We start from the raw sequence: 112,914 nt of genomic DNA on the forward strand, positions 1-112,914 counted from the left end.
CCCATCTCGAACGCGCCACCGGGGACGATGACCTCGACGTCGTGGGCGGGCGGCAGCTGGGCGCGGGGAGCGTCGGGTGCGTCCAGCACGGCGTCGCCGGTGCGCAGCTGATGTGTCGCCAGCATCGTCTCGTCGTGCTGCTGTTCGTGCTGCGCGACCATCGCGAAGACGAAGCCGCTCTCCACCAGCCGACTCTCGTCGAAGGTGCAGCGCTGCAACGCATCCAGTGACAGGGCGCGCACGGTGTCGACGTAGGCACGCGCCTCGTCGGGCGACAGCAGATCCAGCCCCGGCCGGACGGACCGTGCGTGGCGGAACGCGTCGTAGAGGTCGTCGATCTCCGGGTGCACCGCGTCGCGGCCGCCCACGTCGCGGACCAGCCACAGCTCTTCCTGGTTGCCGATGTGGGCGAGATCCCAGACCAGTGGGCTCATCAACGGCGACACCTGCTCGCGCAGCCCGTCCTCGTCGAGGCACCGGGTGAGCGCCAGGGTCCGGGCGCGGCTACGCACCAGCATCGATTCGAGCCGGCCGCGCAGCGCCACCGCGTCGACCGTCGTGTTCGCCGTCATCGTGAGAACTCCTTCCGAGCATCGCCTCGTGGTGGTGTCGCCGCTGTCCCTGGTGCCGTCGGCGGCTGGGCGGCGGAGCAGCGCGTCGCCGCGCGGCCCAGGGCTTCACGCGCCTCGCCGTGGCTGGAGTCGGCCGCGAGTGTCAGCAGCTCCACCGCAGCTCGCCGCAGCGCCTGGTCGGCAAGTCCGTCCCGCGCCGCGTCCTCCCACCTGTTCAGGGTGGGTTCCGCCAGGTCCAGCGCCTGATCGGCCACCGAGTCGGAGGACAGCAGGGCGTCCACCGCGTACATCGGCACCTCCCACGCCCCGTCGGGTTGGCCGTCGAGGTACCGGATCTCGAGGTGGCCGCTCGCACGCACGAGGGGAAACACCGTCGTCAGGTGGTAGTCCAGGTCGGCCGTCGTGGGGCGCCGACCCATGTCGTCGTCCAGGTCACCCTCGAGCCACTGGGCGAACGTGGCCTCGCGCGGCGGCGCGGCGAGGCGCCCGTCGCGTCGCACACACAGGAGCGGGACGTCCATGACCCAGCGTGCGTAGTCGCGGACGGGATCGACCCCGAGCGGAACACGCGTGCGGGTGCGGTCCAGTTCGAACCAGGTGCGCATGCGCTGCGAGGCCCACCGACCGTCGGGAACGCCGTACAGAGCGGGCGTGGTCGCGAACGCCGCCAGTAACGCCGGACCCACGGCATGCACTGTGGCCCAGCGCCGTCGGATCTGCTCGTCGTCGCCGCCGGCGTCCACACTGACCTGGACCGCGGCCGTGTTGCACATCATGAGCTTGCCGTACGGGCCGTACTGCTCGAAGCGCTGCTCCATCGCGCAGTAGCGCGGCAGCGTGAGCAGGCGGTCGGGAGGTCGCAGCGTGTCCGCGCCGCCTCCGGCGAGGGCGATCCCGTGCGAGTCGAGCAGGCGGGTCAACGTCTGCTCGTCGTCGCGCAACGCCTCGACGACGGAGGCGAGGGACGTGGCGGGCGAGGACGACAATTCGATCTGACCACCGGGCTCGACGGAGACGACACTTCCGGAGCGGAGGGCGAGTGCGGGGGACTCGGGCCGAAGAGACTGCGGGGTGTGGGCACCCAGTGCCTCGGCGAGCGAGTCGAGAGTGGGACGTGCACCGGACGGGGTCCGGGTGAACCATTCGAGTTCTGCGCCGATCAGAGTCGGCGGCCCCACCTTGAAACAGACCCGGGCGAGGTATGCCTCGGCGGCGGGCCGCGAACTGAGAGTGCCGGAAACGGCCGTCATGGATGCCTCCGCGGGGTGACGGTGGAGCGTGAAGTGGAACGGGCACTGCGTACGGGAAGAGGAACGGACACTGCGTGTCCGGATGACGTTTACCCCCGCCCTTCACAGACTAATCGCTCCCGCGCGCGGTCGCCGGTAGTGTCGGCGTCACTGTGAACGCCACCCCCGAGACGGACACCGTCGACGTGCTCGCCGCCCGCGCGGACACCCCTGCCGCCGAGCACGGGGTGTTCCTCGACAGCGCCGGCTCGTCGCTGCCGCCACAGCGCGTCGTCGAGACGGTCGTCGAGCACCTGCGCCGTGAGGCCGAGGTGGGCGGATACCGCGCAGCGCGTGAACGCTCGGAGGATCTCGCCGCGGTGCGCACGTCCGTGGAGATGCTGATCGGAGCCCCGACCGGCACCGTGGCACTGTCCGACAGCGCCACGCGGGCCTGGTGCGACTTCTTCTACGCGGTACCGCTCTCCCCCGGTGACCGCATCCTGGTCTCCACCGTCGAGTACGCCACCAACGCGATCGCCGCACTGCAGCGGGCGCGGGCGACCGGCGCGGTGGTCGACACCATTCCCGTGGACCCGTCCGGACGCATCGATCTCGAGGCCCTCGAGCGGATGATGGACGACCGCGTCGCGCTGGTCTCGCTCGTGCACGCGCCGACCAACGGCGGCCTGCTGAACCCGGTCCGGGAGATCGTCGACCTGGCCCACCGTCACGGGGCCCTCGTGCTGCTGGACGCCTGTCAGTCGGTGGGCCAGATCGCCCTCGACGTGGCGGAGCTCGGTGTGGACGCTCTCTCCGCGACGGGACGCAAGTGGCTGCGAGGACCGCGCGGTACCGGTTTCCTCCACGTCGCCCCGTCGGTGCTCGACACCCTGGAGCCGCGATCTCTGGATCTGCACAGTGCGTCCTGGACCGGCCCCGACTCCTACACCGTCGCCGACGACGCGCGGCGGTTCGAGACGTGGGAACACGACGTCGCGGCCCGGCTCGGTCTCGGCGCCGCCGTCGATCTCCTGCTCGAACTCGGACCGAGCGCGGTGGAGGCCGCGGTGCGTGTGCGGGCCGAGCGGCTGCGGAACACCCTCGCCGAGGTGCACGGCATCGCGGTGCACGACCTGGGCGACCACCACACCGGCATCGTGACCTTCACCGTCGAGGGCGCCGCGCCCGCCGCGCTGAAGGACGCACTGGCGGAGCGCGACATCACCGTCTCCGTCAGCCCGGCGTCGTCGACTCTGCTCGACATGACGGCCCGCGGACTGGACTCCGTCGTCCGGGCGTCTCCCCACTACTTCCTGACCCTCGATCAGATCGATCACGCCGTGGACGAGTGCCGGGCTCTGACGTCGCAGCGGTGACCCGCCGCCAACGGTGACGAGCAGGGGCGATTCGCGGCCGATCGGCGCGTTCGGGTAGTGTTCACGCCGTTGTCTCGGCGAGGGTGACGAGTGCGCAGTGCGTACGTCACCGTGATCGACGCAGGCGCGGTCTCGCAGCCGTCCTCGTTCGTGTCCACGCCGAGCGAGTAGTACCCGCAGCAGTCACACCTGACCGCAGCCGTTTCAGACCGCAGTCACACCTGATCTTCCGAGGAGCCCCGTCCCATGGCCAACGTTCTCAACGCCACCGTCCGCACCGAGTTCGGCAAGGGCGCAGCCCGCCGCACCCGCCGCGACGGTCTCGTCCCCGCCGTCCTGTACGGACACGCCACCGAGCCCAAGCACCTCTCGCTCCCGTCTCGCGAGTTCGCCGCCGTGCTCCGCGCCGACGGCACCAACGCCGTCATCGAGCTCCAGGTCGACGGCGAGAAGCACCTCGCCCTCACCAAGTCGGTCGTGGTCCACCCGATCCGTAACTACATCGAGCACGCCGACCTCCTCGTCATCCGTCGCGGCGAGAAGGTCACCGTCGAGATCAACGTCGTCGTCACCGGCGACGCGGCGCCCGGCGCCCTCGTCACCACCGATGCCAACGTCATCGAGATCGAGGTCGACGCGACCCAGATCCCCGAGCAGTTCGAGGTCTCCGTCGAGGACGCCGAGATCGGCACCCAGATCCTCGCCTCGTCGATCGAGCTGCCGTCCGGCGCGACGCTGATCTCCGATCCCGAGCTCCTCCTCGTCAACGTCGTCGAGGCGCCCAGCGAGGCTGCACTCGAGGCCGAGGGCGCGGGCGATCTCGCCAGCAACGTCGCCGCCGAGGAAGAGGAGGCTGTCGAGGACAGCTCCGCCGCCGACGAGGCCGCAGCGGCAGACGAGAACTGATCCACCGAGCACCACCGCGGCGCGCCTCCCTCACCGGAGGCGCGCCGTTTCTCGTTCCCCCACTCCGCACGACCCCGCACGCCACGAGCTGAAAGCGACTGCCGCACATGACCGATCGCCCTGCTCTCGTCATCGGCCTGGGCAATCCCGGGCCGCAGTACGAGCGCACCCGACACAACGTCGGCGCCGTCGTCGTCGACACCCTGGCGGAGCGGATGCGAGGGTCGTTCTCGTCGCACAAGCGCAGCAACTCCGACGTGCTCCAGGCACGGCTCGGGACTCGCCCGGTCGTGCTGGGGAAGCCGCGGTCGTACATGAACGAGTCCGGCGGCCCGGTCGCCAACCTGGCCCGGTTCTTCTCCGTGGCGCCGGCGGACATCATCGTCGTGCACGACGAACTCGACGTCGATCTGGGTCGGGTGCGGCTCAAGATCGGCGGCGGCGAGGGCGGGCACAACGGGCTGCGCTCGATCTCGAAGTCGTTGTCCACCAAGGACTACCTCCGTGTCCGGGTCGGGGTGGGGCGCCCGCCCGGCCGGATGGATCCGGCGTCGTACGTGCTCAAGCCGTTCGCCGCGTCCGAGCGCGACGAGGTGGCGGTCGTGCTGGAGGAGGCCGCGGACGCAGTGGAGCTGCTCCTGAAGGGCAGCCTCGAGGACGCGCAGAACCGCATCCACCGACCCTGATGCGCTGAGCTCAGCCGAGGAGCGACGCCGAGTTCGCGCGGCGGAGCTTGCCCGAGGACGTCTTCGGAATGGTGCCGGGACCGAGCACCGCGACCGTGCGAGGACGAACCCCCACTTCCGAGAACACTGCGTGCACGATGTCGTGCTCGATGCGCTTGACCGCATCCGGGTCGGCGATCTCGTTGGTCTCCGCCGCGACCGCGAAGCTCTCCCGCTTCTGCCCCGCGTCGAGACGGATCGCGACGGCATTGCCCGGCCGGACGCCCGCGACGGTGCCCACGGCACGTTCGATGTCGGTCGGATAGATGTTGCGGCCGCCCATGATGATGACGTCCTTGATGCGCCCGCAGACGACGACCAGGCCTTCCTCCGTGAAGTACCCGATGTCTCCGGTGTCGAGCCACCCGTCGTCGTCCTGCGCGGACACCGAGCCCTCCACCGTGATGTATCCGGGCGTCACCGCCGGCCCCCGCACGTGGATGACACCGACGCCGCGACTCGGGAGCACCTGGCCCTCGGCGTCGACGACGCGCCCCTCGAGATTCGGCACCATCCGCCCGAGCGTCGCGAGACGACGGACGTTGCCCTTGGTCGACGGAACGGCGCGGCCCATCACCTCGAGCAGGTCCGCGTCGACCACGTCGAGCACCTGGCCCTGATCACGGACCGGGATCGACACCGCGAGCGTGGTCTCCGCCATCCCGTAGACGGGTGCGAGAGCGGTCGGGGCGAGCCCGAACCGGGCGCCCGCCTCCGCGAGGGCGAGCATCGTGTCGGGATCCACCGGCTCGGCACCGTTCCACGCGTAGCGCAACGACGACAGATCGAGGGCCGTGTCGGCGGACGCCTGCTTGAGCCTGCGCGCCAGCAACGAGTACGCGAAATTGGGAGCGGCGGTGACGGTGCCGCGGTACTTGTCGATCAGCTGGGCCCACAGCAGCGGAGAGCGCAGGAAGTCGATCGGCGTGATGCTGACGACCTCGGCTCCGACCTGCATCGGCACCGACAGGAAGCCGACCATCCCCATGTCGTGGAACAGCGGGAGCCAGCTGACCATCACGTCGTCCTCGAGCGAGTACTCGATCCGATCGATCATCGCGTAGGCGTTGACGTAGAAGTTCTCGTGGGTGATGCGCACGGCCTTGGGAGATCCGGTGGACCCGGACGTGAGCTGCTGCAGCGCGATGTCGGACTCGTCGGTGGGCACGGGATCGGTGTCCTCACCGCCGCGCAGGTCGTCGATCGTCAGCACGGTGATCCCGCGTTCCTCCAGGATGGGCGCCGCGGCGTCGAACGGTGCTCCGAGCACCACCGCGGCGGCGTCGATCATCCGGATGACGGTCTCGGTGTCGGCACCCCACACGGCGAGATCGGTGCGCGGCGTCGGCTGATGCAGCATGGTCACGGACGCGCCGCGCATCCACGCCGCCTGACACGACGGCGCGATGTCCACCGGCTGACCGGCCAGGATGCCGATCGCGTCCCCGCGGGAGACCCCTGCCGCGGCGAGCCCGCCTGCCATCCGGCGCGCGACCGCATGGATGTCGCCCCACGTCTGCCGCAACGGTGCGTCGGGCTCACCGGTGACGAGACCTCGCTCGGTCGTGGCCGCGGTCGCGTACATCTCCTCGGTGAACCTGCTCAACGTCACTCCCTCGTCGGTGGTGCGTGCCGGGTGCGCGCACCACTGTTACATCCGGACGACGGTGACCGCTGTTACGGACGGACGGGCTCGGCGTGTCGGCCGAGTACCCTGGGTACGTTCCGACCAGTGATCCGCACAGCTGCGGTCACCGAAGAAAGGCCTTCGTGAGCACCCCGTCCGTCGACACCGACACCACCACCGCGGTCACCGCCGCCGGCACCACCCCGCCGAAGAACCTCCGGCGCGAGGTGGAGCGTCGTCGCACCTTCGCAGTGATCTCGCATCCCGACGCGGGCAAGTCGACGCTCACCGAGGCCCTGGCTCTGCACGCGCGGAAGATCTCCGAGGCCGGTGCGATCCACGGGAAGTCGGGTCGCCGCTCGACCGTCTCCGACTGGATGGAGATGGAGAAGGCGCGCGGTATCTCCGTCAGTTCGACGGCGCTGCAGTTCGACTACGCCGATCACACCATCAACCTGGTGGACACCCCGGGTCACGCCGACTTCTCGGAGGACACCTACCGCGTGCTGACCGCGGTGGACGCCGCCGTGATGCTGATCGACGCGGCGAAGGGTCTGGAACCGCAGACGCTGAAGCTGTTCCAGGTGTGTCGGCACCGCGGCATCCCGGTCATCACCGTGGTCAACAAGTGGGACCGGCCGGGCCGCTCCCCCCTCGAGCTGCTCGACGAGATCGAGGAGCGCATCGGTCTGACGCCGACCCCGCTGTACTGGCCCGTCGGTATCGCGGGTGACTTCCGCGGACTGCTCGACGTGTCGGAGCACCAGTACATCCACTTCACCCGCACGGCCGGTGGCGCGACCATCGCACCCGAGGAGTTCATGGACTCCGAGGCGGCGCAGTCCCGTGAGGGCGACGACTGGACCACCGCCGTCGAGGAGAGCGAGTTGCTCGTCGAGAGCGGGCAGCGCCACGACGAGGACGAGTTCCTCGCGGGCCGGACGTCTCCGGTGATCTTCGCGTCGGCGATGCTCAACTTCGGCGTGCACCAGATCCTCGACACCCTCGTCTCGTTCGCTCCGGCCCCGGGCCCCCGTCCCGACGTGGCCGGTGGTGAGCGCGAGGTCACCGACCCCTTCAGCGCGGTCGTGTTCAAGGTGCAGGCCGGCATGGACACCGCACACCGCGATCGCCTCGCCTTCATGCGCGTGGTCTCCGGAGTCTTCGAGCGCGGCATGGTGGTCACCCATGCCCAGACGGGCAAACCGTTCACGACGAAGTACGCGCTGACGGTGTTCGGCCGCGAGCGCACCACGGTGGAGAACGCCTACCCCGGCGACGTCGTCGGGCTGGTCAACGCCACCGCGCTCGCTCCCGGCCACACGTTGTACGCGGATCGCAAGGTCGAGTTCCCGCCGATACCGTCCTTCGCTCCCGAGCACTTCGCCGTCCTCCGTGCGGAGAGCGCGAGCAAGTACAAGCAGTTCCGTCGCGCCGTGGATCAGATGGATCAGGAGGGTGTCGTCCAGATCCTCCGCAACGACATCCGCGGAGACGCGTCGCCCGTCCTCGCCGCCGTGGGTCCGATGCAGTTCGAAGTGGTGTCCGCGCGCATGAAGTCCGAGTTCGGCGTCGAGGCGCGCATGGAGCCCCTGGGCTACTCGATCGCTCGACGCACCGACGCGGCGTCCGCCGGGGAGCTCGGTCGCCAGCGCGGCGTCGAGGTGTTCACCCGCACGGACGGCGTGATGTTGGCGCTGGTCAGTGACAAGTGGCGGCTGCAGTACATCCAGAAGGAGCTGCCGGACCTGCTGCTCGAGCCGCTGGTCGCCGCAGCCGACTGATCCTCTGGGACATCTCCACACCACCTCACCCCAAGATTGGTGTCATCTCCAATCCATAGGGTCAAAACTGTTCGCTGTTTCCTTCCCGTGGTACTTTTTCTCTGTTCGAACGTACTTCTGGTTTGTTCTTCGGAAGTACTCGAGTCACGTACCGAGACGATCGAGGAGCAGTCCGAGTAATGAGCGATGGATCAAGTGGGCCCCTCACGGGGATCAAGATCGGCAAGGCACCAGCCCACCGATCCAACGGGACACCTTCGAGCGTCACTCCGAGCAAAAGTGAGGTCGACATGACAACCAGTGATCAGATTTCCGAACACGCGTTGCCTGGCGGCAGCACGTCCACCAACGGATCGTCGAACGGCAGCAGCTTCGCTTCGGGCCGTCACCCGAGCCCCGACCGCCGCACGGCCATGGGCATCGCGTCCATCCGCATCGCGGGACGGCTGACGCAGAACGAGATCACCAGCCGCGACACGCGCCCGATGGATTCCTCCACCGGCCCCGACGAGCTGCTGCAGCTCCTCGGTGAGTACCTCACCTCCGGTGGGCTCGCGAGCCCCGAGCTGCACGTGCGTTCCAACGGCACGACGGTGGTGCTCGATCTGCAGAACCCCGCCAAGGGCTTCCGCTGATCCTCCCCTGACACACGAGAAAGGCCCCCGGCATCGCCGGGGGCCTTTCTCGTGCTGTCGTCATCCGTCCCCGTGACGCACGAAGGCGACCCGAGAAGAATCTCGGGTCGCCTCGTACTACTTCACGACGGACACAGTCGGGGGACGACCGCCGCGAAGAGAGTGTTCGTCCTCATGATCCCTGTGGACAAGGATCAGGCGGGGGGCATCATGACCGAGTCGACCATGTAGACGGTCGCGTTGGCGGTCGTGACGCCACCGCACACCAGGTTGGAGTCGTTGAACTTCAGCGAATCGCCCTCGCCGGTGATGTTGACGGCCTGGCCCTCGACGGAGGTCTGCTCGCCGGCGATCGCGTCGGGAGCGAGCTGGCCGGGGATCACGTGGTACGTGAGGATCTTGGTGAGCAGCGCGGAATCGGTCTTCAGCGTCTCGATGGTGGCCGGGTCGATCTTGGCGAACGCGTCGTCGGTCGGGGCGATGACGGTGAACTCGGAGCCGTTCAGCGTGTCGACCAGGTTGACGTCCGGGTTCAGTCCACCGGAGACCGCTGCGGTCAGGGTGGTGAGGATCGGGTTGTTGGAAGCGGCGACGGCGACCGGATCGGCAGCCATTCCGCTCACGGAGCCGGCACCGTCCGGGACCTGCTCGGCGTAGGCTGCGCAGCCCGAGCCGATGAGGTTGGAGGCCGGGTCGGCACTCGAGTTCATCGCGGTGGAGGAGGACATGGCCGACGAGGTCATCGACTCCATGCTGCTGCTCGCGGTGGTCTCGGTGGTGCTGCTGCTGTCGTCGGACGAACATGCGGACAGTCCGAGGAGTGCAACTGCTGCGAAGCCGACTGCTACTGCACTCTTGCTCTTGGTGACGCTCATGGCGAGAACCCTTCTTGTACGGATCTGATAGCCGCTCACCGCCGGTGATGATCACCGGCCGCTGTCGGTTGTGTCATCCACCATTCGGATCCGGGTCCCATGGGGGATTGGTGACGGTTGTGAGAAAAATTCCCCACCAGTCACTTCGGGGTCCGACCAGGGATCACTCCCTGGGATCGGTACGCCCCGGCCCCAATTCGGCGGGCAGATCGGTCGGAAGGCAGGTTTCCTGTGTGGCCGTGAACCATCCGGTGTAGCGGAACAATCGCCCGAGCGTGCGGCCACGCACCTCGATGTCGATGCGGTGGCGCTGCTGCTCCTCGTCCCACCACTCGCGGCCGATCGTCTCCGCCGACAGGAGACCCGGCGGCTTGATCGACCCACGCGGAGCGAGGAACCGGGGCAGACCGCTGTCGAGCCGCAGGCCACCGTCGGCGTCCGCGGAGCACTGGGTGTGCACCACCATGTCGGGGCCGGCACCGATGTAGTCGAGTGCGCCGCGCGATCCCACGACCATCACCGAGTCGAGTGCCACCTCGTGGCCGGGGAACTGGAAACGACGGACGAACGCGAGCGTGGGCCTGCCCAGCTCGTCCGTGTACGCGTGGTTGGCGATGGTGAAGGGGATGTTCTCGCCCGAGTCGGAGGGGACCATCCGCCGCTTGCCACCGAGCCACAGGGCCGGCGGCGGCAGCAGCGGAGAATGCGTGATGGTCTCCATGACACCGGTGCCGAACTGCGCCACATGATCGTCCGCACCGAAACCGAAGCGCCACTGCACCTTCGGGTGAAGCTTCTCGAACTCCGAGCCCATGACCTCGGACACGACGGATGTCATCGTCACTCCTCGCGCAGAACGCGGTCGCCGATCGACCGCCTGAACGCGAGGGTAGACCGTGTCAGCCCAGTTCCTCGGCCAGCTCCATCCACCGCTCCTCGACGGAGTCCTTCTCCGCGACGACGGTGAGCAGCTCGGCGTTGAGCGACTGCAGGGTCGCAGGATCCGTGGCCGCCTCCGCCAGCGAGGTGTGCAGTGCGCGCACACGATCGTCGAGCTTGACCAGGGACCGCTCGAGCTTCGAGAGTTCCTTGCGTGCGGCACGCTCGTCGGCGCCGCCCTTCGCCGCAGCCGGCTTCGTTCCCCCGCCCGACGTCATGCCTGGAGCCGCGTCGTCGGCCGCGGCGATTCGCGCGCGACGCCGCAGGTACTCCTCGATGCCACCCGGCAGGTTGGTGAGCTTGCCGTCGCCGAACAGAGCCCACGTCGAGTCGCAGACGCGCTCGATGAGGTACCGGTCGTGACTGATGACGATCATGGTGCCGGCCCAGCCGTCGAGCAGATCCTCGAGCTGCTGCAGCGTGTCGATGTCGAGGTCGTTGGTCGGCTCGTCGAGGAGCAGGACGTTCGGCTCGGACATCAGCACGCGTGTCAGCTGCAGTCGACGGCGCTCGCCACCGGACAGGTCACCGACGGGCGTGCGCTGCCGTGCAGGCGTGAAGCCCAGCCGCTCGGCGAGCTGTCCGGCAGAGATCTCCCTGTCGCCCAACTGGATTCGTTCCGCGACGTCCTGGACCGCCTCGAGCACGCGCATCCCGACGGGCAGGTCGTCGAGTTCCTGGCGGAGCCAGCCGATGCGGACCGTCGTGCCCTCGATGCGGCGGCCCTTCGCGGGTTCGAGCTCGCCGGCGATGGTGCGGAGCAACGTCGTCTTGCCGGAGCCGTTGACGCCGACGAGACCGATGCGCTCCCCCGGCGCGAGGCGCCACGTGAAGTCCTCCACCAGTACGCGGCCGTCCGGGGTCGCCAGCGTGGCGTCCTCGAGCTCGATGACGATGCGCCCCAGCCGGGTCTGCGCGAACTTCGACAACGCGACCGAGTCGCGCGGCGGCGGCACGTCCGAGATGAGGGCCTCGGCGGCCTCGATGCGGTAGCGCGGCTTCGAGGTACGAGCGGGCGGGCCGCGGCGCAGCCAGGCCAGCTCCTTGCGGGCGAGGTTGCGGCGACGATCCTCCGCGGCATCGGCCTGGCGAGAGCGCTCCGCGCGAGCGAAGATCCAGTCGGCATAGCCGCCCTCGTACGTCTCGACCTGACCGTTCACCACTTCCCAGGTGCGGGTGGCGACGGTGTCGAGGAACCACCGATCGTGGGTGACGACGACCAGTGCGGACCGCCGGTTCACCAGATGCTCCGCGAGCCACTGGACGCCCTCGACGTCGAGATGGTTGGTCGGCTCGTCGAGCACGAGCAGGTCGAGGTCCTGCACCAGCGCGGCGGCGAGCGCTGTGCGTCGGCGCTCACCGCCCGACAACTGCTCGACCGGTGCGTCGAGCCCGAGACCGGTGATGCCGATGCCGTCCAGAACGCTGCGGATCCGGGCGTCACCGGCCCACTCGTGCTCGGCGACACCGAGCGGTGCGAGGACGATGTCCCCGATGGTGGACCCGGGCGGCAGGACACCACGCTGCGTCACGACGGCCATCCGGAGGCCGCCCACGCGACTCACCCGGCCCGAGTCGGGCTGCTCGACGCCCGCGAGCACCTCGAGCATGGTGGTCTTGCCGTTGCCGTTCAGGCCCACGACGCCGATGCGCTCGTTCTCCTGGACACCGAGCGAGACTCCGTCGAGGAGCGGCTTCACGCCGAAGGATTTGGAGACCTGCTCCAGGTTGATCAGGTTGGCCATCAGTGTTGTCCCCGGTTCGTGTCGTTCTGGTCGCGTTCGGTGCGCACTCGCGCTCCGCTCACCGGTCCACGTGCCACACGTACCGTGCGGCAGACGCCGGCGCCGGACAGTTCCGCGCCGACCTCGACCGCATGGTCGGCAGAGGCGCAGAGGAAGGCGCAGGTGGGGCCGGACCCGGAGACGATGCCGGCGATGGCACCCGCCTCGGTGCCGGCGCGCAGGGTGCGGCGAAGGCCTGGTTCGAGGGACAGCGCCGCGGCCTGGAGGTCGTTGCCCAGGAGCGGCCCGACCCGCGCCGGATCGCCCGACGCCAGGGCCTGCATCAGCTCGTCGGGTGCGCCGAGGCGCGGCGGCGCTCCCCGTTCGCGCAGCCGGTCGAGTTCGCGGTAGACCGCGGGAGTCGAGAGGCCGCCCTTCGCGAGAGCGAGCACCCAGTGGAAGGAGTTGCGTGAGAGCACCGGCAGCAGCTTCTCGCCGCGACCCGTGCCGACGGCCGTGCCACCGGCGACGGAGAACGGGACGTCGCTACCGAGCTGCGCCGCGAAGTCCATGATCTTCTCGCGGGACAGGCCGAGGTTCCAGAGCGCGTCAAGCGCGACGACGGTCGCGGCCGCGTCGGCGCTGCCCCCGGCCATGCCCCCCGCGACGGGAATGCCCTTGTCGATGCTGATGGCGACGGCCGGCCGACGACCGGCATGGGCGGCGACGAGTTCGGCCGCCTTCCACGCCAGGTTGGTGTGGTCGGTGGGAACGATGCCCGCATCGTCCCCGTGCACGCTGACGGACAGTGTCTCCGCGGCCACGACGGAGACGTCGTCGACGAGGGAGAGCGCGTGGAAGACGGTGGTGAGTTCGTGGTAGCCGTCGGGGCGCAGGTCACCCACGGCAAGGTGCAGATTGACCTTGGCGGGAGCGCGGACCGAGACCGGCCGCGGAACGACTGTGAGCACGTCTCACCACTGTAGTCGGCGTGCGCCCGAGTACCGAACCGGATCGAGGACCCGAACTGTCCGCTGTCGGGTGCATCATGTCGACATGCGCGAGACGTCCGCCCGACTGCTGGCTCTGCTGTCGTTGCTGCAGACCCGGCGCGACTGGTCCGGGGCCGATCTGGCCGAACGGCTGCAGATCACCCCGCGCACCGTGCGCCGTGACGTCGACCGGCTGCGGTCGCTGGGCTATCCGGTGGACGGAACGGTCGGCGTCGGCGGCGGGTATCGGCTGGGTGCCGGCGCGGAGATGCCACCCCTGCTGCTGACGGACGACGAGGTGATCGCCGTGGCGCTCGGGCTGCAGAGCGGCGCGTCCGCGTCCGTCACCGGCACCGCTGAGTCGTCGATCGGTGCCCTCACCAAACTGCGGCAGGTGATGCCGTCACGGTTGCGTCACCGACTCGACGCACTGCAGATCGACGTCGTGCAGTCACGTCCGGTGCAGTCGAGCGTCGACGCGTCGGTACTGACGGCACTGGCGACCGTGTGCCAGAACCACGAACGCCTGCGGTTCGACTACCGCACCCACGGCGGGGACACCATGCGGCGTGAGGTGGAGCCGTACCGGCTCGTGCGGTCGGGGTTGCGGTGGTACCTCGTGGGCTGGGACCTCGCCCGTGAGGACTGGCGGTCGTTCCGCGTCGACCGCCTCGATCCGAAGGTGCCGACGGGGCCTCGCTTCACTCCTCGGGCCCTGCCCGAGGGCGGCGCCGCGGAGTTCGTGTCGAGGGGCATCGATCAGGCGTTCTCGGCCGCCCGCGGACGGGTCGTGCTGCACGTGCCGTTCGAACGGATCGAGGACCGCGTCGATCCGCAGTGGGGCACCCTCGCCCGGCTCGACGACGAGCGGTGCGAGGTCTCGATCACCGCGGACACCTACCCGTCGATGGCGCGGTGGCTCGCCGCCTTCGACGTGGACTTCACGGTGTGCGGCCCACAGGAGTTGATCGACGCCTGCGAGGTCGAATCACGGCGACTCGACCGTGTCGCCGCCCGATACGCCCGTGCCCGCGACGAGCACCGCCCGCGTCAGGACTCGTGACCACCGGTGGTCTGCGCCAATCGGACGAACGCGGCGGCGTCGAGCGTCTCCCCGCGTGCCGACGGGTCGATCCCCGCCTCGACGAGCCGCGTCTCCGCCATGGCCGCCGATCCGGCCCACCCCGCCAGAGCCGCACGTAACGTCTTGCGCCGCTGCGCGAATGCCGCGTCCACGACGGCGAACAGAGTGCGGCGGAACGTCTCGTCCATCGGCCACTGCGGATTCTCGTGCCGATCGACGCGCACCAGACCCGACTCCACCTGCGGCACCGGCCAGAACACCGAACGGCCCACGGCGCCCGCGCGGCGGACGTCGCCGAAGTACGCGGCCTTCACACTCGGCACCCCGTAGGTCTTGCTGCCGGGAGGAGCCGCCAGCCGGTCCGCCACCTCCGACTGCACCATCACCAGCGCGGTGCGCAGGGTGGGGATCAAGGCGAGCAGGTGCAGCAGCACCGGCACCGCCACGTTGTACGGGAGGTTGGCGACCAGTGCGGTCGGCGCGCCGGGAATCTCGTCGCGGCGCACGCGCAGGGCGTCGGCACCGACCACCGCCAACCGGTCGACTCGCGACTCGGCGCGCTCGGCGACGGTCTGCGGAAGACGCTGCGCCAGTACGGGGTCGATCTCGACGGCGACCACGTCGTGCACGACGTCGAGCAACGCCAGGGTCAGCGATCCGAGTCCCGGCCCCACCTCGAGCACCGTGTCGTCCGGACCGACTCCGGCCGCGGTCACGATGCGTCGCACCGTGTTCGCGTCGTGGACGAAGTTCTGGCCGAGGGTCTTGGTGGGCCGGACGCCCAGCTCGGCCGCGAGGGTGCGCACCTCCGCGGGCCCCAGCAGGCGGACGCGTGCCGGACCGGCTGCGGAATCGGACGCCGGCGAATCGGACGTCGGCGGGGAGACGGGAGGTTCGGACACGGGTGGAGCGTATGTCAGCGCAGCCCGAGCCTGCTGGTGCAGGAGGGCCAGGCGCCCCAGCCCTGGGTGCGCTGGGTCTGCGACGCGATCGCGATCTGCTCCTCGCGGGTGGCCAGGTCGGCGCGCGCAGCGTACTTGAGCCCGCCCTGCCGCTCCCAGGTGTTCTGGTCGAACTGCACGCCGCCGAAGAAGCCGTTGCCCGTGTTGATGGCCCAGTTCCCGGTGGCCTCGCACTGCGCGAGGGCGTCCCAGACGGCGCCGTTCTCGACCGGTGGCACCTCGGTGCCGGGCTTGGCACCGACGCGCACGGTCTTGGCGACCGGCGGTGTCGTGACGTCGGCCTTCACGAGCGTGCGGGAGACCTCGACACCGTTGACCTTGTTCACCGAGTAGGTCGCGTTCTGCTCGCCCGGAGCACCGGCGGACTCCTCGATCGTCTTGCTCATGTTCATCGTCGGGTCCTCGATGCGCTGATCCGGCGCGACGACGGGTTCGGTGACGCTGACGGTCTCCGTCCGATCGCGGGTCACCGTGACCACGGCGCCCTCGACGAGCGGCTCGTCCGCCGCGGGGGCGACCGTGTCGTTCTGTTCGAGAGGCGCACCGGCCGCGGCGAGGAACTCGCCGACGGTGGGTGCGGCGAGCCGCATCGGTGCGGGCGACGCGGCCCCGTCGGCGAGGGTCACGGACTTCGGCAGCACGACGTTGACGGAGGCACCGTCGAGCGGCAGCGGGTCGGACTCCGACTCGTCGATGTGGACGTCGGGAGCGATGCCCAACTGATCCTTGGCCTCGGCGACGGTGGAGGCGGTGGTCCACACCGTCGTCGGCGCACCGTCCACGGTGAGAGTCACCTCGCGGGCCCGCTTGAGTGTGACGGTCTCTCCGTCGGCGAGGGTCGCGTCCGCGGCGGGCGCGACCTCGTCCCGCTCGGTGGGCTGATATCCGGCGGCCTCGAGGGCGCTGCGGACGTCGGTGGTCATCGTGGAGAGCTGGACCTGCTGCCCGTCGACGTCGATCGTGACGGTCTTGTGGCGGGCCACGGCGACGCTCGCTCCCACGACGAGTGTGGCGAGAAGCGCGGCCACCACGACGTACAGCAGGCGGGACCGGGCGGAGTTGAGTCTGGCGACGTGCGACATCGTCACCGCGCTCCCGCCCCGGTGGACACGACTGGTCGAACGGACATCACGGACGAATAACGCAACTTCGATTTCCTTGCCGGGTCGAGACGATCACGAGGCCGAGAGGCTCGCATCGGGGTCATACGATCACGATACGGTAACGAGCGGGCACAGGTTCGGCAACTTAACGGCCTCGAGCAGCCCGTCGACCGTTCCTACCTTCCGGTAAGGGTCGTCGCGAGCCCCCCGGCCGATAGGGTCCGAGCCGACTGTTCACCTGCACCAGAACGGAAGGCTCTTCGTGAATCCGACCTCCCCACCGCGATCCGAACGCGGACGGTGGCACCGACTGCGCCGCCTCCCGGCGATCACCGCCGTCGTGGCACTCGTCGCGTTGGTGCTCGCACCCGCAGCGCAGGCCCAGCCGGCGCCCCCGAGCCCGGTGGAAGGTCGCACGTTCGCCATCGCCACCGACGTGACCTTCGCACCGTTCGAGTTCCAGAACTCCGACGGCCAGTTCGTCGGCATCGACATGGACCTGATCCGAGCGATCGCGGAGGACCAGGGTTTCCAGGTCGACATCCGGCCCCTCGGGTTCGACGCGGCGTTGCAGGCAGTGCAGGCGAACCAGGCCGACGGCGTCATCGCCGGCATGACGATCACGCCGGCACGCGAGGCCGTGTTCGACTTCTCCGAGCCCTACTTCGAGTCCGGCGTGCAGATGGCCGTGCTCGAGAACTCGTCGATCACCTCGTACGACGATCTCTCCGGGCAGCAGGTCGCGGTCAAGAACGGCACCGAGGGCGCCGACTTCGCGGAGAGCATCAAGGCGCAGTACGGCTTCACGACGCGGTACTTTGCCGACTCCGCGAGCATGTACGACGAGGTGCGCACCGGGAACTCGGTCGCCGTGTTCGACGACTACCCGGTGTTGCAGTACGGCATCACCCAGGGGAACGGTCTGAAGACGGTCACGGAGAAGGAGTCGCCGAGCAACTACGGCTTCGCCGTGAACAAGGGCGCGAACCCCGAGCTGCTCGCCGCGTTCGACACCGGACTGGCCAACCTGCGGTCGTCCGGCCAGTACGACGAGATCCTCGGTACCTACATCGGCGCCGCGGCGGACGAGACGGACAACTCGATCCCCGGACTGATCAAGAGCGAGTACAAGGAACTGCTGAAGGGCCTCTGGCTCACCATCGTCCTGACGGTCATCTCCATCGTGCTGGCCCTGATCCTCGGCGCCGTCTTCGGACTCTTCCGGGTGTCGACGAAGGCGTGGCTGCGCGGGATCGGCGCCACCTACGTGGCCATCTTCCGCGGCACGCCACTGCTGGTGCAGGCCTTCTTCATCTACTTCGGCATTCCCGCCGCGCTCAGCTTCCAGATGTCGGCGTTCACCGCCGGCATCATCACGCTGTCGCTCAACGCCGGTGCGTACATGGCGGAGATCGTCCGCGGCGGCATCCTGTCGGTGGACAAGGGCCAGATGGAGGCCTCGCGCAGTCTCGGCATCAGCTACCTGACGTCCATGCGCAAGGTCGTGATGCCGCAGGCGATCCGGACGATGATCCCGTCGTACATCAATCAGTTCGTCATCACGCTGAAGGACACCTCGATCCTGTCGGTGATCGGCCTCGCCGAACTCACCCAGTCGGGGCGGATCATCATCGCCCGCAACTTCCAGTCCTTCAACATGTGGCTGATCATCGGCGTCATGTACTTCGTCATCATCATGGCGTTGACGATGCTGTCGAACCGTCTCGAGAAGAGGATCAACAAGTGAGCACCGAGACCACCGCGCCCGACGCCGCTGCGGCCGAGGTCAAGATCCGCGCCATCGGACTGAAGAAGTCGTTCGGCGATCTCGAGGTGCTCAAGGGCCTCGACGTCGACGTCCACTCGGGCGAGGTGGTGTGTGTCATCGGCCCGTCCGGTTCCGGCAAGAGCACCTTCCTCCGGTGCCTCAACAAGCTCGAGGACATCACGGGCGGCACGGTCGTGGTCGACGGTTTCGACCTGACCGATCCGAAGGTGAACCTCGACTCCGTGCGCCAGCACATCGGCATGGTGTTCCAGCACTTCAACCTCTTCCCCCACATGAGCGTCATCGAGAACGTGATGCTCGCGCCCGTGGAGACGAAGAAGTCGGACAAGTCGAAGGCGCGCGAGAACGCCGTTCGTCTGCTGGCCCAGGTGGGCCTCGCCGACAAGGAGAACGCGAAGCCGGCGCAGTTGTCCGGTGGGCAGAAGCAGCGCGTCGCCATCGCACGTGCACTGGCGATGGACCCGGACATCATGCTGTTCGACGAGGCCACGAGTGCGCTGGACCCCGAGATGGTCGGCGAGGTCCTGCAGGTCCTCCGCGATCTGGCGAAGGGCGGCATGACGATGGTCGTCGTCACGCACGAGATGGGCTTCGCCCGCGAGGTGTCCGACCGTGTGATCTTCATGGCGGAGGGGTACATCGTCGAGGAGGGTTCGCCGGACGACCTGTTCGGCAACCCGCAGCACGAGCGAACGAAGGACTTCCTCGACAAGGTCCTGTGAGACGCGGGCCCCGCACCGAGAAGCCGCTACATCGACGAGAGGCACGACAGTGAGCGACGACCAAGAGATCATGCAGAAGATCACGGCGAAGATCGACGCTCGGTTGGGTGCGCAGACGAACGGTCTGCAGAACGAGGTGCCGCCCGGAGCGAGCACGCAGGACGACGACGAGGACGGTGAGCGCGGTCCCCTGGGCCGCGACTACCACCTCGCGGGCAAGTACGCGCAGGCTCTGGCCATCAACGAGCCCAGCGTGATCGACCGTGCCGAGTTCGATCGACTGGTGGAGACGTACGGAGACGACGACTGATCCGTCGCCGCGACCCGATCGTGACCTGAGCATCGGTAACGATCGGGTGGTGGTCGCCGACACACCCTTCGACCGCCGAGCAGAACGCTCGGTACGGACACCCTGGAGGCTCGGTGACCACTCTCCCGCGTTCGATGGCCGTTCTCGCCGTGGCGGCCTGCGCCGCCGCCGCCGTGTCGTGCGGTTCCGCCGGTACGACCGGGACGGCGCTCCCCGCCGACGACCCGGCACCCTCGTCGTCCGCCCCGGCGCCCGCACCGGCACCCGCGCCGGAGACGAGGGTGGAGACGCAGACCGAGACGGTCACCGTGCCCGCACCCGCACCCGCACCGGCGCAGCCGGCGCAGGTGGTGCCGTGCGTCGATCCCAGTTCGCTGAACGTGCGCACCGCCGTGGCGAACCTGGGCACCGACTCGCAGGGCGGGGCCTTCGTGATCGACGATCACACGCCCGGCACCAGCGCGGACCGATGTCCGACGCTCGAATGGGCGCGGGCGACGGGGACCGGCATCCGGAACGGCACCGTGCAGTCGCACGTCCTGTTCTTCACCAACTCGGGTGACTACCTCGGGACCGCGACGTCCGACGCGTACAGCTACACCTCGGTGGTCGGCGCGACCGACAGCACCGTCACCGTGCGCTATCGCTGGCTGAACGAGAGCGACGCGTTCTGCTGCCCGTCCAACACCTCGTACGTCGACTTCACGCTGGACGGCGGGACCATCGTCCCGGACGGGCAGTTCCCGCCCCCGAACTAGAGGCGGTAGACCCGCTCGGCCGTCGCGGTCGCCGACGCCGCGACGTCCTCGGCGGTGCGGCCGGTCGCGTCCGCCAGAGCGCGCGCCGTGTAGGGAAGGCAGTAGGGCTCGTTCGGTGCACCGCGATACGGATTCGGTGTCAGGAACGGGGCGTCGGTCTCGAGCAGGTACTGCCCGTCCGGCACCAACTGGGCCGCTTCCCGCAACTCGTGGGAATTCTTGAAGCTCACCGTCCCGGAGAAGCTGAGCACGTAGCCGGCGTCGACGCACACCTGCGCCATCTCGGGACCCGACGAGAAGCAGTGGAAGATCACCGTCTCCGGCGCGCCCTCGTCGAGGAGAACCGCGAGAACGTCGTGGTCCGCGTCGCGGTTGTGGATCATGAGCGGCTTGCCGACGCGCTTCGCCAGATCGATGTGCCAGCGGAAGCCCTCGACCTGCTCCTCCACCGCGGCGCAGCCGTCGAGCTTCCCCGGCCAGTAGTAGTCGAGCCCCGTCTCCCCCACGGCGACGGTGCGGGGATCTCGCGCGAGGCGTTCGATCTCCGCGCGGACCTCGTCGGTGAGCACGTTCGCGCGCGTCGGATGGATCGCGGTGGCGGCGTACACGCGGGAATCCCAGTGCGCGGCGGCGACAGCGAAGCGAGCAGCGTCCAGGTCGTCCGCGACGGTGACGACGCGTCCGACGCCCACCGATGCGGAACGATCGAGGATCGCCGCGACCGACGCTGCATCGGTGGCCCCACACGCGTCGAGGTGCGTGTGCGCGTCCACGAGCGGTGCGAGCGGAGTGGGCAAGTCGGGGGCGGGACGGTCTCTCGGCACGAAAGATAGAGTAGGCGCACCATGACTGAGACCGGTTCGACCAAGCCTGCGTTCTACATCACGACCGCTATCGCCTACCCGAACGGTGATCCCCACATCGGCCACGCGTACGAGTACATCTCCACCGATGTCCTCGCTCGGTTCAAGCGGCTCGACGGGTTCGACGTGCGGTTCCTGACGGGAACGGACGAGCACGGTCTGAAGATGGCGCAGACGGCGTCGAAGGAGGGCATCTCCACCGCCGATCTGGCGCGCCGGAACTCGGACGCGTTCCAGGCCATGCAGGAGTCGCTGAAGATCACGTTCGACCGGTTCATCCGCACCACGGACGCCGACCACCTCGAGGCCAGCCGAGACCTGTGGCAGAAGATGACCGACAACGGGGACATCTACCTCGACTCGTACAGCGGGTGGTACTCGGTGCGGGACGAGGCGTACTACGCCGAGGGCGAGACCACGCTGCAGGACGACGGTTCCCGCATCGCGACCGAGTCGGGCACCCCGGTGGAGTGGACGGAGGAGTCGACGTACTTCTTCCGGCTGTCCGCGTACCAGGACAAGCTGCTCGCGCTGTACGAGGAGCGTCCCGAGTTCATTCTCCCGGCGGGTCGCCGCAACGAGGTGGCGAGCTTCGTGAAGTCCGGTCTCAAGGACCTGTCGATCTCACGGTCCACCTTCGACTGGGGTGTCCAGGTTCCCGGCGATCCCGACCACGTCATGTACGTGTGGGTCGACGCGTTGACGAACTACCTCACCGGCGTCGGCTACCCCGACACCGACAGCGAGTCGTTCCGGAAGTTCTGGCCGGCCGACGTCCACATGATCGGCAAGGACATCGTGCGATTCCACGCCGTGTTCTGGCCGGCGTTCCTGATGTCGGCAGGTGTCGAATTGCCGAAACGCGTGTTCGCGCACGGCTTCCTGACCAACAAGGGCGAGAAGATGTCCAAGTCGGTGGGCAACGTCGTCAGCCCGGCGGCCTTGATCGAGGAGTACGGCCTGGACTCGTTGCGCTTCTTCCTCCTGCGCGAGGTGTCGTTCGGACAGGACGGCAGCTACAGCCACGAGGCGATCGTCACCAGGATCAACGCCGATCTGGCCAACGAACTGGGGAACCTGGCTCAGCGGTCCCTGTCCATGGTGGCCAAGAACTGCGATGCGCAGGTGCCGACACCCGGCGAGTTCACCGCCGACGACGAGGCGATGCTCGCTCGCGTCGATGCCCTTCACGCCGTGGTGCGCGGCCACATGGACGCCGTCGAGATGCACCTGGCGCTCGACGCGATCTGGTCGGTACTCGCGGAGACCAACCGCTACTTCTCGTCGCAGGAACCGTGGGTTCTGCGCAAGACGGATCCGGCCCGCATGGCGACGGTGCTGTACGTGACCCTCGAGGTGCTCCGCGTGACCGTCCTGCTGACCCAGCCGTTCATGCCCGACAGCACAGCGAAGCTGCTCGATCTGCTCGGTGTGACGGAACGCGAGTTCGACTCGCTGACAACGCGTCTCACGCCCGGCATCGCGCTGCCCAAGCCTACCGGCGTCTTCCCCCGCTACGTCGAACCGGAGGAGTGAGCGGACCGATCGGCGACCGTCGTACCGACCACGGCGAGCAGGATCACGGCCGTCACGGCCCCACTGACGACGGCCGACCCGGGTACCGCCGTGGCCGCGAGCACGGCGACACCGCCGACCGGCGTCACGACGTTCACCAGCCGTGACGACCGGCGGCGCATCGCCACCATCCAGAACCCCAGCACGAAGACCGCGACCGGAATCGTGATCGCGGCGGAGGACTGACGGTCCGACAGCACTCCGTCACCCTCGATGTGCGCGACAGCCACCTCGATACCCGCGGACACCGCGCCCGCGGCCGCGAACACGAAGTAATGCGTGTAGCCGAAGCTCAGCGAGCGGCCGAGTCTCGCCCCGACCGAATCCTCCTGCGACACCGAGAAGTACAGCCACCACATGCCGGCGACGACGACGAGCGTGGCCATCGCGAGGCCGACGAGTTCGACCGTGTGATCGTGTTCGTTGATGCCGCCGACAATGGCCGTCGCCGAGGCCAGCAACGACTCACCGAGCAGGATGAGGGTGAAGAGACCGTAGCGCTCGGCGATGTGCTCGCCGTGCAGCGGCGTCCGTCCCGCGCGCTCCGCCAGCACCGGGACGGCGAGCTCCGCGGCCACCAGCGCGACGAACCCGAGCACGGCGACGCTGTCGGGAAGCGCGAGTCGGGCGACCCACAACACCTGCACGACGGTGATGCCCACCGCGTATCGCATCGCAGTACCGCGGAACTCGCTGTTGCGCAGCCCCGCCCGTATCCACTGACTCACCATCGCCAGTCGCATCACGACATAGCCGATGGTCACCAGCGTGAAGTCGCAGTCGATCATCGCGTCGGAGACACCGCTGGCCAGGATCAGTACGCCGGCCATCTGCACGATGGTGGTGACGCGGTACAGCCAGTCGTCGGTGTCGAACGACGTGGCGAACCACGTGAAGTTCATCCACGCCCACCAGATGGCGAAGAACACCATCGCGTAGGCACCGATGCCCGACGCGATGTGGTTCTCTTCCAGCAGATGGGCCAGTTCCACGGAGGCGAACGACACCGCGACGACGAAGACCAGGTCGAAGAACAGTTCCAGCGAACTCGCCGCTCGATGTTCCTCGTTCGGGTCCCGCGGAACCATCGGCCGTAGAGCGAGACTCACCCGTCGGCCAACTTCTCGAGCTCCTCGAGTGCGGTGTCGAGATGCGTGAGCATGCGCTGCAGCGACGGCACGCTACGCCGATCTCCGACGAGTCCGAAGTTGACGTTGTCGGCGTTGGTCGCGAGCGTGATGTTGAGCGCCTGCCCGTCCAGCACGATCGATGCCGGGTAGACACCGTCGAGTTTCGCACCTTTCCAGTACATCTCGGTCTTCGGACCGGGCACGTTCGAGATGATCACGTTGAACGGAGGCGGTGTGTTGCGCACGAAGCCCGGCACCGGTGTGAGCAGCAGCGGGGCCATCACGGCCGCGCCGTAGCTGAGCGCCTGCAGTGGAGACAGGGTGCGCATCATCGCCTTCGACTCGTTCATCGACGAGACGACGGCGGCGAGTCGGCGTTCCGGATCGGGTTGGTCGGTACCGAGGTTGCACAGCACGGTGGTGACGGCGTTGCCACCGTCCGCGTCGGCACCGGCCTCGCGCATCGACACCGGCACCATGGCGATCAACGGCTGATCGGGCAGTGCGTTGCGGTCGATGAGATAGGACCGCAGCGCCCCGGAGCACATCGTCAGCACCACGTCGTTCAACGTGACCCCCAGCGCTGCCGCGATGTCCTTCATCCGCGACTTGGACCACTGCTGCGAGGCGAAGCGGCGTGCCCCGCCGATCGGCACGTTGAGCATCGTCCGCGGTGCGGTCAGAGGCAGCACCATCTCGTTGCCGCGCAGCTTGTTCAGACCGATCCGGGCCGCGGCGGGTCCGACCCCGGCGAGCTCACCCGCCGCCTTGACGCCCGTGGACAGCAGCGACAGGACGCCACCGTCGTCGACCCTCGCCACCTCGGTGCTCTTCTTCTTCGGCCGCTCGAACAGCGCCGGGTCCCAGATCGGGCCGCAGTCACGGGCCTCGGGATCGGTGGTCAGGGTGCGCTCGAACAACTTGAGCGCCGAGACACCGTCGACCAGCGAGTGGTGGATCTTGCTGTAGAGCGCGACGCGGCCGTCGGCCAGGCCCTCGATGATGTGCAGCTCCCACATCGGGCGATGCCGATCGAGCGGCGCACTGTGCTCGGCGGAGATGTAGCGCAGCAGCTCGCGGATGCGGCCCGGCCGCGGCAGCATGATGCGCCGGACGTGATGCTCGAAGTCGAGCTCCTCGTCGTAGATCCAGCGCACGGTGCCCATGAAGTTCACCGGCGGAGCCGGCCGCTTGCGGAACAGTTTGTAGACGTCGGTGGCGGCCTGGAACGTCTCGTAGAGCTGCATCCCGAAGTCGTCGCCGGCGTCCTCCGGGGGCACGAACAGCTGCAGTCCCCCGACGTGCATGGGGTGCTCGCGCGTCTCGGCCAGTAGGAACATCGACTCTGTGACCGGCATGAAGGGCATGGGGGCGGACCTCTCTCGAACTGCGGAACCGCGTGGTCACGGTGCGGCTCACCTGCAGGTTCACTGTGCTACCCGGAAGTAACGAACCCACAACTATTGCGACAACGTGGGGTCACGGTGTGACCCCGGCAACAACTATTCCTCGAGAAGTGTTTCGTTTCGGCCCTATCGTGCGATTCCCAGTACGAGCAAGGAAGTGGAGGGCCACCGATGAGCATCGCCTCGGCCGAGATGACCGCACCGTCGTCGCTGACACGCACGTCCGCCAGTCGCCGGGTGCGACGCGCCCTCGGCGTCGGCACCGCCGTGGACCGCCAGGAGTTCGAGGGCGGCAGCATGCAGTCCAAGCTTCTCGCCGCGTACCTGCGCCGCACGGTCCGTCCCTTCCTGGGCGTGTGGGCCCGGACCCACAGCCTGCCGTGGCCCATGTCGATGGTCGACCAGGCCGGCCGACTCCTCCCACCCGTGGGTGACACCACCGTCGCGCCCGTGCGGCTCGACGAGTGCCGGGCCGAGTGGGTCCGCACGGACAGCCCGCGTCGTGTCGGTGCCGACGGCAGGTCCGAGCGACCGACCCGCCGCGCGGACCGCGATCGCGTGATCCTGTATCTCCACGGCGGCGCGTTCGTGGTGTGCGGCCTCAACAGCCACCGCCGGCTCGTCTCGCGCATCGCCCAGTCCACCGGTGCCGACGTGCTGTCGGTCGACTACCGGATGATGCCGCGCAACCCCATCTCGCACGCGGTGGAGGACGGGGTCGACGGCTTCCGCTACCTGCTCGACGCGGGGTACCTGCCCGAACAGATCTTCATCGCCGGTGACTCCGCCGGCGGTTACCTAGCCTTCATGGTGGCGCTCGCCCTGCAGAGCCAGGGTCTGCCGCCCGCGGGCGGCATCATCGCCCTGTCTCCGCTCACCGATCTCGATCCGACGCGGAAAATGTTGCATCCCAACGCGTCCCTGTGCTCGGTCTTCCCCAAGGGCGCCGTGCCGGCGCTCACCGAGCTGGCGGACGAGGTCGAGGCCCGCATCGTCGTGGACGGCAAGCGTGGTCCCCGCGTCTGTCCCGTCGACGCGGACCTGTCCGCCCTCCCGCCGGTCCTGATCCAGGTCGGATCCACCGAGATGGTCTACGCCGACTCGGAACTGATGGCGGAGCGCCTGGCTGACGCCGGAATCGAGTGCCGTCTCCAGGTGTGGCAGGACCAGGTGCACGTGTTCCACGCCGCGGACTTCGTTCCCGAGTCGGCGCGGGCGATCTCGGAGATCGCCGTCTTCGTCGACGAGCAGGTCCGCCGCGGCACAGTTCCCCTGGCCGGCACCGGGACATGATCACGACACCGACCCAAACCGCCCTGTAGGTGTGGACGGTCGGTTACATTCACGCCATGGCTGTCAGCGGAAACAGAGAAGTCGAGATCGAGGCACCACCGGCCGACGTGCTCGCGGTCATCGCGGACCTCGAGGGTCTGCCGGCATGGTCGTCGATCCACAAGAAGGTCTCGGTGCGCGAGCGTGACGATCAGGGTCGTCCCGTCCTCGCCGAGATGACCGTCGCCGTCATGGGATTCACCGACGAGCAGGTGCTGCGCTTCACGTGGTCCGACATGTCGGTGGAATGGGACGTCGTCGAGAGCACCCAGCAGAAGTCTCAGCACGCGGAGTACCGCCTCAGCGAGACCGACAAGGGCACTCACCTCGAGTTCGAGATCACGCTCGACCCGAAGATCCCCGTGCCGGGATTCATCGTCAAGCGCGGGACCAAGTCCGTCCTCGAGACGGCGACCGACGGACTGCGCCAGCAGGTCGTCGGCTGACGTCGCGGCGTCGGCGTCAGCCGCGCGCGGCCAGCACCGCTTCGTAGAGCGCACGCTTGGACACGTCCGCCGCCGTCGTGGTGGCCACCCGTGCGCACGCGTCCTTGAGGCCGAGTCCGGCGGACACGAGATCCTCCACCTCCGCGACGAGGTCGGCGGGATCCGCACTGACGGGCTCGGCTCCGGCCAGGACCACCGTGATCTCGCCGCGCACGCCGTCGGCGGCCCACGCGGCCAACTCCCCCAGCGTCCCTCGCTTCACTTCCTCGTAGGTCTTGGTCAATTCCCGGCACACCGCGGCGCGCCGATCGGGGCCGAGTACCTCGGACGCGTCGGCGAGGCAGTCCGCGATGCGGTGCGGGGCCTCGAAGAACACGACGGCGCGGCTCTCCGTCGTCAGCGTGCGCATCCACGCCTGCCGGGGACCACGCTTGCGAGGGGCGAATCCGTCGAAGCAGAAGCGCTCCACCGGCAACCCCGACAGGGCCAGTGCGGTGGTCACGGCGGACGGCCCCGGCAGGCAGGTCACGCCGATCCCCGCCTCTGCGCACGCGGCCACCAGTCGGTAACCCGGGTCGCTCACGGAGGGCATACCGGCGTCGGTGACCAGCAGGACCCGCCGCCCCTCGCGCATCTCGGCGAGCAGCAGGGGAACCCGATCGACCTCGACCTGGTCGTAGAAACTGACGACGCGACCGGTGATCTGCACCCCGAGTGCCGTGGCCAGGGACTTCGTGCGACGCGTGTCCTCCGCCGCGACGACATCGGCCGTGGCCAGTGCGTCGCGCAGTCGGGGCGACGCGTCTGCGGGGTCCCCCATCGGTGTCGCACCGAGTACCAGCACGCGTCGTCCTCATCTCGCTCGTCGGTCACGACCGCGGTCGCCGTCGGCATCTAGCCTACGATCGAATCGTGACCCTCGTGACCGCGCGTATCCCCACCGGTCGCGACGGTTCCGACGAGTACCTCACCGCGCCGCGCCCCGCTCTCCCGCCCGCAGTATTCGGGCCCACCGACCGCATGCGCGGATGGATCGTCACCGCGGTCCTCACGGTCCTCGCGGCCGTCACCCGCTTCACGATGCTCGGCTATCCGACCGACGCCGGCACCCCGGTGTTCGACGAGAAGCACTACGCCCCGCAGGGCTACCAGGTGCTCACCGGCGGCGGCGTCGAGGACAACCCGGCCTACGGCCTCGTCGTCCACCCGCCCGTCGGCAAGCAGCTGATCGCCGTCGGCGAGGCACTGTTCGGCTACACCGGATGGGGTTGGCGGCTGTCGTCGGCCGTCTTCGGTGTGATCCTCGTTCTCCTCGTCGTCCGCATCGTGCGCCGCATGACGCGCTCGACGCTGCTGGGCGCGATCGCCGGTATCCTCATGATCGTGGACGGCGTCACGTTCGTGACGTCCCGAGTCGGCATGCTCGACATCTTCATGGTGGTGTTCGTCGTCGCCGCGTTCGGCGCTCTGGTCCGCGACCGGGACGACGTCCGGGAGCGGTTGCACCGGGTCGCCGTCGAGGGCCGCATGGAGATGACCACGTGGGGCCCGCGTCTCGGCGTCCGCTGGTGGCGGTTCGGCGGCGGACTCCTGCTCGGTCTGGCGTGCGGAACGAAGTGGTCGGGTATCTACTTCGTCGCGTTCTTCGGACTGCTCAGCGTCGCCTTCGACGTCGCGGCGCGTCGCCAGTACGGGGTCACCCGGCCGTGGGTCGGCACCGCCGTGCGCGACGTCGGACCCGCGCTGTACGCGCTGGTGGCGATTCCGCTCGTCGTCTATCTGGCCACCTACGCCGGCTGGTTCGCGAGTGAGACCGGCGTCGACCGGAACGCCGTGGGCACCGACATCGGGACGGGCGGACCGTTCTCGTTCGTGCCCGCCGCTCTGCGCTCGCTCTGGTATTACAGCGGCAACGTCCTCGACTTCCACGCCGGACTGACCAACTCGGCCGGTAACCGCCACCCGTGGGAGTCCAAGCCGTGGACGTGGCCGATGGGTCTGCGGCCGATGCTCTACTACTTCGCCGACGGGCAGCAGATCACCGGTTGTTCGACGGGCGGCAACTGCGTCAAGGCCGTCATGCTCATCGGCACGCCTGCTCTGTGGTGGGTCGCGTTCCCGATGCTCGGCTGGGCGCTGTGGAGCACCGTGGCCCGCCGCGACTGGCGCTACGCCGCCGTGCTCGTCGGCTACGGCGCCGGCATCCTGCCGTGGTTCCTCACCCTCGACCGTCAGATGTACTTCTTCTACGCCGCGGCGCTCGCGCCCTTCCTCGTCATGGGCGTCACCCTGGTCCTCGGCGACATCCTCGGGCGAGGACTCCGCGGTGGACAGGGTCGCGGTGGGCAGGGTCGCGAGCGCCGCACGCTCGGTCTGCTGCTGGTCTCGCTGTACGTCGCCGTGGTGATCGCCAACTTCGTGTGGCTCTGGCCGATCCTCACGGGTCTGCCCATCAGTCAGGAGACGTGGCAGCAGCAGCTCTGGTTGCCGAGCTGGCGCTGACCGCTCAGAGCTCGGTGCGCCCGGCCTTCGTCAGCCGGAGACGTCGACGACGTTGCGTGAGCACCAGTGGATCGTGCGACAGGTCGCGGTAGAGCGACACCGACAGCCCGATCATGACCAGCACGAACGGTGCCGCGGCGATGATTGTCATGGTCTGCAAGCCGTTGAGCGCGTCCGCGCCGCCCGTCCACAGGATGATCGCGGCGGTGCCACCGGTGATGGCTCCCCAGAACACGACGACCCAGCGGCTGGGCTCGAGGGTTCCGCGCTGACTGAGGGTGCCCATGACCATGGACGCCGCGTCGGCACCGGAGACGAAGAAGACGGCCACGAGAATCATCACGACGACCGTGGACAGTCCGAAGAGCGGCAGGTTCTCGAGCATGCCGAACAGCTGGGACTCGCTGCTGCCGCGCGCGGCCAGGTCGATGCCGTCGCGCTGTTCGCCGATACCTGCTCCGCCGAAGATCGAGAACCACACCAGGCTCACGGCACTCGGGATCACGATGACACCGATGATGAACTCACGAACGGTGCGGCCACGGCTGATGCGGGCGAGGAACATGCCGACGAAGGGGGTCCAGGAGACCCACCAGGCCCAGTAGAAGATCGTCCACGACGACAGCCACGACGCGGTCTCCGGATCGGACGACGCCGCCGAGCGAGCCGACATGTGGAACAGCTGGCTCGCGTAGTCGCCGATGGTGGTGGGAATCAGGTTGAGGATCAACACCGTCGGGCCCAGCACGAACACGAAGAGTGCGAGGACGAGTGCCAGCACCATGTTGATGTTGGACAGCCACTGGATGCCCTTGGCGACCCCGGAGACCGCGGACGCGACGAAGGCGAGGGTCAACAGCGCGACGATGGCGACGAGCAGGAGCGTGCCGGCCTCACCGAGCCAGCCGATGACCTCGACACCCGAACCGATCTGCAGCGCACCGAGTCCGAGGGAGGCGGCGGTACCGAACAGCGTCGCGAAGATGGCGAGGATGTCGATGACCTTGCCGATCGGGCCCTCGGCGCGGCGACCGAGGAGCGGGAGGAAGGCGGAGCTGATGAGCTGACGACGGCCGCGGCGGTAGGTGCTGTACGCGACGGCGAGACCCATGACGGCGTAGATGGACCACGGATGCAGGCTCCAGTGGAACATCGTGGTGGCCATGGCCGTTCCGACACTGCTGTCGGTGCCGGGCGGCGGCGTGACGAAGTGCGTCAGCGGCTCGGAGACGCCGTAGAACATCAACCCGATGCCCATGCCGGCGCTGAACATCATGGCGATCCAGCTGACGGTCTTGAACTCCGGCTTCTCCCCGTCCTTGCCGAGCGGGATACGTCCGTACTTCGACATCGCCAGGTAGATGCAGAAGAGCACGAAACCGGTGGCGGAGATGATGAACAGCCAGCCCATGTTGGTGACGAGCCAGTCCAGCATCGAGGACGTCACGTTCTCGAGGCTCGTCGGTCCGGCCAGTCCCCAGACGATGATGCCCGTGACGACGGCTGCCGCGACGCCGAACACCACGGGGTCGAGGGTGGCGCGCCGCGGCGCCGGTTCCTGCGACCCGGGGTCCTGCGCATCGGGGTGCGCGGAGGTGGGCAGCACGGCAGATGCCGCGGACGAGAGAACGTCCGCGGCATCATCGCGTGGGGTGTCAGCCGGTCCTGTGTCCGTGTCCATACGCGATGTCATGAGACGTCACGTTGCTCGCCTCGACGCCCCGGTGCAAGTTCACAGACTGTTTTTGCAGGTCAGGACGATACGCGTGCACGTGACTTCGGACGGCGGAATGCGCGGTCGACACTGTACGTGCCCGAGCCGACTGCCGCGAGGAGAAGCGCTCCGGCGCCGAGTGCGACGACCAGTTCCCAGCCGCCCTCGCCGACGAACACGCCCTTGTCGAGGTGCACGAAGACGAGCGCGCCGACCATGTCGACGACCAGCAGCAGAGCCGCGACGGACGTCAGCACGCCCAGGATCAGAGCGGCTCCACCGATGAGCTCGACGAAGGTGGCGAAGTACGCCGACACCTGCGGGGCCGGAATGCCCATGCCCTCGAAGCCGGCGGTGGTGGCATCGAGCCCGTTGGTACGCAGTTTCTGCCACCCGTGGGCGACGAACACGACGCCCAGGGCGATGCGCGCGACGAGTGCGGCGATGTCTCGAACGACGACAGGTGTCTTCACAGTGATCCTCTGATGGGTCGGGGTGGATTCGGGATCACGATGACACACTTTAGGTTGAAGCGTCAACCTAAGTGGTGTCAGGAGTCCGCGAGCGCCGTCCGCACGTAGCGCAGAGCCACCTCGTCGTCGATGCCGGCGCGACGCGCCGCGCGGACGTACTCCGTGGCCGCGAGTTGCACTGCCCCGGCCGAAGGATCGCCGCCGGCCGCCACGAAGGTGCCCGACCGCCCCCGGGTCTCGATCACGCCGTCCTTCTCGAGTTCGCGGTACGCCTTCGCCACCGTGTTGGGAGCGAGGTCCAGCGTCGCCGCGAGAGCTCGCACCGTCGGCAGTTTCGATCCCGCGATGAGTTGCCCCGACCGCACCGCGGCCACGATCTGCGACCGCACCTGGTCGAACGGCGCCGTCCCCGACGCACCGTCGATCGTGAACCTCATCGGTCCCACTCCCGCCATACTTGCTCCATGTCCGTCACGATCTATCACAACCCCCGGTGCTCGACGTCCCGCAACGTACTCGCGGCCATCCGCGACGCGGGGGTGGAGCCGACCATCGTGCCCTACCTGACCACCCCGCCGGACGAGGCGACGTTGCGAGCCCTCATCTCCGATGCCGGCCTCACCCCGCGCACCGCGGTGCGCAAGCGCGAGACACTGTACAAGGAACTCGATCTCGCGAATGCCGACGACGAGACGGTCCTGCGCGCCATGCTGACGCATCCGGTACTCATCGAGCGGCCCTTCGTGGTCGGCGAGAAGGGCACCGTCCTGGCGCGCCCGGCGGCCACGGTGAGCACGGTCCTCTGACCGGCCGGACAACAGCGGGAAGGCCGGAGGCCGGCCGGACATCAGCGGGAAGGCCGGAGGCCGGCCGGAGGTCAGCGGAAAGGCCGGAGGCCGGCCGGACATCAGACGGGATCGCGGGCGACGGGGCAGGACATGCAGCGGGGTCCGCCGCGGCCCGACCCCAGTTCCGATCCCGAGATGCGCAGCACCTCGATGCCCGACGCCTCGAGGCGCGCGTTGGTCTCGACGTTGCGTTCGTACGCGACGACGACGCCGGGAGCCAGTGCGAGCGTGTTGTTCCCGTCGTCCCACTGCTCACGTTCGGCGGTGACGTTGTCGAGTCCGGTGTCGATGACCCGCAGTTTGCCGATACCCATGGCGTCGGCCGCGGCGTCGAGGAACGGGCCCGCGCCGGTGATGGTCACACCGGTGTCCTCGCGGCGAATCGTGAACGCGGACAGCGTGTCCTGGATGATCGGGTACATCACCACCGCGTCGGTGTCGACCATCGTGCACACGGTGTCCAGGTGCATCGACGCCCGTTCCTGCGCGATGGGCACCACGAGCACGGTGTGCGCGAGGTCGTCGTCGAAGAGGCTGCGCGCGAGCGCTTCGGCACCGGCGGGCGTGGTGCGTTCACCGACTCCCACGGCGACGACGCCGGGCGCCATCAGCAGCACGTCGCCGCCCTCCACCGGCGCGGTGTGCGACTCGTAGGCCCGGCGCACACCGAGGAATCGTGGATGGAAGGCGTAGATCAGATCCGTCAGCGACGTCTCCCGAGCGCGGGCCCGCAGCGCCAGCGACGTGATCGCGACGCGTTGCTGGATCCAGAACGACGAGTCGCGGGTGAACAGCAGGTTCGGGAGCGGCTCGATGACGAAGTCGCCGCCGTGGTGCATGCGCCGGACCAGCGAGACACCCGAGTCGTCCGCTACCGGCAGTTCGTCGAAGGTCATGCCCGCCATCAGCACGGTCGCCAGTTCGGGTGCGGGCAGGCCGCGGAGGTAGGTCGCCAGATCCCGGGCGAGCACGTGTCCGAGCCGGCGGGGTTCCACCGCAGCGGCGACCCCCTGCACGCGTGCGGCACCGCTGAGGGCCAGGGTCTCGGTCAGCAGATCACCGAGCAGGAGGACCTCGACACCGCGTCCTCGCAGCAGGTCGGCGAAGGCGTCGTGCTCGTCGCGAGCGCGGTCCACCCACGGCAGCCCGTCGAACAGCAGCTGATCGTTGTTGCGGGGGGTGAGTCGGCGCAGCTCGTCGCCAGGGCGGTGCAGCATGACCGTCCGGAGCGTTCCCACCTCGGAATCCGCTCCCAGCGGAGCCGTCGCGTCCATGCCAGAACGGTAGTGCGTGAGCGCCGACTCGGCACGCGCTCCGCCGCGACACGCGCGTGAGGTCAGCGCAGCAGTCGGGAGAAGTAGTCGTTGGCCGCCTGCATGGTCATCTCGTAGGGGCGCGCGAACTTGCGCGACACCCAGTACCCCACCCGGATGTCGTTGCTCGAGTAGACGAGGAAGTGCCGCTTCGCCATCCCGGTCAAGATCTTCTCCGCGACCACCTCGGGCGACACGGCGTGGGCCTCGAAGCGTGCGGTCAGCTTCGTCACGCGTGGGTCGTCGCGATCCACGCCGGCGATGTCCACCGTCTCGACGAGCGGTGTCCGCACCGCCCCGGGGACCACGAGCGAGACGTCGATGCCGTGCCGGGCGAGGTCGTAGCGCAACACCTCGGACATGCCGCGCACGCCGAACTTGCTGGCGCTGTACGCCGCGTGCCACGGATACGCGAGCAGGCCGGCCGACGACGACACGTTGACCAGGTACCCACCGCGACCCGCCGCGATCATCGGGGGAACGAAGCACTGGGTGACGTGGATCGGGCCCATCAGGTTGATGTCGATCAGCGCCTTCCACGTCTCGTGGGCCATGTTCTCGACGGTGCCCCACGCGGAGATCCCGGCCACGTTCATGACGACGTCGACGCTCCCCACCTCGGCGTGCACGGCGTCCGCGAACGAGGCGACGGCGTCGTGATCGGAGACGTCGAGCGCACGCGAGGCGACGACGCTGCCGCCGTTCTCGGCGATGGTGGCGGCCGTGGCGGCCAGTCCCGCCTCCGCGATGTCCGTGACGACCAGCCGCGCCCCACGCCGCGCGGCCTCGATCGCCGTGGCGCGACCGATGCCGCTGGCGGCGCCGGTGACCAGCACGATCGCCCCGCACAGGTCGGTCCACGACCGTCGCGGACGTCTCCCTCTCAGCCTGCTCTGCACCATCGCGTCGCACTCCCCCCTCGCCGGCCTGCTGTGGTGCCCGACACTACCGGTCGAGTGTGCGCGCTCCGACTTGTCAGAGGCCCGACGACCGGCGCAGAATCTGCCACCATGGCGTTGATCTCGAAGGGCTTCGTGGGCCGCCGGCGCGGCGACGACGGCCGGACTCCCCCCGGCCAGTACCTGACCAACGATTTCCCGGTTCTCGCCATCGGGCCCGCGCCCGTGGTCGCGACCGACACGTGGTCGTTCTCCATCACGTCCGAGACCGGTGAGACCCGGACCTGGACGTGGGACGAGGTGGCCGCGCTGCCGCACGAGACCCCGACGGTCGACATCCACTGCGTCACCAAGTGGTCGAAGCTCGACACCAACTGGAACGGCGTGAGTCTCGACGTGCTGCTGGACGGTCTCGACACCGAGGCGGGGTACGTCGTCGTGCACGGCTTCGACGGATACACCACCAATCTGCCCCTCGAGGACCTGCGAGACGGGAAGGCCTGGCTGGTCACCGAGTTCGACGGAGAGCCGCTCGCACGCGAACACGGCGGTCCCGCACGGCTTCTCGTGCCGCACCTGTATTTCTGGAAGTCGGCGAAGTGGGTCTCGCGCATCGAACTCACCGAGGAGAACGAACAGGGATTCTGGGAGCGCGGCGGCTATCACGACTACGGCGACCCGTGGCGCGAGCAGCGATACCAGGGCGACTGACGTGACCACCGGAGCCACCGCCGGGGTCGGGGCCCGGCCCTGGCTCGTCGCGAGGGTGCTCGAGGTGCGGCGCGAGACACCGACCGCCTCGACGCTGGTGCTCGACGTCGACGGCTGGCCGGGACATCTCGCCGGACAGCACGTCGACGTGAAGCTGACCGCCGAGGACGGGTACAGCGCGCAGCGCAGCTACTCCCTCGCCTCCGCACCGGACGGCACGTCGCGCATCGAGATCGCCGTGCAGAACGTCTCCGACGGCGAGGTGTCCCCCTACCTCGTCGGCGCCGTCGAGGTGGGCGACCGGTTCGAGATCCGCGGACCCGTCGGCCGGTGGTTCGTCTGGCGGCCGTCGGCACCCACCGAGACCCCGTCACCGCCTGTCCTGCTGGTGGGCGGCGGCTCGGGCATCGTTCCGCTCCGCGCGATGGTCCGCGCGCAGGCCGCGGCGGGATCGAGCGGCGGCCGGGTGCCGTTCCGCGTGCTCTACTCGGTCCGTGAACCGGCGGAGGTGTACTTCGCCGACGAGTGGGCGCATCCGCCCGCGGGAGTCGACGTCACCACGCTCTACACGCGGCGCGCTCCCACCGGGTCCCGCAGGCCGCTCGGCCGCATCACGATCGAGGATCTCGACGCGCACGGGTGGCCCGCCGAGTTCGAGCCGCGGTGCTATATCTGCGGGCCCACGAGCTTCGTCGACACGGTCGCGGACATGCTGGTCGAGCGAGGACATGCACCGGCGAACATTCGCACGGAGCGCTTCGGCCCCAGCTGACAACCGTCCCCGCCCGGCCGAGTTCAGAGGCGGGTGGTCATCTCGTCCTGGTAGTCGCGGACAGTGCGTTCGATGCGTGCGGCATCGTCGGCGTCACCGCGTTTCCGAGCGTCGTCCGCGCGTGACTGCAGCACGCGGATGGCCTTGCGCAGCTCGTTGTCGGACATGCGGCGGTCGGTGCGCTCGCGCGTGGCGATGTCTTCCATGAGTCTCTCCCGACGTCACTCGTGCGGTCGACACACGATGCCGTGTGTCTCACATCACAGTGTGCGCCGGGAGAGCGCCGAACGCTAGTGATTGCTGGAGACGCCGGTGTCGCTGGTGGCGTCGGCACCCGAGCGATCGCGTACGAAGCTGGAGAGGCTTCGCGAGGCGAACTCGCGGAAGTACGGGAGCTTCGCCGGAGGCACGAGCGAGGGCAGGATGGTGTGCCAGACCTGCTCCATGCGCACGGCGGCACCGTCGAGGCGCGCAGTGCCCTCGGCGACCATCAGCACGCCACTGAGCATCTCCGAGACCAGGCAGGACGCGGTCTCGGCGTCCAGCGAGTCGATGACGTCACCGTGCTCGATGGCACGCTCGAAGAGGTGCGAGAAGATGTTCTGCCACGTCCCGAAGACGCTCCCCCGCGTGGGGTCCGGTGCGTCCACCTCGAGCTGCAGGCGGTACATGATGCGCACCAGGTTGTCGGTATTGGCAAGGTCGAGAACGGAATACGTGATCCCGATGACGGATTCCAGTGCGGGAGAACGGCTGTCGACCATTCCGGTGCAGGCGGCCGCGACACGCTCACGACCCTCGTCGACGAGCGCGCGCGCCAGCTCTTCCTTGGAGGCGAAGTGGAAGTACAGCGCGCCCTTGGTCACACCCGACTCCGCCGAGACCTGGCTCAGGGTCGCCGTGGCGTGGCCGACCCGCAGGAACAGATCGGCGGCAGCCCGCAGGGCCGCGGACCGCGTTGCCTCTGCACGTAATTGCCTGACCATTGTTACTCCCCACTAGTCACGCGCGTTCGGACCGGTGCTCCGAACCGCCGGTGTGAATCCCGTGTCACACCTTTCTACTGCGCGTGATCATGATAGGCACAGGTTGGACTCGAACACCGCCACAGAAATGCACTCGAGACAAAATCACAATGACGACCAGCGCTCGAGCGAGTCCAGGCACCGCTCCGACTGCTTCTACTCGTCGGTAGGTTCTTTATCTCGACGAGAGCCGACTTCTCGTCCGCCGGCACCGGACGTCGGCGCACGTCATTGCAGCGAGACGGCGACGAAGATCTCGACGTTCCCGTCGGCTGAGAGGCACTCGAACTCCACCCCGCCGGCGCGCACGATCGAGCCGTCGGCGATGGCCTCCTCGGCCTGCGCCCACGCGTCCTCCGCCCGGTCGGGCAGAGTCATCGACGGCGTGAAGACCGCGAACGCTCCCGACGGAACCGTGACGAAGACGTCGCCGATCGGCACGTCGTCGACGTTCCCACGAGGTACGCCGACGACGACGTTGCAGACACCACGCTGATCCGGGACGTAGACGGTGTAGACGTCGGCGTCCTCCGGTTCACGTTCGCGGATACGTTCACGCAGGAACACGACGAGATCGCTGGCGCTGCCCTCGGGTCCGGGATCGACACCGGGCACGACCAGTCCGCCGAACACCATGCTCGGACGTGCCACGAGACGGAACGTCATCCCGCACCGCCGACGCCCCGCGAGCCGGGAATCGCGACCGGAACGTACATCTCGATCTTGTACGCGTGGGGATACACCTCGAACTCACCGGTGAAGGCGCGAGTGAAGGACCCCATCTCCTCCGCGTGGGTGATCTCGTTCCACAGCGTCGTCAGGACCTGCGGAAAATTGCCGACTGCTGAGAATTTCGCATAGCGACCCGCCGGCACACGCGCCACGATGTGCCCGCGGCGCACGTCACCGTCCGCGACGCGGTACCCGACGATCTGCGTGCTGTAGGACCCGATCGCGGGAACGAAGTCGGTGTAGATCGACCCGAGCGGTTCACCGATGTCCTGGTTCAGGATTCCGGACCACGCACGTTCGAGATTGGTGTCGTAGAGAGAGCCCAACGCCCGTTTCGGGCTACGCACAGGGAGACCCGCAACCCACGTTTCCGCGAGGTCGACGAATTCGATGGTCATGACGGGCTCCCGTGCAACGGCTTCGATGTCCGCGTGGTGGTCACTGACATTCCGGCGGACCGGCACTCGCGACCCCGCCCGGAGAAGTGCCCACCCGCCGAATACCACGACGCGCCCTCACCATACAGTGCCGCGTCAGGGGAGAACGGATACCCCGTGAGATCCGTCCATTCCTGCCGAGGCCGGTAGCGCCTCCACGGGCGGCGGTGCATCGGATCGCCACTGCACCACGGCGGCTCCCGTCAGAATTGCTGCACCACCTGCGATTTGAGTGAGAGACACCGTCTCGCCGAGCAGGAGCCACGCCGCAACCACCGCGCACAGCACCTCGACCAGCGCGATCACCGATGCGGTCGATGCCCCGAGGGCGCGGGACGCCATGATCCCGAAAACGTACGCGACGGCTGCGGAGACCAGGGCGAGCACTGCGACGGCAGTCCACCACGGCCACGCCCGGCCGTCGAGAGCGACGTCGTTCGTCGACACCTGCAACGGAACCATTCCCAGCATTCCGGCGACGCCGACCACAATGGCGCCCACCGCCAGTCCGGCGGCCGAGAGAACCAACGGATCGACGGCGTCACCCTGTTTCGCGGACACCACGAAGTAGAACGCGAGACACACGGCGGCGGACAGTCCCCAGAGCACGCCGACAGGATCGAACACGGCGCCGTCGAACACGTCGAGCACGACCAGCGCACCGCCGAGCACGAGTGCGACACCCGCCATCGTCGTCGGGCGGGGGCGCCGCCGGGTGGTGATCCAGATCCAGCCGATCACCAGGACCGGCCCGAGGTACTCGAGCATGAGTGCGACACCCACCGAGAGGTGTTGGATCGCATTGAAGAAGCAGACCTGGGCTCCTGCCACCGCGACGACGCCGTACGCGACGACGGTGACGGGAGCCGAGAGCACCCCGCGGAGTGCGCCGCGGCGCAGCAGGACGACGACGGGCAGGAGGATCACCGCACCGCCCACGATGCGAGCGAGCACCGCGGACTCGGGCGACCACCCGGTGTCGGTGAGCGCCTTCGCGAACGGGCCCGACATTCCGAACGCGATCGCGGAGGTCACGGCGAACGCGACACCGGAACGGGAGGACACCATGAGCGGCCCTTTCGAGGATCCGGCCACACCGTCGGGTACGTCGCCCGTCATGTCATGACCGTAACTGTAGATTGGTCATGACACTAGAGACCCGGAAGGTCAGGAGTCAAATGCTTTTTGCTCATGACACACGCACCGCCCTCGTCTGGGCGGCGGCGCTGATCAACACCGCCGCGAACGGCGAGGACCACCTCCCTGACGTGAGCACCCTGTCGTCGATGCTCGACGAGCACGAGTGGACGGGGCGCCGCGACGGCACACAGGAGGAACTCGACGCCGTGCGGGCCCTGCGCCCGGCCTGGCGGGCGCTGTGGGAGACGGGCGAACCCGACGCCGTCGTACCCGTCGTCAACGCGATGCTGGCCGCATCCGACGCCCGGCCGTACCTCACCCGCCACGGCGACTGGGGCTGGCACATGCACGTCAGCGACGACGACGCGCCCCTCGCCGATCGCATGACGGCCGAGACCGCCGTCGCCCTCGCCGACATGGTGCGGTCGGACGAGCTCGAGCGGCTCCGCCTGTGCGACGCACCGGACTGCGACGCGGTGCTCGTCGACCTGTCCCGCAACCGATCGAGGCGGTACTGCGACACCGGAAACTGTGGCAACCGCGCCAACGTCGCCGCGTACCGGGCCCGCAAGAAGATCTGACGACGGCCGGTCCTGGTGAACCGATATTCGCACAATTCCTGATCAGCTGAAGGTATTCCGTGGTCACCGGACCAGCCACTGGTAGCCACCCCGCTCAATAACGGTGGTTCGCGCCATATGTTGTCGCACAACATCATACGACTCATCGGTGGCTTTGACGCCACCTGCAGCCGGGGTTACCGTCGGTGATCGCGGCGGCCCGCCGGGCCGCACGCCTCATCGCTTCTCCTCGTCTCGGGAGCCACACCATGTCGATCTCGACGTCCCTCGACGGGCGGGTGCAGAGCCACACCCGCGCGCATCTGTCCGAGTCTCGTGCACGCGTGGCCTCCATGCTGGGCGACATCGTCGAGGACCGCTCGCTCGGAGCCAGACTGTGGTCGACCGACGACGTCGAGTACCTCAACTGCGGCGGGTACGGGACCCTCCTGCTCGGCGCCCGGCATCCCCGCGTCGTCGACGCGGTGATCGCCCAGCTCGGACGCCATCCCGTCTCCACCCGCACCCTGCTCGAACCTCGGGTGGCCGAGGCCGCGGCGGCACTGGCGGCCCGCCTGCCGGACCCGCTGTCGAAGGTCTACTTCGGCGCCTCCGGAACCGAGGCCACCGAAGCCGCCGTCAAGATGGCCTGCAGCGCCGGCCACCATCGCCTGATCGGGGCGAGCCGCGGCTACCACGGCAAGACCCTCGGCGCGCTCGCCCTCACGGCGAATCCGTCGTATCAGAACCCGTTCCGTCGACTGTTCACCGCGGCGACCACAGTTCCGTACGGCGACGTCCAGGCACTGTCGGACGCACTCGGCGACGACGCCTCCGACGCCTGCGTGGTCCTCGAACCCGTGCAGGGCGAGGGCGGGGTCGTGCTGCCGCCCCGCAACTACCTCGCGGTCGCCTCGGCACTGTGCCGTCAACGCGGAGCCCTCCTCGTGATCGACGAGATCATGACCGGCCTCGGACGCACCGGCCTGATGTGGGAGAGCGAGCGGGACGCCGTCGACGCCGACATCGTCCTCGTGGGAAAGAGTCTGGGCGGCGGCGTGATTCCCGTGTCGGCCGCCGTCGCGACACCGCGCGCCTTCCGTGCCTTCGACATCGACTTCGGCATCCACACGTCGACCTTCTCCGGTGCGCCGCTGGGGATGGCGGCCGCGTGCGCCGCGCTCGAGGTCATCGACGACGAGAAGCTGGTGGCGCGATCCGCACGGACGGGCGGACGACTGCTCGACGAGTTGCGCATACTCACAGCGGATCTCGGGACCGTGGAGGTCCGCGGTCGAGGGTTGCTCATCGGGCTGGACTTCGGCGACGCCGGCACCGCCGGCCGCTTCCTGCTCGCGCTGCTCGACCGGCGCGTCGTGGCCAACCACTCCCTGAACGCCAGTCCCGTCGTGCGTTTCACTCCCCCGGCCACGATGACCGAGGCTGATGTCGACTGGATGCTCACCGCCGTCGGCGACGCACTGCGCGAGACGTTCTCGAAAGGACACCGATGACGATTCTGCTGACCGGAGCCTCCGGCGTCGTCGGACTGCCGACGCTCCGCGCCCTCACCGAGGACCACGACGTCGTCGTGCTGGAAGGTCGACGGGCCGTGCAGCACTCGGGGATCACTGTCCGCGGCGACCTCCGCGCGCCACACCTCGGACTCGACGACCGGACGTGGTCCGCCCTCACCCGCGACGTGGACACCGTCGTGCACTGCGCCGGCGTCGTGGACTTCGGGATCGACGACGCGTCCACCCGGGCCGTCAACGTCGACGGAGTCCGCCACATCGTGGAGCTCTCCCGGGACGCGTCGGCACGCCTGGTGCACGTCAGCACCGCCTTCGTCGGTCAACCCGTGATCCCGGACGTCACCGGCGGACTCGCCACCATGCACCCCGGTGCGTACATCGCCAGCAAGAGGGACGGCGAGGATCTCGTGCGGAGCAGCGGCCTCGACTGGACCATCGTCCGCCCGTCCATCGTGTGCGGCGATTCCGAGACCGGTGAGATCTCCGAGTTGCAGGGGCTGCACACCCTCGTGCGCGCCTTCCTGCGCGGGACGTTGCCGGTCGTCCTGTGCGAGGACGCGCTGCAGTACGACTTCGTGCCGTGCGACGTCGTCGCACGGTCGATCGCGACGGTGGTGAACCACCCGCGGCAGTACGACCGCGAGCACGTGTGGGTCACCAGCGGGGCCGCGGCACTGGACATCGACTCGCTCGTCGCCGTGCTGGTCGACGAGGCCACCCGCCTCGGGATCGCGGTGGACGCGCCTCGCCGGCTGCACCCGGACGTGTTCCAGCGCCTGTGGAAGCCGGCCTTCTTCGACCTGCTCGACCCCGCGTCGCAGACGAAGTTCGCCAATCTCCTCGCCTCCGTCGCGAACCTGTTCAACACCAGCCCGTTTCCCACGTCGCTCGGGTCCGGACCCCTCCCTCCCGCGCAGACGGCGGGCACCATCGAACGCTCCGCCCGCCTCACCGCCCGACATCTGGTGGAGCGCTCCCCCGGCGCCGATCCCGTCCTGCAGTCCGCCTGACCGTCGATTCCATTCGAGGAGTTCTCATGTCCCCCAGCATCATCAGTGTGATCGCCACCCTCACCGGCGTCACTCCGGACGACGTGTTCGATCGGGTCAGCGACTTCGCCTCCTTCGGCGATCACGTACCCATGGTCGACCGCATCACCGTGACGGATCCCGAGTCGCGGGACGCGGCCGGGTACGTTCGATCGTCGTCGTGGTCGACCCACTTCCGCGGCGGTCTGCTGCAGTGGGTCGAGACGGACACCGTCGACGTGCCCGGCCGCACCGTCACCTTCGAGCAGTCGAGCGGCGACCTGGGATCGTTCGACGGCCGGTGGGCGGTGCGGGAGACCGGCGACGGCGCCGTCGAGATGGCCTTCGACGCCGCCGTCGACATCGGCATCCCGTCGATGGCCGACATGCTCAATCCGGTCGCCGCACAGGAACTGGCCACCGGCGTGCACCAGATCGTCGACGGGCTCTTCGGCTCGGGCGTCGTCTCCGTCGAGACCGGGTCGCGGCTCACTCAGCGCTGACGGACCGGCCCCGGCCTATGCTGAACGCGTGCTCGGCCGACGGCAGTTCCTCCGCGGGGCCGGCGCGGCTGCGGCCGCCGCCGCCCTGGCGGGGTGTTCCCGAGATACGTGGTGGCAGGACGCTTCCGGCCGACTGCGCATCGCCACCGGCAACGTGGGTGCGGTGTTCGACGAGTACGGCGCGGCTCTGCGCACAGAGGCCACGCAGGTGCTGCCGGGTGTGCGCTCGGAGGTCGTCGTGACCGGCGGCTCCGTGGGAAACGTGCTCGACCTCTCGTCGGGCACCGCGGACGTCGCGTTCTGTCTCGGCGACACGGCGCTCGACGCGGTGCGCGGCGAGGGAGCCTTCGACTCCCCGGTCCCCCTGACCGCGCTGGCCCGGCTCTACGACAGCTTCCTGCAGATCCTCGTCCCGGTGGATTCCCCGGTCACGGGCATCCAGGATCTGACGGGCGTGCGCCTGAGCGCGGGCCAGACCGACTCGGGTACCCGGTCGGTGACCGAGAGGTGCCTGGCCGCAGCAGGAGTGGACACGGCGGACGTCGACTTCGTCGCGCAACCGCTCGGCGAGGCGACGGCGGCGCTGAGCACCGGACGCGTCGACGCGCTGGCCTTCGTCAGCGGGTTCCCGGTGCGGGCACTGGTCGAGCTGGGCGCGCGCACACCGGTCCGCGCGCTGGATCTCGGTGGACTGGTCGAGGGACTCGTGTCGACGTGGGGTCCGCAGTACGTCACCGGTCCGCTGCCGGCCGGGCCGTACCGTCTGCCCGCCGCCGTCCAGACTGTCAGCGTGAAGACCTACCTCATCGCGACGCCGACGCTCCGCGAGGACACGGCCTACGGGTTCACGTCCGTCGTCTTCGACCGTCAGGACGCGATCGCACGAACCGTCCCCGACGTCCGGCAGCCGACCGTCGCCGCCGGGATGTTCACCCAGCCGGTCCCGCTGCATCCGGGGGCGCTGCGGTGGTTCCGCGATCGAGACGCGCGGGAAGTGAGATGACCGTCCGCAGGCCGGGATCGGCGGGGTCGAAGACCACGTCCCCGTCGGCGTCGCGGATGCGGAGGACGACGATCGCGAGACCCAGTCCGGTGCCCTCGACGCCGGCGTGCCGGTCGAGTCGATGGAAGCGCCGCCCCAGCTCGGCGGCTTCGGCGGCACTGACGCCGTCACCGTGATCGCGCACCGTCACTCGCCACGCGTCGCCGGCCTGCTCCAGCGCGACGTCGACGGACCGACCCTCCGCGTACTTCAGGGCGTTGTCCAGCAGGACGTCGAGGACCGTGGGGACGAGGTCCTCCTCCAGGAACGCCGGGGCGGTGTCGACGTCGACCCGGACGGTGAGCAGATCCCCGAACAACGGCGCCCACAGCGCGACCCGCTCGCGAAGCTGCCGGGCGACGTCCACCTCGGAGGAGCGTCGGTCGAAGCCTCCCGCGCGGCTGATCTCGATCACCGCGTCGAGTGAGCGCGCCATGCGTTCGGTCTCGGCGAGCACCGGTTCGACGGCCGGATCGTCCACGGCCAGGTTCTCGAGCCGGAGCCGCAGTGCCGTCAGCGGATTGGCCAACTGATGCGACACGTCCGCGACCAGTTCGCGCTGCTGCTGCCGGGAGTGCTCCACGTTCGCCGCCATGTCGTCGAACGACTCCGCGAGCCGCCGGAGTTCGGGAGGCCCGACGTGGCGTCCCTCGGTCGGAGTGCGGCCGCGGGACAGCTGCTCGACGCGGGTGGTCAGATCGTCGACCGGCCGCACCACCCAGCCGACGAGTGGCACCCCCACGAGCCAGGCGACGAGCGCGAGGACGACGGCGCCGCCCGCCGCGGCGAGCACCATCGCTCGCTGCACGTTGTCCCGCGCGGCCGATGTGTCCTCCAGCATGACGACGGCACCGAGGATCTGCGCGTCCCGGCCGATGGGCGTCGCGACGATCAACGGCTCGGTCTGCCACGGCCACAGCGCAGTCGGAGCGGAGGTCGGTGTTCCCGCGAGCGCGTCGCGTACCGCGCCCGCCAGACCCGGCACGTCGGCCGGCAGATCCGAGCCTGCCGGTGCGAGCACCGATCCGTCGATGTCGACGATCCACGTGCGGGTGCTCTCCGTGACCTCGCCGTACCGCATCAGATCGGGTCCCAGTGAGCTCGCGTCACCGACACTGTCGGCCAGGGTGGCGAACCGGGTCGCGGCGGCCAGACGCCGTTCGTGGATGGTGATCGCCCGTTCCTCCGCGTGGGCGGCCACGAGCGGCGCGACGAGTGCCGCCAGCACGGCGGCCGTCAACGTGATCGCCAGTGCGAGCAGCCGTCTCCTCACGCGTCGGGCTCGGCGGGAGCGACCAGTCGATAGCCGACACCGCGCACCGACTCGATCCGGGCGACGTCCTTCAGCTTGTTCCGCAGTGACGCGACGTGGACGTCGAGCGTGCGCGAGGCACCCACCCACGTCGTGTCCCACACCTCCTCCATGAGCGCGGCGCGGCTCACGGGGCGGTCCGGTGTGCGGGAGAGTGCCACGAGCAGTTCGCATTCCTTCGCGGTGAGCGTGCGCACGGAGCCGTCGGGTGCGGTGACCTCGCGGGTGTCCCGAGCGAGGTCGAAGCCGAGATCGACGGCCGGCTCGGTGGCGACGCGTCCGACACTGCGCCGCACGACCGCGTCCAGCCGTGCGAGCAGCACCGCGAAGCTGTACGGCTTGGTGACGTAGTCGTCGACACCCGCACGCAGAGCGCCGATCACGGAATCCTCGGTGCGCCGCGCCGTGAGCGCCACGATGGGAACGGACGAGTGCTCCCGGATCCGGCGGCAGACCCACAGGCCGTCGTGATCCGGGAGCCCCATGTCGAGCAGGACGAGATCGGCGTCGTCCACCATGTCGAGCGCCGCGGTCCCGGTCGCGGCGTGCCGCACCGCCCAGCCCTGCCGACGCAGCGACTGTGTGAGTGCGTCGGCGACTCCGAGGTCGTCCTCGACGACGAGAATCTGCATCGTCAGGCCCTCCCGTCCGGCGCGGAAAGCCTAACGCACGGACCTCAGGACACGGCCGCCTCGTTCCTGTCCGCTCGGCGTGCCTGCTCGGCGTCCAGGAAGGTCGGTGCGCGGTTCTTCAGGACGAAGACGTACACGACGAGCGAGACACCGATGGCGATGGTGACGTAGATGCCGAAGGCGTCGAGCGCATCGTTCTCCTTGGCGGCCTCGTAGATCACCGGAGCCGTGCCACCGAACATCGAATTGGCCAGTGCGTAGCCGAGTCCCAGTCCCAGAGCGCGCACGTGCGCCGGAAACAGTTCCGCCTTCACGATCGCGTTGATCGAGGTGTAGCCGGTGAGGATGACGTAGGTGCCGGCGAGCAGCAGGAAGGACACCATCGGCGTCTCGACGCGCGGCAGCAGGTTCAGGAAGGTCCACGACCACAGCACACCCGCGATGCCGAACCCGACGAGCAGCGGCTTGCGCCCGATCTTGTCGCTCAGCAGTCCGCCGAGTGGCTGGATCACCATGAGCAGCACCAGCGCCGCGAGGTTGATCCACGTCGCCGTCATGCCCTGATCGGCGTAGGTGCTCTTGACGATGAGCGGCCCGTTGACGCTGTAGGTGTAGAACGCGACGGTGCCGCCGAGGGTGACGAGGAAGCAGATGAGCAGCTGCTTCGGATACGCGGTGAACAGTTCGGTCATCGAGCCGCTGCGCTTGCCGTCGACCTCGGTCTGCAGGGATTCGTCCATGCTCCGACGCAGGAACAGCACGACCACGGCGCCGAGGGCGCCGATACCGAACGCGATGCGCCATCCGAAGGAGGCGATCTGTTCGTCGGTCAGGACGCTCTGCTGGATCAGCAGTGTGACCTGGGCGAGGACGTGACCGCCCACCAGGGTGACGTACTGGAACGAGGAGAAGAATCCGCGCAGCCCCGGCGTCGCCGCCTCGGACATGTACGTCGCCGACGTGCCGTACTCGCCACCCGTCGCGAAGCCCTGCAGCAGGCGGCAGAGGACGAGCATGACCACGGCGGCCGACCCGATGGACGCGGCCGTCGGGGTCAGCGCGATGAGCAGGGACGAGCCCGCCATGAGCGAGATGCTGAACACCAGCGCGGGACGACGCCCGTGCCGGTCCGCGTACCGACCGAAGAACCAGGACCCGATCGGGCGCATCACGAAGGTGATCGCGAAGATGCCCATCGTGTAGATGCCCGCGTTGGGCTCACCGTCGGCGAAGAAGCTCGACTGCAGGTACGACGCGAAGACCGTGTAGACGTACACGTCGTACCACTCGACGAGGTTGCCGAGTGATCCACGGATGGTGTTGAACACCGCCCGCTTCGTCGAGGGAGGCCCCGCGGGGATGGCTGTCGTGGCCATGGATGGTCACCTTTCGGTCCGGTGCAGGGGATGCACCGAACGAACACTAGGTGTGACCGGCGCCATATGAGGCACGGCTGCGGGCAGTCTTTACAGACACTTTGCAAACCCGACCGAGGCTGTCGGTGGGACCTGCCACCATCACCGACATGACGACGACGCCGGCGCTCCCCGAAGCGTGCCTCGCGTGGTGCAGCACCCGTTCGTACGAGTACGACGTGCTGGGTGATCTCGCGGAGATAGACCTCGACTGGTGGAACAGTCGGCTCACGAGCGCGCGCATCCCGGTGCGGGTCCGCGCCCGAGGTCTGGACGGAGACGTCGTCGAGACCGGCACCGGGTTCCTGCGGCGCGGCGATCTGCAGACCATCGGGAGCGGGTGCGATCTGACCACCGTCTACCACTGCGCCGCATGGCTCGTCGGTCATCGAGACCGAGACCGTGCTCGCCGCTTCCCCGATGCGCGGGACCTCGAGGAGCCGGCCGGCGACCGTCGGCTGCACGGTGTTCGGCAGGCACTGGACGAGTGCCGCCGCGCGCCGGCGCTCATCGACGTCGGTCCGCACCGAGACTGGTCGGGCTGGCCGAGGGCCACGGGATTCGGGCGCGTTCCGATGTCCCTGTACGTGTGGGCGATCGGGTCGGAGAACATGCTGCACCGCCCGCAACTCCTCGACCAGCAGGCGCTGTCGGAACTCGTGCACCTGGGGTGGGTGGACAATCCCTCGGTGTCGGCCATGACCGTGCGGCGCTACCTCGACTACTGCGAGGTGCTCGACGAGTGGGCGAGACTGGGCCGCGTACGGCCCGAGCTCGTCGAGATGTGGCTGGTGCGGTCGTGGCGGATCCGACGGGAGACGCCGTCGCCGTTCCTGGACGAGTTCCGCGATGCGCTGTGACGAGAGTCGAACGTGGTGGAGCTGAGGGGAATCGAACCCCTGACCTTCTCGATGCGAACGAGACGCGCTACCAACTGCGCCACAGCCCCTGACCCGGCGAACCAGGATCGTCTCGAACTCTAGCAGCCCCGCGGGACTGCCAGAAATCCGGTCACTCCCCCGCTGCGCGGCGCATGCGGACGTCGAGGTGGGAGTCGCCGACGCGCTCGTCGTAGTGCTCGAGATGGTCGAACGCCGGGTCCTCGTCGTCCACCTCGAGCACCACGGCGCCGGGGCGACGCAGGCGCTCGGGAGTGAGCTTGAGCTCCGGGTCGGTGCTGGACTCGACACCGAGGCGCGAGCGCTGCAGACGCTGCATGCGACGACGACGGATGTCCTCCTCGATGCGCACCTGGCGGCGGAGGTAGAACAGGTAGGACGACAGTCCGACGATGGTGACGGCGAAGACCCACCAGAAGATCGGGCTCGCAAGGAATCCCAGCGCTGCAGACATCGCGATGACGAACACGGAGCCGAGCACCGTGCGCTGACGGAACGCGTAGCGGGCGGCGCGGGCGATGGCGTCGGCCTCGGGATCGAAGCCGCCGCGGCCGCGTCGCTGCGGCACGAAGTCCTCCGAGAAGTACTCGTCGACGTGCTCGTCGCTCTCGTGGCCGTGCTGGGTCTCCATCGGATCCTCCGAAAGCGAGTCGGTCGAGTGCAGGTCGTCGTCGGACGGGCGCCAGTCGGGGTCGCTGCGATGCCCTGCCGCGGGGCCGGGATCGACGCGGAGCCGTGCTCCGCCCCGGTGCAGGACCCGTGTCGCGAGCGCGACGTCGGTGGTGCGGCGGATACGCGGGCGCGATGTGACCACCATCGGCACGAGCACGAACAGCCAGATGGCGACGAGGCCGATCCAGATCACCGAATTGGGCACACCCACCACCTCCTGACGTGAATCACATTCATGTGAGCTTGCACGTCAGCGTAGTGGGGCGCGGTGAACCGCCGACGACGACGCGCCGAACACGAGTGCACTCATGTCACTCCAGTCACAGGCCGAAATTCCCGCAGTGCTTGCGTGTTCCCGCGGACACTGCAGCACGCGCGGGAACACGGAACCCCTACGGGAACCTCGAGGCAACTACCGAGCCCACGCCGCCCGACCACTGCGCACCAGCACGTCCGCCACCGTCCCGGGCGTCTCCCCCACCGTCATGGCGACGAGGATGTGGTCGCGCCACGCACCGTCCACGTCGAGGTACCTCTGCAGCAGGCCCTCCTGGCGGAACCCGACGTTGCGCAGAACCGCTTGACTGGCAGCGTTTTCCGGCCGCACGGTGGCTTCGAGCCGGTGCAGCCCGGCCGACGAGAAGCAATGATCGACGCCGAGTGCGAGTGCTGCCGTGGCAACCCCTTGCCCGCCGACGTCCTTGGCCACCCAGTAGCCGATCCACGCCGATCGAAGGGCTCCGCGAACGATGTTGCCGACAGTCAGCTGCCCGACGAAGGTGCCGTTCAGTTCGATGGCGAAGGGCAGCATCATCCCGCGCCGGGCCTCGGCCTTGAGGCTCGAGAACAGGGGCGGCCACGACGACATCGCGTGCCGCATGTCCCACGGCGCCTCACCGGTGGGCTCCCACGGTTCGAGGTGCGCGCGGTTGTCGATGCGGGTCCGCGACCACACCGCGGCGTCGCGCAGACGCACCGGTCGGACCGTCACCTCGCCCGCGGGAACCACGAGAGGTCCCAGCTTCGCCGGCCATCCGGGATGGCTCGACCACGATCGCGGCATACTTCGAAACCTTAGCGAAGAGGACGGAGCGTCAGCCGCGCTGCGCGAGGAATGCGACGTCGACCTCTTCGCCGGTCCGCACCTCGGTCACCTCGGGGTCGACCATGACCAGGCAGTTGGCCTCCGCCAGCGTCGCCAGCAGGTGCGACGAGCTGCCGGGAGCACCGCCTAGTGCCTGCACGAGGTACTCCCCCGTGCCCTCGTCCCGCATGAGCTGGCCGCGCAGGTAGGCGCGGCGCCCGGCGATGGACGTGATGGGTCCGACGGTGCGGGCGGTGACGATGCGGCGCATGGGCTGGCGTCGACCGAGCGCGATGCGCACGAGCGGCCGCACCATCACCTCGAAGACGACGAGCGCACTCACCGGGTTGGACGGCAACAGGAAGGTGGGTACCTCGTCGCGACCGAGCTGGCCGAAGCCCTGCACCGATCCGGGGTGCATGGCCACGCGGCCGACCTCGATGTCGCCGAAGTCCTCGAGCGCCTCGCGGATCTCCTCGGACGCGCTGCCGCCGACGGCTCCGGCGATGACGACGATCTCGGAGCGGATGAGCTGCCCTTCCACCACCTCGCGCAGCCGCTTCGCGTCACCGCTGACGATGCCGATGCGGTTGACGTCCGCGCCCGCGTCCCGCGCCGCGGCAGCGAGGGCGTAGCTGTTCACGTCGTACACCTGGCCCTGGCCCGGTGTGCGTTCGATGTCGACGAGTTCGCCGCCGATCGAGATGACCGAGAGGCGGGGACGGGGATGCACCAGGACCTTGTCGCGGCCCACAGCTGCGAGGAGCCCGACCTGCGCTGCGCCGATGATGGTCCCGGACCGCACGGCGACGTCGCCGGGCTGCACGTCGTCGCCGATGCGGCGCACGTACTCTCCGGAACGCACGGGTGCGAGCACCTCGATGCGGCCGCGCGCGAACTTCGCTCGCTCCACTGGGAGAACGGCGTCCGCGAGGGTGGGCAGCGGTGCACCCGTGTCGACGCGCACCGCCTGCCGCGGCTGCAGACGGATGGGCTGACGCGACCCCGCCGCGACCTCGCCCACCACGGGCAGCGAGATGTCCACGGGTGCGCCGTCGTCGTCGGTGGCCGACCCCGCTGCAGCGATGTCCACACTGCGGACCGCGTAACCGTCGATGGCCGCCTGATCGAACCCGGGCAGCGGGCGCTCGGTCACCACTTCCTCCGCGCACAGCAGACCCTGCGCCTCGGAGATGGCGACTCGCACCGGCCGGGGGGCAACCGCTGCAGCCGTCACTCTCGACTGCTGCTCCTCAACCGAGCGCATCCGCACCTTCCGTCATCCGTGTCGACCGGGCGTCACTCGTAGGTCGTGAGCTCCGGTGCCCAGCTGTCGCTCAAGCGCTCCTGGAGCCACTCGCGCAATGCCGGACCGTAATCTTCGCGTTCCAGTGCGAAGTCAACCGCAGCGCGGAGGTAACCCCCGGGATTTCCGAGGTCGTGTCTCACTCCGCGGTGCACCACCACATGTACCGGATGACCCTCCTCGATGAGGAGAGCGATGGCGTCGGTGAGTTGCAACTCGCCGCCGGCGCCGGGCTGGATGCGTCGCAACGCATCGAAGATGGCCCGGTCCAGAAGGTATCGGCCGGCCGCCGCGTAGTTCGACGGCGCGTCCTCCTTCTTGGGCTTCTCCACCATGCCGTTGACCTTGAGCACGTTGGGGTTCACTGCGTCGGGCACGATCTCGGTGTCGAACACTCCGTACGCGGACACCGCGTCCTCGGGAACCTCGATGGCGCACAACACCGTTCCGCCGCGCTTGGCACGCACCCGCGACATCACGTCGAGCACACCCCGCGGCATCACCAGGTCGTCCGGGAGCAGCACTGCGATCGCGTCCTCGTCGTCGTCGAGCACCTCCTCGGCGCACGCGACGGCATGTCCGAGACCCAATGGCTCCGCCTGGATCACCGACTGGACGTCGAGAAGACCGGGCGCGACACGGACCTTCTCGAGCATCTCGAGCTTGCCGCTCGCCTCGAGCTTGTTCTCCAGCACCAGATCCTCGACGAAGTGGGCGACCACACCGTCCTTGCCGGGCGAGGTGACGATGACGAGGCGCTGCGCGCCGGAATCGGCAGCTTCTCCGGCCACGAGCTCGATTCCGGGCGTATCGACCACCGGCAGTAGCTCTTTCGGTACCGTTTTCGTGGCGGGGAGGAAACGTGTTCCCATGCCTGCAGCGGGTACGACGGCCGTACGGAACGACGGCTTCTTGCCACCGGCCACGGACTCACTGTTTGCTGAGCTCATGCGCACACCCTATCCATGTAGACCGCGAATCGTCCTTCGCGAGACACTGGGGTTTCCCCCGTGATCAGTGACGACAAACTCGAGTGGAGGACACGCATACTCACTGCCCGCAAGCAGCGAGACGTCCACGCACGAGAGCGGGCATCAGAGGCACTCTCTCACGCCGTGTCGGTTTTGGCCTCCGATGCGCGGGAGCGCGGCGGCGACACTCTCGCCGCCTACGTACCGGTGGGTAGCGAGCCCGGTGATGCGAGCATGCTCGACTCCGCACTGGCCGCCGGACTGCGAGTGCTGCTGCCCGTCGCGCGTGAACCGGGGCCGCTGTCCTGGGCCGAGTACCGCGGACCCGACTCGCTCGTCGCGGCCGCGTACGGCCTGCGCGAACCGTCCGGCCCGACGCTTCCTCCCGAGACCGTCGCGGACGCATCGATCGTGTTGGTACCCGCACTCGCCGTCGATCGCAGCGGCGGTCGCCTCGGCCGAGGCGCCGGCTTCTACGACCGCACACTCGATGCCGTCCGGCCCGACGCGTGGCTGGTGGGCGTGGTGTACGACGACGACCTGGTCGACGCGCTGCCCACCGAGACGCACGACGTGCGGATGACCCACGTGTTGACGCCGCTGTCGGGGCTGCAGCGACTCGGCCACGACAGCCACGGCTGAGGAATAGCGCCACCTGCACGGACGTTGCCTCGATTGCCGACGCTGGCACTGTCGACTGTAGAGTGCCAGTCAGGGACCGACAGCGGAGGAAACGTGCCTACTTACTCTTATGCGTGCACCGAGTGTGACAACCGGTTCGACATCGTCCAGAAGTTCACGGACGACTCGTTGACGGTCTGCCCCGCGTGCTCCGGCAAGCTTCGCAAGCTGTTCAACACCGTGGGCATCGTCTTCAAGGGCAGCGGCTTCTACCGCAACGACAGCCGCGGCAGTTCGAGTAGCAGCGAGTCGGGCTCGTCCGACTCCGGCAGCTCCTCGGACAGCACGAGCTCAAGCGAGAAGAAGAGCGACACGAAGTCCGACTCGACCTCGACCACCTCGAGTGAGAAGAAGTCGACCAGCACCTCCACCCCCGCCGCCGCAAGCTGATCGTCCGACCCGGGGAGCGTCGAACCGCTGTCCCCGGGCACCGTGAAACCTGGCGGCGCCCTGCGTCGCCCGCGTTCTACGGTCGCGTCATGTCTCCCACGGTCGATCACCCGCTGAGCGCGCGCCTGTTCGACCGCATCCCGCCTCTCCCGCCGCGTCTGCGGTCACCTGCCGCTCGACGCATCCTCGCCGCTGCTCTCGTGGGGCTCGCTGTCGCCTCGGCCTATCGAACCGATCCGTCGCGGACCGAGGTCCCGGTCGTCGTGACCGCCACGGACGTCGCTCCCGGCACCTCACTCACGGCCGCCGACGTCACGGTGACCCGCGTCGACTCGTCCCTGCTCGCGGACGGAACGCTGCGGTCGGTGGACGACGCGGTGGGACGGACTGTCGCCGGACCCGTCCGATCCGGCGAGGCGCTCACCGATGTCCGACTGCTGGGGCCTCGGCTGGCGTCCGCCACCCTGCCGTCCGGTGACGCCCGCATCGTGCCGATCCGCCTCGCTGATCCCGAGCTGGCGCAACTGCTTCGAGCCGGCGACGTGGTCGACGTGGTGCGGTCGGCGCCGGACGACACGTCCCCGTCCGGGGTGATCGCCGAGAGCGCCACCGTGGTGATGGTCTCCGCCCCGGGCTCGGGCGTGTCTCGACGCGACCAGCTCGTTCTGGTCGCCCTGCGCGCGGACGACGCGTCGGCCGTCGCCGCTGCGTCGCTCTCCGATGCACTGACGGTCCTGCTGCGGTGACCGTCCCCGGGTCCCGGGCTTCGCCGCGCCCATCGAGACGCGCTGGTCGGTTACTCTCGTCGTGGCTCAATCCATGATCGACGAGAGTAGGGGCGGATCGCATGTTGAAGGGCTTCAAGGACTTCCTGCTGCGCGGGAACGTGGTCGACCTCGCGGTCGCAGTGGTCATCGGTGCGGCCTTCACGGCCATCGTCACCGCATTCACCACCAACATCGTGAACCCGTTGATCTCGTCCATCGGGGCGAGCAACGAGCTGGGCTGGGGCTTCCTGATCCGCTCCGGCAACGACGCGACATTCGTGAACATCGGGGCCGTCATCACCGCGGTGATCAACTTCGTCATCATCGCGGCGGTCGTCTACTTCGTGCTCATCCTCCCGGTGAACACCGCGAAGAACCGCTTCGCGACGAAGAAGGAGAAGGCTCTGAGCGATCAGGACATCCTGATCCAGATCCGGGACCTCTTGGCGGAGGGCCGGTCCGACGGCGTCAAGACCACCTCGGACGGCATCACCGGAAACACGACGCCGGGCACCACCACCACGTAGTCACCCACAGACACGACGAAGGGCTCGTCCTCACCGCACGGTGAGGACGAGCCCTTCGTCGTCTGTTCGAACGAGCGGGATCAGTTGAACTTGACCAGCGGGAACTCGTCGAGGGTGATCGCGGTGCCGGCCGCGGAGCAGGCGTCGACCACGGCCGTCGAGTTGTCGACGAACGCCTGACCGGACGAGCTGTCCGGCTCGGTGAGTTCGAGGGAATCGGCGGGCAGCGCACCGATGAGGGTGCTGAGCGAGGACTCGACGTCTCCGGTGGCGGTGTCCGCGAGAGGCTGGAACTTCTGCATCTCGGCGGTCTTCGCGTCGGTCCAGGTCTGGACGTCCGTGTCGGCCGGGCCGGCCTTGACGAGGGCGGTGAACTGGTCGTACGTGGTCTCGAAATCGGTGCAGGCGGTGGCGTTCTCGGACGAGTCGTCGGACGTCCCGGAATCCCCGCTGCTGCAGGCGGACAGGCCCACCAGGGCCGTGAGGGCGAAAGCTGCAGTCATCACACGAGTCGCGGTACCGGAGTTCATGCCGACCATTCAACAGGATGCGTGGACGTCGGAACGCAGTGGGGCGGTGCACCTTCGGATGCTCGTGACATGCCACCGACCGTTGTCGCACGCAATTGTCACGCCTCACGAACATGACGAAGCCCCACCCGGATGGCCCGGATGGGGCTTCGTCTGTGATCAGATCTGCTGTGGCAGCGGACTACCGATCAGCAGGCAATTGATACTGGCTGGGCCAGGATCAGTTGAAGCGCCACGGCTTGCCGTAGGTGACTGCGGTGTCGCCATTGCTGGAGACGACCTTCACGTACGGGCGAACCGAGACGTTGCCGGCGATGTTGGTCGCGGTGCCGTGCACGTTCGAGATCTGGATCTCGGTGCGCGCGCCCGAAGCCGAGCCGGTGCCGACCTCGACGTCCTCGATGCCGGGGCCCGGCTCGAGGGTAACCGTGGTGCCGACCTGCGGGAGGATGTCGGACACGGTGCCGCCGCCATCGAAGTCGAGCTCGAGCTGCGGGGTGCTGTAGCTGAAGGTCAGCTCTCCACCCAGCGAAGCCGGGTAGCCGAACTGGTAGCCGAGGGTGATGTCGCCCTCGAAGTCGTCGGCGTCGGGGCCGGTGACCTCGACGATGGCGCGACCGTTGTGGAACCACTCACGGGTGAGGGGGCTTCCGTCGAGCGGGAAGACGCTGTTGATGAAGGTGTCGGCCTGCGAGACCGTGATGGTGTTGCCACCACCGTCGACGACGGAGTTCGAATCGTCGACTGCTGCAGATGCCGAGCCGCCACCGACGACCAGGCCGACGACTGCGGCACTGGCGACCACTGCGGTACGCATGGACTTGAGCCCCCGGCTGCGCCGCGGCTTCTGAATTACGGTCATGTACTTCCTCATCATGTTCGTCCCGCGGCGTGTTCGCCTCGGGTGCGCTGTCGGGCTCTGACGTCCTCCCGAGCGGTTCGCTTGCGAGCGAACCGTATCAGGCGGCGACTGCAAGCTCATGGCTTACGCGTCGGGCAGTGCAGGAACACAAGTTGGACGCGTCCTCGTATCGATTCAGCATCCACCGTTGAACCTGAGCGAAACCTTAGAGGGTGATTCGGACCGTGACAATCCCTACGTTCGCGGCGTTGCGTCCGAAAGCCGCCGTCCACGTTTCGTGCGTGTGAACGTGCGTCACAAGCGTTTTGGCCGCACGACGCGCCGCAGCTCCAATGGCGCGAAACGTCGTCGGACTGTGCTAACCGGGTGCCCGGGTGCCCGTGACGTGGGCGTTATTCGACTCGACCCCGAGCGGAACCACTGTTCGACCAGGGTTGCCAGTCACACCAGTCACATCTACCCTGCGGTAACTCGCGCGGAGGTCGTCCAGATTCAGGCGAATTCGCGGTTAACAGACAGGCAACACCGGGTTCGCACTGTGGTAACTCCCAGTGATGTGGATCACACAAAACTATTCGTAATGCGGAGGCCTCTGGCTTCTCAACCACTCCTCCGAGCCCGAGGACGAATCACCTCGATGTGGTTCGCCCGACGTTCCGTCGTCTCGAGTCGACTCGGGAAGAACGTCGCCGAACACACGAGCGAGCCGGGCCCGTCGTGCACGGGCCCGGCTCGCAGTGTCCCCGGAGTCCGGATCGACGGGTGATGCGTCGCCGGCTCGAGGGTCGTTCTTCTGGGGGTCGTCAGCCGTCAAGGCTGGACAACTCACCGATGACATGGGCGGCGAGGGGCGTCAGCGTCGCCATTCCGTCGCGGACGGCCGCGCGGCTCCCGGCCAGGTTGACCACCAGCGTGCTGCCGGACACTCCGGCGAGCCCGCGGGACAGACCGGCGTCGAGCGACCCCGCCGCCAGTCCGGAGGAGCGGAGCGCCTCACTGATGCCGAGGAGTTCACGGTCGAGCACCTCGGCCGTCGCGTCCGGAGTGACGTCGCGCGGCGACGTGCCGGTGCCGCCGACGGAGACCACCAGGTCGACGCCGCCGATGACCGCGGTGTTCAGTGCGTTGCGCACGTCCACCTCGTCGTTGCTGACCACGACGACACCGTCGACGAGGAAGCCCGCCTCGGTCAGCAGTTCGTTGACCAGAGGTCCGGTCGAGTCGGCATCTCCGTGAGCCGTGCGATCGTCGACGATCACGACGAGCGCACGTCCGGCCACGGCTGCATCCATAGTCATGTCGCTCACCGTAATGCCCGGGCCCGACGGAGACTCGATGTGCCCGACGATGGGCGTGAGGTGCCCACGGTCACGGACGATCCGGGGTCGCTTCATCAGTTGCCTCCGCTCGGGGCCGTCCCGAGCGTGACCTGCACGGTCTGCTCGTTGCCACCCTGTGTGTAGGTCACCGAGACCTGGTCGCCCGGGGCGTGGGAGCGGACCGCCGCGATGAGTGCGTCGCCGCTGGCGATGACGCGGTCGTCGACCTTGGTGACCACTGCACCGGTCGGGATGCCCGCCTGCGCGGCCGGCCCGCCGTCGGTGACGGCCATGACCGTGGCTCCGTTGGCGTCGTCGCGGCTCGGGACGCTGATGCCGATGATCGCCTGCGTCGCCTTGCCGGTCTGTACCAGCTCGTCGGCGATGCGGCGGGCCTGGTCGACGGGGATGGCGAAGCCGAGGCCGATGGACCCGCTCTGCGACTCGGACGAGCTGGCGCCCGCTCCCAACGTCGCGATGGCGCTGTTGACGCCGACCAGCTTGCCGTTCATGTCCACGAGCGCGCCGCCCGAGTTCCCCGGGTTGATGGCCGCGTCGGTCTGGATCGCGTCGATCACCGTGGTCTGGTCCGTCGACTCGCCACTGGTCGCGACCGGGCGGTTGAGCGACGAGATTATGCCGGAGGTCACCGTGCCGGCGAGGCCGAGCGGCGAACCGACGGCCACGACACCCTGACCCACCTGCAGACCGTCCGAGGTGCCGAGCTCGATGGGCGTCAGGTTGCTGCGACCCTGCGCCTTGATCACCGCGATGTCCGAGGACGCGTCCGCACCGACCACCGTCGCCGACGACGTGGATCCGTCGTTGAAGGAGACGGTCAGCTGGGCGTTCGCACCCGCGCCGGACACGACATGGTTGTTCGTCAGGATGAGGCCGTCGGAGGAGAGGATCACGCCGGACCCCTCACCCTCGGCGGTGCGGCCCGCCACCTGGATCTGGACCACGCTGGGGAGCACCTTGCCGGCCACGGCCTGCACCGAACCGTCGGGGGCGTTGGCGGCCGGGTTCGCCTGCGTGACGGGCTGATTGAGGGCGTTGGTCACGCCACCGTTGCCGCCGTCCGCGGCGATGGCGCCGACCGCGCCGCCGACTCCACCGCTCACCAGGGCCAGGGCGATGGCGCCTGCGACGAGGGCTGCACGCCCCGGCTTCCGCGACGTGGTCGCCGGCGCCGTCCCGCCGTAGTACTGCGGCTGCTGGTACGGGTTCTGCTGGTAGGGGTTCTGTCCCTGCTGATGAGGCTGCTGATACGGGTTGTGGGGCTGCTGGTGTTGACCCGCCTGGTGTTGACCGGCCTGGTGTTGACCCGACTGTCGACCGTCCCACCCGGTGTACTGGGGCTGTGTCTGTCCCCCGTACGCGGGCTGCTGCGCGGTGGGCTCCGATGCGCCGTCTCGGCCGTCGCGGCCGGTGTCACCAGTGGTGCGGTCCTCGTTCATGCGTTTCGCTCCATCTCCATGACCAGCTCGCACCGGTCACCTCACGTCGTCCTGATCGACGATGCTCCGCCGGACTGAGAGGGCGCTGAGATCATCGTGTCAGTGGCCTGTGGGTCCTGCGATCCTGTTCCCAGCAGATCCTGCGGACCGGCGGATTCCCCCGGGAGAACGATTCGAATCAGGGTGCCGCCGGTGACCGAGTCCTCGACCGCGATGGTTCCGCCGTGCTTGAGCACCACCTGGCGCACGATCGCCAGACCCAGCCCCGATCCGGGCATGGACCGCGACGCGGTGGACCGGTAGAAGCGTTCGAACACCAGCTCTCGTTCCTCGGGCGCGATACCCGGACCCGCGTCGGACACGGTGAGCTCGAGCAGGCCGTCGGGCCGGGCGATCATCGCCACGTGCACGGTGGCGCCCGACGGACTCCACTTGGCGGCGTTGTCGAGCACGTTGAGGACGGCGCGGGACAGACCCGCCTGGTCGCCGTACAGGATCCACGGTGTGGTCATCGAGTCGAAGTCGATCTCGTTGCGACGCCTGCGAACTCGCTCCAGGCTTCGCTCGACGACATCCGCCATGTCGACACGTTCGAAGACGTTCTCCGGGGCGTCCTCACGGGCCAGGTCGACCAGATCGCCGACGAGCGTGGACAGTTCCTCGATCTGCGCCACCACGTCGAGACGCAGCTCCGCCATGTCCTGCTCCGGGATGCGCGGCGCACCCGGCCGACTCGACGCGATCAGCAGTTCCATGTTGGTGCGCAACGACGTCAGCGGGGTCCGCAGTTCGTGACCCGCGTCCGCCACGAGTCGACTCTGCCGCGCCCGCGACTCGGCGAGTGCCCGCAGCATCGTGTTGAAACTGTCGGTGAGGCGGGCGAGCTCGTCGTTGCCCGTCACCGGAATGGGCGTCAGGTCGTCGGTTCGGGCGACACGCTCGGCCGCCGCCGTCAGCCGTCCGATGGGTCGCAGACCGGTGCGTCCCACCGCCGTGCCGGCCACCGCCGCGAGGACGACGCCACAGCCGCCCACGACGAACAGCACCCAGGCCAGTCGATCCAGGACCTGGCCGGTGGGAGCGAGCCGCTGTGCGATCACCAGCGTGCTCCCGGTCTGCGTGCGCTCCGCGAGAACGCGAGCTCCCGAGGTGGTGCGCAGCGACGAGGTCGACTGTCCCAGCGCGACGTCCATCTCGGGGTCACCGATGGGCACGATCGAACCCGGCGGGATGTACTTCGTCAGGTCCGGAAAGATCAGCGCGACACTGACATCGGTGCTGTAGAGCGTGGCGCCCGCGACGTACCGGGGATCAAAGGCGACGAGGTTGGTCTCGATCAGCGCACTCGCCCGGGTACGCAGCTGATTGTCGACGTCGCCGTACAGCGCGCGGGACACCACCGCGTACGCGGCGATCGCCATGACGGCGACCGCGATGGCCACCACTGACGCCGCGAGCAGCGTGACACGCCACCGCAGGGACACCGAGCGGGTGAGGGGCATCGGAGGACGCATGAGTCCGTCCTGTGCCGCGCGCCCCTTGTCGGTCCCGGCCTCGCCCCGCCGGCGGCCGAAGGGAGCAACCATCACGGAGGCGTTTCCCGCAGCACGTAACCCACACCGCGGACGGTGTGGATGAGACGAGTCTCGCCGTCGGCCTCGGTCTTGCGCCGCAGATACCCGACGTACACCTCGAGGGCGTTGCCCGACGTCGGGAAGTCGTAGCCCCACACCTCCTCGAGGATGCGGCTCCGGCTGAGCACCCGTCGGGGGTTGGCGAGCAGCATCTCGAGCAACGAGAACTCGGTGCGGGTCAGGCTGATGGGCCGTTCGCCCCGTCGCACCTCGCGCGTGACGGGGTCGAGTGACAGATCGGCGAACGTCATGGCCTCGCTGTCCGGACCCAGTTCCCCACCGGTGCGTCGCAAGAGTGCGCGCAGCCGTGCCAGCAGCTCCTCGAGCGCGAACGGTTTGGGCAGGTAGTCGTCCGCACCGGCATCGAGACCCGCCACCCGCTCGGACACGGAGTCACGAGCCGTCAGGACCAGGATCGGCAGGTCGTCTCCCGTGCTGCGCAGGCGACGGCACACCTCGAGCCCGTCGAGCCGGGGCATCATCACGTCGAGGACCAGCGCGTCCGGTCGCTCGGCCGCGACCTTCTCGAGGGCGTCGAGACCGTCGGTGGCCAGGTCCACGGTGTACCCGTTGAACGTCAACGACCGTCGCAGCGATTCTCGGACGGCACGATCGTCGTCGGTCACCAGTACACGCATGGGAACAGTGTCGCCCCGACGACTGAGACGCTGCTGAGAGGACACAGGGGCGGCCGGTGTCAGCGCCCGAACAGCCGGTCGACGAACGCGATCGCATCGGGCTGCGAGTCACGGAACGTCTGACTGTGGTCGCCCGGGTAGGTCCGGAAGGTCAGCGGTTCGCCGTTGGCCGTCATGGCCGCCGCGAGCGACAGGGCGGACGGTGCAGGCACATCGACGTCCCGCAGACCCTGGCCGATGAAGACGGGACGGTCGTACCCGGAGGTGGGCACACCCATGTAGTCGTTCAGCAGTCCGTACACGTTCGGGATCTGCGCCAACGGCCGCGAGAACATGTCGCCGAGTCGCAGCCCGGACACCGCATCGTGGAACGGGTTCGCGCACTGCGTCTCGGCGGTGTCCACCCACTGCCGGCCGAGCGGAGTCAGGTACGAGTTCAGATCGATCTCGGGATGGGCGGCACGCAACCCCGCCAGGATGTAGAAGACGTACGACGTCAGACCGTCCGGAATCGCGACGGGCGGGACTCCGGGCCCGAGCGGAAGCAGAACGAGTTCGATGTTGGCGGGCACGCCGGTCCCGACGGCGCCGAGGTAGTCCAGGCCGTCGCCGCCGTACTCGGTGGCGTACCGCGCGGTCGTCACCGCGGCGCCGCCGCCCTGGGACTGGCCGATCGCGACCCAGCGATTCGACAGCGTCGGCTCCAGTTCCCTTGCAGCAGCGACACTGTCGACGACGCTGTGCGCCTGCACCTTGCCGTCCAGGTACGGCATCACTCCGGGGGTACCGAGTCCCACGTAGTCCGTGGCGACGATCGCGTAGCCGCGGTTCAGCCACGTCTGGAGGTACGGGAAGTCGCGGTCCGGCAACGTGGGGCCGACGACCGACGGAGCGCAGTCGTCGCCGAGCCCGGACGTGCCGTGGGCCCACGCGATGACAGGCCAGCCACCTTCGGGCGCCTCGCCGGGCGGCAGATAGACGCCACCGGTACTCAGGGCCGGCTCGTTCTGCGAGCCCACCGACCAGTAGGTGATGCGCCGGGCGTCGACACTTCCCGGAATCGGGGCCGGTGACGCCGTCGATCCGACGAGAGCGCCCGGATCACGGTCCTGCGCCTGCGCCACACCCGTGAGGGTCAGCGCGACGGACGTCGTGGCGGTCAGGGTCACCAAGGCGCGCAGCAGGCGGCGGGAGCGGTTCGGCACGGCGTCACCGTACCGCTCCGGCACCGGATTCCGGACTAGAACATACGTTCGATCACGGCTACGCTCTTCAGTCATGGACGAGGTGGGTGCGACGCAGAGTTCGGTGAACGACAAGGTGCTCGAGCTGCGCGCGGTCGCGGACGAGCTCCGGGCGCTCGACGACCACCGAGTGGCCCTCGGCGACAAGCTGGTGGACCTCGAACACTGGTTCCGACGGGTGGGGTGCCTGGAGTTGTCCGACCACGCGCTCGACGTCTTCGTCTCCCGCTACGTGGGCCGGGTCTTCGAGCTGGCGGACGGCCTACGCGAGTAGCCGTGACCTCGCGTCACACTCAGTTGTGACCGCCGTCGCCCCGATCGGCACCACGTGGGGTGCCCCTCATTCCGGTGGAAACCACCTCGCAGCGGGCAATCATGGAGCACGGCGGGACACGCTCCCGCCGGGGCCGGTCAGGGGAACCGACCTCAGCACGATCGGAGGAAACACATGATGATCACACTGACACTCGTCGGCGCGGCAGCACTCGCGGTCGCACTGTTGTCCGGCGGACGCGACCTGGACTTCCGGGGACGCCAGATGTCGCACAGCTACCGTTCGCGCTGACACCGACGCACATCGACGACTGCCCACCGTTCACCTGTGAACGGTGGGCAGTCTTCTGTCCACATTCGGTGACATCTACTATCGAACATATGTTCTAATCCATGTAGTCTGAGGTCGTGGAATCGGGGGATCCAGGGTCGGCCTGGCAGGTGCAGATGGGCCGACGTGTCGGCGCGCTGCCTGCTGTGGCCGCACCTGTCGACGATCCCCGCGTGTGCGCGCTACTCGCCCAGCTCGGCTCCGCGGTCGAGGGCATCGCCATGCTCGACGCGTCGACGCTCACCAGCGAGGACCGACTGGCGCTGGTGTGCGGGGCCGAGAACACCCGGCGCCTGCTCACCGGCGCGTCACACACCTGGCTCAACGGCCTGGTGGCCGGCTCGGGATTCGACTCTGTGATCGGTGCGATCGGCGCGAGCGGTGTTCCGCACGCGCTGGCGCACATGCTGCGCATCACCACGGCTGCCGCCGCATCCCGCCTTGCCGTGGCACGCGATCTCGGCACCGGAACGACCATGACGGGTGAGACGCTCGATCCGCCGTTGACCCACACGGCCGCGGCAGCGCGGGACGGCGCGCTGGCCGACGCACACGTCTCGATCATCCGCTCGTTCCTGAAGAAGCTCCCTCACGCCGTCGATGCCGAGACGCGCGACGCCGCCGAGCAGACTCTCGCCGACCTTGCGCGCACGGTCGGACCGGAGGAGCTCACGGCCATCGCGACGCGCCTCACCGAATACCTCGATCCCGACGGAGCGGAGCCCGACGATCGCGACCGCGCCAGGAAGCGCTTCTTCGAGATTGACCCCCAGGGTCCCGATTCGATGTCGACCGGCCGCTTCTGCGTCGACCCGGTGCTGCGCGCCCTCCTCGACGCGTTCCTCGCCAAGTTCGCGGCACCCGGAACGAACGCTCCCGACGGTTCAGTCGATCTCGACGCCCCGCCCCCGAACGATGACACGACCCCCACCGACGCTGTCCCGTCCGGCGACGCAGGACAACCGGCCGACAGCGCGGAAGGGTCGGACGACCGAGAGGCCGAGTGGGACCACCGCACCCCTGGCCAGCGCAATCACGATGCACTGACCGACCTCCTGAAGGACGTGCTGGCCTCGGGTCGACACGGACAGCATCGTGGTCTGCCCCTGTCCGTGGTCGTGTCGGTGTCACTCGACCAGCTCACCGCCGCAGCAGGTCTCGGACTCACCGCCACCGGATCCACGGTCCCGGTGGCCGATGTCGTCAGGCTCGCGGCCGAGGCGCACCACTACCTCCACGTCTTCGACAGGGCCACCGGCAGCACGCTGCACTTCGCCCGAGCCCGCCGGTGCGCGAGCACCGACCAGCGGCTCGCCCTGTTCGCCCGCGACCGCGGCTGCACCGGGCCGGGATGCTCGGCGCCCGCGTCACGGTGCGAGGCCCACCATGTCGACGACTGGGCGGCGGGCGGCCTCACCGACATCGACGATCTCGCGCTGGCGTGCGACGTCCACCATCCGCTCGTCGGCGAACGTGCCGGCCAGTGGGCCACCAGCACCGCTCCCCCGAGTCATCCGTACCCGGGAACAGTGCTGTGGCATCCGCCTGCCGTCATCGACGAGGGTCGGCACGGCATCCCGAACCACCTGAACTTCCCCGAACGGCACCTCGCACCGCCGCCGGACGACTGATCGAATCCGAGACAGTGAGCCGAGGGCGACCTCAGGTTCGACACTGCGCCGGCCTGGCACCGTCAGCCGGAATGTTCCGCCGTGAATTCCGTGATCTCGGCGAGCGCAGGCTTGGGCGAGAAATCGCGGCGCACCATTCCGAAATTCTGCTCCGTGTCGGACTCGTCGCTGCCCGAGTCACGCATGCTGTAGACGTACGCGGGCCCGAGCCAGGAATTGCCGAGAAGGGCATTGAGCATGATGCCGATGGACTCGGCCTGCCCCTCCTCGCTCATGGCATTCGCGTTCGTTCCCGTGGGGGCGCCCATCTCGGTGATCCAGATCTGCTTGTCGCCGTCACCCTCGGCGCTCATGACATCGTGCATCGACCACATCGCCATCGCCGTGTTCCACGGCGCCGTCGACAGATCGTTCGGAAGGAACGGCCACGTGTACGGGTGGACGTTGAAGGCATCGAAATAACGATTCGCTCCGAGGGTGTACAGCGACGAGAGGAAAGCGGTCGGCGAGATGTTGGTGCCGTTGTTCACCGCGGGCGCCATACCGCCGGCGAGCACCAGCGCCTCCGGTTGCACCTTCTTGATGGCGCGGTACGTCGCGCGCAGCATCAGCGCGTACACCGTCGGGTCGGGCAGCGGCGTGAAGTAGGTGGTGATGTTCGGCTCGTTCCACACCTCCCACAACACGATTCGGTCGCGGTACCGCTCCGCGGCGAGTGCCGCGAAGGCCGCGAACGCGTCCGGACTCGCCGGCCGGGCGTAGGGCTGATCCCGAGCCGTCGCCACACGCGCCCAGGCAGGTGCGTAGGTCACGATGGCGTACGGGCACATACCCCGAGCGACGATGGCGTCGACCACTCTGTCCGTCGACGACCAGTCGCGCCGACCGGGCTGCGGCTCCACCACCGACCAGTCGATGTCGATGCGGACCGAGAACATGCCCGCATTCTTCGCGATGTCGAGTTCGCGTCCGAGGTCCTCGTCCGACAGGAATCCGAAGGAGCCGCCGGGTGATCCGCCCACCCGGACGCCGTCGGACTCCGCGACACACCGCGGTACCTCGCCCGACGGAGCGCCGGATGCCGGTGCCGGCACACCGACGAGAACGAGAAGGACAGCGGCACCAGACACGCTGCATCGCCGGAGAAACCCGGCACCGGCTCCGCGCCGAGTCGGCCTCGAACGCGAAACAGACCGATCGGTGAGCACCGGCCCAGGCTAACAGCGGCGGCCGCGCGGGGCGTACCAGCGAAAACGGACACCGGCGAGGCTCCGGCTGCGATGATTCTCCACATCGCTCGATCCCGTACAAGCCTGCATTAGTATCGGCGAAATGACGACGGGAAACGACGGCTTCGACGCCCGCCTCAACGAGGTTCTGGAACAGCAGGCCGTGAGGGTGGGCGAGACGGTGCCCGCCTATGTTCGGCGCGCCGTCATGACACGCCTGGTGAAAGAACTTGCCGAGGCGGACGACACCGATCTCGGCCATCTGCTCAAGCGCCTCGAGTCGACGGCGGATCCGGTGCCCGACACGCCCGCGTCCACACCTCCGGCGGCATCCGACATGCCCGCGATCGTCACCGATCCCGATCGCGTGCGCGCCGTCGAGGCCACCGGGCTGCTCGACACCCCGTCCGAACCGGCCTACGACCGCATCGTGGCCATGGCCGCGGACGCGTTGTCCACGCCGGGCGCCTCGATCTCCTTGATCGACAAGGACCGACAGTTCATCAAGAGCGCTGTCGGTTTCGGGCCGGAGGAGGAACGACCTCGGGAGATTCCCCTCGAGGCCGGAATGTGCCGCCACACGGTGGCCCTGGGTGAACCACTGCTGGTGGAGGACGCCCGCCTCGACGAGAAGTTCATGAACCACCCCGGCGTGCTGGACAAGACCTTCATCTCCTACCTCGGCATCCCGTTGGTGGACGACGGCGGTCACGCGGTGGGCACGCTGTGCGTCTGGGACGCCGAGCCACGTCAGTGGACGACGGGGCACGTACAGGTACTGAAGGACATCGCGTGGATGGTTCGCGAGCGAATTTTCGAGTGAGCGAACCATTCCGGGCGTGATCTACATTTTCGCCTCGTTAGTCTGTCCATCGGTCGCTTTTCCGTAATGGCGCCGTGACCATTCTGAGAAGACAACTCCAAAGAATGGTCTAGTGTTGACCTCGGTCGGTCAACCACTAGGTCCGTACGGAGTGAATCCTGTGTCCGAAACACTGGAATCGCGAGATACGTTGCTACGCAACGCCCCTGCCACGAGGGTGTCCAATGAACGTGGAATAGCGGACCGTCTTCGCGTCGATCCCGCACACACGATGGTCACCATCGCGGCAGACGCGACGGCAGCGATCGTGGCTGTTGCCGTGGCGAGGTTCTGGCCGGGAACGGGCGGCATCGACTACGGCTGGGTGCCGTGGTTGTTCGTGCCGCTGGTTCTGCTCATCCTGGCGTCCCGCTCGCTCTACCGACGCGGACTCCGCCGGAACTTCCTCGACGAGATCGGTCCCGTCGAGACGTCCGTCGCGCTCGCCACTCTGCTGGTGCTGACGATCTTGCTGGTCATCGGCACGGAGTACCGGCCCGGCCTCTTCATGGTCCGGGTGTGGATCGCCGCGGCGATCCTGGTGGCGGTGGCGCGGTTCCTGCGCACCGCGATCCAGCGGTACCTGCGGGTGAACCACAAGTCGGCGGCTCCGACGCTCATCATCGGCGGCGGTCCGATCGCCCACCAGCTGGCGTCGCGCATGCACCAGTTCCCCGAGTACGGCCTCGACCCCGTGGGCGTGCTCGACAAGGCACCCGCGGTCGATCCGCAGCCCGACACTCCCGAGGCACTGACCGTCCCCTACATGGGCACACCGTCGCAGCTCGCGCAGGCCATCGAGCAGACCGGCGCCGAGGAGCTCGTCATCGGGTTCTCGGACGTTCCGACCGAAAGTCTGGTCAAGGCCATCCGCACCGCCCACTCGAACGGCATGCGAGTGTGGTTGGTACCGCGCTTGTTCGACACCGTCGGCGTGCGGACCCGCGTCGAGCATCTCGGCGGGTTGCCCCTGATGGTGCTGCCGCACACCGACCCCAAGGGATGGCAGTTCGTCGTCAAGGGCGTCATGGACCGCACCCTGGCCGGACTGGGCGTGCTGGTCCTGTCCCCCGTCTTCCTGGTGCTCGCGCTGCTGGTCAAGACGAGCTCCCCCGGACCCATCTTCTTCTCCCAGGAGCGCATCGGCCGTGACGGAAAACCGTTCGGCTGCCTCAAGTTCCGGTCGATGCGTCCGCCGCGTGCCTCGGACGCCGAGTTCACTCGCGTCGAGGGCGCCGCTCCGGGCGGCGTCGAGGGCGTCGATCGCCGGACCCGTATCGGCAAGATCATGCGTCAGACGTCGCTCGACGAGCTGCCCCAGCTCCTCAACGTCGTTCGCGGCGACATGAGCCTCGTGGGTCCCCGACCGGAGCGCCCCGCGTACGTGGATCTGTTCGAGATGCAGATCCGCCGCTACGGTGAGCGGCACCGGGTGAAGGCCGGTGTCACCGGGTGGGCGCAGGTGCACGGACTGCGCGGACAGACGTCCATCGCCGACCGCGCCGAGTGGGACAACTACTACATCGAGAACTGGTCGCTGTCCCTCGACATCAAGATCCTGTTCCTCACCATCGCCGCGGTCCTGAAGAAGGCGGAAGACTGACCGTGTCGGCGGTCCCGTCATGCTGATCGTCCTCGAGGGTCTCGCCGCGGTCGTCGTGCTGGTCGTCGCGTTCCTGGTGGCACGCGCGGTCTTTCACCGACCGCAGCTCGGGGTGCTGCTGCTGGCCGCGTTCGTCCCGCTGAACGGTCTCCTCGCCATCCTTCCGCTGCCCGGCTTCGTCGCCGGCTGGAAGGAGGGCCTGGTGATCTTCACGCTCGGCAGCGCCTGGATCCGGCGCAGTCGAGCGCTGGGCCCGCGTCGTCCGACACTGCTGATGCCCTGGTGGCCGGCCGCAGCCCTGTTCGTGGTGTTCGGGACCGCGTCGGCACTGCTGTCGTTCGGGATCATCGGCTTCGTCGGCATCAAGGTGACGTTCTTCTACCTGCTGCTGGTGGCGATCCTGTGGCTCGCGCCGTTCGACGCCCGCGACCGGGACCACCTCGTCAGCATCCTCATGGGCATGGGCGCGTTCACGTCCCTGGTCGGCATCGCTCAGTTGCTCGCGGGACCGGCGGCGCTCGTGGCGATCGGGTACGAGTACGGCACCCAGGTCCGGACGTCGGGCGGGCTGCTCCGCACGTTCAGCACGTTCAACCTGCCCTTCCCGTTCGGGCTCTACGTGATGCTGTCGCTGCTCGTCGGCGGAGCCGTGGCGCTCGCGAACCCCATGCGCCGGCGCAACCTGCTGTTCCTGTGCGCGAGCCCGTTCATGGTGGTCGCCATGTCGAGTGCCATCGTGCGAGCGGCGCTGCTCGGACTCGCGGTCGGGCTGATCTACATGACCATCATCCGGTTCCGCGCACTCGGCGGTCTGCTCGTGATCATGGCGGCGCTCGTCGGCGCGATCCTGCCGTTCGTCCCCAAGATCACGTCGGTCTTCTTCTCGTCGAGCAGCCTGAACGAACGTGGCGGTCGATGGAACGAGGTCATCGAGAAGGTGCGCACCCACTGGCTCGGCGAGGGGCTCGGGTCGAGTGGTGCGGCAGCGGACCGGATCTCGTCGGCGCAGGGTGAGAACATCACCGGGTCGCTCGGGCTGTCCACCAACTACCAGCCCGACAACTACTACGTGAAGACGGCTCTCGAACTCGGTCCGATCGGACTGTGGGCCGTCCTCGCGCTCCTGGTGACCGCCCTGATCTGGTGCACGCGACTCTCCCGCACCCTCCCCGGTCAGGACGGCGCGCTGACACTCGGCGTCGGCGCCTCCATCGTCGCGGCGATGTTCGCGTCGCTGGTGGCCACCTATTTCGAGATCTTCCCTATCGACGTCTATTTCTGGCTCTTGTTAGGAGTTGTGGGATGCGCAGCAGCACAACACGAATCGTTTTCGGGGCCCTCGCCCTCCGTCCCGGCGGCAGCGGCGTCCAGACGTACATCCGTGAGCTCCTGAGGGAGCTGCCCGGCCGTCTCCCCGGAACGGACCTCGCCGCCGTCGTTCAGAAGGACGCGATCGGCGAGTTGCCGACAGGCGTCGACGCGCTCCCCCGGCCGGTGTCCGGCGGTGCCGTCCGCGCGGTGCTCGGTGCGCTCCCGGTCGGATCGCACGACGTGGTCCACGGGCTCGACGTCGATCTTCCCCTCGTCGGCCGGGGCGCCACCGTCGCCACAGTGCACGACATCTCGGTCATCGACATGCCGTCCGCGTCGAGTCGCTTCCGCGCCGCCGGCGAACAGCGCCTCGTGCGACGGTCGCTGCGCAAGGCCGACCTGCTCATCGCCGTCTCGCAGTTCACCGCCGACCGCATCAAGGCCGTCAGCGGCCGCGACGCCGCGGTCGTCGAACTCGCCCCGGCAGCCTGGGCCGTTCCCCCGGAGGACGGCGCGGTGGAGACGGTGCGCGCGAAGTACGGTCTGCCCGAACGCTTCGTCATGCAGGTGGGCACCGTGGAGCCGCGCAAGAACGTGCAGTTGGTCGCCGACGCCGCCGAGAAGCTGGGCGTGCCCTTCTTCCTGGCGGGCGCGGGGTCCACGGGCCCGGACGCACCCCGCTACGCGAACGGGCTCGGCTACGTCGACGTGGAGGACCTGCCCGCGCTGTACGCGGCGGCGACCGTCACCGCGTACGCGTCGCGCTACGAGGGCTTCGGGCTGCCCCCGGTCGAAGCGATGGCGTGCGGCGGCGCCGTGGTCGCGAGCGCGGTGGGCGCCCTGCCCGAGGTGGTCGGCAAGGGCGCCGTGCTGCTCGACAACGAGCGGGTCGACGACTGGGCGGAGGCACTGAGCCCGTTGATGTTCGACGAGACGGCGCGCGCGGACCTGGTGACCGAGGCCCTGCACGCGATGGCCGACCTGACGTGGGCCCGGACCGCCGAGCGCACCGCGGACGCCTATCGGGACGCAGGCCTGCTCTGATGGACGACGACATCACCGTCGAGGGTGCCGTGATCCCCGAACCCGAGACCCCCGAACCTGAGACGACGGCACCTGAGACCACGGCACCCGACTATCGCGCGCTCGCCGCCGATCCGAAGGCGGCGGCGCGGGCGACCGCGGCGGTGCTGATCTCCCGCGTGATCGTGGCGGGACTCGGCTGGGTGGGCAGCGTCATCGTGGCCCGCTCGCTGAGCCCCGAGGGGTGGGGTCAGTTCAGCTTCGTCTTCGCGCTGCTCGGACTCATGTCAGTCGTCACCGACCTCGGCGTCGGCCGCGTCGTCCTGGCCCGACTGATGGACGACGACGCCGAGGAGATCGGCCGCACCGCCTCGTCGTTCCTCGCACTGCGCACCGTGCTCGGACTCGTGGGGTACGTGCTCGCCGTCGGCTACGTCGTGGTGCTGCAGTACCCGGGTGAGGTCATCGCGGCGACCGCTCTGGGCGGCCTCGTCGTGGTGTTCGCGACGCCGTCCCACGCACTCTCCGTGCTGTTCCAGGCTCGCCATCGACTGTTGCTGGTCGCGGTCATCGAGAGCCTGGGCCAGGGCCTGCAGTTGGTGCTCACGATCCTCGCCGCCGTCTTCGCGCCGGTGCTGCTGATCTTCGTGCTGCCGGCCGTGCTCAACGAGGCGTTCCGCGCGGTCGGCAAGGGTCTCGCGGTGCGGCGGCGGTCGGTGGGCTTGCGCCCGTCTCGTCACATCGACGTCCACCGGTGGGGTGCCTACCTCCGCGAGGCGATTCCCCTCGCGATCGGCTTCGCGCTGACCATCGCGATGCTGAAGATCGACGTCCTGATGCTGAGCCTTCTCGACACCTTCGACGCGGTCGGCCTGTACTCCATCGGCTACAAGTTCTCCGACATGATGGACACCATCGCGCTGGCCGCCGTGGCGCCGGTGAGCACCCTCCTCGTGGCGGCCTGGCCGAGCGAGACGGCCACGTTCCGCGCCCGATCCCGTTCCGCGGGACTGTACTTCGCGACCTTCGGCGCCGTCGCCGTCGCCGGCTTCTGGCCCTCTGCCGAGCCGCTCATCCGCCTGCTCTACGGCGAGCGCTTCGCTCCCGGTTCCGACGCGGCACGGCTCCTCGTCCTCGGTGCCGCGATCATGTCGCTCATCCTGCTCGGCATCTTCCTGCTCGCCTCCGCGGGGATGCAGCGGCACTACCCGCTCGTCGCGCTGTTCGGCCTCGCTCTCAACATCGGTCTCAACGTCGCGCTCATCCCGAGGTTGTCCTACAACGGATCCGCCATCGCCACCGTCGTCACGTTCGGTGTCACGGTGATCATGCTGTGGGTCGTGATCGAGCGCAGCATGCCCATGTCGGGGCTGCTCGCCGTGTCGCCGATCCTCGTGCTCGCCGCCGTCACGGCCGCGGTGACGGTCGGGGCGACACTGCTCGTCGACGCGGCACCGTCCCTGTGGTTCCTGATCTCGGTCGTCGCGGCGCTCCTGGTCGCCGCGTGCGGGTTCCTCCTGACCAAGCGTGACTCGCGCAGCAACTCTCCTGCCCCGGAGGTCGCCTCGTGACTCCGGATCGCACCACCGTGTTCGTCGCGCACACCGCGAACATCTCGGGTGCCGAGAAGATGCTGCTGTCGCTGGTGTCCGAGGCACTGCGGGGGCCGGGCGGAGTCACCGTCGTCTGTCCCGTCGGGGCGCTGTCCGAGGCGCTGCCCGACGCCGCGGTGCACGTCGCGATCCCCGAGCTGGGCCTGGGCGGAGAGCAGGGAGTCGCCCGCATCGGCGCCGCGGCGAGGATGGCGGCGCGGTGGGTGTCCGCCGCACGGACGCTGCGTGCGGTGACGCGACGGCCGGCGACCCACACCGTCGTCAACTCGCTGTTCGCCCTGCCCGCAGCGCGACTCGCCCGGCCACCGCACGGTGTCGCCTGGCTGGTGCACGATGCGATCGCGGCGGGACGCCAGCGCGCCGTGGCGTCGGCGAGTCGAGGCGCCGTCCGCCGCGCGGTCGCGTGCACGTCCGCCGCGGCGGCACCGGTACGCGACCTCGGCATCGAGGTGGAGATCGTGCCCTACGGCGTGCCGTGGCCCGTGGAGGATTTCGCCGCCCCCACGCACTCGCCGCCCGTCGTGGGCATGCTCGCGCTCCTCACTCCGTGGAAGGGGCACCTCGTTCTGCTCGACGCGGTCGCGAGGCTCGACGACGTGGTGGTCGAACTGGCGGGCGGCAGCTTCTCCGGCGATCAGGCGTACGTCGACGAACTGCACACGCGGGCAGCACGTCCCGATCTCGCGGGACGTGTCCGCTTCCTCGGGCACGTCGATCCCGACAGCGCGCTGCGCCGGTGGGACGTCGTGGTGTCGGCCAGCGTTCTCCCCGAGGCGGGGCCCCTGTCCGTCCTCGAGGCCATGTCCCACGGGGTGCCGGTGGTGGCCACCGATCACGGCGGTCCCACCGAGTTCCTCGCTCGCGGGGAGGGCGTGCTGGTCCCGCCGGGTGACGCGGCGGCACTGGCCGACGCTCTGCGAAGGGTGCTCGGCGACGACGCGGCGCGCGCGGACATGGGAGCACGCGCGCGGGACACCGTCGCGACGCGTCACGACATCTCGATCACCCTCCCCCGACTGTTGACGGAATTGACCGCATGAATGCCACGACAGAAAGAGCCATCAGCCATTCCTCACGCGCCCAGAATGGGTACCGCGTCGGTTTCACGACGGCCCGCGAACCGATCTCCCGAACGGTGACACACGGCAATTCACCTACGCAGGAATGGTCTCCGTCCCTGCGTAGTATCGAATGGGACATGCCGTCGACCGGGCATGACCGCACGCGCACCAGCAACTCGAGGAGATTCGGTTGGCGCCCGTAGACGACCCCGTGCACCGCGGAGACGTACCTCCGCCGATAGATCTCGCCGGGCACATGCGGGAACTGGGACGCGCGTTCCTTCCCGCTCTGATCATCGCGCTGATCGTCGGCGCCGGCGTCTTCGCCCTCCGCGAGTACGGCACCGAGAAGCAGTACGCGGCATCCGTCGTGACGGAGATCCGGGCGACCGGCGAGGTGATCCCCGGCGACGCGTTCATCGAGCAGCTGCGCGCCCCGTTCATCGGGCTGGCCGCGGACAACGACGTGCTCGATCAGGTGCTGTCGCAGGTCGACACCGGCTGGGACGCCGGTGAGCTCGCCTCCCACCTCGAGCTCGCCCCGGGAACGTCGCCGGCGCTGCTCACCTTCACCGTCACCGCGGACTCCCCCGAGCTCGCCCTCGAGGTCGCCCGCACCACGGTGACCACGGTGTCGCAGGCGTCGTCGGCCAACGCCGCCCGCAACGCACAGGGGCAGCTCGAGCAGGTCCAGGCCTCGATTGCCGCCGAGGAGGCGCGCAACTCCCAGCTCATCCCGGGCGACCCCGCCCGCTCCGCGTCGGACCAGTCGCTCGCCGACCTCCGCGACCAGCTGACACAGCTCCAGAGCACGGGCGGCGGGAACCAGCTGGTGGTGCTCGCCGTGCCCGAGCAGAGCACCGCCCCCGTCTCACCGATGCCGGCCTCGGAGGCCTCCGTCGCGGGTCTGGTGGCGTTCATCGTCGCCGCCGAGCTGATCGTGTTGCTGCGCAGTCGACTCGGGCGTCGTCCGCGGCCCGCGTGGGCCCGCCGCGTCGCTCGCAAGTACCAGGCCGACTTCGATCCGAAGGTGACCACGGGCCTGCCGCCCATCGTCGCCGCGACGGTGGCCGCGTCGGACCGGGGCGCGTCGTCGTCCAACGGGAACGGCAGCAACGGCAACGGCACCCGGTCGGCCGGCGCTCGCCACGCCGCTCACGGTCGCATCGAGCAGAACGTGCTGGTACTCGTCGGTGACGACGCCGTGTATCCGGCTCCCACCTCCCTCTCCACGGGCGGGCAGCCCCGCCACCCGGACGCACTCGTCGGGGCCGACCTCACGAGCGAGTGGTGGACCTTCGTCGACGTGCACGACGTCGAGACCGCGGTGGTACTACTGTCGTCCGGTGGACGCGACCGCCGAGCTGCCGAGGGAGTGCTGAAGCAGCTGCGGACGTTCGGCATCCACACTCACCTCGTCGTGCAACCGTCCGGCCGCAAGCGCCGGTCCGATCCCGCCCCGGGTGGACGCACGGCCTCCCAGCGCCCCGAGGAACAGGTCGGACACAATGCCAGACACTGACAAGATCGCGATCGTCCACGAGCGCTTCACCGAGATCGCCGGATCCGAGCACGTCGTCGAACAGCTCGCTCTGCAGTGGCCGGGCGCGCGCGTGTACGCACCCATCGCCCGTCCCGAGGGAACTCCCGCCGGGCTGACCACGCCGCCGAACACCACGTGGCTCAACTCGATCTACAACGGCATCGGTCAGCGGTCCTACGCCCCGGTCCTGCCGCTGATGCCGACGGCGTTCCGTCGTCTGCCGTTGCGCGACGCCGAGGCCGTCGTCGTGAGCCACCACGCCTTCGCGACGCAGGCCGTGCACGCGACCGACGCTCCCGTCATCGCCTACGTGCACAGCCCGGCGCGTTGGGCGTGGGATCCGGAACTGCGGGCGGGTGAGGGCGGCGGCCGCGCAGGTGCCGCGATCCTCACGGCACTGTCGGCCGTCGCACGGCGCTGCGAGACAGGAGCCGCGCCGCGTCTGACCACCGTCGTCGCCAACTCGACCGCCGTCGCGGACCGCATCTCGCGCTGGTGGGGACGAGACGACGCCGTGGTGGTGCACCCACCCGTCGACACCGAGGGCTTCACTCCCGATCCGACGGTGGAGCGTGAGGACTTCTTCCTGCTCGCCGGTCGCCTGGTGCCGTACAAGCGTCCCGACATCGCGATCCGTGCGGCAGCCCTGGCGGACGTACCGCTCATCGTCGCCGGCGACGGCCGCGCGATGGAGCAGTGCCGCGCCCTCGCCGGACCGAAGACGGTGTTCCTCGGCCGCGTCTCGCACGAGAAGCTGCTCGAGCTCCACCGCTCCACGCGTGCACTGCTGATGCCCGGCATCGAGGACTTCGGCATCGTTCCCGTCGAGTCGATGGCCACCGGTACCCCGGTCATCGCGCTCGGTGAGGGTGGTGCCGTCGACTCGGTCATCCACGGCACCACCGGATTGCACGTGCAGCCCGGTACCGACGACGAGATCGTCACCGGTTTCGCCGACGCCATGACGTCGTTCGACCCGGCCCAGTTCGATCGAGCGCAGATCCGCGTCTGGGCGGAAGGCTTCTCGCGAGCCAACTTCCGCTCACGGATGCAGGAGGTGATCGATGCCGCAGTCTGAGTACCCGTCGACCGAACTCGACCGCACCTTCGCGTCCGCGCAGACCCTCGCCGTCGTCGGGCCGACGGCGGGTCTCGACGTCGACGCTGCGCGGGCGATGCTCGCCGCGGCGGAGAACGCGTCTCCCACCTCCCGCATCCGGCTCGATCCCCGCTCGGACAGTCGGAACTGGGCGTACCGCACCGACATCGGCGCCGGCACTGCCGTCACCAGCAGGCCGGATCTGGCCACCGACGACCTCGGTGAGCTGATGGACCGGGTGCGCACCCGCGACGGTGTACGCGCCCCCGTGGAGATCGTGCTGTGCGGTGACTACGCCGTGGTCCACTACTCCCACGGCGTGGGCGACGGTCAGCTCGGTGTACTGCTGGTCGGCGCCGCCGCGAGCGACCCCGGCTTCGCGATCGCACGCAGCATGGCGCCGTCGCTGCCGAGAAACGCCACGTGGAGTGCTCTGCGGCGGCACTACCGATCCAACCCTCGTGCCCTGCAGGACTTCCGGCGCCTGCGCGCCGTCCACAAACGGCGTGACGCGACGGCCGACGGGGCGCCGACGCGCCGTATCGAGCACTGGGAATCGTCGAAGACCACGCGCGCGGCCTACATGCGTCCCGAACAGGTGGCGGAACTGCGATCGTGGTCGAAGGCGAACGCGCCGGGCGCCACCGGCGCGTCGGTGTCGGTGGCTCTGCTCGTCGCCGCTCTGCGCTCCGAGGGTGTCCCCCTCGACGAGCACGTCATGATCCTCTTCAACTGCCGCCGGTACCTCGACGAGAAGCACCGCGCGGAACACGGCAACTTCGCGATCGGTATCCCGGTCCGCCTGCCCGTGCTGCCGACGCCGGGTGACGTCGCCGGTGTCATGAAGCAGGTCATCGACTCCGGCTGGCCCATCGCCGTGCTCGGAATGGCCGATGCCCGAGCAACTCTCAAGGGTCACCGGACAGCCCCGGCACCGGCGCCGAGCGAGGACGTCGTCACGGTGCCCGACCGACCGCGACTCGCGGTGAGCGACCTGGGCACCCTCTCGATCTACGACCATCTTCCCTGGCTCGACGACGGTCGGCCCCGTCAGATGACGGCTTCTCTCGAACCCGACGGCCCGGACGGCATCTCGATCCTCGTCTCGCAGGTCCAGGGCGGACGTTCGTACTCGGCGTCGTTCTGCAGCGGCATGATCGAGACCGAGACGGTCGACCGTGCCCTCGCCCGCGCGTGTGCCGATCCCGTCGGCCTGCTGAGCCGGAACACGGCCGACCTGCGCTCCGACGGGGAGTGACGTGCGGTGGCCGCGATCGAGACGACGACCGCGCGCCGTCACGTCGTGCTGACCTGGCTGTCGGTGTTGGCCGTCCTCTGCGCGAGTTGCGCTGGGCTGCCCGGAGAGTCGGACCCGGAGACGGCCGTCGACTCTCTCGCCGACGTCGCCGCCGGCTCACTGCTGGGCACCCCCCGTGACTTCGCGGGCTATCCCGCGCTCGCCACCCTGACAGCGGTGTCGAAGACGGTGCTCTACCGTTCGACCTCCGGCATCGACGGCTCCGCCACCGAGGTGAGCGGGCTGGTCCTCGTTCCTCGCGGCGACCCACCGGCGGGTGGGTGGCCGGTCGTCTCCGTCGGCCACGCGACCACCGGTACCGACAGTCGGTGCGCGCCGTCCACCCACATCGGGCTGCTGGGGGCGCTCACCACCGTGATCCCCTTCCTCGCCAACGGTTACGTGGTCGCCATGACCGACTACGAGGGCCTGGGCACCCCGGGTCCGCACCCGTACCTCGATGCCGCCACGGCCGGCAACAACGTGATCGACGCGGTGCGCGCAGCGCGCGAGGTGGAACCGACGGCGTCCGACTCCTGGATCGGCTACGGCGTCTCCCAGGGCGGGCAGGCGGTGTGGGCCGCCAACGAACGGGCCGCCGACTACGGCGACGGACTCCGCCTCGTCGGCACCATCAGCATGTCCCCCGCGACCGACCTGAGCCCGCTCGTCGACGCGATGGTGGCCGGAACACTCACCGCCGAACAGGTCGCGCTGGTGCCGTCGGTCCTGACAGGGCTGTCCGTCGCGCACCCCGACCTCCAGGTGACCGACTACCTCCGCGGTGTGCTGTACGAACGTCGGGACGTCTTCGCCGCCTGCGAGGGCGAGAACGACGGTCTCGAGAGCGCGATCGCCGAGTCTGTCACACCGGCGGACTACGCACCGGTGGACGAGGCCGCCGCAGATCGTCTGCGCGCGTGGCTCACCGAGGCCGGAGTGCCGGGCGCCGCGGCGACCGCGCCCATGTTCGTCGGCTACGGCGAACTGGATCGACTCGCACTCCCGGAGTGGACGGTGGCCGCGGTGCAGCGAGCGTGCGCACTCGGCGACACCATCGAGCTCCGCGAGGCACCGGGGCAGGGCCACGGCATCCTGAACCTCGGAAGTGCGCCGGCGGAATGGCTGGACGGCCGGTTCGCCGGGACACCGGCGCCGAGTACCTGCAACTAGGTCACTCCCCGCGCCACTCGCGCTCGAACGGCAGCCGCCACGCATCGGGCGCGACCAGACTGTGGATCGCGTTGGGACCCCACGATCCCGGCGCGTAGGACCGGACGGGCGGCGGGTCCTCGAGCAGCGGTGCCGAGACCTCCCACAGCCGCTCGATGCCCTCGGACGTGGTGAACAGCGTGTGATCCCCGTGCATCGCATCGAGGATCAGCCGCTCGTACGCCTCCAGAACGTCTGCGGCACTCTCCGTCTCGTGCAGCGCGAACTGCATGCTGAGCTTGTCCAGGCGCATGCCCGGGCCCGGCCGCTTACCGTAGAAGGAGAGCGACACCTTCGACGAGTCGGCGAGGTCGAAGGTCAGGTGGTCCGGCCCCTGGGCGCCGACGCCGGAGCCCGCCGGGAACATCGACTTGGGCGGCTCCCGGAACGCGATCGAGATGATGCGCTGCCCCTCGGCCAGCTTCTTGCCGGTCCGGAGATAGAACGGCACACCCGCCCACCGCCAGTTGTCGATGTGGCACTTCAGGGCGACGAAGGTGTCGGTGTCCGAGTCGGGGGCGATGTCCTTCTCGCTGCGGTAGCCGGAGTACTGGCCGCGCACGACGTTCCGCGGATCGAGGGGAAGCATGGAGCGGAAGACCTTGTTCTTCTCCTCCTTGATCGCCTCGGGTTCCAGCGCGGTGGGCGGTTCCATGGCCGTGAAGGCCAGTACCTGGAACAGGTGGGTCACCACCATGTCCTTGAAGGCACCCGTCGACTCGTAGAAGCCGGCGCGGCCGTCCAGTCCCAGAGTCTCGGGCACGTCGATCTGCACGTGTTGGATGAACGTGCGGTTCCAGATCGGCTCGAAGAGACCGTTGGCGAAGCGGAACGCGAGGATGTTCTGCGCCGGCTCCTTGCCGAGGAAGTGGTCGATGCGAAAGATCTGCTCCTCGGCGAAGGTCTCGTGCACAGCCGCGTTGAGCGCGACGGCGCTGGCGAGATCGGTGCCGAACGGCTTCTCCATGATGATGCGGGCCCGCTCGACGAGCGTCGCCTCGGAGAGCATGTCGATGACGGCGAGCGCCGCGGACGGCGGTACCGACAGATAGTGCAGCCGCTGCACGCCGTCCCCAAGTTCCTTCTCCGCCGCTGCCACCGCGTCCGACAACGCCTGCGGGCCGGCGGTCTGGGGCACGTAGGTCAGGCGAGTCGCGAAGCGGTCCCACTCGTCCTCCGTCGGTGTGCGCGTGGAGAACTGCTCGATCGCCTCCTTCGCCATCGCTCGGAACTCGTCCGACGTCATCTCCTGCAACGACGTACCGACGACGCGCATCCGCGGCGCCAGTTCGGACAGGACGAGGTGCATCATCCCCGAGAGCAGCTTGCGTTTGGCCAGGTCTCCGGTGGCACCGAAGAGGACGACCACCTGGGGCGGCAACGCGTCCGGGACGGAGGATCGGCGGCGAGTCGTGGTCATGCCCGCGATGCTTCCATCGAACCCGCACTCCCGCTCGGCGGGGGTGAGCGCCGCGCACGCGCTACCGTGGTGGTCAGCGCCGTGTCGTCGCGCTGCCCGATTCCGCACCTTACGGAGCACCCGCATGTCGTCCCGTCCTGCCCTTCTCCGCACCGTTCTCCTGGCGTGCCTCGCGTTCGTGATGTTGCTGGCCTCGGCCTGCACCATCGGATCGAGTGACGGCGGCTCGGGAGGTGATTCCGGCGGCGCGCCGGAGACGACGCAGGCCGCACCCGCGCCGACCCTCACCCTCGACCCGCAGGACGGCGCGGCCGACGTCAACCCGCTCGCGCCGGTGAGCGTGACGGCGTCGAACGGCACCATCACCGCGGTGCGGATGACGAACGCGGACGGTGTCGTCGTCGACGGGGTCGTGACACCCGACGGATCCACCTGGAAGCCGGCCACCACGCTCGGCTACGGGAAGCAGTACTCACTGGAGATCGACACCGAGGCGACCGACGGCGCCGCGCACGAGCAGACGAGCACGTTCACGACCGTGGAGCCGGACAACTACACGCTGCCGTCCTTCGTGACGTCGGGCGGCAACCTGCTCACGGACGGGGGCACCTTCGGCGTCGGCATCGTCGCGGTGGTGCACTTCGACGAGCCCATCGGTGACCGCGCCGCCGCCGAGCGCACGCTGTCCGTCCAGACCACGCCCGCCGTGACCGGATCCTGGTACTGGGCCGACGACCAGAACGTCCACTGGCGGCCGGAGAACTACTACACGCCCGGAACCGCGGTGACCATCTCCGCGAAGGTGTACGGCGTCGAGGTCGGTGAGGGCCTCTTCGGACAGGAGGACGTCACCACGTCGTTCACCATCGGCGACTCGCACGTCTCCGTCGCCGACGACGACACCAAGCAGGTAGAGGTGTACGAGAACGGCACGCTCGTGCGCACCATGCCCACGTCGATGGGCATGGGCGGCAGCGAGACCGTCGGTGGCCAGACGTTGACGTTCTGGACTCAGCCCGGCGTCTACACCGTGCTGGACAAGGCGAACCCGGTGATCATGGACTCCTCGACGTACGGGCTGCCGGTGAACTCGCGCCTCGGGTACAAGGAGTCGATCAACTACGCGACGCGCATCAGCAACGACGGCATCTACCTGCACGAACTCGAGGACACCGTGTGGGCGCAGGGCAACACCAACGTCTCGCACGGCTGCCTCAACCTGAGCCGGGCCAACGCGTCCTGGTTCTACGACTTCTCGGTGCCCGGCGACGTCGTCGAGGTGCGCGACACCGGCGGTGCACCGCTGCAGCAGTGGCAGAACGGTGACTGGAGCGTCCCGTGGTCCGAGTGGCTCGCCGGGAGTGCGCTGGCCTGATCCGCTCGCAGTCGTCACCACCCCGCGCGCACCTTTACACTGTACGGAGACGCGCGAGGAAGGTTCATCAGGAATGCCGGGGACGACGACAGCACACAGCGCATGACGGGTGTGCTCGCATGATGCACGTGGTCGCGTGACGACCCGCGACGAGCTGTTCCCCGGCACGGACGCCACCTCGACCGCCCATCGCGAGTTCGACTGGTCGACGACGTCACTCGGACCGGTCGAGAACTGGCCGGACGCACTGGTGACCGCCATCCGCACGCTGTTCCCGTCCGAGGTGGGACAGCTCGTGTGGTGGGGCGAGGATCTGGTCCAGCTCTTCAACCACGCCTACACCCCGATGGCAGGCGACCTGTTTCCCGAGGCCGTGGGCCAGCGCGCCGCGGACTGCTGGCGCGTCGGCTGGGAGCAGCTCGGCCCGTTGGCGCACGACGCCCTGCGCGGCACCGCCGTCCATCGCACCCGTCAGCGCGTCCTGCTGGACCGTTTCGGCTACCTCGAGGAGACGTTCTTCACGTTCTCCTACAGCCCGATCCTCGGTTCCGGCGACACGGTGAACGGGGTCTTCGTCGCCACCACCGACGTGACCCAGCAGGTGCTGGCGGAGCGCCGCATGTCGGTGCTGCACGAGCTGGGCTCGATCTCCGTGGCCTCCCGCGACATCGACGACGTCTGCCGGGCGTCACTGGACCTGCTCGCCGGCAACGAGGCCGACGTGCCGTTCGCGTCCATCCACCTCCGCACCACCCACGACGCGGAACTCGGCGAGATCCGTCCCGTCGCCTCGACGTCCGCGACGCTCCCCGGTCGGCCGCACACCGCCACGACCGTCGATCGCGACGTGATCGATCGCGTCAGCAACAGCGGTGTCGGCGAGATCGTGGGCACGACCGCCGTCGTGCTCCCCCTGCACGCGTCGTCGGGCCGACCCGTCGGCGTTCTCGTGGCCGGCATCAGCGCGTTGCGGCGCTTCGACGAGCCGTACCGCGTGTTCCTCGATCTGGTGGCCGGACGCATCTCGACGGCGCTGACGGATGCGTACTCGTATGCGGCAGAACGCCGCCGGGCTCGCGACCTGGAAGAGCTGGATGCTGCCAAGACCCGGTTCTTCGAGAACGTCAGCCACGAGTTCCGCACCCCGCTGACGCTGCTCCTGGGTCCGTTGGGCGACGTGGTGGACGATCAGGAGAACCCGCTGCCGCCGCACCGGGTGCGATCGCTGCAGACCGCGCGGCGCGCGGCACTGCGACTGCAGCGACTGGTGGACACCCTGCTCGACGTCGCACGCGGCGATGCCGACGGATTCGTCGTGTCTCTCGAACCGACCGACATCGTCTCGCTCACCACGGACTGCGCCTCGATGTTCCGCGACGCGACGGCGCGGGCCGGCGTGGAACTGCACCTCGCACTCGACGGCGTCACCCACCGCTTCGCCGAGATGGACCGCACGATGTGGACTCACGTGGTGATGAACCTGGTGTCCAACGCGGTCAAGTTCACGACGGCGGGATCGGTGACCGTGAGCCTGCGAGACGACGCGGACACGGTGACGTTGACGGTCACGGACACCGGGCCGGGTGTCCCCGAGGCCGACCGAGCGAAGATCTTCGACCGGTTCTATCAGGTCGCGGCCGCCGCCGGTCGCAGCCGCGAGGGGTCCGGCGTCGGACTCTCCCTGGTGCGCGACCTCGTGGCCGCCCTGCACGGCACCATCGACGTGAGCGACGGCCCGGACGGCACGGGATCCACGTTCACCGTGACGCTTCCCCGCACGGTGGCGTCCGCGCCGCCCGCCTCCGACGCCACCACACAGGAGGTCGCGGAAGCGTTGGGCGCCGGGTACATCGGTGAAGCCGACACCTGGCGACCGCTGGACGGCGTCCGGACCGATCCGACACCCGATCAGCGCCAGGTGGTGCTCGTCGAGGACAACGCCGACATGCGCGACTACCTCGTCGGACTGCTCCGCGAACAGAACTGGCACGTGACCATGTTCGCCGATGTCGACTCCGCGATGGCGCACGCCCGCGCCCACCCGCCGGACGTCATCCTCAGCGACATCATGCTGCCGGGACGCTCCGGTCTCTCGCTCGTCGACGAGGCGAGGTCCGACGGCCGGCTGGTGCGCGTCCCGATCGTGTTGCTCAGTGCACGTGCGGGATCCGAGTCGGTCGTCGAAGGCCTCCGCCTCGGTGCGGACGACTACGTGACCAAGCCGTTCCAGCCGGCGGAGCTCGTCGCACGTGTCCGGGTGCACCTCGAGCTCGCCCGGTTGCGGGAGCAGCTGCTCGGCAGCGCGCAACGCGAGGTGTCCTCGCTGCGCACGGCGCTCGACAGCCGCAGTGTCCTGAGTCAGGCAGTGGGCCTGCTGATGGTCACGCAGCGGATGTCGCCGGAGGCGGCCTTCGACCACATCGCGACGATGAGTCAGGCCGCCAACGTCAAGGCTCGGGTGATCGCGGAGCAACTGGTCCGCGACTTCGTGGAGGAGCTCGGGTCCGACCCCGTCGGATAGGCACAGCAGCGCAGGAGGTCTCGTCGCATGACGGAACGCAAGCCGTCGGACATCAGTGTCCAGACGTGGGTGGACCGGCAGATCGCGTCCGCTCAGGAGAACGGCGCCTTCGAGAACCTGCCGGGCCTCGGCAAGCCGATCCCGCCGTCGAGCACCGACGAGTTGTCCTGGGTGCGGGGGTATCTGAAGCGCGAGAACCTCTCGGGCGATGCTCTTCTGCCGACGCCGCTCCGCCTGCGCAAGGAGGTCGAGCGTCTCCCGGAGGCGCTGCGGGACGTACGGTCCGAGGACGCGGTCCGTGCGATCGTCAAGGATCTGAACGCGCGCATCATGGACTGGCTGCGGGCGCCCGTGGGACCTCAGGTACCCATCGGCCGCGTCGACGCCGACGAGGTGGTCGCGCAGTGGACCCGGGACCGGTCAGCGGCTCGGGCAGCGCTCGCGGCGAAGAAGGCATCGCTGCAACAGGCCGGTCTCATGACGTCGGACCCCGCGCCGCCAGCACGCGCAGCGTCACGGGCTCGACGACCCTGGCTGCGATGGGTCCGGCGACGGCCATGATCAGCACGTAGGCCGTGGCGAGTGCGGCCAGCTCGCTCTCCACGGCGCCGGCCGCGACGGCCAGACCCGCGATGACGATGGAGAACTCGCCGCGCGCGATCAGTGCTGCCCCGGCACGCATCCGGCCCAGCTGTCCCACGCCGATCTGCTTCGCGGCCCACGCGCCGGTAGCCACCTTGGTCACCGCGGTGATGACCGCGAGCAGCACCGCGTACCCGAGGACGGGCGGGATCGAGCGCGGGTCGGTGTTGAACCCGAACACGACGAAGAAGATGGCCGCGAACAGGTCACGCAAGGGCTCGAGCACCCGGGTGGCGGCCTGGGCGGTGGATCCCGAGATGGCGATCCCGAGCAGGAACGCCCCAACGGCCGCGGACACCTGCATCGCCGACGCGATTCCGGCCACCAGGAGGGCGAGCCCGAAGACTTTCAGCAGCACCACCTCTCGGTCCCGGCTGGCGACCACCTTCGACACCACCCACCCGTACCGCAGTGCGACGACCAGCACGACGGCGACGACCAACAGGGAGATCCCCACGGCCTCGGCGCCGCCGAGAATGCTGACGCCGCCGAGCACCGCGGTGAGGATCGGCAGATAGAGCGCCATCATGAGGTCCTCGAACACCAGGATCGACAGCACGACGGGCGTCTCGCGGTTGCCCAGTCGGCCCAGGTCACCGAGCACCTTGGCGACGATGCCGGACGACGAGATGTAGGTGACACCGCCGAGCACCAGGGCGCCGATCGGTCCCCAGCCGAGAATCAGCGCTGTCACCGCACCGGGCACGAAGTTCAGCACCAGGTCGACCAGGCCCGCGGTCCACGACCGTTGCAGCCCGGTGACCAGTTCGTTCGCGGTGTACTCGAGCCCGAGGAGCAGGAGCAGCAGCACCACGCCGATCTCGCTCGCGAGATGGGTGAAGTCGTCGATGCCGTCGAGCTCGACGATGCCGCCGTTGCCGAAGAACAACCCGGCGAGCAGATAGAACGGGATGGGGGACATGCCGATCCGCGAAGCGAGCCTGGCGAGCAACCCCAGCGCGAAGAAGACAGCGCCCAGCTCGGTCAGTCCGAGCGCAGTCTCTCCCACCCGTCAGCTACCGAGGATCTTCGCTGCGTGATCGAGACCGTCGCTCGTTCCGACGACGACGAGCAGGTCGCCCGAGACGAGGGTGAAGTTCGGCGGCGGCGACGGCTGGACCTGCCCCGCCCGCATGACCGCCACGATGGACACCCCGGTCTTGGTCCGCATGGCGGTGTCGCCGAGAAGTCGGCCGTCGAAGCGGGATCCCTCGTGGATCGGCAACTGCCGGGTCCGGATACCGGGGAGGTCGCGGTGCTCCTCCCCCAGCTGCGCGACGAGTTGCGGCGCGCCCAGCAGGTTGCCGAGTGCCGCCGCTTCCTCGTTCGTCAGCGTGATCGACGCCTGCGTCGAGTCCGGGTCCTCCTTCTTCGACACGATCAGCTCGTTCGTGCCGTCCTTGCGCGTGATGACCCCGATGCGTCGCCCCGTGGACAACGCGAAATCCTTGCGTACCCCGATGCCGGGAAGCAGGGTGACGTCGACGTTCATGCGGCGATGCTAGCCCCTCAGGTCAGTCGTGACGGGTCCAACAGTCCCGTCTGCACCGCCTTCACCAGCCGACGCGGCACCCGGTGCGTCACGCCGCCGACGGTGACGGACACCAGATCCGGCGGCGTCGCCTTCCACTGCGAGCGTCGACTGCGCGTGTTCGAGCGAGACATCTTCCTCTTGGGAACAGCCACGGGTCAGGCCTTTCTCGTGCGGGTGCCGTAGCGACGCTCGAACTTCTCGACGCGTCCCTGCGTGTCCATCACCCGCGCCGCGCCGGTCCAGAACGGGTGCGACTCGTTGGTGACGTCGACGACCACCAGGGGATATGTGCGACCGTCCGAGTACTCGACGGTGCGATCGCTGGTGACGGTCGACCTCGTCAGGAACATCGATCCCGTCCCGGAGTCCTGGAATACGACCGGATGGTAGTCCGGATGTACGTTCTTCTTCACTGTGCAGCCCTTCTGTCGTCGTCCGCCCCGACGGCGGAACTGTCTGTCTCGCAGGGATCTTCGTGGTACTGCCCGAAAGGGTCGGCCCACTCGGCCCAGAGCTCGGGAGTCTCGAGCTCATCCGGCGTGAGCAGCGCGTCGGACAGCGCCGCGTACACGTGCTCGGGATCTGCCTCGTGCACCAGCACCACCAGCGACTGCGCGCGGTCCCCGTACTCCTCGTCCCAGGCGAGTGCGGCGAGAGCGCGGCGGGCGGTGGGCGCCTCCTCGTAGTCGTCCGGTGCCATGGCCGCGAGCCACGAGCCCGCGGAGGCAACCCGGAGCCCACCGCCGGCGGACTCGAGCCACAGCACGGCGTCGGGTTGCGTGGCCACCCACAGCCGACCGCGGGTGGCGACGACACCGTCGAGGAGAACGTCGATCGCGTCGTGCAGCCGGCCCGGGTGGAACGGCCGTCGGTCCGTGAACTCGACCAGGGTGACGCCGCACTCCGCCGACAGCGGCGGCTGCCCGTCGAGCAGTGGCGCGTGGGCGTCGTCGACGAGTCCTCGTCGCGCCGTCGCCGGAACGCGGGCCAGCAGGTCTCGCGGACGTTCGCCCGGCAGGATCCAGACCCGCGGCGCGCGTGGTGCGAGCCGCGCCAGTACCGCATCGAGGCGCGCGGCGTCCCACCGATCGACTCCGGTGTCCGCGACGACCAGCAGATCGGATCCTCGAACGGTGCCGACGGCGACCTGCGCGACGGTGCGGTCGTCGAGAAGATCCACGACCTGACCGCCGTCGGGCCCGGGCGGGAACGCCCGTTCGCCGACGAGCTCGTCGCCGGTGGCGTCGGACAGCCAGGTCGCGCCGTCGACGCAGCCGACGACCGCCTCGATGCGCACGTCTCGCGACGCCGTGGCGTCCACCCGGCCGACCATGCCGGTGACGACGGTGTTCTCGATCGCCCAGCAGATCGCCTCGACCTCCAGCGAGGGATCGACCCGGACGACGATGCGTCGCACGGACGAGTCCGCGGAGACCGATCGCAGCAGGGGCAGCAGATCCTCCCGCAGCAGGCAGGAGACGCAGCACCCGAGACCCGCCAGGTCGACGACCCGGGTGGTCGGCGTGCCGTCGTCGTCCATCCGGACCGTCCGCCGCCGCACGACACCGACGGTGGCGTCGGAGAGGTCGTGGTGCAGGACGATCGTGCCCGGCTCCTGGAACGTCGCGCTCACCGCGGCGCCGAGATCCTCCGGCCCGCACACCACGACCAGGGGCGTTCTCCTGTCGGGCGCCTCGAGGTTCTCCATCGGCACTGCACGTCCTTTCGGTTCTTCGAGTTGTCGACAACGATTGTCAGTTACCGGCGTCCGAGCGTACAGTTCCGATACAGCGCTTGTCGACAACTGTTGTCGATAAAGTCACCGGTCACCAGTCGACAGAGAGGAAGGGTTCGCGATGTCCGCGCACTGCGACGTCACAGGACGGGTCCCGAGCTTCGGGAAGTCCGTCTCGCACTCCCACCACCGCACGAGTCGGAGGTGGAACCCCAACGTGCAGCACAAGACCTACTTCGTACCGAGCCTCGGCCGACGAGTGCGGCTGACGGTCTCGGCGAAGGGGATCAAGACCATCGACCGCGACGGCATCGACTCCGTCGTCACGCGGCTCGTCGCGGCCGGAAAGAAGTTCTGACATGGCGAGCAAGAGCACCGACGTCCGGCCGATCGTGAAACTGACGTCGACCGCCGGCACCGGCCACACGTACGTCACCCGGAAGAACCGGCGCAACGATCCCGACCGACTGGTCCTGCGCAAGTACGACCCCGTCGTGCGTCGACACGTCGATTTCCGGGAGGAACGCTGATGGCCACGAAGTCGAAGATCGCCCGCAACACCCAGCGGGCCGAGATCGTCGCCCGCCACGCGGCACGTCGCCACGAGCTGAAAGAGCTGATCCGGAGGCCCTCGACGAGCGACGAGGACCGGTTCGCGGCGCAGCGGGCTCTCCAGCGTCTACCGCGCGATGCGAGTCCGGTAAGATTGCGCAATCGAGACGCTGCGGACGGTCGCCCGCGCGGGTACCTCCGGAAATTCGGACTCTCCCGCATCGGCGTTCGAGAGAGAGCACATCGCGGGGAACTTCCCGGCGTCCACAAGAGCAGTTGGTGAGATGGAGAACTCATGGCAGTGAAGAGGGGCCCGTCCAAGAAGGATCGGGTCGAGAAGGATCGCAAGCCCAAGAAGAACCCGCTCATCGCGGCGGGCATCACCGAGGTCGACTACAAGGACGTGAACCTGCTGCGTCAGTTCATCTCCGATCGCGGCAAGATCCGTAGCCGCCGTGTCACCGGGCTGACCCCCCAGCAGCAGCGTCAGGTCGCCACCGCCGTGCGCAACGCACGCGAGATGGCGCTCCTTCCGTTCACCACCCGCTGAGTGTCGACCGGTAGGGGCTGACAGGCCCCCCGTGTCAGGAGTTCTCGCCGGATTCACCGTCATCTTCGTGGTCGTCTTCATCGGCTACGTCGTCGCCCGTACGGGCGTACTCGGTGAGTCCGGCGGACTCGTTCTGGGGCGGATGGTGTTCTTCGTCGCCACTCCGGCGCTGCTGTTCGACACCCTCGCCCGCGCCGACCTGTCGGTGATCTTCTCCCCCACACTCGCCATCACGGCCGTGGGGGCTCTGCTGGTCGGAGCCCTGTATCTGGTGATCGCCCTGACGATCACGAAGCGCACGGTCCCCGAGGCCACCATCGGGGCACTCGCCGCGTCCTACGTCAACGCGGCCAACCTCGGCATCCCCATCGCCGTGTACGTCCTGGGCGACGCCTCGTTCGTCGCGCCGCTGCTGCTCTTCCAGATCATGATCTACTCGCCGCTGGCCCTGACGATCCTGGACGTCTCGACGTCGTCGCGCGGCACCTCGCTGGTCGGTGTCGTGGCAGCCCCGTTCACCAACCCGATCGTCCTCGCCGGCCTCGCCGGACTGGCGCTCGCCGTGACGGGTCTGAGCCTGCCGGACCCCGTGATGCAGCCGTTCGCACTGCTCGGCGGCGCCAGCGTTCCCGGCGCCCTTCTCGCCTTCGGCATGTCGTTGCAGGGCGTACGCGTGCTCGAGCGGGGAGCCGGACCGCGCCGCGACGTCGCGCTGGCGACCTTTCTCAAGATGGCCGTGCTGCCCGTCCTCACCTACGTCCTGGCGCGGTGGGTGTGGCGCATCGACGGCCACGACCTCTTCGCCGTGGTGGTCATCGCAGCGCTTCCGACCGCGCAGAACGTGTTCATCTACGCCACCCGCTACGGCCGCGGAACCGTGCTGGCACGCGACACCGCGTTCGTCACGACGCTGGTGTCCGTTCCCGTCATCGCCCTCGTCGCGGCGCTGCTCGCGTGACCGTGGGAGCGAGCTCGGCCGGGCCCGCGCGCGGCCGCGCTACCGTGGAGGTCATGAGGTCGTTCGCCCTGGGGCTGCTGTTGTGTGTCGCACTCGGCGGATGCGGCTCCTCCGACCCCGGCGACGCCGGCGACCTCGAGACCGGCGCGGCGTCCCCCACCGACCTCGTGCCCGTCCCCGGCTCACCGCCGGTTCCCCACGAGGTGGCCGCGGACCAGGTGGGCACCGAGTTCACACCCGGCGCGTCGCTGGTGATGGCGCAGTCCACACCGTTCGAGGCGTGGACCGCGCTGCCGGGCAACCGGATCGCGGTGCACTTCGTCACCGGCACTCCCGAGTGCTACGGCGCCGACGCGACCGTGGAGGAGACCGAGGAGACGGTGGTGGTCACCGTCCGGACCGGCACCCTCGAATCCGCGAAGGACAAGTCCTGCATCATGATCGCCGTGTACGGGACCATGGAGCTGCAGCTCGCGGCCCCGGTGGGCACCCGCACGGTGCTCAACGGGACCTGAGCCGGCTCAGCGCTTCCTGCGGGCGCTCAGATAGTCGCTCACCACCGCGGCACCGAGTCCGTCCAGATCGGGTGCGACGACCCGCCCGCCCACGCGCTGGGCCATCCGGTCCACGACGCGGGCCAGACCGGGATCGTCTCCCAGCCGGAAGATCGTCACCTGCGCACCGATCTTCGCCAGGGTATCGAGCTCCCTGACCGTCAACCCGAGGGTCCGCGGATGCGGCGGATAATCGAAGAAGGCGTGGCCGTCCGGTTCGAGATGGGCGGTCGGCTCGCCGTCCGTGACGATGAGCACCACGGGTTGGGCGTTGGGATTGCGCCGCAGGTGCGCCGTGGCCAGCATCAGCGCGTGGTGCAGGTTGGTGCCCTGGTCCCACGCGCCGTCGAGCCCCGCCAGTTCCGACGGTGTGAGCGTCTGCGCGTGTCGTCCGAAACCGATCATCGTCAGATCGTCGCCGCGGAACCGCGTGCTGACGAGGTGATTCAACGCCAGCGCCGTCCGCTTCATCGGAACCCAGCGACCCTCCATCACCATGGAGAACGACGTGTCCACCAGCAGGGCCACCACGGCCTGTGACCGTAGCTCGGTCTCGCTGATCTCGACGTCGGTGACGGCCAGACGCACTCCGGTCTCGCCGTCTCCGCGAGGTTCCGTCGCGGTGCGCAGGACGGCGTTGGTCACCGTCCGGACGACGTCCCACGGCTCGGTGTCGCCGAACTCCCAGGCGCGCGACGCACCGGTGGGCTCGCCCATCGCGCCCGCTCGGCGGGTGTCACGCTCACCGCGGCGCGATGCCATGCCGCCCGCGACGTCCTTCAGAGCCGATTGCCCCAACTGCCGCATGGCCTTCGGGGACAGGCGCCACTGTCCGTCGGCCCCCTTGTCGAGGAAACCCTCCTGCTGCAACGCCTTCTCCAGGTCCGCCAACGTCCGCGCGTCCGCGGCCGCCTCCGGACCCAGTTGGCGCAGCAACGCATCGGCGTCGATGTCGTCGAGCGCCGCACCGTTGTACTGCTGCGAGAGCTGGTCCCCCAGCTCCTCGAGTTCGGCGATGTCCTGCAGCACACCGGTCCCGTCGCCGAGTCCCATGCCCTCCTGACCGCGGAACTTCTGGGCGGAGTCCCAGTCCTCCCCCGGCCGGGCCGACTGCAGATTCGCGTCGAGTCGCGACAGCTGGTCCATCAGGTCCTGGCTGCCGAAGGCCTGCTGCGCCAACGCGTCCAGCTCGGCACGCTGCTCCGCGGAGAGCGAGTTCCGCAGCCTCTGCGCTGCCGCGGACCGCTCCGCGAGAGCATCGATCAGGTCGTCGATGGTCTCGGGATTCTCGGGGAAGAACTCACCGTGATCGCGCATGAACTTCTCGAACTGCTCGTCGGTGTTCTCCCCGCGCGCATGGGCGTCGAGCATGTCGTTGAGATCGGACAGCATCTCGGCGACCCGAGCACGGTCCTCCTCGGTGGCCCCCTCGAGTGCCTGCTTCATGCCCTTGAAGCGTTGATCGAGCACCTCGCGGCCGAGCAGATCCTTGATCTTCTCGTAGTTCTCCCGCGCCTCGCTGCTGCGCCAGTCGTAGTCGGCGAGCTCCTGCACGGCCTGCGCCGTCGACGGAGGCAGTTCGGCGATCTGCATCTCCTGGAAGCGGGCGTCGTCGTCCAGCGCACGGGCCAGGGTCTTGCGCTCCTCGAGGACCGCCGCGTCCAACAGCTCGCGCACCTCCTGCAGGGTGCCGTCGAGATTCTTGTTCTTCAGCAGTTCCCGCCGACGACGGTTCGCCCGCGCGGCGAGATCGTCCAGGCCGCGCATGTTCTTCGTCCCGCGACGCAACATCTCCTGCATCGCGCGGCGCGGCGACGCACCTTCGAGAACGTCCTGACCGATCGCGTCGAGCGCCTCCCGCAGATCGACGGGTGGCGCCAGCGGATCCGGACCGTCGACGTACGGCCCGTACCGGGAGTTGTGGCCCGCCATCAGCTGTACACCGTCTGCCCGTCGTCGCCGGTGTCCTTGCCGATGCGACGTGCGAGGTAGAGACCCTCGAGCGCGAGCTCGACAGCCGCGGCGCGCTCACCGTCGGAGGTCGCGCCCAGACGCTCGGCGATCTCGTCGATGACAGGAAGATCCGGCAACTCGTTCAGGAGCACCTTCGCGGTGACTCGATCACCGGTGATCACGGGCTCACCCTGCTCGACGACCGTGACGAGAGGGCCCAGGTCGATACCGCCGAGCGAGTCCCGTGCGGTGTCGGCTGTGGCCCGCCGCAGCAGGTGGTTCAGAACCTCGATCTCCCGTCCCTCCTCGCCCGACTCGAACTCCACCTTGCCCCGCAGGACGTCGACGATCGTCTGGGTGTCGACGGGTCGAGCCACCGGATCGGACTCGCCCAGCACGGCGGCACGGTGCACGGCGGCCGCGCCGACGGTCTCGGCGGCGGCGACGGCGAACCGAGCCGAGACGCCGGAACGCTGGTCGACCGACGGCGATTCACGCAGCAGCCGGGTGAACCGCGCCAGCACCTCGAGCACGTGCGGCGGCACGACTGCGGTGAGGTCGGCCTCCTGCTCGATGACCGCGATCTCGTCGGTCAGCAGGATCGGATAGTGGGTGCGGATCTCGGCGCCGAACCGGTCCTTCAGCGGAGTGATGATCCGACCGCGGTTGGTGTAGTCCTCCGGGTTCGCACTCGCGACGAGGAGCACGTCGAGGGGCAACCGCACCGTGTAGCCACGGATCTGGATGTCGCGCTCCTCCATCACGTTGAGCAACGACACCTGGATGCGCTCGGCGAGGTCGGGCAGCTCGTTGATCGCCACGATTCCGCGGTGGGTACGCGGCACGAGGCCGAAGTGGATTGTCTCCGGATCGCCCAGGCTGCGGCCCTCGGCGACCTTCACGGGGTCGACGTCGCCGACGAGGTCGGCCACCGACGTGTCCGGGGTCGCCAGCTTCTCCGAGTACCGCTCGGAGCGATGGCGCCAGGACACCGGCAGATCGTCGCCGAGTTCGGCTGCCCGGCGGATCGAGGCGGGGGTGATGGGGTCGTAGGGATGCTCACCGAGCTCGGAGCCGTCGATGACGGGCGTCCACTCGTCGAGCAGCGTGGCGAGGGTACGGAGCAGGCGGGTCTTGCCCTGCCCGCGCTCGCCGAGGAGAACGACGTCGTGCTGGGCGAGGAGTGCGCGTTCGATCTGCGGAAGGACGGTGTTCTCGAATCCGAGAATGCCGGGCCATGCGTCGCGGCCCTCGCGCAGGGCGTCGAGCAGGTTGTCGCGGAGTTCGTTCTTGACTGTCTTCTGGACGTGTCCCGACGCGCGGAGTTCACCGAGGGTGGTCGCGCGCGGGTGTGGATCTCGACTACTGGGAGACTGGGTCACCCTTCCAACGTACGAGCGTCGAGCCGTTTCGGCACGTGCACAGCTCGATCAGTGCCCCGACGGGTCCGTCAGGTCCTTGCCCTCGGCGTTCTTGACGCGCTTGCGTTCGAGCAGGATCACCGTCAGACCGGCGGCCCAGAGGATCACGGTGGCCGGGAACAGGATCATCACCCACCCCTCGAAACCACCTCCTGCGGCAGTGAGCCCGAGACCCATGGCCCCGAGGCCCAGTGCGATGAGGAAGTAGCCGGGCCAGTTCCGGGCATCGGCGATGGCCTCGCCGGCGTGTGCGCGGAAGGTCCGCTCGTCGTCGCGAGGCTCGCGCTCCGAGCTGCCCTCCTTCATTCCGCCGTCCGGGTCGCCGTCACGGTGGTCCTGAGTCATGGCCCGCGTCTACCCTCGCCGAGAACAGACCAAACACGATGTGGCCTCCTGCCGGTAGCGTCGAGCGGTGACCGAGACCAGTGCATACGACTTCACCGCCACGACCATCGACGGCGAGCCCGTCGACCTCGCCGCCTACAAGGGCAAACCGCTCCTCATCGTCAACACCGCTTCGCAGTGCGGATTCACGCCGCAGTACGAGGGCCTCGAGGTTCTGAACAAGACGTACGGGCCGCAGGGGCTGGTGGTTCTCGGCTTCCCGTGCGATCAGTTCGGGCACCAGGAGCCCGGCGACGCCGACGAGATCAAGAACTTCTGCTCGCTGCGGTACGACGTCACGTTCCCGATGCACGAGAAGATCGAGGTGAACGGCGACGGCGCGCACCCGCTCTACAAGTGGCTGCGCGACCAGAAGTCGGGCGTGCTGGGCAGCCGGATCAAGTGGAACTTCACCAAGTTCCTCATCGACGCCGACGGCAAGGTGGTCGACCGTTTCGGGCCGACCACCAAGCCGGAGAAGCTCGCTAAGCCCATCGAGAAAGTTCTCGCGAAGGGCTGAGCCCGGGGGGTTGAAGTTCGGGGGGGTCGAAGTTCGGGGGGGTCGAGGTTCGAGAGAGGTCAGTGTGCGAAGTGGCGTGACCCGGTCAGGTACATGGTCACGCCCGCCTCGCGCGCTGCCTCCACGACCTCGGTGTCGCGGATCGATCCGCCGGGCTGCACCACCGCCGCCACCCCCGCTGCGGCGAGGATCTGGAAGCCGTCGGGGAACGGGAAGAAGGCGTCCGACGCGGCCACGGCGCCCGTGGTGCGGTCGCCGGCGCGGCGCACGGCCAGTTCGGCGGAATCGACCCGATTGACCTGTCCCATGCCCACTCCCACGGACGCACCGTCCGCGGCGATGAGGATGGCGTTGGACTTGACGGCGCGGCACGCCTTCCAGGCGAACTCGAGGTCGGCCAGCACTGCCTCGTCGGCGGGCTCGCCCACGGCCAGGGTCCACCCCGACGGATCGTCGCCCGCGGCGTCGAGACGGTCGCGGTCCTGCAGCAGCAGGCCGCCCGAGATCTGCTTGATCTCCGGCACCGCCGTCGGCGGCTCGCACACGAGGACGCGGATGTTCTTCTTGCGCTGCAGCACTCCCAGCGCGCCGTCGGCGTAGGACGGGGCGATGATGACCTCGGTGAAGATCTCGGCGACCTGCTCGGCCATCTCGACGGTGATCTCGCGGTTGGACGCGATGACGCCGCCGTACGCGCTCACCGGATCGCAGGCGTGCGCCTTGCGATGCGCCTCGGCGATGGAGCCGGACGCCGACACCGCGATGCCACACGGGTTGGCGTGCTTGATGATCGCCACGCACGGGAGATCGTGGTCGAACGCGGCACGCCAGGCGGCGTCACCGTCGGTGTAGTTGTTGTACGACATCTCCTTGCCGTGCACCTGCTCCGCCTGCGCGATGCCGGCGGGAGCGGACGGGTCGACGTACAGAGCGCCGGCCTGGTGCGGATTCTCGCCGTAGCGCAGAACCGAGGCGCGCTCGTAGGTCGCGCCCATCCATGCCGGGAAGTGCTCGGACTCGTCGGAACCGCCGGCGACGAGGACGTCGGTCATCCAGGACGCCACCGCGACGTCGTATGCTGCGGTGTGCTGGAACGCCGTGGCGGCCAGAGCGATTCGCTGCTCGAGCGTGAAGCCGCCACCCTGCACCGCGGTCAGCACGTCGGCGTAGCGAGCGGGATCCACCACGACCGCCACCGACGGATGGTTCTTCGCCGCGGCGCGGACCATGGACGGGCCACCGATGTCGATCTGCTCCACGCACTCGTCCGAACTCGCACCGGACGCCACCGTCTCGGTGAACGGGTAGAGGTTGACGATGACGAGCTCGAACGGAGCGACGCCCAACTCGTCGAGCTGCGCGAGGTGTTCCGGCTTGCGCGTGTCCGCCAGGACGCCGGCGTGCACGCGCGGATGCAGCGTCTTCACGCGGCCGTCCAGGGTCTCGGGGAAGCCGGTGAGGTCTTCGACCCGAGTCACCGGTACGCCCGCGGCGGCGATGCGCCCGGCGGTCGATCCGGTGGACACGATCTCCACCCCGGCGGCGTGAAGGCCCACGGCCAGCTCGTCCAGACCGGTCTTGTCGTAGACGCTGACGAGTGCGCGCGAGACGGCACGCGTGTTCTCTGGGTTAGTCACTGGGGATCTGGGCCTTTCGTCCATCGGTGATGACTCCGCGTGTGGCGACGGCGGCGACCACGTCGATCAGCAGCCGTCGTTCGACGATCTTGATGCGCTCGTGCAGCGACTCCTCGGTGTCGCCGTCGAGCACCGGAACAGCTTCCTGCGCCACGATGGGCCCGGTGTCCACACCGTCGTCCACCAGGTGGACGGTGGACCCGCTGACCTTCACACCGTGGGCGAGGGCGTCGGCCACCGCGTGCGCGCCCGGGAACGACGGCAGCAGTGCGGGGTGGGTGTTGACGATGCGGCCACCGAAGCGTGCGAGGAACACCGGCCCGAGGATCCGCATGAATCCCGCACTCACGACGAGATCCGGTGACCAGGAGTCCACGACCTCGGTGAGGGCGGCATCCCACTCCGCACGCGAACCGTGGTCCGACACGGCCACTCGCCGGGACGGCAGCCCTGCGCTCTCGGCGCCGCACGGCCGATCCACCACCACGGCGACGACCTCGGCCGGGAACTCGGGAGCGGACGCGGCCTCGACCAACGATCCGAGCAGTGATCCGACCCCCGAGGCGAGGACGACGACGCGGGCCGGGAGGTCCCGCCCGGGTGTCGAACGCGGGGCAGACAGCGTGCTTCTCCTCAGCTGCTCGGGCGGGTCAGGTGCTCTGTCGGCGTGGGATCACGCCGACAGGAAGCCTAGACGGCCGCCGTTCGCCTCCTCGATCGGCCTCGCTCGGGGAGGACGCGCGTCAGGGAGCGGTGTCGGTGCCGCCGGGCTTCTCGGGCTCGGCCGACTCGTCCGGCAGGTCGACGATCTCGGCGTCGACGACGTCCGCCTCCACGGCATCGTCTTCGGTCTCGACGGTGTCGGTGTCGGTGGTCTCGGCTTCGGTCTCGGCTTCCACGATGTCCGTGTCCGTCGGCGCGGCGTCCGGGGCTGCGGGGAGGGCGGCCGGCTCACCGAGCATCGATGTGCCCGCGGAGTCGTCGGATTCGCTCTCCTCGGCTTCGCTGTCCTCGTGCCATCCGTGGATGTCGTGGCGCCGCATCGACCAGGCGGTGACGGCCGCGGTGAGCGCGCCCACCACGAGGCACCACGCGAAGGTGGTGACGCCGAGGAGCGGCGCATCGACACCGAGATGGCCGAACGTTCCCACCGAGCCACCGGCGACGACGCCGATCAGGACGGCCGCCACGCTCACGCAGACCGCGGCGGCGGCGGCACTGCGCACCGCGTCCACCAGGGACGTCGTCGCACGAGCACACGCACGCCCGAGCACCACGGCGGCGAGTGCGGGGACGACGAGCATGACCGGCCACCACACCTGGGCCGACGATTCGGGCATGACTGCCAGCACCGGGACGGCAGGAAGCTGACCGCCGGTCGTCTCGGTGACGGAGACCATCGCCGCGCCCACGTGGGCGGACGACCCGGTGACGACCGACGACGCCGCCACCACGATGTTGGGCAGATACAGCACCGAGATCGCGGTCAGACCCAGCGCTCCGCCGATCCCGCCGCCGGACTCGAGCAGCGTGCCGAGCGTGGAGAAGGACAGCACGAGAGAGGCGGCGACGACGACGGCGCCACCGGCGAGCAGTACCGCGCCGGCACGCGCCGCGGGAGCGAAGGACGCTGCGAGCCACGGCGGCAGGACCACCGTGCGCATGAGTGCGGGCCAGGTACCGCGGATGCAGCCGATCGCCGCACCGATGCCGTGCACGAGGATGACCCACCCGAAGGTGGCGAGTGCGTTGGGCGTGCTCAGGGCGATGACGGTGGACGCGTCGTGAATCATCGCGAGCATCACCGCCGCCATCGCGAGCGGACCTGCGATCGCCGCGCCGACGACCCATCCGATGTCGCGACGGGTGGAGGCGTCGGTCAGTGGCCGCGCGACCGCCGACGACACCGCGTGCACCAGCACGAGAGTGGGCAGCAGCGGAAGGATCGACAACGTCGCACCGGCGATGCCCAGCGGCACTTGATGCACGGCCAGCCACGTGGCGGCCAACGCGCCGAACGTCCCCGTCAGGTCGCTGTTCGCGGAGACGAGCGTCACCAGCACCACGGCCGTGACGACGGCCAGGAGTAGCCCGACGGGCCGGAACGCCACGGTGAGCAGCATTCGAGCCTCGTCGGGACTCGGACCGAAACGGCCCCGCGTGTGCGGTTCGCGATCGAGTAGTGAGGTCATCACCGATCAGGTTCTCACCGTCGGCGCGGTGGAGAACCTAGGCGCGCCGACGACGCGGTTCAGCGGCGGTCGTCCGACCGATCGCCGAAGTCGAGTGCGCGGGTGGCTTCCGGCGCCTGCTGCTCGGGTGCCTGCTGCTCGGGTGCCTGTTGCTCGGGCGTGTGCTCCTCCGTGCTCGGCTGCTGCGCGGACGACTGCTCACCGGTGGGAGGTGTCGCGGACTCCGCCGATGCGGCGTGCGCGGGGGCGGTGTCCGCGGCGGTCTGGCCTACCGGCTGCCCGTAGCGCTCGGTCGGGGCGCTGTAGGGCGATCCGTAGCCCTGCGGCTGGCCGTATCCCTGCTGACCGTAGGCGCCGGGCTGCGCCTGACCCTGCTGGCCGTATCCCTGCGGCTGCCCGTAGGCACCCGGCTGCCCGTAACCCTGCGGCTGCCCGTAACCCTGCGGCTGCCCGTATCCCTGCGGCTGCCCGTAGGCACCCGGCTGCCCGTAGGCACCCGGCTGGCCGTACCCCTGCGGCTGGCCATAGCTCTGCGGCTGCCCGTAACCCTGCTGGCCGTAGGCGCCCTGCTGGCCGTATGCCTGTTGGCCATATGCCTGCTGCCCGTAGTTCTGCTGGCCGGGACCCTGCTGTCCCGGGCCACCCGGCTGGCCGAACTGCTGCTGCTTCGGACGCGGCGCCGGAACCGTCACGACTCCCGAGTCGACGAGAAGCGCACCGACGGCCGCGGCCACCTGCACGATGGCCAGGATCAGCACCAGGATCGACCCGATGCCGATACCGACGCGGACGGTCTCACCGAAGGCGGTGAACGCCGCCCCGCGGTTCACCAGCTGGAAGATCAGCGTGAGCAACGCGGTGACGGACAGCGCCGCGACCAGTCCCCGCGACGTCGTCTGCCGCGGCAGGAGGCCCGCGGCCGTGACGAGCGCAGCGAGGAGGAGCAGCGCCACGGACGTCGGGTCGCCCAGCTCGCGTTCGAAGAAGTTGGAGGACTCACCGCCGAGCGCGAACTGCGCGGACAGACCGAGCAGGAACGCGAGGACACCGGTGCCGATGACGACGTACGACGCGATACGGGCGACCTGCGTCGTGCGCGCCGCGATCTGCTCGGTCGTGTTGTCGTCGGCGCCGCTCGCGTCCGCGTCGACGGACTGGGTCGCAGCGCCGTCAGTGCGGTCGATCGACGCTGAACGGTCGTCGACCTGCCCGGTCTCCGTGGACGGGTCTCCGAAGGTGGTCGTCCGCGGGTCCGTCCGGCCGTGGTCGTGGTCGGGTCCCCCTGGTGAGAAGGTCATCTCGATTCCTCTTCCTCGGTGCTGGTCGTCGGTCGGCCGCCGACTGCGGCGGCCGCGCCGCTCACCAACACTACGGACCCGCGGTGAGTGACTCCTCGCTCAGGCGACGCCGACGGGTTCGCGGTCACTCGCCCGCGCGGCCTCGATCTCCCGCACCAGCGGCAGGATCTTCGCTCCGAAGTACTCGATCTCCTCCTGGAAGTGCAAGAAACCGCCGAGGATGAGGTCCACGCCGCGGTCGCGGTAGTCGACGATGCGCGTCGCCACCTGTTCGGGCGTACCGATCAGCTGGGTCTTGAAGCCGTCGTTGTACTGCACGAGGTCCTCGAAGCTCGAGTCGGCCCACATGCCCTTCTTGTCCGACGTCGAACTGCCGGCCTGCTGCACGGCACCGCGGAACCCCTCGACTGCCGGCTTGTTCGCCTTCTCGATGATCTCGCGGAGGGTGTCCCTCGCCTCCTTCTCGGTGTCGCGGGCGATGATGAAGCCGTTGAGACCGAACTTCACTTCACGCTGATGGGCCTGTGCGACGCGCCGCACGTCGTCGATCTGCTCGGTGATGCCGTCGAAGTCCTTGCCGTTGGAGAAGTACCAGTCGGAGTACCGACCTGCGTTCTCCCGTGCCGCCGACGAATTACCACCCTGGAACAGTTCGGGATTGGGACGCGCGGGCGTGTTGAGCGGTTTCGGCTTGAGCGTGAAGTCGTGGATGCGGTAGAAGTCGCCGCGGAAATCGACGTCGTCCTCGGTCCAGATCTTGCGCAGCACCTGCAGGAATTCGGCGCTGCGTCGGTAGCGCTCGTCGTGTTCGAGCCAGGGCTCACCGAGGTGCGTGAATTCGTCCTTGAACCATCCACTCACCACATTGACGGCGAAGCGTCCGTTGGAGAGATGGTCCGCTGTCGCACCGAGTTTCGCGAGCACGGCCGGTTGCCAGAGCCCGGGATGCACGGCAGCGATGACCTTGAGGCGCTCGGTCGCGAGGAGCAGTCCCAGACTGAAGCTCGTGGACTCGTGTTGAAACTCGGCTCCGTAGCTGGCCTCGTACCTGACCTGGCTCAGCGCGTACTCGAACCCGTTGTTCTCCGCCGTCTGCGCGAGCTTCTTGTTGTACTCGAACTCCCAGCTGGTGCGTTGCTCGATGTCGCTGGTGACGAGGCCACCACTGACGTTGGGCACCCAGTAGGCGAACTTCACTTCGTCGGCGATCTTCTCTGTACTCATGCAGTCCTCGGTTCGATAATAGTGCGCGACATATGATTTCAGGAGTACCAGGTGGGCTGGGGCAACTCGCCGGTGAGCACGTGGCGGCCGACCTCGCGGCGCTTGTAGGCCACCGGATCGTGCAACGTGTGCGTGCGCACGTTGCGCCAGAAACGGTCGAATCCGTGACTCGACGCGGTGGCGCGGGCGCCGAGCCCCTCGAAGATGCCCGACGTGATCTCCAGGGCGACCTCCGTGGCGCGTGCCTTCGCCGCGGCGACGCGCACCTCGTGCTCGCCGCGCTCGTGCTCGGTGACGGTCCAGGCGTTCTCGTGGATCCGCTGCTGCTCCGCGGCCACGGCGTCCGCGAGAGCCTCTGCGGCCCAGAGCTTCCCGGTCAAGTCTCCGTACAGGTCGATGATGTAGGGCTCGTCGAGCGCGTTGTCCACGGTGCTGTGCAGCCACGCTCGCGTGGTGGTACGCGTGTAGTCGGCAGCGGTCTCGAGGGCTCCGCGTGCGATGCCGAGGTAGAAGTTGACGAACACCAGCTGGATGATCGGGACGTTGAGGGTGTTGTAGACCCGCGGCTCGAACGCCTTGTTCGCGAATCCGGCGGCCGAGCTCCAGTCGGTGCGGACGTGATCGATGGTGACACTGCCACTCTCGGTGCGACGCTGACCGATGTTGTCCCAGTCGTCGTGGAACGTCAGGCCCTCGGAGTTCGACGGAACGATGGCGAAGACGTGGGTGTCGGTACCGGCGAGCACCCCCTCGAGCACGGTCACGTCGGAGACACGACTGCCCGTGGAGAACGTCTTGGCACCGTTGTAGACGATCGTGTCGCCCTCGTCGGTGATCTCGACGTCGTTGTCGCGCGGGTTGACCGCGCCGCCGAAGAACCAGGTGTTCTCGGTGGCGGCTTGTTCGACGGCAGCGATCTGCTCCTTCGTCCCGACCAGACGTGCCGCCCAGAACCACAGCAGGTGGTAGCCGAGCAGCTGTCCGATCGACCCGTCGGCGGCGGCCACGGCGCGGATCACCTGGTAGGCGGTCTCCCAGGTCTGCCCGCCACCACCGAACTCGGTCGGCCCGAGGATCGTGACCAGACCGGACTCCTTCAACAACGTCACCTCCTCGTGCGGCGCCTCGGTGGCGCGATCACGGGCGACGGCGTTGACGGCGAGGATCGCGGCCACCTCGTGGGCACGGTCGATCCATTCCGCGGACGTCGTGGGAGCGGTGGTCCAGCGCGGTTCGGTGGCGGCGCCGGCGGGGCGGGTGTCGGTGATCGTCATGCCCGGAAGTACATCGCCCGGGTCGATGCGGAACCACCGTTGCGCTCTGGGTGATTCGAACGGTTCGCTCACTCGCCGGGTGCGGTGAAGTAGTCGGTGCCGTGCGAGTCGCGGACATGGACGATCCCGTCCCGGAGCATGCGGTGGTGCCACTGCCGCCGGGTCTTCAGGCCGTGGTGCCGACGGCACAGCGGCGCGAGGTTGCCGGTGACGGTCCAGCCGCCTCTCTCCGGGTCGGTGTGGTCGAACGGGACGACATGGTCGAGGTCGCAGTCCTCGCTGGGCACAGCACATCCCGGGTGAACGCACGTCGAATACAGCGCTGTCACCAGCGACGCGATCGCTTCCGACGGCCGGTAGGTCAACGCCCCGGCCGGGGGTACGGCGAATCCCCCATGTCCGTCGGGGTTCTCGACGGCACGGTCCAACGACAATGGTGGCAGCGCGCGGAGGTACTCGGTGTCCTCCCGCACCGCCCGCGCTCGAACGCTGTCCATTCGCCCCGTGGTCGGTGTCCAGCCTGCCGGCATCCGCCGAGTACGTCGAACCTCTCGCCCGGCATCCGCGGCCTCGTGCTCCGGGCATCGGCAGCTGCACCCCACCCGCGGTTCCGCGACCTTCGCGGCGGTGATCATCGCCTGCCACGTCGCATCCCCGGCGATTCTCCGGGCCACGTCCGCAGGAACCGGACCCCAACCCACGAGATGCCCCGGCTCCCCCGCCAACCCCGCCGCCGTGGCCGCATAGAGCACGATCACCGCAGTGGCCTCCGGACGGGCGACCGACCCCCGCCGTTCGCAGTCATGGCCAGCACATTCACACGCGACAGCTCCGCCGGCGAGCACCGCGTGCGCTGCATCGAACAACCGCGCCGGCAGCGGCCGCGGATCCGTCGCGCACACCCCACGCGCCGCCGACACGATCGCCCGCCACATCGCCGCGACCTGCTCCGCCGGACCACGAATCACCAGCTCGGCCTGACCGCGCGGGAGCTTCCGCACCGTTGCCGACCGCTCCCGCGTCGCCCGTTCACGCGCTTCCCGGTGCCATTCCGCGTCGAACTCCGCGAAGATCCGGTCGACCGCCGCTGCCACCGCACCCGGAGCGCACCTCGACGCGGCAGCGACCACCCGCTGCAGCAGCGCTTCGGTGGCCTTCGGAACCCCGGCCACCGATCGGCACACCGTCCGGAACGCCGCATACGCCAACCGGCCCGCATCGAACGCCTCCGCCACCGCAGGATGCGCGGTGCGGGTCAGGAACAGCCACTCGGTGACCGTGCGCGTCGACACCGACAACGCCGCCGCGACCTCCGCCACCGCACAGGTCTCAGCAGCTTCCGCGTCGAACACCCCACCCGGACCGAGCACCGACGGCCGACGCGACGACTCCTGCACGTACGCACACGACGCCGACACGGTCCGGGCGAACGAGGCCTGAGCGTCAACCTTCGCGGACACCAACACATCCGTCGAAACCACTGTGTCGTACACGAATTCACCCCCCGGTGATGCCCCGATCAGACCGCCCCCCGACGACCTGAGCAGACAGTAACCCATCCCACCGACAAGAACTCGGGCACGATTTCCCTACCGAACGACGACCACCTTGCCGATGGTGCCGCCACTTTCCACTCGTCGGTGCGCGTCCTGCAGGGTGTCCACGTCGAACGGTGACAGAGTCGTGGTGCGGGTGCTCCGCAGAGTTCCGTTGTCGATGAGTCGCGAGACCTCGTCGAGGATGGTGTGCTGAGAAGTGCTCTCCGGCAACGCCAACGGCACCGTGAACATCAGTTCCCAGTGCCAGGTCTGGCTCTTGGCCTTCAGCGGCATCAGGTCCAGGCCGACCGGATCGTCGATCGCCACGACCTGGCCGTGCACTGCCATCACCGCGGCGTAGGCGTCGACATTGCCCTCGGAGAACGGGGAGAACACGTACTCGACGCCGTCCGGCGCCAGGGCACCGACCTCGTCCACGAGCGAGTGCCGATCCACGACGTGATGTGCGCCCATCTTCGTTGCCCAGTCACGGGATTCGCCGCGGGATGCCGCGGCAACAACGGTGAGCGAGGTCAGTGCCCGGGCGAGCTGGATGATCATCGACCCGGTACCGCCGGCGGCCCCCATCACGAGAAGTGTGCCGGTGCTGTCTTTCCCGAGTCCGAGCCGGACGAACAGCGATTCCCAGGCGGTGATGGCGGTCAGCGGCACGGCCGCGGCGTCCTCGGCGGACAGTGACGACGGCGCATGGCCGACGATCCGCTCGTCGACGAGTTGGTACTGGGCGTTGCTGCCGTCCCGAGCTATGGATCCCGCATAGAAGACTCGATCGCCGGGCTCGAAGATTCGGGCGTCGGAACCCACCGCGACGACCTCACCGACGGCGTCGAAACCGAGGACCTTCGGGCCGTCGGACGGATCGAAGGACGAGCGAACCTTCGTGTCCACCGGATTGACGGACACCGCGTCGACACGTAGGAGAACGTCGAATCCGGTGGGCGACGGAGTCTCTCGCTCGATCTGCACGAACGGCGAGTCGGGTTCGACGGAGACGATGGCGGAGTGAGTCGCGGGAATGCTCATACCTCGACGGTAGTCCCCCGGAACGACACGAGGGAGGCAAGCTTCCCGAGCGGGAAACCGGCCTCCCTCGTGTGAGAGAAGAAAGAGTGACTACTTCTTCTCGAGGATCTCGCGCGCGAGGGCAGCGGTCTCGGACGGCGTCTTGCCGACCTTCACGCCGGCCGCCTCGAGGGCGTCCTTCTTGGCCTGAGCCGTTCCCAGCGAGCCGGAGACGATGGCGCCGGCGTGGCCCATGGTCTTGCCCTCGGGAGCGGTGAAGCCGGCGACGTAACCGACGACGGGCTTGGTGACGTGCGCCTTGATGTAGTCGGCTGCACGCTCCTCGGCGTCGCCACCGATCTCGCCGATCATGACGATGATCTCGGTGTCGGGATCGTTCTCGAACGCCTCGATGGCGTCGATGTGCGTGGTGCCGATGACCGGGTCGCCGCCGATGCCGATGGCGGTGGAGAAGCCGAAGTCACGGAGCTCGAACATCATCTGGTAGGTCAGGGTGCCCGACTTCGAGACGAGGCCGATGGGGCCCTTGCCGGCGATGTTGGCGGGCGTGATGCCGACCAGTGCCTCGCCGGGGGTGATGATGCCGGGGCAGTTCGGCCCGATGATGCGGGTCTTCTTGCCCTTTTCGACGTTGTAGGCCCACGCGTACGCGCTGTCCTGCACCGGGATTCCCTCGGTGATGACGACGAGCAGCGGGATCTCCGCGTCGATGGCCTCGACGATGGCGTCCTTGGAGAATGCCGGCGGCACGAACGCGATGGACACGTCGGCTCCGGTCTTCTCCATGGCCTCGGCAACGCTGGCGAACACGGGCAGCTCGACGTCGGAACCGTCGGCTGCGGTGTGCTTGACCGTGGTCCCGGCCTTGCGAGCGTTGACGCCGCCGACGACCTGCGTGCCGGCCTTGAGCATCAGGGCGGTGTGCTTGGTGCCCTCGCCGCCGGTGATGCCCTGGACGATGACCTTGTTGTTCTTGTTCAGGAAAATAGACATAGTTTCGGTGCCCTCTACTTCGCAGCCAGCTCGGCGGCCTTGTCGGCGCCTTCGTCCATGGTCTCGGCCAGTGTCACCAACGGGTGCGCAGCATCGGCGAGAATCTTCCGGCCTTCTTCGACCTTGTTGCCGTCCAGGCGGACGACCAGCGGCTTGGAGGCGGTGTCGCCCAGCGTCTTCAGAGCGCCGACGATGCCGTTGGCAACCGCGTCGCACGAGGTGATTCCGCCGAAGACGTTGACGAACACGCTCTTGACCTGCGAGTCGCCGAGGATGACGTCGAGGCCTGCGGCCATGACCTCTGCCGAGGCGCCGCCGCCGATGTCGAGGAAGTTGGCAGGCTTGACGCCACCGTGCGCCTCACCGGCGTACGCGACGACGTCGAGGGTCGACATGACCAGTCCGGCACCGTTTCCGATGATGCCGACCTGTCCGTCGAGCTTGACGTAGTTGAGGTCGTTCTCCTTGGCCTTCGCCTCGAGTGGGTCCGCCGCGTCGGCGTCCTCGAACTCGGCGTGGCCCTTCTGACGGAAGTCCGCGTTGGCGTCCAGGGTGACCTTGCCGTCGAGGGCGAGGATCTGGTCGTCCGGCGTGCGCACGAGGGGGTTGACCTCGACGAGCAGCGCGTCTTCCTTGATGAAGACGTCCCACAGCTTCTGGATCGTGTTGGCCGCGGCGTCGAGCACCTCGGCGGGAAGCTTGCCGGCCTCGGCGATCTCACGCGCGAAGGCGAGGTCGACACCCTTGACGGCGTCGACGGGGATGCGGGCGAGCGCGTCGGGGTTCTCCTCGGCGGTGACCTCGATCTCGACACCACCCTCGACGGAACACATCGCGAGGTACGTGCGGTTCGTGCGGTCGAGCAGGAAGGAGATGTAGTACTCCTCCGCGATGTCGCTGGCCTCGGCGACGAGGAGCTTCTTGACGACGTGGCCCTTGATGTCGAGTCCGAGGATCGCTTCCGCGTTCGCCTCGGCCTCGGCGACGTCCTTGGAGTACTTCACGCCGCCGGCCTTGCCGCGGCCGCCGACCTTCACCTGGGCCTTGACCATGACAGGCTTGCCGATTTCTTCGGCGATCTGTCGTGCACCGGCGACCGTGTCCGTGACACGACCTGCCGACGTCGGAACCTCGTGCTTGGCGAAGAGTTCCTTCGCCTGGTATTCGAAGAGATCCATCAGCTCACCATCTCGTCTGCGTTGACGCCCGCTCGAGGGGTAGGAGCGGGTCCGACTTGCGACTGTAACTTTCCACCGAGAGGCCTGATCGACAGCCCGTCGAACTTGTGGTTCAGATCACCGACCTGCGCCGACATCTACTCGCCAGTACGAAAAAATCCCGCCGCCACCAGCGCCGATGCCGCAGCGCCGACAGCGGTCACGAAGGCCCCCGACGACGCCGTCACGTCGGGGCCCGCGCCGCCGAGGATCGGGCTCAGCGCGACACCCGCCAGAGCCACCGCGGAACCGATCTGGAGCGCCGCGGCGCGCGACGCCCGAGCGCGGGCCGCGACGGCGGCGCCGATCAGGACGGCGGCCACGAGTACCAGCCGCCCCCACACGTCCCACCCCCACGGCAGCGCCCCGATCCAGCCGCCGGTCTCCCCAACCACGTCGTACTGCGGCAGGAGCAGCCCCAGTGCGGCGACCCCGGCCGCGACGGCCAGCGCGGCTGCGAGGGGGCGCGAGGCCCCGTCCAGATCGCTGGTGTCGACGCCGTCCCGCTCCGAGGCGCCCGCCGCGGCGACGAGCGCGAGCGTGAGCAGACCGAGCAGCGTGCCGACGACCAGCAGCCAGCCGCCCGCACCGACGGACACGCCGTCGATACCGACGCCCAGCACGAGCGCCTGCAGCACCGCGGCCGCGAGCGCCAGATGGCCCGTGACGATCAGCGGCACCGCAGGCCGCACCGCGGCGGCGAACTCCGAGAAGAGCAACAGCACGCCGCCGACGACGGTCACGACGGCGTACGCGGCCACCGCCCGATCCCCCACCACCGTCGGGACGGAGCCGGTCGAGACGTCGAGAAGCGGCAGGACGGCGCCGACACCGAGAGCGATGCCCGTCAGGACGGTCACCGCTCCCGCGACGACGTGCCGCCGCGTCGAGTTCGAGGGAGCGGCGGACCGTGCGAGCCGGGGCACGGAGGTCGTGGGTCCGGAGGTCGCGCGCGCCGTCGCCACCGTGGCCACGCCGAGGACGAAGAGCCCGCCGACTCCGACGACCGTGCCCGCGCCGAGGTCGATGCGGTCGCCCGCCCCCAGCGCGGCAGCCAGGCGGACGCCGACGACGGTCGCCGACGCCGCGACCACACCGGTCAGTGCGCCGACCGCCGCGGACCTGCTGGTCGACGAGAACGCGTAGGCCACACCCACCAGCACCGCGACCGCGGACAGTCCACCGCCGAGAGCCGACGCGACGGGTCCGGCGACCGGAGCGGGAGCGAGGACGACGGCATCGGTGCTCACGTACGCGGGCAGGAGGAACGAGGCGGCGAGTGCGAGAGCGCCCGCGACCCCCGCGGCGACCACGACCGATGCCGATCGACGAGCGACGGGATCCTCGTCGACGTCGTCCCACTCGACCGTCCGCGCCAGCGCGAGTGCCGCCAGCACCCCGGCGACGACGACGAGCGCGTGCCCGAGCGTCACCACCACGGCTCCGGGGCCCGCCTCCAGCGCGCCGGCCGAGATCGGACGGAACAGCTCCAGCCGGTCGGCGTCGATCGCTCCGACGAACAGCTGGAGATCGGCCACGATCGATCCCAGTGCGACGGCGCCCAGCGTCGCGAGAACGGGGAAGACGATCGGCCAGGTCGCGCGCACCAGGAGCAGCAGGGCGATCGCCGCCCAGAGCGCCGACGAGACGGCGGCCGCGCCCCGCACCGGGGGACCCACGTCGGCGCCGCCGACGACGGGAACGTACGGAGCGGCCGCCACCGCCAGCGCTCCGACAACTCCGAGAGCGCGGGCACCGAGCCGGACGGGGTCGGACGCGGAACCTGAGGTACGACGGCCCGCGGATGTCGGCTGTGTCACGATGACGAACGGTATCCGGTCCTCGTGTCCGTCGATCGTGATGCCGCTCGCCTCGATCACAGGAAGATCACCGATGTGCCTGATCGGCGTCGGGACTCGTCCTCGAGTAAACCCAGGACACCTTGTGAGCCACCTCACATATGTGACCCGAGAAGCCGTTTGGCTTGCGCCCGCCGCGACCATTTCGTTACCGTCCACGAGGTTCCACATCACGGGTAGGTCACGAATCAGGAGGACGGCAGGTCTTGCAGCACCACCGAACTCCGTTCACACGCTCACGCTTCGTCTCGGACGCCACCGACGACAGTCGGTTCGATTCCCAGCAGTACGAGGCCCAGCAGTTCGAGCACGACACCACCGTGTTCACGCCGGCGGACGGTCATCTGACCGACACCGGCCCCCTCGAAGCCCTCTCGACCGATGCAGCATCGTCCCCCTGGGACCGTGCGCACGAGTCCAGCGACTACGTGGCGTCCGCGCCCGCGTACACCCCGGCCGCCGTCGGCGATGCGTCCACGCGCCGCCGCCGCTCGGTACCGGCGACGTCCTTCCTCGTCACCGCTCCGGCCGGAGCAGCACCGTCGGTGACCTCGGCTGCCATCGCGGACGAGATCGCCGTCAAGCGCAGCGGCGCCCATCGCATCCCCGCTCCGCCGTCCGCCCTCAAGGGACGCGTCGCTGTCGTCGCCGTGGCCGCAGGTGCGGTCGTCGCTGCCGGCCAGGCCGCGATCGACAACGCACAGCCCGCCGAGCGCACCGAGACCTCCGAGTACGCGCTCGCCGCCGGCCAGGCCCCGGCAGCTGCCGCGTCCGCAGGAATCGTCGACAGCTCCACCGCCGCCGGCATCGTCGCGGACCAGCCGGCCGCGCACGTCGACTCGGTGCCCACCGCCACGTCGACCGGAGCGCCCGTCACGGCCCCCTCCACCTCCGCGGCACCGCAGATCCTCAACATCGCCGCACCGGTCGACCTGGGCCAGTTCTCGGAGCTCCTCGCGAAGGGCCAGCGCTTCAGCGAGGAGCGCGAGGCTCGCGAGGCCGCCGCACGGCGTCCCCTCTTCGCACTGCCCGCGCTCGGCACCTACACCTCCGGCTTCGGCTCGCGGTGGGGCACGCTGCACGCCGGCGTGGACATCGCCAACGCCATCGGCACGCCGGTGTACGCCGTGGCCGACGGCACCGTCATCGACTCGGGCCCCGCGGCCGGCTTCGGACTGTGGGTCCGGTTGCAGCACGCCGACGGCACCATCACCGTGTACGGCCACATCGATTCGTCCGAGGTCCAGGTGGGCCAGACGGTCATGGCCGGCGACGAGATCGCCAAGATGGGCAACCGCGGCCAGTCCACCGGCCCGCACCTCCACTTCGAGGTCCACCTCACGGGGGACAACAAGATCGACCCGCTCCCCTGGTTGGCGTCCCGCGGTATCGCTCTCGGCCCCGAGCGCGACTGAGTTCCCACCTCCACTCACGTCGAAGGTCCGGCGCCACCGTCATGGACGGTGGCGCCGGACCTTTCTTCCGTGCCCTCTCACAGCTTGGTCATCGGCACTCCGCCGATGAGCATCATCTTCACGCGACCGGACGTGCCGAAGTCGATCAGCACCATCGCACGCTGACCTGATCCCTCGGACTCGACGACGGTCCCGAGACCGTACTTGTCGTGGCTCACGCGATCACCCACGGCGAGCGTCAGGGTGTTGTTGGACCGGGCCTTGCCGAAGCTGGGTGTCGGGGTGGCCGACGGCGACGACCCACCGGACCATCCACCACGGGGATTCGACGTCCAGTCGCGCTGGCGCCCCGAGCCACCACTGGAACCGAACCCGCTGCCGACGCCGGGATCCTCCCGTTTCCAGTCGATGAGATGCTGCGGAACCTCTTGCAGGAAGCGCGATTCGGGGTTGTTGATGGGCTGCCCCCACGCCGAGCGCATGATCGCGCGAGTGAGGTAGAGCCGGTGCCGCGCACGCGTGATGCCCACGTAGGCGAGTCGACGCTCCTCGGACAACTCCGCAGGATCACCGAGCGCTCGCATGTGCGGGAACTGGCCGTCCTCCCACCCGGTGACGAACACGACCGGGAACTCGAGCCCCTTGGCCGTGTGCAGCGTCATGAGCGTGACGACACCGTCGCCGTTGTCCGGGATCTGGTCGGTGTCGGCCACCAGCGAGACCCGCTCGAGGAAGGCGGCGAGCGAACCCGGCTCGGCCACACCGTCGGTGTCCTCTGGTTCTGCGGACGCGACGTCGAGGTCCGCGTTGATGTCGACCCCCACCTCGAGATCCTCGATGCCCTGAAGGTTGCGTGCGTCGGCACTGAACTCGCGGGCCACGCTGACCAGTTCGTTGAGGTTGTCGAGGCGAGCGCCGTCCTGGGGATCCGAGCTGGCCTCGAGTTCGGCGCGATACCGCGTGCGGTCGAGCACCGCCTCGACGATGTCGCCGATGTCCGCGACGTCGTTTCCGTCGGCATCGGTCGCGTTCATGGTGGCCCGCAGCTCGCCGATCATCTCCATGAACGACGCGATGGCGTTCTGCGCGCGCGTGTTGAGCAGCGCAACGGAGCCGGCCGCGGCATCGAGGAGCGCGGCGTTGAAGCTGATGTTCTTCCGCTCGGCGTGCACGGCGACACAGGCCTCGGCACGATCGCCGATGCCGCGGCGCGGGGTGTTGAGGATGCGCCGCATGCTCACCGTGTCGTCCGGATTGGCCAGCACGCGGAGGTACGCGACCACGTCGCGTACCTCCTTGCGCTCGTAGAAGCGCACACCGCCCACCACCTTGTAGGGCAGACCGAGGCGGATGAAGATCTCCTCGAGCGCGCGCGAGGAGTTGTTGGTCCGGTAGAACACCGCGACGTCGGAGTACTTGTAGTCGGTGCCGTCGACCAGCCGATCGATCTCCGACGCCACGAACTTGGCCTCGTCGTGCTCGTTGTCCGCTACGTAGCCGATGATCGGATCGCCGTCGCCGGTGTCCGTCCACAGCCGCTTGTCACGACGGTTGGTGTTGCGCGCGATGACGGCGTTGGCTGCCGCCAGGATGGTTTGGGTGGACCGGTAGTTCTGCTCGAGCAGGATGGTCCGCGCATCCGGATAGTCGCGCTCGAACTCCTCGATGTTGCGGATGGTCGCGCCGCGGAACGCGTAGATCGACTGGTCGGCGTCGCCCACCACGCACAGTTCGCTCGGGGGAACTGCCGCGACGTCGCCCTCCGCCGTCGATCCGGTGCCCACCAACTCGCGCACCAGCATGTACTGCGCGTGGTTGGTGTCCTGGTACTCGTCGACGAGGACGTGGCGGAAGCGGCGCCGGTAGTACTCGGCGACGTCCGGATGGCTCTGCAGCAGTGCCACCGTCTCGCCGATGAGATCGTCGAAGTCGAACGCGTTGGCCGCCCGCAGACGCTGCTGGTAGTGGCCGTAGACCTTCGCGATGACGGCCGGCAGCTCGGCCGGCTCCTTCTCCGCGTCGGCGACGGCCTGGTCCGGATCGATCAGCTCGTTCTTCAGATTGGAGATCTGCGTCGCCAGCAGACGCGACGAGAACTTCTTCGGATCGAGCTGCAGATCCTTGCCGATCATCGTGAGGAGCCGACGCGAGTCGTCCGCGTCGTAGATGGAGAAGTTCGAGTTGAGGCCGGGAAGCAGCGCCGCCTGGCTCCGGAGGATCCGCACGCAGCTCGAGTGGAACGTGCTCACCCACATGAAGTTGGCCCGCGGCCCGACCAACTGGACGACGCGTTCCCGCATCTCCGCCGCGGCCTTGTTGGTGAACGTGATCGCGAGGACCTGGCCGGGTGTGACATCTCTCTCCGCCAGGAGATACGCGATGCGACGGGTCAACACCGCGGTCTTGCCCGAACCGGCGCCCGCCACGATGAGCAACGGTCCCCCCGAGTGCATCACTGCCTCGCGTTGCTGGGGATTGAGGCCCTCGAGGAGCTGGTCCGAGGACCTGGTGGCGCGTGCGGGTGACTGTGTGTTCATCGTCCGTCCAGATTACCGGCGGTCACCGACACCGA

General features: G+C 68.8%; 109 protein-coding genes and 1 tRNA gene (1 of these 110 cut by a window edge). 50 read left to right on the plus strand and 60 right to left on the minus strand.

Going from position 1 to position 112,914, the window contains the following annotated elements:
• Together egtB and egtA are read right to left on the minus strand one after the other, a co-directional pair.
• Nucleotides 1-572: the 5' portion of an ergothioneine biosynthesis protein EgtB gene (gene egtB / locus OHB23_RS19205; RefSeq protein WP_328810184.1), read on the minus strand. It extends 757 nt beyond the left edge of the window; 572 of the gene's 1,329 nt are visible here — the first part of the coding sequence; the start codon lies at nt 570-572; its stop codon lies off the left edge, out of view.
• Nucleotides 569-1,822 carry an ergothioneine biosynthesis glutamate--cysteine ligase EgtA gene (gene egtA, locus OHB23_RS19210; RefSeq protein WP_328810185.1) on the minus strand — a complete coding sequence of 418 codons (1,254 nt, stop codon included), beginning with the start codon at nt 1,820-1,822 and terminating at the stop codon, nt 569-571. The genes egtB and egtA overlap by 4 nt, the downstream gene beginning before the upstream one ends.
• 152 nt (nt 1,823-1,974) lie before the next feature.
• Here egtA and OHB23_RS19215 point away from each other — a divergent pair, with 152 nt between their 5' ends.
• From OHB23_RS19215 to pth, 3 genes are all read left to right on the plus strand, one after another.
• The gene (locus tag OHB23_RS19215; RefSeq protein WP_328810186.1) at nt 1,975-3,180 is read left to right on the plus strand and encodes an aminotransferase class V-fold PLP-dependent enzyme; all 1,206 of its coding nucleotides are present in this window, start codon (nt 1,975-1,977) and stop codon (nt 3,178-3,180) included.
• Between the two features lie 246 nt (nt 3,181-3,426).
• The gene (locus tag OHB23_RS19220; protein WP_056447089.1) at nt 3,427-4,086 is read left to right on the plus strand and encodes a 50S ribosomal protein L25/general stress protein Ctc; all 660 of its coding nucleotides are present in this window, start codon (nt 3,427-3,429) and stop codon (nt 4,084-4,086) included.
• Between the two features lie 107 nt (nt 4,087-4,193).
• Nucleotides 4,194-4,772 carry an aminoacyl-tRNA hydrolase gene (gene pth, locus OHB23_RS19225; protein ID WP_285188140.1) on the plus strand — a complete coding sequence of 193 codons (579 nt, stop codon included), beginning with the start codon at nt 4,194-4,196 and terminating at the stop codon, nt 4,770-4,772.
• Between the two features lie 10 nt (nt 4,773-4,782).
• On the opposite strand, the gene OHB23_RS19230 is transcribed toward pth, so the two are convergent.
• Complete coding sequence (locus tag OHB23_RS19230) at nt 4,783-6,417, minus strand: fatty acyl-AMP ligase (RefSeq protein ID WP_222627617.1); 1,635 nt, start codon at nt 6,415-6,417, stop codon at nt 4,783-4,785.
• 164 nt (nt 6,418-6,581) lie between these two features.
• Between OHB23_RS19230 and OHB23_RS19235 the strand changes: the two genes are divergently transcribed.
• Nucleotides 6,582-8,222 carry a peptide chain release factor 3 gene (locus OHB23_RS19235; protein ID WP_056447083.1) on the plus strand — a complete coding sequence of 547 codons (1,641 nt, stop codon included), beginning with the start codon at nt 6,582-6,584 and terminating at the stop codon, nt 8,220-8,222.
• Nucleotides 8,223-8,512: 290 nt separating this feature from the next.
• Nucleotides 8,513-8,857 carry a hypothetical protein gene (locus tag OHB23_RS19240; RefSeq protein ID WP_231476131.1) on the plus strand — a complete coding sequence of 115 codons (345 nt, stop codon included), beginning with the start codon at nt 8,513-8,515 and terminating at the stop codon, nt 8,855-8,857.
• A 194-nt stretch (nt 8,858-9,051) separates the two neighbouring features.
• Here OHB23_RS19240 and OHB23_RS19245 read toward each other — a convergent pair whose 3' ends face one another.
• From OHB23_RS19245 to OHB23_RS19260, 4 genes are all read right to left on the minus strand, one after another.
• Nucleotides 9,052-9,732, minus strand: a complete 681-nt coding sequence (locus tag OHB23_RS19245; RefSeq protein WP_222627570.1) for a fasciclin domain-containing protein — start codon at nt 9,730-9,732, stop codon at nt 9,052-9,054.
• A 163-nt stretch (nt 9,733-9,895) separates the two neighbouring features.
• Nucleotides 9,896-10,570 (minus strand): DUF4166 domain-containing protein, encoded by a 675-nt coding sequence (locus tag OHB23_RS19250; RefSeq protein WP_328810187.1) that lies wholly within the window; start codon nt 10,568-10,570, stop codon nt 9,896-9,898.
• 61 nt (nt 10,571-10,631) lie between these two features.
• Entirely contained in the window at nt 10,632-12,416 is a 1,785-nt protein-coding gene (locus OHB23_RS19255) for an ABC-F family ATP-binding cassette domain-containing protein (RefSeq protein ID WP_328810188.1), read from the minus strand.
• Entirely contained in the window at nt 12,416-13,366 is a 951-nt protein-coding gene (locus OHB23_RS19260) for a 4-(cytidine 5'-diphospho)-2-C-methyl-D-erythritol kinase (RefSeq protein WP_328810189.1), read from the minus strand. The genes OHB23_RS19255 and OHB23_RS19260 overlap by 1 nt, the downstream gene beginning before the upstream one ends.
• Nucleotides 13,367-13,451: 85 nt before the next feature.
• Between OHB23_RS19260 and OHB23_RS19265 the strand changes: the two genes are divergently transcribed.
• Nucleotides 13,452-14,450, plus strand: coding sequence for a helix-turn-helix transcriptional regulator (locus OHB23_RS19265; protein ID WP_027504085.1), 999 nt, complete (start codon nt 13,452-13,454; stop codon nt 14,448-14,450).
• Here the strand turns inward: OHB23_RS19265 and rsmA are convergent.
• Nucleotides 14,438-15,295: a 16S rRNA (adenine(1518)-N(6)/adenine(1519)-N(6))-dimethyltransferase RsmA gene (gene rsmA / locus OHB23_RS19270; RefSeq protein WP_051613059.1), complete on the minus strand. Its 858-nt coding sequence runs from the start codon at nt 15,293-15,295 to the stop codon at nt 14,438-14,440. The two genes, OHB23_RS19265 and rsmA, sit on opposite strands and share 13 nt — an antisense overlap.
• 92 nt (nt 15,296-15,387) lie before the next feature.
• Entirely contained in the window at nt 15,388-16,515 is a 1,128-nt protein-coding gene (locus tag OHB23_RS19275; RefSeq protein ID WP_222629006.1) for a resuscitation-promoting factor, read from the minus strand.
• A gap of 379 nt (nt 16,516-16,894) precedes the next feature.
• On the opposite strand from OHB23_RS19275, the gene OHB23_RS19280 reads away from it, so the two are divergent.
• From OHB23_RS19280 to OHB23_RS19295, 4 genes are all read left to right on the plus strand, one after another.
• Entirely contained in the window at nt 16,895-18,283 is a 1,389-nt protein-coding gene (locus tag OHB23_RS19280) for an amino acid ABC transporter substrate-binding protein/permease (protein WP_373425295.1), read from the plus strand.
• Nucleotides 18,280-19,047: an amino acid ABC transporter ATP-binding protein gene (locus OHB23_RS19285; RefSeq protein ID WP_081821039.1), complete on the plus strand. Its 768-nt coding sequence runs from the start codon at nt 18,280-18,282 to the stop codon at nt 19,045-19,047. Before OHB23_RS19280 ends, OHB23_RS19285 begins: the two co-directional genes overlap by 4 nt.
• 49 nt (nt 19,048-19,096) lie before the next feature.
• A complete protein-coding gene (locus OHB23_RS19290; protein WP_027504090.1) occupies nt 19,097-19,357 on the plus strand; it encodes a hypothetical protein in 261 nt (86 codons plus the stop codon).
• Between the two features lie 113 nt (nt 19,358-19,470).
• Nucleotides 19,471-20,115: an LppP/LprE family lipoprotein gene (locus tag OHB23_RS19295; protein ID WP_328810191.1), complete on the plus strand. Its 645-nt coding sequence runs from the start codon at nt 19,471-19,473 to the stop codon at nt 20,113-20,115.
• Here OHB23_RS19295 and OHB23_RS19300 read toward each other — a convergent pair.
• Nucleotides 20,112-20,939: a TatD family hydrolase gene (locus OHB23_RS19300; RefSeq protein ID WP_328810192.1), complete on the minus strand. Its 828-nt coding sequence runs from the start codon at nt 20,937-20,939 to the stop codon at nt 20,112-20,114. The genes OHB23_RS19295 and OHB23_RS19300 overlap by 4 nt on opposite strands.
• Nucleotides 20,940-20,960: 21 nt before the next feature.
• Here OHB23_RS19300 and metG point away from each other — a divergent pair, with 21 nt between their 5' ends.
• A complete protein-coding gene (gene metG, locus OHB23_RS19305; protein ID WP_328810193.1) occupies nt 20,961-22,514 on the plus strand; it encodes a methionine--tRNA ligase in 1,554 nt (517 codons plus the stop codon).
• Here metG and OHB23_RS19310 read toward each other — a convergent pair.
• Nucleotides 22,493-23,662 (minus strand): low temperature requirement protein A, encoded by a 1,170-nt coding sequence (locus OHB23_RS19310; RefSeq protein WP_328810194.1) that lies wholly within the window; start codon nt 23,660-23,662, stop codon nt 22,493-22,495. The two genes, metG and OHB23_RS19310, sit on opposite strands and share 22 nt — an antisense overlap.
• Nucleotides 23,659-25,050: a WS/DGAT/MGAT family O-acyltransferase gene (locus tag OHB23_RS19315; RefSeq protein WP_328810195.1), complete on the minus strand. Its 1,392-nt coding sequence runs from the start codon at nt 25,048-25,050 to the stop codon at nt 23,659-23,661. The genes OHB23_RS19310 and OHB23_RS19315 overlap by 4 nt, the downstream gene beginning before the upstream one ends.
• A gap of 336 nt (nt 25,051-25,386) precedes the next feature.
• Between OHB23_RS19315 and OHB23_RS19320 the strand changes: the two genes are divergently transcribed.
• The gene (locus OHB23_RS19320) at nt 25,387-26,382 is read left to right on the plus strand and encodes an alpha/beta hydrolase (protein WP_155956926.1); all 996 of its coding nucleotides are present in this window, start codon (nt 25,387-25,389) and stop codon (nt 26,380-26,382) included.
• A gap of 56 nt (nt 26,383-26,438) precedes the next feature.
• The gene (locus OHB23_RS19325; RefSeq protein ID WP_307109155.1) at nt 26,439-26,867 is read left to right on the plus strand and encodes an SRPBCC family protein; all 429 of its coding nucleotides are present in this window, start codon (nt 26,439-26,441) and stop codon (nt 26,865-26,867) included.
• A 16-nt stretch (nt 26,868-26,883) separates the two neighbouring features.
• Here OHB23_RS19325 and rsmI read toward each other — a convergent pair whose 3' ends face one another.
• Nucleotides 26,884-27,711: a 16S rRNA (cytidine(1402)-2'-O)-methyltransferase gene (rsmI, locus tag OHB23_RS19330; protein ID WP_027504096.1), complete on the minus strand. Its 828-nt coding sequence runs from the start codon at nt 27,709-27,711 to the stop codon at nt 26,884-26,886.
• A 176-nt stretch (nt 27,712-27,887) separates the two neighbouring features.
• Here rsmI and OHB23_RS19335 point away from each other — a divergent pair, with 176 nt between their 5' ends.
• Nucleotides 27,888-29,369 (plus strand): dolichyl-phosphate-mannose--protein mannosyltransferase, encoded by a 1,482-nt coding sequence (locus OHB23_RS19335; protein WP_081821102.1) that lies wholly within the window; start codon nt 27,888-27,890, stop codon nt 29,367-29,369.
• Between the two features lie 4 nt (nt 29,370-29,373).
• On the opposite strand, the gene OHB23_RS19340 is transcribed toward OHB23_RS19335, so the two are convergent.
• The 3 genes from OHB23_RS19340 to OHB23_RS19350 form a co-directional block, all read right to left on the minus strand.
• Nucleotides 29,374-31,062 (minus strand): BCCT family transporter, encoded by a 1,689-nt coding sequence (locus OHB23_RS19340; RefSeq protein WP_442972995.1) that lies wholly within the window; start codon nt 31,060-31,062, stop codon nt 29,374-29,376.
• Nucleotides 31,063-31,121: 59 nt separating this feature from the next.
• Nucleotides 31,122-31,556 carry a DoxX family protein gene (locus OHB23_RS19345; RefSeq protein WP_027504098.1) on the minus strand — a complete coding sequence of 145 codons (435 nt, stop codon included), beginning with the start codon at nt 31,554-31,556 and terminating at the stop codon, nt 31,122-31,124.
• 77 nt (nt 31,557-31,633) lie between these two features.
• The gene (locus OHB23_RS19350) at nt 31,634-31,993 is read right to left on the minus strand and encodes a GntR family transcriptional regulator (protein WP_222627638.1); all 360 of its coding nucleotides are present in this window, start codon (nt 31,991-31,993) and stop codon (nt 31,634-31,636) included.
• 27 nt (nt 31,994-32,020) lie between these two features.
• Here OHB23_RS19350 and arsC point away from each other — a divergent pair, with 27 nt between their 5' ends.
• Nucleotides 32,021-32,362: an arsenate reductase (glutaredoxin) gene (gene arsC / locus OHB23_RS19355; RefSeq protein WP_027504100.1), complete on the plus strand. Its 342-nt coding sequence runs from the start codon at nt 32,021-32,023 to the stop codon at nt 32,360-32,362.
• 101 nt (nt 32,363-32,463) lie between these two features.
• Here the strand turns inward: arsC and arcA are convergent, their stop codons facing one another.
• Nucleotides 32,464-33,678, minus strand: coding sequence for an arginine deiminase (arcA, locus tag OHB23_RS19360; RefSeq protein WP_027504489.1), 1,215 nt, complete (start codon nt 33,676-33,678; stop codon nt 32,464-32,466).
• A gap of 62 nt (nt 33,679-33,740) precedes the next feature.
• Complete coding sequence (locus OHB23_RS19365) at nt 33,741-34,619, minus strand: SDR family oxidoreductase (protein WP_328810196.1); 879 nt, start codon at nt 34,617-34,619, stop codon at nt 33,741-33,743.
• Between the two features lie 108 nt (nt 34,620-34,727).
• On the opposite strand from OHB23_RS19365, the gene OHB23_RS19370 reads away from it, so the two are divergent.
• Nucleotides 34,728-35,327: a sulfite oxidase-like oxidoreductase gene (locus OHB23_RS19370; protein WP_056447072.1), complete on the plus strand. Its 600-nt coding sequence runs from the start codon at nt 34,728-34,730 to the stop codon at nt 35,325-35,327.
• A 1-nt stretch (nt 35,328) separates the two neighbouring features.
• Complete coding sequence (locus OHB23_RS19375; protein ID WP_056447069.1) at nt 35,329-36,099, plus strand: ferredoxin reductase; 771 nt, start codon at nt 35,329-35,331, stop codon at nt 36,097-36,099.
• A 23-nt stretch (nt 36,100-36,122) separates the two neighbouring features.
• Here OHB23_RS19375 and OHB23_RS19380 read toward each other — a convergent pair whose 3' ends face one another.
• The 5 genes from OHB23_RS19380 to OHB23_RS19400 form a co-directional block, all read right to left on the minus strand.
• Entirely contained in the window at nt 36,123-36,305 is a 183-nt protein-coding gene (locus OHB23_RS19380; RefSeq protein WP_056447066.1) for a hypothetical protein, read from the minus strand.
• An 84-nt stretch (nt 36,306-36,389) separates the two neighbouring features.
• On the minus strand, nt 36,390-37,085 hold the full coding sequence (locus OHB23_RS19385; protein WP_051612955.1) for a TetR/AcrR family transcriptional regulator: 696 nt from the start codon (nt 37,083-37,085) through the stop codon (nt 36,390-36,392).
• Nucleotides 37,086-37,352: 267 nt separating this feature from the next.
• Nucleotides 37,353-37,790 (minus strand): effector binding domain-containing protein, encoded by a 438-nt coding sequence (locus OHB23_RS19390; protein ID WP_027504103.1) that lies wholly within the window; start codon nt 37,788-37,790, stop codon nt 37,353-37,355.
• The gene (locus tag OHB23_RS19395; protein ID WP_328810197.1) at nt 37,787-38,254 is read right to left on the minus strand and encodes an effector binding domain-containing protein; all 468 of its coding nucleotides are present in this window, start codon (nt 38,252-38,254) and stop codon (nt 37,787-37,789) included. The genes OHB23_RS19390 and OHB23_RS19395 overlap by 4 nt, the downstream gene beginning before the upstream one ends.
• A 135-nt stretch (nt 38,255-38,389) precedes the next feature.
• Nucleotides 38,390-39,412 (minus strand): EamA family transporter, encoded by a 1,023-nt coding sequence (locus tag OHB23_RS19400; RefSeq protein ID WP_328810198.1) that lies wholly within the window; start codon nt 39,410-39,412, stop codon nt 38,390-38,392.
• 59 nt (nt 39,413-39,471) lie between these two features.
• Here OHB23_RS19400 and OHB23_RS19405 point away from each other — a divergent pair, with 59 nt between their 5' ends.
• The 5 genes from OHB23_RS19405 to OHB23_RS19425 all read left to right on the plus strand — a co-directional run bounded on the left by OHB23_RS19405 (nt 39,472) and on the right by OHB23_RS19425 (nt 44,062).
• Nucleotides 39,472-40,014, plus strand: coding sequence for a CGNR zinc finger domain-containing protein (locus tag OHB23_RS19405; protein WP_027504105.1), 543 nt, complete (start codon nt 39,472-39,474; stop codon nt 40,012-40,014).
• Nucleotides 40,015-40,262: 248 nt separating this feature from the next.
• A complete protein-coding gene (locus tag OHB23_RS19410; RefSeq protein ID WP_328810199.1) occupies nt 40,263-41,507 on the plus strand; it encodes an aspartate aminotransferase family protein in 1,245 nt (414 codons plus the stop codon).
• Nucleotides 41,504-42,538, plus strand: coding sequence for an SDR family oxidoreductase (locus OHB23_RS19415; RefSeq protein WP_328810200.1), 1,035 nt, complete (start codon nt 41,504-41,506; stop codon nt 42,536-42,538). Before OHB23_RS19410 ends, OHB23_RS19415 begins: the two co-directional genes overlap by 4 nt.
• Before the next feature lie 26 nt (nt 42,539-42,564).
• The gene (locus OHB23_RS19420; RefSeq protein ID WP_051612957.1) at nt 42,565-43,059 is read left to right on the plus strand and encodes a type II toxin-antitoxin system RatA family toxin; all 495 of its coding nucleotides are present in this window, start codon (nt 42,565-42,567) and stop codon (nt 43,057-43,059) included.
• A 28-nt stretch (nt 43,060-43,087) separates the two neighbouring features.
• Nucleotides 43,088-44,062 carry a TAXI family TRAP transporter solute-binding subunit gene (locus OHB23_RS19425; protein WP_051612958.1) on the plus strand — a complete coding sequence of 325 codons (975 nt, stop codon included), beginning with the start codon at nt 43,088-43,090 and terminating at the stop codon, nt 44,060-44,062.
• Here the strand turns inward: OHB23_RS19425 and OHB23_RS19430 are convergent.
• Genes OHB23_RS19430 through OHB23_RS19440 form a run of 3 tightly spaced genes read right to left on the minus strand, consistent with a single transcriptional unit; the run spans nt 43,989 to nt 47,421 of the window.
• Nucleotides 43,989-45,374: a sensor histidine kinase gene (locus OHB23_RS19430; protein ID WP_027504107.1), complete on the minus strand. Its 1,386-nt coding sequence runs from the start codon at nt 45,372-45,374 to the stop codon at nt 43,989-43,991. The genes OHB23_RS19425 and OHB23_RS19430 overlap by 74 nt on opposite strands.
• Nucleotides 45,371-46,045, minus strand: coding sequence for a response regulator transcription factor (locus OHB23_RS19435; RefSeq protein WP_027504108.1), 675 nt, complete (start codon nt 46,043-46,045; stop codon nt 45,371-45,373). The genes OHB23_RS19430 and OHB23_RS19435 overlap by 4 nt, the downstream gene beginning before the upstream one ends.
• 44 nt (nt 46,046-46,089) lie before the next feature.
• Entirely contained in the window at nt 46,090-47,421 is a 1,332-nt protein-coding gene (locus tag OHB23_RS19440) for an MFS transporter (protein WP_222627659.1), read from the minus strand.
• Between the two features lie 149 nt (nt 47,422-47,570).
• Between OHB23_RS19440 and OHB23_RS19445 the strand changes: the two genes are divergently transcribed.
• Nucleotides 47,571-48,320, plus strand: coding sequence for an 8-oxoguanine DNA glycosylase OGG fold protein (locus tag OHB23_RS19445; RefSeq protein ID WP_156380407.1), 750 nt, complete (start codon nt 47,571-47,573; stop codon nt 48,318-48,320).
• A 13-nt stretch (nt 48,321-48,333) separates the two neighbouring features.
• Here OHB23_RS19445 and OHB23_RS19450 read toward each other — a convergent pair.
• The 5 genes from OHB23_RS19450 to OHB23_RS19470 form a co-directional block, all read right to left on the minus strand.
• Nucleotides 48,334-48,409, minus strand: a tRNA-Ala gene (locus OHB23_RS19450).
• 62 nt (nt 48,410-48,471) lie between these two features.
• The gene (gene sepX / locus OHB23_RS19455) at nt 48,472-49,236 is read right to left on the minus strand and encodes a divisome protein SepX/GlpR (protein ID WP_056447538.1); all 765 of its coding nucleotides are present in this window, start codon (nt 49,234-49,236) and stop codon (nt 48,472-48,474) included.
• A 207-nt stretch (nt 49,237-49,443) separates the two neighbouring features.
• On the minus strand, nt 49,444-50,094 hold the full coding sequence (locus OHB23_RS19460) for a GNAT family N-acetyltransferase (protein WP_027504111.1): 651 nt from the start codon (nt 50,092-50,094) through the stop codon (nt 49,444-49,446).
• 31 nt (nt 50,095-50,125) lie between these two features.
• Nucleotides 50,126-51,382: a molybdotransferase-like divisome protein Glp gene (gene glp / locus OHB23_RS19465; RefSeq protein ID WP_056447044.1), complete on the minus strand. Its 1,257-nt coding sequence runs from the start codon at nt 51,380-51,382 to the stop codon at nt 50,126-50,128.
• A gap of 32 nt (nt 51,383-51,414) precedes the next feature.
• On the minus strand, nt 51,415-52,371 hold the full coding sequence (locus tag OHB23_RS19470) for a UTP--glucose-1-phosphate uridylyltransferase (protein WP_051612960.1): 957 nt from the start codon (nt 52,369-52,371) through the stop codon (nt 51,415-51,417).
• A gap of 63 nt (nt 52,372-52,434) precedes the next feature.
• On the opposite strand from OHB23_RS19470, the gene OHB23_RS19475 reads away from it, so the two are divergent.
• The 4 genes from OHB23_RS19475 (at nt 52,435) to mscL (ending at nt 54,757) form a co-directional block, all read left to right on the plus strand.
• Nucleotides 52,435-53,034 carry a 5-formyltetrahydrofolate cyclo-ligase gene (locus OHB23_RS19475; RefSeq protein WP_442973048.1) on the plus strand — a complete coding sequence of 200 codons (600 nt, stop codon included), beginning with the start codon at nt 52,435-52,437 and terminating at the stop codon, nt 53,032-53,034.
• A gap of 93 nt (nt 53,035-53,127) precedes the next feature.
• Nucleotides 53,128-53,463 carry an FmdB family zinc ribbon protein gene (locus OHB23_RS19480; protein ID WP_222650138.1) on the plus strand — a complete coding sequence of 112 codons (336 nt, stop codon included), beginning with the start codon at nt 53,128-53,130 and terminating at the stop codon, nt 53,461-53,463.
• An 89-nt stretch (nt 53,464-53,552) separates the two neighbouring features.
• On the plus strand, nt 53,553-54,209 hold the full coding sequence (locus tag OHB23_RS19485; protein WP_328810201.1) for an SAF domain-containing protein: 657 nt from the start codon (nt 53,553-53,555) through the stop codon (nt 54,207-54,209).
• A 101-nt stretch (nt 54,210-54,310) separates the two neighbouring features.
• Nucleotides 54,311-54,757: a large-conductance mechanosensitive channel protein MscL gene (gene mscL, locus OHB23_RS19490; protein WP_037183963.1), complete on the plus strand. Its 447-nt coding sequence runs from the start codon at nt 54,311-54,313 to the stop codon at nt 54,755-54,757.
• Nucleotides 54,758-54,837: 80 nt separating this feature from the next.
• Here the strand turns inward: mscL and OHB23_RS19495 are convergent, their stop codons facing one another.
• The 7 genes from OHB23_RS19495 to OHB23_RS19525 all read right to left on the minus strand — a co-directional run bounded on the left by OHB23_RS19495 (nt 54,838) and on the right by OHB23_RS19525 (nt 62,405).
• On the minus strand, nt 54,838-55,260 hold the full coding sequence (locus OHB23_RS19495; RefSeq protein WP_056447534.1) for a hypothetical protein: 423 nt from the start codon (nt 55,258-55,260) through the stop codon (nt 54,838-54,840).
• Nucleotides 55,261-55,507: 247 nt separating this feature from the next.
• Nucleotides 55,508-56,149, minus strand: a complete 642-nt coding sequence (locus OHB23_RS19500) for an MspA family porin (RefSeq protein WP_285188065.1) — start codon at nt 56,147-56,149, stop codon at nt 55,508-55,510.
• Nucleotides 56,150-56,952: 803 nt separating this feature from the next.
• Nucleotides 56,953-57,447: a MogA/MoaB family molybdenum cofactor biosynthesis protein gene (locus OHB23_RS19505; RefSeq protein WP_197027709.1), complete on the minus strand. Its 495-nt coding sequence runs from the start codon at nt 57,445-57,447 to the stop codon at nt 56,953-56,955.
• Nucleotides 57,448-57,542: 95 nt separating this feature from the next.
• Nucleotides 57,543-58,928: a S1C family serine protease gene (locus OHB23_RS19510; RefSeq protein WP_307109163.1), complete on the minus strand. Its 1,386-nt coding sequence runs from the start codon at nt 58,926-58,928 to the stop codon at nt 57,543-57,545.
• A gap of 41 nt (nt 58,929-58,969) precedes the next feature.
• On the minus strand, nt 58,970-60,442 hold the full coding sequence (locus OHB23_RS19515) for a HAMP domain-containing sensor histidine kinase (RefSeq protein WP_231476140.1): 1,473 nt from the start codon (nt 60,440-60,442) through the stop codon (nt 58,970-58,972).
• 71 nt (nt 60,443-60,513) lie between these two features.
• The gene (locus tag OHB23_RS19520; RefSeq protein ID WP_027504120.1) at nt 60,514-61,200 is read right to left on the minus strand and encodes a response regulator transcription factor; all 687 of its coding nucleotides are present in this window, start codon (nt 61,198-61,200) and stop codon (nt 60,514-60,516) included.
• A 59-nt stretch (nt 61,201-61,259) separates the two neighbouring features.
• Nucleotides 61,260-62,405, minus strand: coding sequence for a lipase family protein (locus OHB23_RS19525; protein WP_442972996.1), 1,146 nt, complete (start codon nt 62,403-62,405; stop codon nt 61,260-61,262).
• A gap of 73 nt (nt 62,406-62,478) precedes the next feature.
• On the opposite strand from OHB23_RS19525, the gene OHB23_RS19530 reads away from it, so the two are divergent.
• On the plus strand, nt 62,479-62,718 hold the full coding sequence (locus OHB23_RS19530) for a hypothetical protein (protein WP_027504121.1): 240 nt from the start codon (nt 62,479-62,481) through the stop codon (nt 62,716-62,718).
• A 407-nt stretch (nt 62,719-63,125) separates the two neighbouring features.
• A complete protein-coding gene (locus tag OHB23_RS19535; RefSeq protein WP_328810202.1) occupies nt 63,126-64,679 on the plus strand; it encodes an HNH endonuclease signature motif containing protein in 1,554 nt (517 codons plus the stop codon).
• A gap of 62 nt (nt 64,680-64,741) precedes the next feature.
• On the opposite strand, the gene OHB23_RS19540 is transcribed toward OHB23_RS19535, so the two are convergent.
• Nucleotides 64,742-65,809 (minus strand): cellulase family glycosylhydrolase, encoded by a 1,068-nt coding sequence (locus OHB23_RS19540; RefSeq protein WP_328810203.1) that lies wholly within the window; start codon nt 65,807-65,809, stop codon nt 64,742-64,744.
• A gap of 202 nt (nt 65,810-66,011) precedes the next feature.
• Here OHB23_RS19540 and OHB23_RS19545 point away from each other — a divergent pair, with 202 nt between their 5' ends.
• The 10 genes from OHB23_RS19545 (at nt 66,012) to OHB23_RS19590 (ending at nt 78,493) form a co-directional block, all read left to right on the plus strand.
• Nucleotides 66,012-66,731, plus strand: coding sequence for a GAF domain-containing protein (locus OHB23_RS19545; RefSeq protein ID WP_027504123.1), 720 nt, complete (start codon nt 66,012-66,014; stop codon nt 66,729-66,731).
• A gap of 271 nt (nt 66,732-67,002) precedes the next feature.
• Nucleotides 67,003-68,373 carry a sugar transferase gene (locus tag OHB23_RS19550; RefSeq protein WP_081821047.1) on the plus strand — a complete coding sequence of 457 codons (1,371 nt, stop codon included), beginning with the start codon at nt 67,003-67,005 and terminating at the stop codon, nt 68,371-68,373.
• Between the two features lie 19 nt (nt 68,374-68,392).
• The gene (locus tag OHB23_RS19555; RefSeq protein ID WP_285188042.1) at nt 68,393-69,766 is read left to right on the plus strand and encodes an O-antigen ligase family protein; all 1,374 of its coding nucleotides are present in this window, start codon (nt 68,393-68,395) and stop codon (nt 69,764-69,766) included.
• A complete protein-coding gene (locus OHB23_RS19560; protein ID WP_056447022.1) occupies nt 69,676-70,728 on the plus strand; it encodes a glycosyltransferase family 4 protein in 1,053 nt (350 codons plus the stop codon). Before OHB23_RS19555 ends, OHB23_RS19560 begins: the two co-directional genes overlap by 91 nt.
• The gene (locus OHB23_RS19565; RefSeq protein ID WP_081821048.1) at nt 70,728-72,278 is read left to right on the plus strand and encodes a flippase; all 1,551 of its coding nucleotides are present in this window, start codon (nt 70,728-70,730) and stop codon (nt 72,276-72,278) included. The genes OHB23_RS19560 and OHB23_RS19565 overlap by 1 nt, the downstream gene beginning before the upstream one ends.
• Nucleotides 72,275-73,360 (plus strand): glycosyltransferase family 4 protein, encoded by a 1,086-nt coding sequence (locus OHB23_RS19570; protein ID WP_328810204.1) that lies wholly within the window; start codon nt 72,275-72,277, stop codon nt 73,358-73,360. The genes OHB23_RS19565 and OHB23_RS19570 overlap by 4 nt, the downstream gene beginning before the upstream one ends.
• Before the next feature lie 277 nt (nt 73,361-73,637).
• Nucleotides 73,638-74,903 (plus strand): hypothetical protein, encoded by a 1,266-nt coding sequence (locus tag OHB23_RS19575; RefSeq protein ID WP_200933706.1) that lies wholly within the window; start codon nt 73,638-73,640, stop codon nt 74,901-74,903.
• Entirely contained in the window at nt 74,890-76,002 is a 1,113-nt protein-coding gene (locus OHB23_RS19580; protein WP_027504128.1) for a glycosyltransferase, read from the plus strand. Before OHB23_RS19575 ends, OHB23_RS19580 begins: the two co-directional genes overlap by 14 nt.
• A complete protein-coding gene (locus OHB23_RS19585) occupies nt 75,989-77,281 on the plus strand; it encodes a hypothetical protein (protein WP_328810205.1) in 1,293 nt (430 codons plus the stop codon). The genes OHB23_RS19580 and OHB23_RS19585 overlap by 14 nt, the downstream gene beginning before the upstream one ends.
• A 6-nt stretch (nt 77,282-77,287) precedes the next feature.
• Nucleotides 77,288-78,493: a lipase family protein gene (locus OHB23_RS19590; protein ID WP_328810206.1), complete on the plus strand. Its 1,206-nt coding sequence runs from the start codon at nt 77,288-77,290 to the stop codon at nt 78,491-78,493.
• 1 nt (nt 78,494) lies between these two features.
• Here the strand turns inward: OHB23_RS19590 and zwf are convergent, their stop codons facing one another.
• Nucleotides 78,495-79,952: a glucose-6-phosphate dehydrogenase gene (gene zwf / locus OHB23_RS19595; RefSeq protein WP_328810207.1), complete on the minus strand. Its 1,458-nt coding sequence runs from the start codon at nt 79,950-79,952 to the stop codon at nt 78,495-78,497.
• 124 nt (nt 79,953-80,076) lie between these two features.
• Between zwf and OHB23_RS19600 the strand changes: the two genes are divergently transcribed.
• The 3 genes from OHB23_RS19600 to OHB23_RS19610 all read left to right on the plus strand — a co-directional run bounded on the left by OHB23_RS19600 (nt 80,077) and on the right by OHB23_RS19610 (nt 84,409).
• Nucleotides 80,077-81,327, plus strand: coding sequence for a L,D-transpeptidase (locus tag OHB23_RS19600; RefSeq protein ID WP_328810208.1), 1,251 nt, complete (start codon nt 80,077-80,079; stop codon nt 81,325-81,327).
• A gap of 136 nt (nt 81,328-81,463) precedes the next feature.
• A complete protein-coding gene (locus tag OHB23_RS19605) occupies nt 81,464-83,848 on the plus strand; it encodes an ATP-binding protein (RefSeq protein ID WP_328810209.1) in 2,385 nt (794 codons plus the stop codon).
• 27 nt (nt 83,849-83,875) lie between these two features.
• Nucleotides 83,876-84,409, plus strand: coding sequence for a J-domain-containing protein (locus tag OHB23_RS19610; protein ID WP_027504133.1), 534 nt, complete (start codon nt 83,876-83,878; stop codon nt 84,407-84,409).
• Here OHB23_RS19610 and OHB23_RS19615 read toward each other — a convergent pair.
• Genes OHB23_RS19615 through mrf form a run of 5 tightly spaced genes read right to left on the minus strand, consistent with a single transcriptional unit; the run spans nt 84,324 to nt 87,732 of the window.
• Nucleotides 84,324-85,499 (minus strand): cation:proton antiporter, encoded by a 1,176-nt coding sequence (locus OHB23_RS19615; RefSeq protein ID WP_027504134.1) that lies wholly within the window; start codon nt 85,497-85,499, stop codon nt 84,324-84,326. The two genes, OHB23_RS19610 and OHB23_RS19615, sit on opposite strands and share 86 nt — an antisense overlap.
• 3 nt (nt 85,500-85,502) lie before the next feature.
• Complete coding sequence (locus OHB23_RS19620) at nt 85,503-85,982, minus strand: cation:proton antiporter regulatory subunit (RefSeq protein WP_328810210.1); 480 nt, start codon at nt 85,980-85,982, stop codon at nt 85,503-85,505.
• 17 nt (nt 85,983-85,999) lie between these two features.
• Complete coding sequence (gene rpmF / locus OHB23_RS19625) at nt 86,000-86,176, minus strand: 50S ribosomal protein L32 (RefSeq protein ID WP_056447007.1); 177 nt, start codon at nt 86,174-86,176, stop codon at nt 86,000-86,002.
• 3 nt (nt 86,177-86,179) lie between these two features.
• Nucleotides 86,180-86,437, minus strand: coding sequence for a type B 50S ribosomal protein L31 (locus tag OHB23_RS19630; protein WP_027504137.1), 258 nt, complete (start codon nt 86,435-86,437; stop codon nt 86,180-86,182).
• On the minus strand, nt 86,434-87,732 hold the full coding sequence (gene mrf, locus OHB23_RS19635) for a ribosome hibernation factor-recruiting GTPase MRF (protein WP_027504138.1): 1,299 nt from the start codon (nt 87,730-87,732) through the stop codon (nt 86,434-86,436). Before mrf ends, OHB23_RS19630 begins: the two co-directional genes overlap by 4 nt.
• A 148-nt stretch (nt 87,733-87,880) precedes the next feature.
• On the opposite strand from mrf, the gene rpmB reads away from it, so the two are divergent.
• From rpmB to OHB23_RS19665, 6 genes are read left to right on the plus strand one after another with little or no spacing between them, the layout of a single operon-like run.
• Nucleotides 87,881-88,117 (plus strand): 50S ribosomal protein L28, encoded by a 237-nt coding sequence (rpmB, locus tag OHB23_RS19640; protein ID WP_027504139.1) that lies wholly within the window; start codon nt 87,881-87,883, stop codon nt 88,115-88,117.
• 1 nt (nt 88,118) lies between these two features.
• Complete coding sequence (gene rpmG / locus OHB23_RS19645; protein ID WP_027504140.1) at nt 88,119-88,289, plus strand: 50S ribosomal protein L33; 171 nt, start codon at nt 88,119-88,121, stop codon at nt 88,287-88,289.
• On the plus strand, nt 88,289-88,594 hold the full coding sequence (gene rpsN, locus OHB23_RS19650; protein ID WP_222638315.1) for a 30S ribosomal protein S14: 306 nt from the start codon (nt 88,289-88,291) through the stop codon (nt 88,592-88,594). The genes rpmG and rpsN overlap by 1 nt, the downstream gene beginning before the upstream one ends.
• Nucleotides 88,595-88,606: 12 nt before the next feature.
• Nucleotides 88,607-88,861: a 30S ribosomal protein S18 gene (gene rpsR, locus OHB23_RS19655; RefSeq protein WP_027504142.1), complete on the plus strand. Its 255-nt coding sequence runs from the start codon at nt 88,607-88,609 to the stop codon at nt 88,859-88,861.
• A 31-nt stretch (nt 88,862-88,892) separates the two neighbouring features.
• Complete coding sequence (locus OHB23_RS19660) at nt 88,893-89,819, plus strand: AEC family transporter (protein ID WP_056447002.1); 927 nt, start codon at nt 88,893-88,895, stop codon at nt 89,817-89,819.
• 53 nt (nt 89,820-89,872) lie between these two features.
• The gene (locus OHB23_RS19665; RefSeq protein WP_027504144.1) at nt 89,873-90,334 is read left to right on the plus strand and encodes a hypothetical protein; all 462 of its coding nucleotides are present in this window, start codon (nt 89,873-89,875) and stop codon (nt 90,332-90,334) included.
• 6 nt (nt 90,335-90,340) lie between these two features.
• Here the strand turns inward: OHB23_RS19665 and OHB23_RS19670 are convergent, their stop codons facing one another.
• Genes OHB23_RS19670 through OHB23_RS19680 form a run of 3 tightly spaced genes read right to left on the minus strand, consistent with a single transcriptional unit; the run spans nt 90,341 to nt 94,092 of the window.
• A complete protein-coding gene (locus OHB23_RS19670) occupies nt 90,341-92,305 on the minus strand; it encodes a VWA domain-containing protein (protein WP_328810211.1) in 1,965 nt (654 codons plus the stop codon).
• Nucleotides 92,305-93,708 (minus strand): sigma 54-interacting transcriptional regulator, encoded by a 1,404-nt coding sequence (locus tag OHB23_RS19675; RefSeq protein ID WP_328810212.1) that lies wholly within the window; start codon nt 93,706-93,708, stop codon nt 92,305-92,307. The genes OHB23_RS19670 and OHB23_RS19675 overlap by 1 nt, the downstream gene beginning before the upstream one ends.
• 48 nt (nt 93,709-93,756) lie before the next feature.
• Nucleotides 93,757-94,092 (minus strand): hypothetical protein, encoded by a 336-nt coding sequence (locus tag OHB23_RS19680; RefSeq protein WP_081821049.1) that lies wholly within the window; start codon nt 94,090-94,092, stop codon nt 93,757-93,759.
• 67 nt (nt 94,093-94,159) lie between these two features.
• Between OHB23_RS19680 and OHB23_RS19685 the strand changes: the two genes are divergently transcribed.
• Nucleotides 94,160-94,651: a glutathione peroxidase gene (locus tag OHB23_RS19685; protein WP_204866400.1), complete on the plus strand. Its 492-nt coding sequence runs from the start codon at nt 94,160-94,162 to the stop codon at nt 94,649-94,651.
• Between the two features lie 59 nt (nt 94,652-94,710).
• On the opposite strand, the gene purH is transcribed toward OHB23_RS19685, so the two are convergent.
• The 11 genes from purH to OHB23_RS19740 form a co-directional block, all read right to left on the minus strand.
• A complete protein-coding gene (gene purH / locus OHB23_RS19690) occupies nt 94,711-96,312 on the minus strand; it encodes a bifunctional phosphoribosylaminoimidazolecarboxamide formyltransferase/IMP cyclohydrolase (protein ID WP_222627691.1) in 1,602 nt (533 codons plus the stop codon).
• Nucleotides 96,281-96,925: a phosphoribosylglycinamide formyltransferase gene (gene purN / locus OHB23_RS19695; RefSeq protein WP_222629067.1), complete on the minus strand. Its 645-nt coding sequence runs from the start codon at nt 96,923-96,925 to the stop codon at nt 96,281-96,283. The genes purH and purN overlap by 32 nt, the downstream gene beginning before the upstream one ends.
• A gap of 106 nt (nt 96,926-97,031) precedes the next feature.
• Entirely contained in the window at nt 97,032-98,480 is a 1,449-nt protein-coding gene (locus tag OHB23_RS19700; RefSeq protein ID WP_328810213.1) for a cell division protein PerM, read from the minus strand.
• 59 nt (nt 98,481-98,539) lie between these two features.
• The gene (locus OHB23_RS19705) at nt 98,540-99,778 is read right to left on the minus strand and encodes a DUF5336 domain-containing protein (protein WP_328810214.1); all 1,239 of its coding nucleotides are present in this window, start codon (nt 99,776-99,778) and stop codon (nt 98,540-98,542) included.
• A 99-nt stretch (nt 99,779-99,877) separates the two neighbouring features.
• A complete protein-coding gene (gene sfnG, locus OHB23_RS19710; RefSeq protein WP_027504151.1) occupies nt 99,878-101,002 on the minus strand; it encodes a dimethylsulfone monooxygenase SfnG in 1,125 nt (374 codons plus the stop codon).
• Nucleotides 101,003-101,040: 38 nt separating this feature from the next.
• The gene (locus OHB23_RS19715) at nt 101,041-102,276 is read right to left on the minus strand and encodes an acyl-CoA dehydrogenase family protein (RefSeq protein WP_328810216.1); all 1,236 of its coding nucleotides are present in this window, start codon (nt 102,274-102,276) and stop codon (nt 101,041-101,043) included.
• Between the two features lie 68 nt (nt 102,277-102,344).
• Nucleotides 102,345-103,736 (minus strand): HNH endonuclease signature motif containing protein, encoded by a 1,392-nt coding sequence (locus OHB23_RS19720; RefSeq protein ID WP_328810217.1) that lies wholly within the window; start codon nt 103,734-103,736, stop codon nt 102,345-102,347.
• A gap of 129 nt (nt 103,737-103,865) precedes the next feature.
• Nucleotides 103,866-104,858, minus strand: a complete 993-nt coding sequence (locus tag OHB23_RS19725) for a zinc-binding alcohol dehydrogenase family protein (RefSeq protein WP_328810218.1) — start codon at nt 104,856-104,858, stop codon at nt 103,866-103,868.
• Nucleotides 104,859-104,948: 90 nt separating this feature from the next.
• Nucleotides 104,949-105,851, minus strand: coding sequence for a succinate--CoA ligase subunit alpha (sucD, locus tag OHB23_RS19730; protein WP_027504157.1), 903 nt, complete (start codon nt 105,849-105,851; stop codon nt 104,949-104,951).
• A gap of 14 nt (nt 105,852-105,865) precedes the next feature.
• The gene (sucC, locus tag OHB23_RS19735) at nt 105,866-107,029 is read right to left on the minus strand and encodes an ADP-forming succinate--CoA ligase subunit beta (RefSeq protein ID WP_056446972.1); all 1,164 of its coding nucleotides are present in this window, start codon (nt 107,027-107,029) and stop codon (nt 105,866-105,868) included.
• A 137-nt stretch (nt 107,030-107,166) separates the two neighbouring features.
• Nucleotides 107,167-108,888 (minus strand): hypothetical protein, encoded by a 1,722-nt coding sequence (locus tag OHB23_RS19740; RefSeq protein ID WP_328810219.1) that lies wholly within the window; start codon nt 108,886-108,888, stop codon nt 107,167-107,169.
• A gap of 245 nt (nt 108,889-109,133) precedes the next feature.
• Between OHB23_RS19740 and OHB23_RS19745 the strand changes: the two genes are divergently transcribed.
• The gene (locus OHB23_RS19745; protein ID WP_328810220.1) at nt 109,134-110,342 is read left to right on the plus strand and encodes a M23 family metallopeptidase; all 1,209 of its coding nucleotides are present in this window, start codon (nt 109,134-109,136) and stop codon (nt 110,340-110,342) included.
• A 77-nt stretch (nt 110,343-110,419) separates the two neighbouring features.
• Here OHB23_RS19745 and OHB23_RS19750 read toward each other — a convergent pair whose 3' ends face one another.
• Nucleotides 110,420-112,879: a UvrD-helicase domain-containing protein gene (locus OHB23_RS19750; RefSeq protein WP_307095407.1), complete on the minus strand. Its 2,460-nt coding sequence runs from the start codon at nt 112,877-112,879 to the stop codon at nt 110,420-110,422.
• Nucleotides 112,880-112,914: the final 35 nt, after the last annotated feature.

The sequence above is a fragment of the Rhodococcus sp. NBC_00294 genome, from assembly GCF_036163995.1.
In the GTDB taxonomy this organism is placed as follows: Bacteria; Actinomycetota; Actinomycetes; order Mycobacteriales; family Mycobacteriaceae; genus Rhodococcoides.

What these genes read in the sequence shown, in the direction of transcription:
- OHB23_RS19420 (WP_051612957.1), top strand. Translation starts at nt 42,565, where the DNA reads ATGTCCCCCAGCATCATCAGTGTGATCGCCACCCTCACCGGCGTCACT.
- OHB23_RS19515 (WP_231476140.1), bottom strand. Translation starts at nt 60,442, where the DNA reads ATGCGTCCTCCGATGCCCCTCACCCGCTCGGTGTCCCTGCGGTGGCGT.
- OHB23_RS19600 (WP_328810208.1), top strand. Translation starts at nt 80,077, where the DNA reads ATGTCGTCCCGTCCTGCCCTTCTCCGCACCGTTCTCCTGGCGTGCCTC.
- OHB23_RS19315 (WP_328810195.1), bottom strand. Translation starts at nt 25,050, where the DNA reads ATGCCCTTCATGCCGGTCACAGAGTCGATGTTCCTACTGGCCGAGACG.
- OHB23_RS19680 (WP_081821049.1), bottom strand. Translation starts at nt 94,092, where the DNA reads ATGACTCAGGACCACCGTGACGGCGACCCGGACGGCGGAATGAAGGAG.
- glp (WP_056447044.1), bottom strand. Translation starts at nt 51,382, where the DNA reads ATGCGCTCGGTTGAGGAGCAGCAGTCGAGAGTGACGGCTGCAGCGGTT.
- sfnG (WP_027504151.1), bottom strand. Translation starts at nt 101,002, where the DNA reads ATGAGTACAGAGAAGATCGCCGACGAAGTGAAGTTCGCCTACTGGGTG.
- OHB23_RS19400 (WP_328810198.1), bottom strand. Translation starts at nt 39,412, where the DNA reads ATGACGGGCGACGTACCCGACGGTGTGGCCGGATCCTCGAAAGGGCCG.
- OHB23_RS19395 (WP_328810197.1), bottom strand. Translation starts at nt 38,254, where the DNA reads ATGACCATCGAATTCGTCGACCTCGCGGAAACGTGGGTTGCGGGTCTC.
- OHB23_RS19550 (WP_081821047.1), top strand. Translation starts at nt 67,003, where the DNA reads ATGGTCACCATCGCGGCAGACGCGACGGCAGCGATCGTGGCTGTTGCC.
- OHB23_RS19320 (WP_155956926.1), top strand. Translation starts at nt 25,387, where the DNA reads ATGCAGTCCAAGCTTCTCGCCGCGTACCTGCGCCGCACGGTCCGTCCC.
- sucC (WP_056446972.1), bottom strand. Translation starts at nt 107,029, where the DNA reads ATGGATCTCTTCGAATACCAGGCGAAGGAACTCTTCGCCAAGCACGAG.
- OHB23_RS19220 (WP_056447089.1), top strand. Translation starts at nt 3,427, where the DNA reads ATGGCCAACGTTCTCAACGCCACCGTCCGCACCGAGTTCGGCAAGGGC.
- OHB23_RS19665 (WP_027504144.1), top strand. Translation starts at nt 89,873, where the DNA reads ATGAGGTCGTTCGCCCTGGGGCTGCTGTTGTGTGTCGCACTCGGCGGA.
- OHB23_RS19555 (WP_285188042.1), top strand. Translation starts at nt 68,393, where the DNA reads ATGCTGATCGTCCTCGAGGGTCTCGCCGCGGTCGTCGTGCTGGTCGTC.
- OHB23_RS19275 (WP_222629006.1), bottom strand. Translation starts at nt 16,515, where the DNA reads ATGTCGCACGTCGCCAGACTCAACTCCGCCCGGTCCCGCCTGCTGTAC.
- zwf (WP_328810207.1), bottom strand. Translation starts at nt 79,952, where the DNA reads ATGACCACGACTCGCCGCCGATCCTCCGTCCCGGACGCGTTGCCGCCC.
- OHB23_RS19545 (WP_027504123.1), top strand. Translation starts at nt 66,012, where the DNA reads ATGACGACGGGAAACGACGGCTTCGACGCCCGCCTCAACGAGGTTCTG.
- OHB23_RS19610 (WP_027504133.1), top strand. Translation starts at nt 83,876, where the DNA reads ATGACGGAACGCAAGCCGTCGGACATCAGTGTCCAGACGTGGGTGGAC.
- OHB23_RS19390 (WP_027504103.1), bottom strand. Translation starts at nt 37,790, where the DNA reads ATGACGTTCCGTCTCGTGGCACGTCCGAGCATGGTGTTCGGCGGACTG.
- OHB23_RS19385 (WP_051612955.1), bottom strand. Translation starts at nt 37,085, where the DNA reads ATGGTCAGGCAATTACGTGCAGAGGCAACGCGGTCCGCGGCCCTGCGG.
- OHB23_RS19725 (WP_328810218.1), bottom strand. Translation starts at nt 104,858, where the DNA reads ATGAGCATTCCCGCGACTCACTCCGCCATCGTCTCCGTCGAACCCGAC.
- OHB23_RS19380 (WP_056447066.1), bottom strand. Translation starts at nt 36,305, where the DNA reads ATGGAAGACATCGCCACGCGCGAGCGCACCGACCGCCGCATGTCCGAC.
- OHB23_RS19415 (WP_328810200.1), top strand. Translation starts at nt 41,504, where the DNA reads ATGACGATTCTGCTGACCGGAGCCTCCGGCGTCGTCGGACTGCCGACG.
- OHB23_RS19255 (WP_328810188.1), bottom strand. Translation starts at nt 12,416, where the DNA reads ATGGCCAACCTGATCAACCTGGAGCAGGTCTCCAAATCCTTCGGCGTG.
- OHB23_RS19460 (WP_027504111.1), bottom strand. Translation starts at nt 50,094, where the DNA reads ATGCCGCGATCGTGGTCGAGCCATCCCGGATGGCCGGCGAAGCTGGGA.
- OHB23_RS19405 (WP_027504105.1), top strand. Translation starts at nt 39,472, where the DNA reads ATGCTTTTTGCTCATGACACACGCACCGCCCTCGTCTGGGCGGCGGCG.
- OHB23_RS19245 (WP_222627570.1), bottom strand. Translation starts at nt 9,732, where the DNA reads ATGAGCGTCACCAAGAGCAAGAGTGCAGTAGCAGTCGGCTTCGCAGCA.
- OHB23_RS19350 (WP_222627638.1), bottom strand. Translation starts at nt 31,993, where the DNA reads ATGAGGTTCACGATCGACGGTGCGTCGGGGACGGCGCCGTTCGACCAG.
- pth (WP_285188140.1), top strand. Translation starts at nt 4,194, where the DNA reads ATGACCGATCGCCCTGCTCTCGTCATCGGCCTGGGCAATCCCGGGCCG.
- rpmB (WP_027504139.1), top strand. Translation starts at nt 87,881, where the DNA reads ATGTCCGCGCACTGCGACGTCACAGGACGGGTCCCGAGCTTCGGGAAG.
- OHB23_RS19580 (WP_027504128.1), top strand. Translation starts at nt 74,890, where the DNA reads ATGCCAGACACTGACAAGATCGCGATCGTCCACGAGCGCTTCACCGAG.
- metG (WP_328810193.1), top strand. Translation starts at nt 20,961, where the DNA reads ATGACTGAGACCGGTTCGACCAAGCCTGCGTTCTACATCACGACCGCT.
- rpmG (WP_027504140.1), top strand. Translation starts at nt 88,119, where the DNA reads ATGGCGAGCAAGAGCACCGACGTCCGGCCGATCGTGAAACTGACGTCG.
- OHB23_RS19705 (WP_328810214.1), bottom strand. Translation starts at nt 99,778, where the DNA reads ATGACCTTCTCACCAGGGGGACCCGACCACGACCACGGCCGGACGGAC.
- mrf (WP_027504138.1), bottom strand. Translation starts at nt 87,732, where the DNA reads ATGGAGAACCTCGAGGCGCCCGACAGGAGAACGCCCCTGGTCGTGGTG.
- OHB23_RS19510 (WP_307109163.1), bottom strand. Translation starts at nt 58,928, where the DNA reads ATGAACGAGGACCGCACCACTGGTGACACCGGCCGCGACGGCCGAGAC.
- egtA (WP_328810185.1), bottom strand. Translation starts at nt 1,822, where the DNA reads ATGACGGCCGTTTCCGGCACTCTCAGTTCGCGGCCCGCCGCCGAGGCA.
- OHB23_RS19505 (WP_197027709.1), bottom strand. Translation starts at nt 57,447, where the DNA reads ATGACTATGGATGCAGCCGTGGCCGGACGTGCGCTCGTCGTGATCGTC.
- OHB23_RS19575 (WP_200933706.1), top strand. Translation starts at nt 73,638, where the DNA reads ATGCGGGAACTGGGACGCGCGTTCCTTCCCGCTCTGATCATCGCGCTG.
- OHB23_RS19340 (WP_442972995.1), bottom strand. Translation starts at nt 31,062, where the DNA reads ATGACATCGCGTATGGACACGGACACAGGACCGGCTGACACCCCACGC.
- rpsR (WP_027504142.1), top strand. Translation starts at nt 88,607, where the DNA reads ATGGCAGTGAAGAGGGGCCCGTCCAAGAAGGATCGGGTCGAGAAGGAT.
- OHB23_RS19435 (WP_027504108.1), bottom strand. Translation starts at nt 46,045, where the DNA reads ATGCAGATTCTCGTCGTCGAGGACGACCTCGGAGTCGCCGACGCACTC.
- OHB23_RS19470 (WP_051612960.1), bottom strand. Translation starts at nt 52,371, where the DNA reads ATGAGCTCAGCAAACAGTGAGTCCGTGGCCGGTGGCAAGAAGCCGTCG.
- OHB23_RS19670 (WP_328810211.1), bottom strand. Translation starts at nt 92,305, where the DNA reads ATGGCGGGCCACAACTCCCGGTACGGGCCGTACGTCGACGGTCCGGAT.
- OHB23_RS19335 (WP_081821102.1), top strand. Translation starts at nt 27,888, where the DNA reads ATGCGCGGATGGATCGTCACCGCGGTCCTCACGGTCCTCGCGGCCGTC.
- OHB23_RS19250 (WP_328810187.1), bottom strand. Translation starts at nt 10,570, where the DNA reads ATGACATCCGTCGTGTCCGAGGTCATGGGCTCGGAGTTCGAGAAGCTT.
- OHB23_RS19500 (WP_285188065.1), bottom strand. Translation starts at nt 56,149, where the DNA reads ATGACCGTAATTCAGAAGCCGCGGCGCAGCCGGGGGCTCAAGTCCATG.
- sucD (WP_027504157.1), bottom strand. Translation starts at nt 105,851, where the DNA reads ATGTCTATTTTCCTGAACAAGAACAACAAGGTCATCGTCCAGGGCATC.
- OHB23_RS19365 (WP_328810196.1), bottom strand. Translation starts at nt 34,619, where the DNA reads ATGGTGCAGAGCAGGCTGAGAGGGAGACGTCCGCGACGGTCGTGGACC.
- OHB23_RS19530 (WP_027504121.1), top strand. Translation starts at nt 62,479, where the DNA reads ATGGACGAGGTGGGTGCGACGCAGAGTTCGGTGAACGACAAGGTGCTC.
- arcA (WP_027504489.1), bottom strand. Translation starts at nt 33,678, where the DNA reads ATGGACGCGACGGCTCCGCTGGGAGCGGATTCCGAGGTGGGAACGCTC.
- OHB23_RS19265 (WP_027504085.1), top strand. Translation starts at nt 13,452, where the DNA reads ATGCGCGAGACGTCCGCCCGACTGCTGGCTCTGCTGTCGTTGCTGCAG.
- OHB23_RS19715 (WP_328810216.1), bottom strand. Translation starts at nt 102,276, where the DNA reads ATGACGATCACCGACACCCGCCCCGCCGGCGCCGCCACCGAACCGCGC.
- OHB23_RS19750 (WP_307095407.1), bottom strand. Translation starts at nt 112,879, where the DNA reads ATGAACACACAGTCACCCGCACGCGCCACCAGGTCCTCGGACCAGCTC.
- OHB23_RS19445 (WP_156380407.1), top strand. Translation starts at nt 47,571, where the DNA reads ATGACGACGACGCCGGCGCTCCCCGAAGCGTGCCTCGCGTGGTGCAGC.
- OHB23_RS19410 (WP_328810199.1), top strand. Translation starts at nt 40,263, where the DNA reads ATGTCGATCTCGACGTCCCTCGACGGGCGGGTGCAGAGCCACACCCGC.
- OHB23_RS19565 (WP_081821048.1), top strand. Translation starts at nt 70,728, where the DNA reads ATGGACGACGACATCACCGTCGAGGGTGCCGTGATCCCCGAACCCGAG.
- OHB23_RS19440 (WP_222627659.1), bottom strand. Translation starts at nt 47,421, where the DNA reads ATGGCCACGACAGCCATCCCCGCGGGGCCTCCCTCGACGAAGCGGGCG.
- OHB23_RS19370 (WP_056447072.1), top strand. Translation starts at nt 34,728, where the DNA reads ATGGCGTTGATCTCGAAGGGCTTCGTGGGCCGCCGGCGCGGCGACGAC.
- OHB23_RS19485 (WP_328810201.1), top strand. Translation starts at nt 53,553, where the DNA reads ATGTCTCCCACGGTCGATCACCCGCTGAGCGCGCGCCTGTTCGACCGC.
- purH (WP_222627691.1), bottom strand. Translation starts at nt 96,312, where the DNA reads ATGGACGAAAGGCCCAGATCCCCAGTGACTAACCCAGAGAACACGCGT.
- OHB23_RS19240 (WP_231476131.1), top strand. Translation starts at nt 8,513, where the DNA reads ATGACAACCAGTGATCAGATTTCCGAACACGCGTTGCCTGGCGGCAGC.
- arsC (WP_027504100.1), top strand. Translation starts at nt 32,021, where the DNA reads ATGTCCGTCACGATCTATCACAACCCCCGGTGCTCGACGTCCCGCAAC.
- rpsN (WP_222638315.1), top strand. Translation starts at nt 88,289, where the DNA reads ATGGCCACGAAGTCGAAGATCGCCCGCAACACCCAGCGGGCCGAGATC.
- OHB23_RS19700 (WP_328810213.1), bottom strand. Translation starts at nt 98,480, where the DNA reads ATGACCTCACTACTCGATCGCGAACCGCACACGCGGGGCCGTTTCGGT.
- OHB23_RS19585 (WP_328810205.1), top strand. Translation starts at nt 75,989, where the DNA reads ATGCCGCAGTCTGAGTACCCGTCGACCGAACTCGACCGCACCTTCGCG.
- OHB23_RS19620 (WP_328810210.1), bottom strand. Translation starts at nt 85,982, where the DNA reads ATGAACGTCGACGTCACCCTGCTTCCCGGCATCGGGGTACGCAAGGAT.
- OHB23_RS19325 (WP_307109155.1), top strand. Translation starts at nt 26,439, where the DNA reads ATGGCTGTCAGCGGAAACAGAGAAGTCGAGATCGAGGCACCACCGGCC.
- OHB23_RS19560 (WP_056447022.1), top strand. Translation starts at nt 69,676, where the DNA reads ATGCGCAGCAGCACAACACGAATCGTTTTCGGGGCCCTCGCCCTCCGT.
- mscL (WP_037183963.1), top strand. Translation starts at nt 54,311, where the DNA reads ATGTTGAAGGGCTTCAAGGACTTCCTGCTGCGCGGGAACGTGGTCGAC.
- OHB23_RS19495 (WP_056447534.1), bottom strand. Translation starts at nt 55,260, where the DNA reads ATGACTGCAGCTTTCGCCCTCACGGCCCTGGTGGGCCTGTCCGCCTGC.
- OHB23_RS19520 (WP_027504120.1), bottom strand. Translation starts at nt 61,200, where the DNA reads ATGCGTGTACTGGTGACCGACGACGATCGTGCCGTCCGAGAATCGCTG.